This window comes from Agrobacterium tumefaciens, from assembly GCA_025560025.1.
In the GTDB taxonomy this organism is placed as follows: Bacteria; Pseudomonadota; Alphaproteobacteria; order Rhizobiales; family Rhizobiaceae; genus Agrobacterium.
On the sequence record CP048485.1, the window covers coordinates 1,709,403 to 1,824,745 of the forward strand.

101 protein-coding genes and 1 other RNA gene (2 of these 102 cut by a window edge) are annotated in these 115,343 nt (G+C 59.8%); 42 read left to right on the forward strand and 60 right to left on the reverse strand.

Translation table 11 applies throughout. From position 1 onward, the window contains the following. Both FY152_08485 and FY152_08490 read left to right on the forward strand, forming a co-directional pair. Positions 1–175, forward strand: partial view of an aryl-sulfate sulfotransferase gene (locus tag FY152_08485; GenBank protein UXS32122.1) — the 3' portion only. The gene continues 35 nt to the left of window position 1, outside the view; the window shows 175 of its 210 coding nt (coding positions 36–210); the start codon falls outside the window, past its left edge; it ends in the stop codon at positions 173–175. A gap of 213 nt (positions 176–388) precedes the next feature. Further along, positions 389–715, forward strand: coding sequence for a hypothetical protein (locus FY152_08490; GenBank protein ID UXS32123.1), 327 nt, complete (start codon positions 389–391; stop codon positions 713–715). A gap of 265 nt (positions 716–980) precedes the next feature. Here FY152_08490 and FY152_08495 read toward each other — a convergent pair whose 3' ends face one another. From FY152_08495 to FY152_08510, 4 genes are all read right to left on the reverse strand, one after another. Continuing rightward, the gene (locus FY152_08495) at positions 981–4,712 is read right to left on the reverse strand and encodes an AsmA family protein (protein UXS32124.1); all 3,732 of its coding nucleotides are present in this window, start codon (positions 4,710–4,712) and stop codon (positions 981–983) included. A 91-nt stretch (positions 4,713–4,803) separates the two neighbouring features. Next, complete coding sequence (locus FY152_08500) at positions 4,804–6,216, reverse strand: FAD-binding protein (GenBank protein UXS32125.1); 1,413 nt, start codon at positions 6,214–6,216, stop codon at positions 4,804–4,806. Between the two features lie 133 nt (positions 6,217–6,349). After that, positions 6,350–9,499 (reverse strand): efflux RND transporter permease subunit, encoded by a 3,150-nt coding sequence (locus tag FY152_08505; protein UXS32126.1) that lies wholly within the window; start codon positions 9,497–9,499, stop codon positions 6,350–6,352. Next, a complete protein-coding gene (locus FY152_08510) occupies positions 9,496–10,647 on the reverse strand; it encodes an efflux RND transporter periplasmic adaptor subunit (GenBank protein ID UXS32127.1) in 1,152 nt (383 codons plus the stop codon). The genes FY152_08505 and FY152_08510 overlap by 4 nt, the downstream gene beginning before the upstream one ends. Before the next feature lie 240 nt (positions 10,648–10,887). Here FY152_08510 and FY152_08515 point away from each other — a divergent pair, with 240 nt between their 5' ends. The 3 genes from FY152_08515 (at position 10,888) to FY152_08525 (ending at position 14,791) form a co-directional block, all read left to right on the forward strand. Then, positions 10,888–11,298 carry a carboxymuconolactone decarboxylase family protein gene (locus FY152_08515; protein UXS32128.1) on the forward strand — a complete coding sequence of 137 codons (411 nt, stop codon included), beginning with the start codon at positions 10,888–10,890 and terminating at the stop codon, positions 11,296–11,298. A gap of 101 nt (positions 11,299–11,399) precedes the next feature. Next, positions 11,400–13,874, forward strand: a complete 2,475-nt coding sequence (locus tag FY152_08520; GenBank protein ID UXS32129.1) for a UvrD-helicase domain-containing protein — start codon at positions 11,400–11,402, stop codon at positions 13,872–13,874. Between the two features lie 104 nt (positions 13,875–13,978). Then, positions 13,979–14,791: a glycosyltransferase family 25 protein gene (locus FY152_08525; protein UXS32130.1), complete on the forward strand. Its 813-nt coding sequence runs from the start codon at positions 13,979–13,981 to the stop codon at positions 14,789–14,791. Positions 14,792–14,954: 163 nt separating this feature from the next. Here FY152_08525 and betI read toward each other — a convergent pair whose 3' ends face one another. Continuing rightward, complete coding sequence (gene betI / locus FY152_08530) at positions 14,955–15,551, reverse strand: transcriptional regulator BetI (GenBank protein UXS32131.1); 597 nt, start codon at positions 15,549–15,551, stop codon at positions 14,955–14,957. A gap of 100 nt (positions 15,552–15,651) precedes the next feature. Here betI and choX point away from each other — a divergent pair, with 100 nt between their 5' ends. The 4 genes from choX to FY152_08550 all read left to right on the forward strand — a co-directional run bounded on the left by choX (position 15,652) and on the right by FY152_08550 (position 18,421). Continuing rightward, complete coding sequence (gene choX, locus FY152_08535; protein ID UXS32132.1) at positions 15,652–16,590, forward strand: choline ABC transporter substrate-binding protein; 939 nt, start codon at positions 15,652–15,654, stop codon at positions 16,588–16,590. Next, the gene (locus FY152_08540; GenBank protein ID UXS32133.1) at positions 16,587–17,417 is read left to right on the forward strand and encodes an alpha/beta hydrolase; all 831 of its coding nucleotides are present in this window, start codon (positions 16,587–16,589) and stop codon (positions 17,415–17,417) included. The genes choX and FY152_08540 overlap by 4 nt, the downstream gene beginning before the upstream one ends. Positions 17,418–17,516: 99 nt before the next feature. Further along, positions 17,517–17,999, forward strand: a complete 483-nt coding sequence (locus FY152_08545; protein ID UXS32134.1) for a DMT family transporter — start codon at positions 17,517–17,519, stop codon at positions 17,997–17,999. Continuing rightward, the gene (locus tag FY152_08550) at positions 17,996–18,421 is read left to right on the forward strand and encodes a DMT family transporter (protein ID UXS32135.1); all 426 of its coding nucleotides are present in this window, start codon (positions 17,996–17,998) and stop codon (positions 18,419–18,421) included. Before FY152_08545 ends, FY152_08550 begins: the two co-directional genes overlap by 4 nt. A 26-nt stretch (positions 18,422–18,447) precedes the next feature. Here FY152_08550 and FY152_08555 read toward each other — a convergent pair whose 3' ends face one another. After that, positions 18,448–19,713 (reverse strand): DUF2778 domain-containing protein, encoded by a 1,266-nt coding sequence (locus tag FY152_08555; protein UXS32136.1) that lies wholly within the window; start codon positions 19,711–19,713, stop codon positions 18,448–18,450. A gap of 457 nt (positions 19,714–20,170) precedes the next feature. On the opposite strand from FY152_08555, the gene pncA reads away from it, so the two are divergent. After that, positions 20,171–20,797 carry a bifunctional nicotinamidase/pyrazinamidase gene (gene pncA / locus FY152_08560; GenBank protein UXS32137.1) on the forward strand — a complete coding sequence of 209 codons (627 nt, stop codon included), beginning with the start codon at positions 20,171–20,173 and terminating at the stop codon, positions 20,795–20,797. Positions 20,798–20,804: 7 nt separating this feature from the next. Here the strand turns inward: pncA and FY152_08565 are convergent, their stop codons facing one another. Continuing rightward, positions 20,805–21,041, reverse strand: coding sequence for a DUF2164 domain-containing protein (locus FY152_08565; protein UXS32138.1), 237 nt, complete (start codon positions 21,039–21,041; stop codon positions 20,805–20,807). 150 nt (positions 21,042–21,191) lie between these two features. Here FY152_08565 and FY152_08570 point away from each other — a divergent pair, with 150 nt between their 5' ends. Beyond that, positions 21,192–21,911 (forward strand): AzlC family ABC transporter permease, encoded by a 720-nt coding sequence (locus FY152_08570; protein ID UXS32139.1) that lies wholly within the window; start codon positions 21,192–21,194, stop codon positions 21,909–21,911. Next, a complete protein-coding gene (locus FY152_08575) occupies positions 21,908–22,222 on the forward strand; it encodes an AzlD family protein (GenBank protein ID UXS32140.1) in 315 nt (104 codons plus the stop codon). The genes FY152_08570 and FY152_08575 overlap by 4 nt, the downstream gene beginning before the upstream one ends. Here FY152_08575 and FY152_08580 read toward each other — a convergent pair. The 4 genes from FY152_08580 to FY152_08595 form a co-directional block, all read right to left on the reverse strand. Then, positions 22,219–24,060 (reverse strand): aminopeptidase P family protein, encoded by a 1,842-nt coding sequence (locus FY152_08580; GenBank protein ID UXS32141.1) that lies wholly within the window; start codon positions 24,058–24,060, stop codon positions 22,219–22,221. The genes FY152_08575 and FY152_08580 overlap by 4 nt on opposite strands. 613 nt (positions 24,061–24,673) lie before the next feature. Continuing rightward, positions 24,674–25,552 (reverse strand): 50S ribosomal protein L11 methyltransferase, encoded by an 879-nt coding sequence (locus FY152_08585; protein ID UXS32142.1) that lies wholly within the window; start codon positions 25,550–25,552, stop codon positions 24,674–24,676. Positions 25,553–25,646: 94 nt separating this feature from the next. Further along, positions 25,647–26,246: an SCO family protein gene (locus FY152_08590; GenBank protein ID UXS32143.1), complete on the reverse strand. Its 600-nt coding sequence runs from the start codon at positions 26,244–26,246 to the stop codon at positions 25,647–25,649. Between the two features lie 142 nt (positions 26,247–26,388). After that, a complete protein-coding gene (locus FY152_08595) occupies positions 26,389–26,589 on the reverse strand; it encodes a hypothetical protein (GenBank protein ID UXS32144.1) in 201 nt (66 codons plus the stop codon). 184 nt (positions 26,590–26,773) lie between these two features. On the opposite strand from FY152_08595, the gene FY152_08600 reads away from it, so the two are divergent. After that, on the forward strand, positions 26,774–27,241 hold the full coding sequence (locus tag FY152_08600) for a purine-binding chemotaxis protein CheW (protein ID UXS32145.1): 468 nt from the start codon (positions 26,774–26,776) through the stop codon (positions 27,239–27,241). 235 nt (positions 27,242–27,476) lie between these two features. Here FY152_08600 and FY152_08605 read toward each other — a convergent pair whose 3' ends face one another. Genes FY152_08605 through gcvA form a run of 3 tightly spaced genes read right to left on the reverse strand, consistent with a single transcriptional unit; the run spans position 27,477 to position 29,569 of the window. Next, positions 27,477–27,968, reverse strand: coding sequence for a CreA family protein (locus tag FY152_08605; protein ID UXS32146.1), 492 nt, complete (start codon positions 27,966–27,968; stop codon positions 27,477–27,479). A gap of 46 nt (positions 27,969–28,014) precedes the next feature. Beyond that, entirely contained in the window at positions 28,015–28,623 is a 609-nt protein-coding gene (locus FY152_08610; protein UXS32147.1) for a 3'-5' exonuclease, read from the reverse strand. Positions 28,624–28,666: 43 nt separating this feature from the next. Next, positions 28,667–29,569 carry a transcriptional regulator GcvA gene (gcvA, locus tag FY152_08615; protein UXS32148.1) on the reverse strand — a complete coding sequence of 301 codons (903 nt, stop codon included), beginning with the start codon at positions 29,567–29,569 and terminating at the stop codon, positions 28,667–28,669. A 198-nt stretch (positions 29,570–29,767) separates the two neighbouring features. Here gcvA and FY152_08620 point away from each other — a divergent pair, with 198 nt between their 5' ends. Both FY152_08620 and FY152_08625 read left to right on the forward strand, forming a co-directional pair. Continuing rightward, complete coding sequence (locus FY152_08620) at positions 29,768–30,679, forward strand: DMT family transporter (protein ID UXS32149.1); 912 nt, start codon at positions 29,768–29,770, stop codon at positions 30,677–30,679. A gap of 154 nt (positions 30,680–30,833) precedes the next feature. Continuing rightward, the gene (locus FY152_08625; GenBank protein UXS33245.1) at positions 30,834–31,430 is read left to right on the forward strand and encodes a GNAT family N-acetyltransferase; all 597 of its coding nucleotides are present in this window, start codon (positions 30,834–30,836) and stop codon (positions 31,428–31,430) included. A 4-nt stretch (positions 31,431–31,434) separates the two neighbouring features. Here FY152_08625 and FY152_08630 read toward each other — a convergent pair whose 3' ends face one another. Together FY152_08630 and ligA are read right to left on the reverse strand one after the other, a co-directional pair. Then, a complete protein-coding gene (locus FY152_08630; GenBank protein UXS32150.1) occupies positions 31,435–32,331 on the reverse strand; it encodes an aminoglycoside phosphotransferase family protein in 897 nt (298 codons plus the stop codon). A gap of 64 nt (positions 32,332–32,395) precedes the next feature. Beyond that, complete coding sequence (gene ligA / locus FY152_08635) at positions 32,396–34,570, reverse strand: NAD-dependent DNA ligase LigA (GenBank protein ID UXS32151.1); 2,175 nt, start codon at positions 34,568–34,570, stop codon at positions 32,396–32,398. A gap of 131 nt (positions 34,571–34,701) precedes the next feature. Between ligA and FY152_08640 the strand changes: the two genes are divergently transcribed. After that, positions 34,702–35,316: a LysE family translocator gene (locus tag FY152_08640; GenBank protein ID UXS32152.1), complete on the forward strand. Its 615-nt coding sequence runs from the start codon at positions 34,702–34,704 to the stop codon at positions 35,314–35,316. Here the strand turns inward: FY152_08640 and recN are convergent. From recN to FY152_08675, 7 genes are all read right to left on the reverse strand, one after another. Beyond that, complete coding sequence (gene recN / locus FY152_08645) at positions 35,313–36,986, reverse strand: DNA repair protein RecN (protein UXS32153.1); 1,674 nt, start codon at positions 36,984–36,986, stop codon at positions 35,313–35,315. The two genes, FY152_08640 and recN, sit on opposite strands and share 4 nt — an antisense overlap. A 15-nt stretch (positions 36,987–37,001) precedes the next feature. Next, positions 37,002–37,868 carry an outer membrane protein assembly factor BamD gene (locus tag FY152_08650; GenBank protein UXS32154.1) on the reverse strand — a complete coding sequence of 289 codons (867 nt, stop codon included), beginning with the start codon at positions 37,866–37,868 and terminating at the stop codon, positions 37,002–37,004. Positions 37,869–38,103: 235 nt separating this feature from the next. Beyond that, positions 38,104–39,063, reverse strand: coding sequence for a UDP-3-O-acyl-N-acetylglucosamine deacetylase (locus FY152_08655; GenBank protein ID UXS32155.1), 960 nt, complete (start codon positions 39,061–39,063; stop codon positions 38,104–38,106). A 269-nt stretch (positions 39,064–39,332) separates the two neighbouring features. After that, positions 39,333–41,087 carry a cell division protein FtsZ gene (ftsZ, locus tag FY152_08660; GenBank protein UXS32156.1) on the reverse strand — a complete coding sequence of 585 codons (1,755 nt, stop codon included), beginning with the start codon at positions 41,085–41,087 and terminating at the stop codon, positions 39,333–39,335. Between the two features lie 92 nt (positions 41,088–41,179). Continuing rightward, the gene (gene ftsA, locus FY152_08665; protein UXS32157.1) at positions 41,180–42,511 is read right to left on the reverse strand and encodes a cell division protein FtsA; all 1,332 of its coding nucleotides are present in this window, start codon (positions 42,509–42,511) and stop codon (positions 41,180–41,182) included. Next, positions 42,508–43,440, reverse strand: a complete 933-nt coding sequence (locus FY152_08670; protein ID UXS32158.1) for a cell division protein FtsQ/DivIB — start codon at positions 43,438–43,440, stop codon at positions 42,508–42,510. The genes ftsA and FY152_08670 overlap by 4 nt, the downstream gene beginning before the upstream one ends. Beyond that, entirely contained in the window at positions 43,428–44,354 is a 927-nt protein-coding gene (locus FY152_08675; GenBank protein UXS32159.1) for a D-alanine--D-alanine ligase, read from the reverse strand. Before FY152_08675 ends, FY152_08670 begins: the two co-directional genes overlap by 13 nt. A gap of 542 nt (positions 44,355–44,896) precedes the next feature. On the opposite strand from FY152_08675, the gene FY152_08680 reads away from it, so the two are divergent. Beyond that, positions 44,897–46,201 (forward strand): MHS family MFS transporter, encoded by a 1,305-nt coding sequence (locus FY152_08680; protein ID UXS32160.1) that lies wholly within the window; start codon positions 44,897–44,899, stop codon positions 46,199–46,201. Between the two features lie 72 nt (positions 46,202–46,273). On the opposite strand, the gene FY152_08685 is transcribed toward FY152_08680, so the two are convergent. From FY152_08685 to mraZ, 13 genes are all read right to left on the reverse strand, one after another. After that, a complete protein-coding gene (locus FY152_08685) occupies positions 46,274–47,077 on the reverse strand; it encodes a GGDEF domain-containing protein (GenBank protein UXS32161.1) in 804 nt (267 codons plus the stop codon). 151 nt (positions 47,078–47,228) lie between these two features. Beyond that, positions 47,229–48,194 (reverse strand): UDP-N-acetylmuramate dehydrogenase, encoded by a 966-nt coding sequence (gene murB / locus FY152_08690; GenBank protein UXS32162.1) that lies wholly within the window; start codon positions 48,192–48,194, stop codon positions 47,229–47,231. Then, positions 48,191–49,606, reverse strand: coding sequence for a UDP-N-acetylmuramate--L-alanine ligase (locus FY152_08695; GenBank protein ID UXS32163.1), 1,416 nt, complete (start codon positions 49,604–49,606; stop codon positions 48,191–48,193). Before FY152_08695 ends, murB begins: the two co-directional genes overlap by 4 nt. Beyond that, the gene (gene murG / locus FY152_08700) at positions 49,603–50,739 is read right to left on the reverse strand and encodes an undecaprenyldiphospho-muramoylpentapeptide beta-N-acetylglucosaminyltransferase (GenBank protein UXS32164.1); all 1,137 of its coding nucleotides are present in this window, start codon (positions 50,737–50,739) and stop codon (positions 49,603–49,605) included. The genes FY152_08695 and murG overlap by 4 nt, the downstream gene beginning before the upstream one ends. 6 nt (positions 50,740–50,745) lie before the next feature. Further along, positions 50,746–51,900, reverse strand: coding sequence for a putative lipid II flippase FtsW (ftsW, locus tag FY152_08705; protein UXS32165.1), 1,155 nt, complete (start codon positions 51,898–51,900; stop codon positions 50,746–50,748). 5 nt (positions 51,901–51,905) lie between these two features. Then, positions 51,906–53,315 (reverse strand): UDP-N-acetylmuramoyl-L-alanine--D-glutamate ligase, encoded by a 1,410-nt coding sequence (locus FY152_08710; GenBank protein UXS32166.1) that lies wholly within the window; start codon positions 53,313–53,315, stop codon positions 51,906–51,908. A 3-nt stretch (positions 53,316–53,318) separates the two neighbouring features. Continuing rightward, positions 53,319–54,419 (reverse strand): phospho-N-acetylmuramoyl-pentapeptide-transferase, encoded by a 1,101-nt coding sequence (locus FY152_08715; GenBank protein ID UXS32167.1) that lies wholly within the window; start codon positions 54,417–54,419, stop codon positions 53,319–53,321. 23 nt (positions 54,420–54,442) lie between these two features. Beyond that, on the reverse strand, positions 54,443–55,876 hold the full coding sequence (locus FY152_08720) for a UDP-N-acetylmuramoylalanyl-D-glutamyl-2,6-diaminopimelate--D-alanyl-D-alanine ligase (GenBank protein ID UXS32168.1): 1,434 nt from the start codon (positions 55,874–55,876) through the stop codon (positions 54,443–54,445). Further along, the gene (locus FY152_08725; GenBank protein ID UXS32169.1) at positions 55,873–57,342 is read right to left on the reverse strand and encodes a UDP-N-acetylmuramoyl-L-alanyl-D-glutamate--2,6-diaminopimelate ligase; all 1,470 of its coding nucleotides are present in this window, start codon (positions 57,340–57,342) and stop codon (positions 55,873–55,875) included. Before FY152_08725 ends, FY152_08720 begins: the two co-directional genes overlap by 4 nt. A gap of 59 nt (positions 57,343–57,401) precedes the next feature. Next, positions 57,402–59,144 (reverse strand): penicillin-binding protein 2, encoded by a 1,743-nt coding sequence (locus FY152_08730; protein UXS32170.1) that lies wholly within the window; start codon positions 59,142–59,144, stop codon positions 57,402–57,404. Then, positions 59,144–59,698, reverse strand: a complete 555-nt coding sequence (locus FY152_08735; GenBank protein ID UXS32171.1) for a hypothetical protein — start codon at positions 59,696–59,698, stop codon at positions 59,144–59,146. The genes FY152_08730 and FY152_08735 overlap by 1 nt, the downstream gene beginning before the upstream one ends. A gap of 1 nt (position 59,699) precedes the next feature. After that, positions 59,700–60,725: a 16S rRNA (cytosine(1402)-N(4))-methyltransferase RsmH gene (gene rsmH, locus FY152_08740; GenBank protein ID UXS32172.1), complete on the reverse strand. Its 1,026-nt coding sequence runs from the start codon at positions 60,723–60,725 to the stop codon at positions 59,700–59,702. Positions 60,726–60,739: 14 nt separating this feature from the next. Further along, positions 60,740–61,180, reverse strand: coding sequence for a division/cell wall cluster transcriptional repressor MraZ (gene mraZ / locus FY152_08745; protein ID UXS32173.1), 441 nt, complete (start codon positions 61,178–61,180; stop codon positions 60,740–60,742). 623 nt (positions 61,181–61,803) lie between these two features. Here mraZ and FY152_08750 point away from each other — a divergent pair. The 3 genes from FY152_08750 to FY152_08760 are packed head-to-tail and all read left to right on the forward strand — an operon-like array spanning position 61,804 to position 63,967. Next, positions 61,804–62,205 (forward strand): DUF350 domain-containing protein, encoded by a 402-nt coding sequence (locus tag FY152_08750; protein UXS32174.1) that lies wholly within the window; start codon positions 61,804–61,806, stop codon positions 62,203–62,205. 9 nt (positions 62,206–62,214) lie between these two features. Continuing rightward, positions 62,215–62,808, forward strand: a complete 594-nt coding sequence (locus FY152_08755; protein ID UXS32175.1) for a DUF1190 domain-containing protein — start codon at positions 62,215–62,217, stop codon at positions 62,806–62,808. 1 nt (position 62,809) lies between these two features. Continuing rightward, a complete protein-coding gene (locus FY152_08760) occupies positions 62,810–63,967 on the forward strand; it encodes a glutathionylspermidine synthase family protein (protein ID UXS32176.1) in 1,158 nt (385 codons plus the stop codon). 27 nt (positions 63,968–63,994) lie between these two features. Here FY152_08760 and rnpB read toward each other — a convergent pair. The 6 genes from rnpB to FY152_08790 all read right to left on the reverse strand — a co-directional run bounded on the left by rnpB (position 63,995) and on the right by FY152_08790 (position 69,306). Next, an RNA gene (gene rnpB / locus FY152_08765) (RNase P RNA component class A) lies at positions 63,995–64,396 on the reverse strand. Between the two features lie 56 nt (positions 64,397–64,452). Further along, entirely contained in the window at positions 64,453–65,643 is a 1,191-nt protein-coding gene (locus tag FY152_08770) for an FAD-binding oxidoreductase (GenBank protein UXS32177.1), read from the reverse strand. A gap of 59 nt (positions 65,644–65,702) precedes the next feature. Further along, positions 65,703–66,890 carry an FAD-dependent oxidoreductase gene (locus FY152_08775; GenBank protein UXS32178.1) on the reverse strand — a complete coding sequence of 396 codons (1,188 nt, stop codon included), beginning with the start codon at positions 66,888–66,890 and terminating at the stop codon, positions 65,703–65,705. A gap of 124 nt (positions 66,891–67,014) precedes the next feature. Then, positions 67,015–67,554 carry a lytic transglycosylase domain-containing protein gene (locus FY152_08780; protein ID UXS32179.1) on the reverse strand — a complete coding sequence of 180 codons (540 nt, stop codon included), beginning with the start codon at positions 67,552–67,554 and terminating at the stop codon, positions 67,015–67,017. 247 nt (positions 67,555–67,801) lie between these two features. After that, positions 67,802–68,569 carry an N-acetylmuramoyl-L-alanine amidase gene (locus FY152_08785; GenBank protein UXS32180.1) on the reverse strand — a complete coding sequence of 256 codons (768 nt, stop codon included), beginning with the start codon at positions 68,567–68,569 and terminating at the stop codon, positions 67,802–67,804. Beyond that, on the reverse strand, positions 68,566–69,306 hold the full coding sequence (locus tag FY152_08790) for a DnaJ family molecular chaperone (GenBank protein UXS33246.1): 741 nt from the start codon (positions 69,304–69,306) through the stop codon (positions 68,566–68,568). The genes FY152_08785 and FY152_08790 overlap by 4 nt, the downstream gene beginning before the upstream one ends. 10 nt (positions 69,307–69,316) lie before the next feature. Here FY152_08790 and FY152_08795 point away from each other — a divergent pair, with 10 nt between their 5' ends. From FY152_08795 to FY152_08830, 8 genes are all read left to right on the forward strand, one after another. Continuing rightward, positions 69,317–69,625: a hypothetical protein gene (locus FY152_08795; protein ID UXS32181.1), complete on the forward strand. Its 309-nt coding sequence runs from the start codon at positions 69,317–69,319 to the stop codon at positions 69,623–69,625. Then, positions 69,625–70,836, forward strand: a complete 1,212-nt coding sequence (locus FY152_08800) for a pyrophosphate--fructose-6-phosphate 1-phosphotransferase (protein UXS32182.1) — start codon at positions 69,625–69,627, stop codon at positions 70,834–70,836. The genes FY152_08795 and FY152_08800 overlap by 1 nt, the downstream gene beginning before the upstream one ends. A gap of 51 nt (positions 70,837–70,887) precedes the next feature. Next, a complete protein-coding gene (locus tag FY152_08805; GenBank protein UXS32183.1) occupies positions 70,888–71,523 on the forward strand; it encodes a LysE family translocator in 636 nt (211 codons plus the stop codon). A 136-nt stretch (positions 71,524–71,659) separates the two neighbouring features. After that, a complete protein-coding gene (locus tag FY152_08810; protein ID UXS32184.1) occupies positions 71,660–72,748 on the forward strand; it encodes a lytic transglycosylase domain-containing protein in 1,089 nt (362 codons plus the stop codon). 281 nt (positions 72,749–73,029) lie between these two features. After that, a complete protein-coding gene (locus tag FY152_08815; GenBank protein UXS32185.1) occupies positions 73,030–74,280 on the forward strand; it encodes a DUF3419 family protein in 1,251 nt (416 codons plus the stop codon). Continuing rightward, a complete protein-coding gene (locus FY152_08820) occupies positions 74,277–74,993 on the forward strand; it encodes a class I SAM-dependent methyltransferase (GenBank protein ID UXS32186.1) in 717 nt (238 codons plus the stop codon). Before FY152_08815 ends, FY152_08820 begins: the two co-directional genes overlap by 4 nt. A gap of 253 nt (positions 74,994–75,246) precedes the next feature. Beyond that, complete coding sequence (locus tag FY152_08825) at positions 75,247–76,026, forward strand: glycoside hydrolase family 25 protein (GenBank protein ID UXS33247.1); 780 nt, start codon at positions 75,247–75,249, stop codon at positions 76,024–76,026. A gap of 123 nt (positions 76,027–76,149) precedes the next feature. Continuing rightward, entirely contained in the window at positions 76,150–77,376 is a 1,227-nt protein-coding gene (locus FY152_08830) for a lytic murein transglycosylase (protein UXS32187.1), read from the forward strand. A gap of 464 nt (positions 77,377–77,840) precedes the next feature. Here the strand turns inward: FY152_08830 and metF are convergent, their stop codons facing one another. From metF to ettA, 3 genes are all read right to left on the reverse strand, one after another. Then, complete coding sequence (gene metF / locus FY152_08835; protein ID UXS32188.1) at positions 77,841–78,734, reverse strand: methylenetetrahydrofolate reductase [NAD(P)H]; 894 nt, start codon at positions 78,732–78,734, stop codon at positions 77,841–77,843. Between the two features lies 1 nt (position 78,735). Continuing rightward, positions 78,736–79,749, reverse strand: coding sequence for a metalloregulator ArsR/SmtB family transcription factor (locus tag FY152_08840; protein UXS32189.1), 1,014 nt, complete (start codon positions 79,747–79,749; stop codon positions 78,736–78,738). A 159-nt stretch (positions 79,750–79,908) separates the two neighbouring features. Continuing rightward, positions 79,909–81,558 carry an energy-dependent translational throttle protein EttA gene (gene ettA, locus FY152_08845; protein ID UXS32190.1) on the reverse strand — a complete coding sequence of 550 codons (1,650 nt, stop codon included), beginning with the start codon at positions 81,556–81,558 and terminating at the stop codon, positions 79,909–79,911. 127 nt (positions 81,559–81,685) lie between these two features. Here ettA and FY152_08850 point away from each other — a divergent pair, with 127 nt between their 5' ends. The 4 genes from FY152_08850 to FY152_08865 all read left to right on the forward strand — a co-directional run bounded on the left by FY152_08850 (position 81,686) and on the right by FY152_08865 (position 86,542). Beyond that, positions 81,686–82,651 carry an alpha/beta hydrolase gene (locus tag FY152_08850; protein UXS32191.1) on the forward strand — a complete coding sequence of 322 codons (966 nt, stop codon included), beginning with the start codon at positions 81,686–81,688 and terminating at the stop codon, positions 82,649–82,651. Between the two features lie 100 nt (positions 82,652–82,751). Continuing rightward, entirely contained in the window at positions 82,752–83,954 is a 1,203-nt protein-coding gene (locus FY152_08855) for a CoA transferase (protein ID UXS32192.1), read from the forward strand. After that, complete coding sequence (locus FY152_08860) at positions 83,951–85,600, forward strand: thiamine pyrophosphate-binding protein (GenBank protein UXS32193.1); 1,650 nt, start codon at positions 83,951–83,953, stop codon at positions 85,598–85,600. Before FY152_08855 ends, FY152_08860 begins: the two co-directional genes overlap by 4 nt. Before the next feature lie 189 nt (positions 85,601–85,789). After that, the gene (locus tag FY152_08865; GenBank protein UXS32194.1) at positions 85,790–86,542 is read left to right on the forward strand and encodes a HugZ family protein; all 753 of its coding nucleotides are present in this window, start codon (positions 85,790–85,792) and stop codon (positions 86,540–86,542) included. Between the two features lie 225 nt (positions 86,543–86,767). Here the strand turns inward: FY152_08865 and FY152_08870 are convergent, their stop codons facing one another. From FY152_08870 to FY152_08880, 3 genes are all read right to left on the reverse strand, one after another. Next, on the reverse strand, positions 86,768–87,109 hold the full coding sequence (locus FY152_08870) for a RidA family protein (GenBank protein ID UXS32195.1): 342 nt from the start codon (positions 87,107–87,109) through the stop codon (positions 86,768–86,770). A gap of 48 nt (positions 87,110–87,157) precedes the next feature. Continuing rightward, a complete protein-coding gene (locus FY152_08875; GenBank protein ID UXS32196.1) occupies positions 87,158–87,496 on the reverse strand; it encodes a TIGR01244 family phosphatase in 339 nt (112 codons plus the stop codon). 117 nt (positions 87,497–87,613) lie between these two features. Continuing rightward, on the reverse strand, positions 87,614–88,447 hold the full coding sequence (locus FY152_08880) for an aldose 1-epimerase family protein (GenBank protein UXS32197.1): 834 nt from the start codon (positions 88,445–88,447) through the stop codon (positions 87,614–87,616). 156 nt (positions 88,448–88,603) lie between these two features. On the opposite strand from FY152_08880, the gene FY152_08885 reads away from it, so the two are divergent. Beyond that, positions 88,604–89,995, forward strand: coding sequence for a L,D-transpeptidase (locus FY152_08885; GenBank protein UXS32198.1), 1,392 nt, complete (start codon positions 88,604–88,606; stop codon positions 89,993–89,995). 67 nt (positions 89,996–90,062) lie between these two features. On the opposite strand, the gene FY152_08890 is transcribed toward FY152_08885, so the two are convergent. The 9 genes from FY152_08890 to FY152_08930 form a co-directional block, all read right to left on the reverse strand. Continuing rightward, a complete protein-coding gene (locus FY152_08890; protein ID UXS32199.1) occupies positions 90,063–91,271 on the reverse strand; it encodes an MFS transporter in 1,209 nt (402 codons plus the stop codon). Between the two features lie 43 nt (positions 91,272–91,314). Beyond that, positions 91,315–91,962: a TetR/AcrR family transcriptional regulator gene (locus FY152_08895; protein ID UXS32200.1), complete on the reverse strand. Its 648-nt coding sequence runs from the start codon at positions 91,960–91,962 to the stop codon at positions 91,315–91,317. Between the two features lie 60 nt (positions 91,963–92,022). Continuing rightward, positions 92,023–92,739, reverse strand: a complete 717-nt coding sequence (locus FY152_08900; GenBank protein UXS32201.1) for a ParA family protein — start codon at positions 92,737–92,739, stop codon at positions 92,023–92,025. Between the two features lie 167 nt (positions 92,740–92,906). Then, positions 92,907–93,287, reverse strand: a complete 381-nt coding sequence (locus tag FY152_08905; GenBank protein UXS32202.1) for a hypothetical protein — start codon at positions 93,285–93,287, stop codon at positions 92,907–92,909. Positions 93,288–93,299: 12 nt separating this feature from the next. Then, on the reverse strand, positions 93,300–94,445 hold the full coding sequence (locus tag FY152_08910) for an iron-containing alcohol dehydrogenase (GenBank protein ID UXS32203.1): 1,146 nt from the start codon (positions 94,443–94,445) through the stop codon (positions 93,300–93,302). After that, entirely contained in the window at positions 94,442–95,830 is a 1,389-nt protein-coding gene (locus FY152_08915; protein UXS32204.1) for an aldehyde dehydrogenase family protein, read from the reverse strand. The genes FY152_08910 and FY152_08915 overlap by 4 nt, the downstream gene beginning before the upstream one ends. 18 nt (positions 95,831–95,848) lie before the next feature. Then, the gene (locus FY152_08920) at positions 95,849–97,216 is read right to left on the reverse strand and encodes a glutamine synthetase (protein ID UXS32205.1); all 1,368 of its coding nucleotides are present in this window, start codon (positions 97,214–97,216) and stop codon (positions 95,849–95,851) included. A 66-nt stretch (positions 97,217–97,282) separates the two neighbouring features. Then, entirely contained in the window at positions 97,283–98,797 is a 1,515-nt protein-coding gene (locus tag FY152_08925; protein UXS32206.1) for an amino acid permease, read from the reverse strand. A 230-nt stretch (positions 98,798–99,027) separates the two neighbouring features. Further along, positions 99,028–99,801 carry an N-formylglutamate amidohydrolase gene (locus tag FY152_08930; protein ID UXS32207.1) on the reverse strand — a complete coding sequence of 258 codons (774 nt, stop codon included), beginning with the start codon at positions 99,799–99,801 and terminating at the stop codon, positions 99,028–99,030. 170 nt (positions 99,802–99,971) lie between these two features. On the opposite strand from FY152_08930, the gene FY152_08935 reads away from it, so the two are divergent. The 6 genes from FY152_08935 (at position 99,972) to FY152_08960 (ending at position 106,223) form a co-directional block, all read left to right on the forward strand. Next, the gene (locus FY152_08935) at positions 99,972–100,850 is read left to right on the forward strand and encodes a MurR/RpiR family transcriptional regulator (protein ID UXS32208.1); all 879 of its coding nucleotides are present in this window, start codon (positions 99,972–99,974) and stop codon (positions 100,848–100,850) included. A 290-nt stretch (positions 100,851–101,140) separates the two neighbouring features. Beyond that, on the forward strand, positions 101,141–102,247 hold the full coding sequence (locus FY152_08940) for an ABC transporter substrate-binding protein (protein UXS32209.1): 1,107 nt from the start codon (positions 101,141–101,143) through the stop codon (positions 102,245–102,247). Positions 102,248–102,348: 101 nt separating this feature from the next. After that, positions 102,349–103,233, forward strand: a complete 885-nt coding sequence (locus FY152_08945; GenBank protein UXS32210.1) for an ABC transporter permease subunit — start codon at positions 102,349–102,351, stop codon at positions 103,231–103,233. Then, positions 103,230–104,012: an ABC transporter permease gene (locus FY152_08950; GenBank protein UXS32211.1), complete on the forward strand. Its 783-nt coding sequence runs from the start codon at positions 103,230–103,232 to the stop codon at positions 104,010–104,012. Before FY152_08945 ends, FY152_08950 begins: the two co-directional genes overlap by 4 nt. Before the next feature lie 13 nt (positions 104,013–104,025). Beyond that, on the forward strand, positions 104,026–105,084 hold the full coding sequence (locus FY152_08955; GenBank protein UXS32212.1) for an ABC transporter ATP-binding protein: 1,059 nt from the start codon (positions 104,026–104,028) through the stop codon (positions 105,082–105,084). A 95-nt stretch (positions 105,085–105,179) separates the two neighbouring features. Then, positions 105,180–106,223, forward strand: coding sequence for a zinc-dependent alcohol dehydrogenase family protein (locus FY152_08960; GenBank protein UXS33248.1), 1,044 nt, complete (start codon positions 105,180–105,182; stop codon positions 106,221–106,223). Positions 106,224–106,267: 44 nt separating this feature from the next. On the opposite strand, the gene FY152_08965 is transcribed toward FY152_08960, so the two are convergent. After that, the gene (locus FY152_08965; GenBank protein ID UXS32213.1) at positions 106,268–106,912 is read right to left on the reverse strand and encodes a hypothetical protein; all 645 of its coding nucleotides are present in this window, start codon (positions 106,910–106,912) and stop codon (positions 106,268–106,270) included. Positions 106,913–107,244: 332 nt separating this feature from the next. Between FY152_08965 and FY152_08970 the strand changes: the two genes are divergently transcribed. Then, a complete protein-coding gene (locus FY152_08970) occupies positions 107,245–108,021 on the forward strand; it encodes an AAA family ATPase (protein ID UXS32214.1) in 777 nt (258 codons plus the stop codon). Positions 108,022–108,099: 78 nt separating this feature from the next. Then, a complete protein-coding gene (locus tag FY152_08975; GenBank protein ID UXS32215.1) occupies positions 108,100–109,431 on the forward strand; it encodes an MHS family MFS transporter in 1,332 nt (443 codons plus the stop codon). A gap of 69 nt (positions 109,432–109,500) precedes the next feature. Here FY152_08975 and metH read toward each other — a convergent pair whose 3' ends face one another. Then, positions 109,501–113,274, reverse strand: coding sequence for a methionine synthase (gene metH / locus FY152_08980; GenBank protein UXS32216.1), 3,774 nt, complete (start codon positions 113,272–113,274; stop codon positions 109,501–109,503). Positions 113,275–113,466: 192 nt separating this feature from the next. Between metH and FY152_08985 the strand changes: the two genes are divergently transcribed. Then, positions 113,467–114,714: an AGE family epimerase/isomerase gene (locus tag FY152_08985; GenBank protein ID UXS32217.1), complete on the forward strand. Its 1,248-nt coding sequence runs from the start codon at positions 113,467–113,469 to the stop codon at positions 114,712–114,714. A gap of 110 nt (positions 114,715–114,824) precedes the next feature. On the opposite strand, the gene FY152_08990 is transcribed toward FY152_08985, so the two are convergent. Beyond that, positions 114,825–115,343: the 3' portion of a dual specificity protein phosphatase family protein gene (locus FY152_08990; protein UXS32218.1), read on the reverse strand. 42 nt of this gene lie beyond the right edge of the window; only the last 519 of its 561 coding nucleotides appear in the window; the start codon falls outside the window, past its right edge; its stop codon occupies positions 114,825–114,827.

The following is a 115,343-nucleotide window of genomic DNA, read 5'->3' on the forward strand; positions in this document are numbered from 1 at the left end:
CCGGACCAGTATTTCGCTTGAGGATGCCTTCTGGGACGAGCTGAAAATCATCGCCGAAAAGCGCAAGATCAGTTTCGCCGCCTTGCTTGCGGAAATCGACGACAACCGGCCCGCCGACAGCAATCTGTCCTCATCCTTGCGAGTCTATGTATTGAGCTGGCTCAAGACACGCTGAGCATTTCTGGCAGCGTGTGAGATCAAAGCCCGGGCCCGAATTCCGCTTTATGGCGACTACTAATATTCCTGCTGAAAACTCGTAACGCCGTGAAAGCATTCATTAAACATTAGCTGATTAATCTGCGCTCCAAGGCATCCCCGTATTGCGTAGCCTTGCTTTCAATTTGTGTTTCAGACCTTTCCCTTTCACACCTCCGCCACGAGGCGACCTATGGTTTCTGCCGTTTCGGGAACGAACATCGCTGCTTCCGTTCTCTCGTCCTCAACCTCGTCTTCAACCGTCTCCGAACTGAAATCGCAGATTGCCGCAAAGCAGTCGGAGCTCGCCCAGACCACCGAAGCAAAAGCCCAGGAAGAGCTGAAGAGCACAATCGCATCGCTCCAGGCTGATCTCGAAACCCTCGAAAACAGCGCCGGCAAATCGTCCTCCTCGGGCGAAAGCGCGGATAGGCTGAGCCTGTCTGGCGAAAGCAGCAGGATCGGCACCAAAAATTTCGACGCCGACACGCCCTTTGGCGAGCGCGAAAGCTGGATTTGACGGGCTGTCTGAGCTCGTCCGGTAAAGTAGCTGAAAGGGCAGGCTCCAGAGCGCGTCGAAATGCGCCCTGAGACAGGGTTGTGTGCCTCAACTTCTCTCCCAAACGCACCGTCATCCTCGGGCCTGACCCGAGGATCCATGATCGCGTCCGGTTGTGGATCCTCGGGTCAAGCCCGAGGATGACGGCGCGTTTCAACTGCGCGTTTGGGAGAGAAGTTCAATACTTCTGCAACCGGCGGAACGATTGCTGCCCGTCGCGAGAAACTTACGGATTAGCCGGCGCGTTTTCCGGCGCCAGTTCCCTGATGGCGTTCTCCGTCGGCGGCACAATCAACACCGGTGCGGACTGCGGCTCGGGAACGGGTTGTTGCTGTTGCTGTTGCTGTTGCTGTTGCTGTTGCTGTTGTTGCTGCAACCGCTCCTGCTGTTCCTTTTCCTGCCGAAGGCGCTCCTCGGCCGCAGCCTTCAGCCGCGCCTCCTCTTCCGCCTTGGCCTTGGCCTCCGCCTCTAGGCGATCCTTCTCCGCCTGACGTTCCGCCGCCTCAAAACGGTAGAGCGCCACTTCTCGGCGCAGGCGCTGCTTCTCAAGAACGCTCGCCTGCATGGCCTCCACCCGGCGGCGCTCCTTTTCGAAAGCCCTGAGCGACAGATAATTGCTGAGCGCCGAAACATCGGTCGTCAAAGCCGGTGCGGCAAGCGGACCGGTGTAATTCAGGCGCACTAACGGTTCGGCCCCGGCGACCGTCTCCGTGCCGGGATTGAAGAGAAGATCAAGGTCGCCATTCACGGTCGAAGCAGCAATATCCACCGTCGCATCAGCTGTCAGCTGCACCGGATCGATGCCGGCGCGCAGGTTTTGAAAATGAAGCGCGCCGCCATTCAACGAAAATGGCAAGGCCACATCGCCGAGCGCTATTTCGCCCTGCCACAGATTCTGGTCCACCAACGGCCGCACCTTGGGTGCGTCGATAGGCTGCTGCAGGCCATCCGCCGATTGCAATATCGGCGGAAAGGCACCGGGATTGAGGCCCTTCAGCGCAAGCCCGCTGGCACGGATTTCCCCCGATCCTCCCGCCGATTTCAGGATTTCGGCAAGACTTTTGCCCGTCGATTCGGCCGTAAGATCAAGTGCGATCCGCCCCGTTGCGACCGGCCCATTGGCGTTCGCCCACAATATCGGCTCCGGATTGGCATCAACCACCGCGATCTTGGTGCGGAAAATGCCTGCACCCCCGCCCGTCGACATGGCGAGCCGCCCCGTCAATTTGCCACCCATGAAGGTGCCGGCAACATCGTCGAGCGCGAGGCTGCCCTCATCATGCGTGACCTTGGCCGAAAGACCCGTGACCGTACCGAAAGGACCGGCCTCGAAACTCTCCGCTTTCAGCGACAGCGACGCCTTCAGCTGCGGGAAAGCCGGCATGGCCAGAGGCTTGGCATTGAGCGCGCCGGTTTCCGGATCGATCACCGGTCCATAGATCGCATCTCCCAGCCAGGCGAGATCGGCGGTTCTGACGGAAAGGGCGCCGGTGACGGGATAGGGAGCCACGCGGTCAACCGTCAGATTGCCCGAGAAAGGATTGCCGCCCGCCTGCCCGCCTATGCCGGAAAGGGCGATCTTTTGCCCATCCACAGCCACTTTGCCGTTGGCCTTCAGCGCCATGCCGCCGCCAAGCTGCGGCAGGCCGACCGCATTCATGATGAGATATGGCTCGATATCAGCGCTTTCGAGCGCCACATCCGCACTGCCTTCACCGAAATTGGCGGCCGAAACGGCAAAGGAGCCGTTCATCGAAAAATGCGTGCGCTCGGTCGAAAAGCGGATATCGGTCTGCGCGGGTGAACCGAGCGTGCCGTTGAGCTTGACGGAAAGAAGCCCTTCCCCATCCGCATCGAACGGCAGCGGAACAAGCCCCGCCTGCCCGAACAGGATCGCCGTCGACTGGTTTTTCAACACCGCTTCCAGCGACATCGCCGTATCGTCGGTGATCGACAGGAAATCCGGCATCTTGGCGACGGCCGAAAGCCGGCTGCCATTGACGGTGCCGGAAACCGCGACATTTGCGCCGCCATTATCGCTATTGACCGAAACATCCATGGCAAGGTCGGAATTGGCGTACCAGGGCGCACTAGCCGCCAGACGCCTGAGGAACGGATGATCAGGCAATTTCTGCTGCAGCATGGTGAAGAAAGGCTGCATGTCCGTTGCATGCAAATTCACCGTGCCCTTGCCGGCATATTTCAGCAGCGAGCCCTGCAACTGTCCCTTGGCGCGCACTTCCGCGCCGGCAATATCGCCGGCCGTCATGTTTTCAAGCGAAAGAACGCCACCCGCCATGGTAAAGGCGGTTTCCACATGATTTGCGGTTACACCCGCCATATTGAACCGGTCGGCCTTGAACTTTGCGTTGATGCGATGATCAAGAACCGAGCTACCCACCTGATCGCCGAGCGCGAGGCTGCCGAGCGCTTTCAAGGCATCGAGGTCGATCTCGTTGCCGGCAAGATCGATGGAAAGATTGGAAGTCTTGCCGTCGGAGCGCCGCTCCAGCTCACCCTTCAGCGAGGCATCGCCGATGGCAAGCTCCAGATTGTCGAAACGCTGGTTAAGCGTCGTTAGCGAGACATCGGCGGAAAAACCGGCGGCATTCAACTGGCGGATCGCCGGGTCGACGGAACCGGAAAGCCAGTTCGCCAGCCCCGAAGGCTGGTTGGAGGCAAGCAGCAAATTGCCGTTGAAGGCAGGGCCGCCGAGAAGCGTCAAAGACCCCTTGGCTTCCAGCTGCGTCCTGCCGGGCAGCGTCGCAACCGCATTCACCACCTGCCAGCCGCTGCCCTCCGGGCGCACATCCAGGCGGATATCACGAATGGTCGTATCATCGGAAACGAGCGCCGGAAGGCTGATGCTCGCCTTGCCCGGCACCGGCGGCACCGGAATACGCGCAACCATGGCCGCAAAGGCCTCGATGCGCTGGCGCACCGAGGCGGTGGGCTGGCGCGAGGTCTTGCCCGTCTGCACGACAGGTGGCGCGAAGCGGGCGACATCGATCTGCTGGCCGTCGGCCGTCAGCAGGAATTCCGGCTTGGCGCCGGTATCGAGCGTCGCTTCGCCGGTCACGACATAGGGATTTTCGCTGCCGCCGAGCTCCATGCGGTAGCTCGGGATACGCACGCTCTCATTGGTGAGTTCAAAACTGCCGCGGGTGCGCGGCGAGGAAAACAGCGATTGTCCGGCCTGCTGCTTCTGCTTTTCGTCCTCACGGAAACTGAAGGAGAAAGAACCGCTATAGGCCGGTTTTCCCGCTGTTGCGGCAATCACGCCATCGAGATCAACCTCGACCGGATGTTCGTCCGGCACCAGCCGCACCCGGAGCCCCATGCGGCCGGCGGCATAATCCGGCTCGCTGCTGGAAAGCGAGAAAGAGCCCGGATGTCCATCAACGGCAGCGCGTCCCTCGGCCTTCCACGGCCCGGCCAGCGAATTGGCGGACATGTCGGCATTGAGACCGGTCACGACACGGTTGCGGCCGGATTGCTCGTCGATGAATTCGATCTGCCCGCCTTCGATCTGTACGCTTTCCAGAACCACGGTGCGCGCGGGGATTTCCGCGCGGCTGCCGCGCATCCAGTCCAGCGTGCCATCCTTCAGCAGCCTTATCTTGGCTTTCGGTTCCTCGATGCGCATGTCGAAGATGCGCGCTTCGCCGGAGAGGAAAGGCGCAAGCTCGGCATCCATGGAAAAACGGGCGACCTGAATGAGCGGCGATCCATCCGCATCCGTTCCGGCGCGCACATCATGCAATGTCACCGAAGGGAAAGGCAGGATACGGGCTTCGACGCGGCCATGCACCACCACCTTCTTGCCGAGGATACGGCTTGCCTGATCCTCGAAATCGCGGCGGAAATCCGTCCAGTCGACGAAATAGGGAATAAGCAGCGCCGAAAACAGCACCACGGCCAGCAGTCCGCCCAGAAAAACCAGAATACGCCCGAGCACTGACCTGCATCTCCCTTCGCGAACGCTGCAAACCTATTCTTTTTTGCCTTAACGGCAAGCAGCCTTTTGTACCAATCAAATATGAGAATGATCAGACAAGACGGAACAACTTGCCCGGATTGAAGATGTTATCGGGATCGAGCGACGTTTTGATGGCACGCATCATATCCAGTGCATTTCCCGCCTCTTCGGCCAGAAAACTCATCTTGCCCTGGCCGATACCATGTTCACCGGTGCAGGTGCCGTCCATGGCGATGGCGCGGCGGTTGAGGCGGGCAACGAAGGCTTCGGTTTTCGCCACGCTTTCCGCGTCCTTGCCATCGAAGAGGATGAGGACGTGGAAGTTCCCGTCGCCCGCATGGCCGACGATCGGCGCCAGAAAGCCGTTTTCCTTGATGTCCTGCTGCGTTTCCACCACGCAATCCGCGAGCCGTGAAATCGGGACGCAGACATCGGTGGAAAGCCCGTCGAGATGGGGCGCAAGCGCGCGGGAAGCCCAGTAGGCGTCATGCCGCGCCTTCCAGAGCTTGTTGCGCTCGGCCGCGTCGCTCGTCCAGCGAAAGTCGACGCCGCCGCATTCGGCGGCAATCTCGGCGAACTGCTGCGATTGCAGTGCCGCCGTTTCCTCGGTGCCGTGGAACTCCACGAAGAGTGTCGGTTTCTCCGCGTAATTCAGGCCGGAATAGGCGTTGCAGGCCCGCACCTGCACTTCGTCCAGCAATTCGATACGGGCAACCGGAACCCCCATCTGGATCGTCATGATGACGGCATAGCAGGCCGCCTTGACGCTGTCGAAAGTGCAGACCCCGCCGGCGATCTTTTCGGGAATGCCCTGCAAGCGCAGCGTCACGGAAGTGATGACACCCAGCGTCCCCTCTGCACCGACGAAAAGCCGCGTCAGATCGTAACCGGCGGACGACTTGCGGGCACGGCGGGCGGTGCGGATTTCCTCGCCATTGGCAACGACGACGGTAACGGCCAGCACATTGTCCTTCATCGTGCCGTAACGCACGGCATTGGTACCGGAGGCCCGCGTCGAGGCCATGCCGCCGATGGAGGCATTGGCACCGGGATCGATGGGGAAGAACAGGCCGGTATCGCGCAGATAGACATTGAGGTCCTCACGCGTCACGCCCGGCTCCACCGTCACGTCAAGATCTTCGGCATTCACCTCAATGATGCGATTCATCCGGCTGAAATCGATGCAGATTCCGCCGTTCGGCGCATTCACCTGCCCTTCCAGCGAAGAGCCCGTTCCGAAAGGAATGACTGGCACCTTATGTTGCGCGCAGACCTTTACCACGGCCTTCACATCGTCCGCACTTTCGGCAAAAACGACGCCGTCAGGCGCCTGCAGGGTCAGATAGGTGGTGGTGTGGCCGTGCTGCTCGCGAAACGCCTGTCCGGTCTGGAGCCTGTCGCCGAGCTGCTGCTTCAACACCGCGAGTGCCGACGCGATGCCCTCTTCGTTCCGCTTTCCCGCCACCACATCTTTCAGCGCCATCGTCCGTCTCCACCGCAACATCTGCCCGTAACGGATTCGATCCGTTACGAAATTCCGTCAGGTGGTATGGGATAAGGTTAATGCTTTGTCCAGCATCGCGATTGCGCCAAACACTGTTTGGCGGCAACCGTTTTTATTCCGCCGCCAGCAGCGGCTTGTCCTCTTCCAGCGCCTTGCGGCGGGCGGCAAGCTCAAGCTCGCGGTGAAGGCGGATTTCCTCATCCGCCTGCGGTTTGGCGAAGCGGGCGATCAGCAGGTAGGAGACCGGCGTGATGTAAAGCGTTACCAGCGTCGCAAAACCGAGACCACCGACAATGACCCAGCCGAGCGCGATGCGCGCTTCCGCGCCGGCACCCTGCGCCAGCACCAGCGGCACACCGCCGAGAATGGTGGCGATCATCGTCATCATGACGGGGCGCAGACGGATGCTTGTGGCCTTCTCGATGGCTTCGCGCACGGTGGCGCCCTGATCGCGCAGGTGATTGGCGAATTCGACGATCAGGATGCCGTTCTTGGCCATGACGCCGACAAGCAGCACAAGACCGATCTGACTATAGACGTTGAGGCTGGACCCAGTGACCAGCAGCGCGATGACTGCGCAGGCAAGGCCGAGCGGCACCGTGGTCATGATGATGACCGAACTCAGCACGCTTTCGAATTGCGCGGCCAGCACGAGGAAGATGATGGCGATGGCAAAACCGAAGGTCAGCAACATGCCGCTCGAATTTTCCTCCAGCGTCGCCGCTTCACCGAGCGGCAGCAGGCGTGCGCCGGCCGGCATGACGGATTGCGAAAGCTCATTCACCTTTTGCAGCGCCTCACCCAGCGAAACGCCATCCTTGAGGTTGGCGGTAAAGCCGACGGAGGGAAGCTGCTGCTCGCGGTTGAGCTGCGGCGCAACCGCATTTTCCTTCAGCGTGGCGATGACCGACATCGGCACGATCTTGCCGTCACCCGTTTTCAGGAAGACGTTTTCGAGATCGGTCGGATCGTTGATCGGCCGGGTGGAGGACAGGAGACGCACCGGGATCGCATCGCCATCCACGAAGACGTCGACAATCGAGCGCCCTTCCAGCAGCGACTGCATGGCGCGCGACAGGCCGGTGATATCGATGCCGAGATCCGACGCACGCTCGCGGTCTATGGAGACGGAAATCTGCGCCTGATTGGGCTCATTGTCGAAACGCGGCGTATCGAACAGGCCGCTTTCCTCCATGGAAAGCAGCAATTTCTGCGTCGCCTCGGTCAGCGCCGCATAATTGCTACCAACCATCGCCATCTGCAGGCCATTGCCGGCACCGCGAATTCTGAGGCTGTTCGGCTGCATCGCATTGCCGCGCAGCGCCGGCACTCTGTTGGCAGCGGAGGTGACATCGGCGGCGATCTGGTTCTGCGTGCGCTCACGGTCGGCCCAGGGCGCCAGCGTCAACACCATGAAACCAGTATTGGACGAGCCGTTCATGCCGGTGATCGAATAGATATTGCGGATCTCACCACTATCGCGCAGCGGCTGCAGATTTTCCTCGATCCGCTGCAGCTGGTCGCGGGTATATTCAAGGCTGACGCCCTGTGGTGCGGTAACCCGCATCATGACCGAGGCGCGATCCTCGCGCGGCGTCAGCTCGTTCTGGATCATGCCGAAGGCGATCCATGACAGGCCGGAAAAGATCAGCGCCACGACGATGACGATCAGCGGATTGTTGAGGCAGGCGGAAAGCGTCGTTTTGTATGTGGAGGCAAAGACATTGCCGAACCAGGCAAGCGGTCCCGTCGGCTCTTTCAATCCCTCCTTCAGCATGCGCGAAGCGAGCATCGGGCAAAGCGTCAACGCCACGATGGAGGACAAACCCACCGCGAAAGCCAGAACGAAACCGAATTCGCGGAACAGACCACCAAGCTGACCCGGCAGGAAAGAGAGTGGAATGAACACGGCGGCAAGCGTCGCCGTCGTCGCGATGACCGCGAAAAAGACTTCCTGCGTGCCGAGAACGGCAGCGGCGCGCGGCCCCATGCCTTCCGCCCGGCGGCGCACGATATTTTCCAGCACCACGATGGCGTCATCGACCACGAGACCGGTTGCCAGCACGATGGCAAGCAGCGTCAGGATATTCACCGAGAAGCCGACCATGTAGATCGCGACAATGGTACCGATCAGCGCAACCGGCATGGTAATCGCCGGAATAAGGGTGGCGCGCCAGTCGCGGAGGAAGAGATAAAGCACAACGACCACGATCAGCGCAGAAAGACCAAGCGCCAGTTCAACCTCGTGCAATGCGCCTTCGATGAAGACGGCGTCATCGCTGGTGATGACGATGCGCGTGCCTTCCGGCAAGTTGGCTGACATGGCATCGACAGCTGCCTTCACGCCGGTGGAAATGTTGAGCGTGTTCGATTGCGCCTGCCGGATGACGCCGAGACCGACGCCCTGCACGCCATTGGAACGCAGCGAGGTGGATTCGTCGTCCGCCCCCAGCATCACGGTCGCAACGTCCCGCAGGCGGATATTGTCCTTGATGAGAAGGTTGGAAAAATCCTCAGGCTTCGTCAGGCTGGCCGTGGCGCGCACGACGATGTCCTGCGTCGTGCTTTTCAGCGATCCCGCCGGCACATCGAGGGCGGCGCTGGCAAGCGCATTGGAAACGTCGGTCACGGTCAGACCACGGCTGGCGAGCGCCGCCTGATTGAGATCGACCCGGAAAACCTTTTCCTGGTCGCCGTAAAGCTCCACATCGGCAACGCCGTCGACGGCGGCCAGACGGTCGATGATTTCGTCATCCACCAGCTTGGTCAGATCTTCCATGCTGAGCGTGGAGGAGGTGACGGCAAGGCGCATGATGGGCTGGCTGTCGGAATCCGCCTTGATGATCTGCGGTTCGTCGGCATCATCGGGCAACTGGTTGGTGACGCGGCCGATGGCGTCGCGCACGTCGTTGGCGGCAACCGCCAGATCGACATTGTCGCCGAATTCCAGCGTCACGCGGCTGGTGCCGAATTGCGAGTTGGACGAAATGGACTTGACGCCGCTGACACGCGCCACCGCACCTTCGATGGTCTGCGTCACTTCCTGATCGATGGTTTCCGGCGCCGCCCCCTCATAGGTGGTCCTGACGCTGATCGTCGGCCGGTCGACGTCAGGCAGTTCGCGCACTTCAACGCCCACCAGCGCGGCAAGGCCGGCAACGACCAGCAGCGTATTGATAACCGCCGCCAGAATGGGCCGGCGCACGAACAGTGCCGTAAAGGCGAGCTTGGAATCCTTAACCGAGGGCGGCTGCGTCGTCATTGGCTGGCGACCTCCTCGGGCTTCGGCTGGTTGCCAACGCGGACAGCGCCGCCTTCCCTGACACGCTGAAGGCCCTCGATCACGACAGGCTCACCATCCGCCAGTTCCGCCTTGACGAGAACCGCATCGGGATTGCGCTGCACGATCTGCACCCGCACCTTGTTTGATTTATTATCAGTCACACGCCAGACATAGGAGCCTTCCGCATCCCACTGCACGGCCAGCGGATCGACCGAGGCATAGGTTTCCCCGGCAAAACGCATGGTGACACCGAAGGACATGCCGGCCCTCAGCTCGTCTTCCTCATTGCCGAATTTCGCCCGGATACGGATCGTGCGGCTTGCCTCATCGACGCGGTTGTCGACGGCCTCGATCTCGCCCTTGAAAGTCTCACCCGGCCGGGAAATGGACGTGGCCTCCACCGGCATGCCGACCTTGATTGCGGTTGCAAACCGCTCGGGAGCCCAGAAATTGACGAGAATTTCGGACCGGTCGTCGATACTGACGATGGTTGACTGCGTGGTGACATTATCGCCGATATTGGCGGCGACAATACCCGCCACACCCTCTATCGGCGCAACGATGTCGCGGCGCTTGAGATTGAGTTCGGCGGTGCTCAGCGCAAGCTTGGCGGCTTCTTCGGCAATCTGCGCATCCATCACGTCAAGGCGGGAAACGGATTTCAGGTTCTTATAGGAATTGGATTTTTCAACGGCGCTGCGCAGCACCACCTGTGCCTTGTCGCGCTCGATCACCTGCTCTTCATCATCGAGCCGCGCAAGCACCTGCCCTTTCACGACACGTGCGCCGGAAGAGCTACGGATTTCGGAAAGCGTGCCGGAAGCCTGCGGCATGACAACGACGGACTGGATCGCCTCGCCATTGCCGATCGCATTCAGCCGGTCATTGACGGTGCCTTTTTTGACGGGAGCAGTCACGATCAGGGTCGCATTGTCATTGCGGCGTCCACCGCCGGCGTTTTGACCCGAACCGGGCGTAGCGGCGGCAACCTCAACGGCGCCGGCAGGCATTTTGCCTATCCCGATGCTGGCCAGCACATTGCGGGCTTCGGGCGAATAAAAGCCCCAGAGACAGAGCCCCGCTCCCACCACGGCAACACTGACACCCACCTGTTTCCAGACCCGCATATATTTCTCCGGTTGATCCGCGCAGCACTATATATTCCCGAAAACGACACGTTCCGGGACAGGTGCAGTATTCCCGCTTGGCCAAGGCAAGGCAACGCACAAATCCGTTCCTTACGTAATTGTAATTTGGGCGCAATTGCCGCCAGAAGCAGCCAATCCGCAATCCATCCGTGCATTCCTGTCGTAAATATCCGCCATTGGGCTAATCTGCGCCACCGCGAACCACGATGAGAGGAAGCCATGAGTACCGTGACGAAAACCGAAAACCCGGAAACCGACCCGCGCGTGAAAGCGGTGTTCGATGATATCCGCGCCACCCGCAAATCGGATTTCATCAACAATATGTGGCTCTACCTCGCCTTCGATGCCGATCTGCTTGAAAAGACCTGGAGCGAGGTCAAGGCGGTGATGGCGACACCTTCCGCACTCGATCCCGTGGTGAAGGAAATGCTTTATATCGCCGTTTCCGTCACCAATGGCTGCTCCTATTGCGCCCATTCGCACACGGCAGCGGCCAAAGCCAAAGGCATGACCACCGAACAACATGCCGATTTGCTGCGCGTCATCGCTCTTGCCGCCAAGACCAACCAGCTTGCGGTGGCGCTGCAAGTGCCCGTTGACGCCGCTTTCGACGCCGACAGGCAGGCATGAAGCGAAAAAATGCCTTGGAATGGACGTTTTGACTGACGATACCGGAATAAAAGCAGAACACGGTTCTGGCCTTTATATCCCGAATCACTACATTGGGCCGCATGAGCAACAGTTTTGACGATATGCCGTTCTTCGATGAGGAACCCGTGGCGCCACGCAAGGCGACGAACAATGCCGGTGCGGAAAGCGGCGGCGGGCTTGGCATTGCCGCCCGCGCCATGGCGGCGCGCGATCAGACGCGTGCTGCGCCCGACTATCTTTCCGGTCTCAACCCGGAACAGCGCGAGGCAGTAGAGACGCTGGATGGTCCCGTTCTCGTGCTCGCCGGCGCCGGCACCGGCAAGACCCGCGTTCTGACCACCCGCATCGCCCATATTCTCGCCACCGGCCGCGCCTATCCAAGCCAGATTCTTGCCGTGACCTTCACCAACAAGGCCGCCCGCGAGATGAAGGAACGTATCGGCGTTCTCGTCGGCGGCGCTGTCGAGGGCATGCCCTGGCTCGGCACCTTCCACTCCATCGGCGTCAAGCTCCTGCGCCGCCATGCCGAACTCGTCGGCCTGAAATCGGATTTCACCATTCTCGACACCGATGACGTGGTGCGGCTGATCAAGCAGCTCATTCAGGCCGAAGGTCTGGATGACAAGCGCTGGCCGGCAAAACAGTTTGCCGGCATGATCGACGGATGGAAGAACAAGGGCCTGACGCCGCCGGATATTCCGGAGGGCGACAGCCGCGCCTTCGCCAACGGCAAGGGCCGCGAACTTTACACCGCCTATCAGAACCGACTGAAGACGCTGAACGCCTGCGATTTCGGCGATCTTCTGATGCACCCGATCAGCATCTTCCGCCGCCACACCGATATTCTGAAAGAGTATCACCAGAAGTTCCGTTACATTCTGGTGGACGAATATCAGGACACCAATACGGCGCAATATATGTGGCTGCGGCTTCTCGCACAGCGCGCCAAGGGCGAGCCGCAGAACGTCTGTTGTGTTGGTGACGACGACCAGTCGATCTATGGCTGGCGTGGGGCCGAAGTGGATAATATCCTGCGTTTCGACAAGGATTTCCCCGGCGCCAAGGTCATCAAGCTGGAACGCAACTATCGTTCCACCGAACATATTCTCGGCACGGCCGGCCATCTGATCGCCCATAATGAAGGGCGTCTCGGCAAGACCCTGTTCACCGAACGCAGCAGCCCTGATGACGAAAAGGTCATGGTGCATGCTGCCTGGGATTCCGAGGAGGAAGCCCGCGCCGTCGGCGAGGAGATTGAGCAGCTCCAGCGCAAGAACCATAATCTGAACGACATGGCGATCCTCGTCCGCGCCTCCTTCCAGATGCGCGAATTCGAAGACCGTTTCGTCACGCTTGGCCTCAATTATCGCGTCATCGGCGGCCCGCGCTTTTATGAGCGCCTCGAAATCCGCGACGCCATGGCCTATTTCCGCCTTGTCTGCCAGCCGGCTGACGATCTTGCCTTCGAGCGCATCGTCAACACGCCGAAGCGTGGTCTTGGCGATACGACGATCCGCAATCTGCACGACTATGCCCGCGCCCGCGATATTCCGATGCTGGCAGCGGCCGCCGACATCATCGAGACCGACGAGCTGAAGCCGAAGGCGCGCAAGGCGCTGTTCGATGTGGTGCAGGATTTCCGCCGCTGGCAGGGCCTCTTGGAAAACACCGAACACACCACGCTTGCCGAGCAGATTCTCGACGAAAGCGGCTATACCGCCATGTGGCAGGCCGACAAGACGGCCGAAGCGCCCGGACGGCTTGAGAACCTGAAGGAACTCATCCGCTCCATGGAGGCCTTCGAGAGCATGCGCGGCTTCCTTGAGCACGTCGCCCTCGTCATGGATGCCGAGCAGAATGAAAATCTCGATGCCGTCTCCATCATGACGCTGCATTCCGCCAAGGGGCTGGAGTTCGACACCGTCTTCCTGCCCGGCTGGGAAGAAGGCCTGTTCCCGCACCAGCGGGCGCTGGACGAAGGCGGGCGCTCCGGTCTGGAGGAGGAACGCCGTCTTGCCTATGTCGGCATCACCCGCGCCAAAAAGCTCTGCCATATCTGGTTCGTATCGAACCGGCGTATCCATGGCCTGTGGCAATCCACCCTGCCCTCGCGTTTCCTCGATGAACTGCCGCCCGCCCATGTGGACGTTGCGGCATCCGACAGCAATTACGGTGGTTATGGCGGACGCGGCGGCTACGGCCAGTCCCGTTTCGACAAAGCCGAGCCCTTCGCCAATAATTATTCCACCCCCGGCTGGAAACGCGCGCAGCAGAACCGCTCCGACGCCACCCGCGACAATTGGGGCACGCGCTCCGGCCATGCGGTCGAGCGGATCGGTTATGGCGAAAGCGGCCCACGCACCCGCACGATCGATGGCGAACTGGTGGCGAAATCCGTCGCCGACACACCATCGAAATTTTTTGTCGGTGACCGTGTCTTCCACCTCAAATTCGGCAATGGCAACATCTCCGCCATCGAAGGCAACAAGCTGACCATCGACTTCGACCGCGCCGGCCAGAAGCGCGTGCTGGATGGATTTGTGGAAAAGGCCTGATTCGACAACCATGAGTGCCCGGGCGCGCGCTTTTTCCGTGGCACCCGTCATGCTGTTGCAATAAAGGAGTTGCAACAGGGTGTGAAAACCGGGCGAGGACTGCTTTGCATATTTTACCGAAAAGCCAGCGCAAGCTCGCCGTTTTTCTGATCAACATGGACAGCGCCACCAAGCGCCTCGAGGACATGAACACCCGCCTCGACGCCATCGGGCTGAAAGCGGAACGCGTTCCCGGCGTCAATGGCAGGGAGCTGAGTTACCCGATCCCGGAATTCAGCGAGATTTCCTACATGCTCATGCATGGCCGCCGCACCTCGCCGCCGGAAATCGGCTGTTATCTCAGCCATGTCGCCTGCGCCAACCGGTTCATGGACAGTGATGCCGATATCGCCCTCATCCTCGAAGACGATGTCATCTTCGACAATGATTTTATCAACGCGATCGACGAGGCTGTGCTGAATGGCGGCGACTGGGATCTGCTGCGGCTGACGACCGTCAGCAACGGCCGTAAATTCGCCTTCCGCCCGCTGTCCAATGGCCGCTCGCTCGCGATCGCATTGACACGGGAAAAGGGTTCTGGCGCCTATCTCGTCAACCGCCGCGCCGGCAAATGGATATCGAAACTCATTCCCATGCGGCTGGCTTACGATATAGCGTTCGATCTGGAATATCTCGCGGGCCTGAAGGGCGCCTTCATCTACCCTCTCTGCGCCACGCAGGATGCGGACGGGGAAAGCCAGATCCAGAATAACCTGCGCATTTACCGCCTGCCGCGCTGGCGATATTTCACCGTGCTGCCCTATCGCGCCTATCTGGAAACCAGCCGTTTCCTGCTGCGCGGCATCCGCCTGGCCATCGCCAAGTTGAGCGTCGCGCTGCACGGCGTCAAGGGCAAGACTGTTCCGGCCGGCAACTGAACTCGCTGGATCACACCTCTCCGGGTGTAAAGCCGACCAGATAGACCGCCGCAATCACGGCTGCGAGAATGAAAATCGAAATGACGAAAATCGTCATCCGGTTCAATGGTTTGCGCGTCGTTTTCTTCATGATGGAATAATGCGGCGCGCATGAACTGGTTCCCTAGCAAACCTTGGCTTGCTTCAGCGGTATCCTGTGGGACAGGTAATCCCGCATCTGTTCCATTGCTTCCGCACGCGTCAAACCGCCGGACTGCAGACCCGAACGCAACCACAGCCCGTCGATAAGCGTGGTAATCGCGAGTGCAACGATCCCGCACTCTTCCTTCGGCAAGAGATGCACCAGAGCCGAGAGAAGGTTCGATCGCATTCGTGCATGGATCACCTTCTGGATGCGAGCCAGCTGTGGCTCTCGCGGCACTTCGGCGCAAAGCGATAGCCAAGCGTGACATATGGATGGCTGAAAGAATCTTTCATCGAAATTTCCCTCGATAATGGCATCGAGACGCTCGCGCGGGTTGCTCGCTTTATTGAGGCGCGCCACCACCTCCTCCTTCAGTTTCACATTGGCCTCACGCATGGCGTGCTCGAACAATTCCTGCTTGTTGGCAAAATAGTGAAGCACGATGCCTTTCGAGGCCCCGGCCTGCGCCGCCACCCTTTCAAGCGTCGCGCCCGCCATGCCTTCCCGCTGGAGGACCTCGAACGCTGCCCGTCTGAGTTCCGCCCGGCGAATATCGCTTATTCTGGTTAGTCGCATCATTGTCTCCTTGGAGGAGTACATTGACAAATTTTCCGCAAAGATCAATTATTGTCCCACTGGTCAATCTAATGACCCAATAGACAAAGAAGGTGGAACAATGAAAAAATGGGCAGGCGTTTTTTCAGCCGCAGCACTCGTGATGACGGTGGAGACTTCCGCGTTTGCGGCTGATTCCGCAGATTGCAGGGTGGTGCGACTGGCAGAACCGGGCTGGAATGATCTCGCTTTCACCACCGGCATTGCCATGTCGCTTTTAAAAGCGCTGCAATACGAACCGCAAAGCCAGCTTCTTGGCATTGACGTCATCTACACGAGCCTCAAGACCAGGGATCTCGACGTCTTCGTGGGCTATTGGGATCCGGCAATGGTGAACTATTACAAGCCCTACAAGGAAGATGGATCGGTCGAAAAAGTTCGCACGAACCTTGCGGGCGCCAAATACACTTTCGCGGTTCCGACCTACGTGTGGGAAGCGGGCGTCAAGGACTTTTCCGATCTTCAGAAATTCGCAGAGAAATTTGACAGCAAGCTTTACGGCATCGAGCCCGGATCCAACCAGTTGATGCTGGACGCCATCAAGGACCCGGCACTCGGCCTTCAAAACTGGGAAGTAGTCGAATCCAGCGAACAGGGCATGCTGTCGCAGGTCGCGCGTTTTATCCGCAACAAGTCTTTCATCGTATTCCAGGGTTGGGCTCCGCACCCGATGAACAGCAAATTCGACATCAAATATCTGACCGGCGGCGACAAATTTTATGGGCCGGATTTCGGCGCAGCCACGGTCGATACGCAGGTGCGCAAAGGTTATCTGCAGGAATGCCCGAATGTCGCGAAGCTGCTCGAAAACCTCGCATTCGACGTGGACTACGAGAACAGGGGCATGGGCTACATCATGAACGACGCAATGACGCCGGAGGACGCGGCGATGCGGGCGATCAAAGACGAGCCACAACGGCTGGACGTCTGGTTGAAGGGCGTATCGACATTTGACGGAAAGGATGGCCTTGCCACCGTCAAATCGGGACTCGGCCTATGACCTCAAACTTCCTTGATGACTGGGAGAAGCGCAAACAATATGTCGAACTGCCCCGTGGCCTCCGGATGGCGTTCATAGATAGCGGCGGCCCCGGCCCGGTGTTGCTGATGTTGCATGGCTTTTCGGATACCAGCCGCAGCTTTTCCATGCTGGAGCCCTATTTTCGCGAATATAGGCTGATTGTTCCCGACCTGCCCGGACACGGAGTTTCCTCCGTCGGGCAAGGCTTTCATGTGAAGGATTTCGCCGAAACAATCGAACAGTTTCTAACGCTTGTGGGTGTTTCGCGGTTGTTCCTGCTCGGCCATTCGATGGGCGCGATGACCGCCATCGAACTTGCCGCCGGGCGGGGTGACACCATCCGGGGCCTTGCCCTCATATCGGCAACGGTTGAACCGGATTTCGGCGACGAAAGCCAGTTGACCAAAGACATTCTCGCACTACGAGATCCTATCAGGCCAACGGCAGGCTTTCTGCACCAATGGTATTCCTGCAGCCGACCAGTCGACCATGGTTTTCTGTCGAAAATGAAACAGGCCGCGGCCAACATGCCCGCCGCGACCTGGCATGGCGTCCTCAGAGGCTTTGCCGAAACAAATCTGCAGCAAAGCGCCGCCAGAATAAAAAAACCGGTATTTTGCCTTGCCGGCTCTGAAGACCCTCTATTCGACAAATCGCATCGCCAGCGGTTGGTCGAGGCCTTTCCCCAGGCTCGAACCGTCACACTCACGGGATATGGCCATAATCCGCATTGGGAAGATCCGCAGGGTGTATCGACGCTGTTAGCCGATTTCTTTGCAGATGTGATGTCGGGCATCATGAATTAAGTGCGCGGAACAACTGATTTTAAGAACCTCTTATAAATCGATTTCGATTCAGGTGCCGATGCTGTAACGCTTTGCTGCGTAACCATATATCGGCCCGCCATGACAGACACGACGCATCCACGCCTCAACCCGTTGCATCTTGCCGCCGCTTTCGCCAGCGGCTGCCTTCTGACCCTGATGGTGCATTTTAACGGTCAGCTTGCCCACTATGGCAACGCGCTGTTTTCCTCCTGGACTGCGCATGGCACCGGCACGGTAGCGGCGCTGATTTATCTCGCCATCATGCGCCCGAAGAAAGATGCGGGCGCCGCAGAGAAGCCGAAGGCACCGCTCTGGGCCTATTGCGGGGGCGTCGTCGGCGCTGCCATCGTCATCCTCACCTCCACCGCCGTCAATTCGCCGCTGGCGCTTTCAGGCACCATTGCGCTGGGTCTCGGCGGACAGGTGATCTTCAGCCTGCTGGCTGATCTTTTCGGCCTTTTCGGCCTGCCGAAACGGCGGCCGGATTTGCGTGACATGGCGGCGGTAGCGCTGATCCTGTGCGGTAGCGCCCTCATCATTCTGGTCGGGAGAACGGCATGATCGTCTGGATCGCCATGGCTTTCACCGGCGGCGTCTTCGTTGCGCTCAGCCGGCAGATCAACGGCCGCCTCAGCCTGTCGAACTCGCCGCTCATCGCGTCCTTCTGGAACCATATCGTCGGCTTCGCGGTGCTGACCGTCATCGGCCTCATCGTCGGCGGCCTCATCCCGCCGGGCGCGGCCGATGCGCCCTGGCTCGCCTTTATCGGCGGCCCTATCGGCGTCGTCTTCATCGCCTCGGGTAGCTGGCTCATTCCCCGCATCGGCGCGGTCAATACGGCCCTTCTGGTCATCAGCGGCCAGATGGTGTCAGGCGTCGTCCTCGATCTTTTCAGCGATCATCCGCCGAAAATCTGGGCGAGCGCGCTCGGCATTCTGCTCATCCTCGGCGGCATGGTGCTGACGCAGCGGCGTGGCCGCTAGAGCACATACAGCAAGAGAGTGCAAAATCAGGAATCGCTGCCGCGCGAGAACATGCCGAGCAGGGTCTTGCCACCGCTCTTCCCACCGCTGCTGGCGAGCGTCGGACGATTGCCGTTGAGCTTCGGCACCACCACCATGCGCTTGACTTCACCGCGCTTGAAGGCTGCGAGGAAGCGGGGATAATCCCGGAACACGACGCAGCCATTCGATTCACCGCGTTTCGCCAGCATGTAAGTATGGGCCAGAAGGCCATCGCGGCCATGGGGGTTGACGCCGTTTTCCGGTGTCAGCCGAATGGCCTCGACGCCATGGAAACGGGCTTCGCGCATTGTCAGCCTGTAGCTGGAAGGCGGTGTCGAGCCGCGCATTCTGACGTGAACATAATCCGGGTTGTCGCGCATCTTGCCGATGCCGGAATGGGCCTCGAGCTTCTCCCCATTCGGCATGTGCACCAGGCCGGAAGAAATATCGTAGATCGCCGTGCCATTGCCGCGATCCGGCCACGGAACCGCATCCATCTTGCTCGGCTCGCGTATCGGATTATCAGGCTTTGCAAAGGCGAGCATGGCGCCGGTGCCCTGTTTCGGCGGCTGCGGCGCGCGCAGCGGAACAGGGGCGTCGAATGCGGGCGCGGAAGCAACGTCGGCCTTGGAGAGGGCGGGACGCGGCGACGGCTCCACGGTCTCGGCAGCCGCCACCTCGGGCCTGAAGCTCGGAAGCGGCACGTCGTCCGGAAGCAGGCTGCTCGCCTCTTCCTCGATCTGCGGACGCGCCAGCGCCACTTCGAATGCCGGATGCGAAGCAGCACTCTGATAGGCAACCTCGGTGGTGCGCCCAAGCGCGGAATCGACAATTGCCGAAGGCCGGAGCGCAGCAAGCTCCTTGACCGTCGCCTGCCCTTTCGCATTCGCAGCCGCACCGAAACGCTCGCCAAATTCCTTCGCGCCGATCTCGGGCATCATGCCGGCAAGGCGGACTGCCTTCTGCTGGCCATGGCTGTGGTCGCTCAGGCGGGAAAACTTGCGGACATGAATATCCCGCGCGACCGTCTGGCCAATCGCCGTCTCCGCGGAATCGAGCCTGGCCACCAGCGTCTTTTCAAACTGTCCGACGCCATGCGAAGCAGCCGCCATGCCGTGAAGCGAGGCGAAGGCAGCAAAGGCGAAAAGACCGGCAAAGGCACCGCCGCCAAGCAGCGCCGACATTCGACCAAGCGAAAAGGATTTGCTCTTCTTGAGGCAGGACGACCGGGCAGGACCGGCGCCATTATAGGCCGCAGCAGAAAACGCCATGATACTCGTTACTCGAACCGTTCACGCACAACCGGGCAACGCCGGAGGGATTTTGGGGCATCCGAACAGCGGGCAGACACCACGCCTGTTTCGGAACTGACTGGTTCGAAGCATGACGAATTATGGTAACCAAAGTGTTTACGAGTCCCTGCAAAAATAATTCGTTAAGGTCTGCGCATTATCGGGCGAAGGCAAAACAATGACTTGCGTGGATAAGATGTGCATCCGCACCGCCTTGTCCCGGAAAAATGCCCTCAAGGGCGTCATCGGCCTTTAAAGTTTCCGTCGCCGCATCGTCAGGTAAATTCCGACTTGGCCGGAAATTTGCTGCAAATGCGGCAGGAAAACGACGGATACCGCTTTGCCGTAACGCCGTCATGCCGGCACAAAGGTTGAAAGGGCACTTGATCCGCCAGTGCCGGCTTGGCATCCTGCTCGCAAATATGGGAGGCAAATCATGAAGGCGCTGCTGCTCATCGATATCCAGAACGGCTTTTGCCCGGGCGGCAATCTGGCCGTTGCCGAGGGTGACAGGGTCGTACCCGTTGCCAACGCCCTGATCGACAATGGCGGTTATGACCTGATCGTCGCCTCGCAGGACTGGCACCCGGAAAACCACGGCAGTTTCGCCTCGCAGCATCCCGGTAAGAAACCGTTCGACATGGGCGAACTCTCCGGCAAACCGCAGATGATGTGGCCGGACCATTGCGTGCAGGGCACGCCGGATGCGGAATTTCACCCTGACCTGAAGACGGATGCTTTCGACTACATCCAGCAGAAGGGCGAAAACCCCGCCGTCGACAGCTATTCCGCCTTTCGCGACAACGACCAGGGGGCGACAACCGGCCTTGCCGATTATCTGACCCGCCAGGGCGTGACGCAGCTCGATGTCTGCGGCCTCGCCACCGATTATTGTGTCAGCTTCTCGGTGCTCGATGCGCTCGACATGCTGCCCGGCGTCAAAATCCGTTTTATCGAGGACGCAAGCCGCGGCATCGATCCGCAGGGCATAAGGGCGTCGATCACCGCCATGCGGGAAAAAGGCGTGGCCATTCTCAAGAGCCGCGACATATTACGCGACTGAGTAAACTTCAGCGCAGCCTCGGCTTCTCCAGCACGTCGATATCGCCTGCCGCATCTTCCAGACGCCTCAGGATCGCGGAATGCGCATCCTTGAGCCCCTGATTGTAAAAGACATACCCGACTTCCTCAGCCAGAAATTCCACGAAAATCTCTGCCTGCAGCAGCCCCATCTCGGTTTCGGTCTCCCTGGCGAGATAATCCTTGATACGCGCGGCCAGGACCGCCTTTTCCTGCTTCTCAAGCATTCATTGTCCGCCATGTCGTGATTTGGGCGCCGATGCGCCGGGATGCAGCTAACGTAACGGATGCTTCAAGGGAATCAATCGATCCATTCATGCAATTTGTTTGCCAGCCAGACGGGACGGCGATAGAGCGGCGGCAAGGAGTTCCCAAAAATGTCCAAAACAGATTTTCGCGAGGGATTGAAGGCCGGCTTTCCGATCGCCCTTTCCGCCGCCCCCTTCGGCGCGCTGTTCGGCGCGGTCGCGGTCGATAACGGGCTGAGCATCGTCGAGGCCACGATCATGAGCGGCACCGTCTATGCTGGCGCCAGCCAGCTGGTCGGCATCGAATTGTTCGGCCAGAAGGTCGCGCCCTGGCTGATTGTCCTTTCGGTCTTCGCCGTCAATTTCCGCCATATCCTCTATTCGGCCGCCATCGCCAGAATGATCTCCAACTGGTCTTTCCTGCAAAAGGCAGCGGGCTTCTTCGTGCTGGTGGATCCGCAATTCGCCGAATCGGTCAGGAAATACGAAAATACCGGCACGGTCGGTTTTGCCTGGTATATGGGCTTTGCCACACCGGTCTATGTCCTGTGGCTGGCCATGACCATTGTCGGCGCGTCGCTCGGCAACATGGTCGGCGATCCGAAAGCCATCGGTCTCGATGTGCTGCTGCCGATCTATTTCATGGGTATGGTCCTGAGTTTTCGCCAGCGCGAGAACTTCTACCCGGTGATGCTGGCAAGTGCACTCGGCGCAACGGTCGCCTATCACATCGTCGGCTCGCCCTGGCATGTCAGCCTCGGCGCGCTTGCCGGCATTCTCGTTGCAGTCCTCTATCCGCCCAAACCAGCCGGCGAGGCCAATCCTGAAAGCAAGGTGGAAAAGCCATGAGCGATTTTCTGCACGCCGATACACTGATCCTGATCGCGCTCGCCGCCGTCGCCACCTATCTCACCCGCATCGGTGGTTATGTTCTTATGACGCGGATGAAATCCATCCCGCCGCGCATGGAAGCGGGACTGAACGCCGTTCCCGTCGCGGTCTTGACCACACTCGTCGCACCCGCCTTTTTCGAAGGCGGATACGAGGTGAAGATTGGCATGGTGGCAGCGCTTCTGGTCTGCCTGCGCTTTCCGGGCCTGACGATGCTGGCCATCGGCTGGGCGATCGTCATCGCGATAAGGCACTCGTCGCTGTTTTAAGCCGCCCGCGTCAAGGGAAGCGTGGCCGCGCCAAGCCACGCTTTCACATCCTCATCCGCAATCAAGGGCGAAAGCTTTTCCAGAACGCCGGCGTGATAGGCGTTGAGCCAGTCAAGCTCGTCATCGGTCAAAAGTGCGGCCACGATCAGCCTGCGGTCGATGGGGCACCAGGTCAGGGTCTCGAAGGACAACATCGGCTGATCGCCGCCCGTAACCGCTTCCGCCTCGCGCACATAGATCAGGTTTTCGATGCGAATGCCAAAAGCACCGGGTCGGTAATATCCCGGCTCATTCGACAGGATCATGCCGGGCAGCAGCTCCTGCGTCGAAAGCCTTGCGATACGCTGCGGTCCCTCATGCACCGAAAGATAGGAACCGACACCGTGGCCGGTGCCATGGGCATAATCCGCCCCGGCCTTCCACAGCGCGATGCGCGCCACCGGATCGAGATCGCAGCCACGCGTACCCTTCGGAAACCGTGCAGCACTGATGGCGATCACGCCCTTCAGCACCAGCGTGAAGAAACGTCGCTGCTCTTCCGGAACATTACCAATCGCCACGGTACGGGTGATATCCGTGGTGCCGTTGACATATTGCGCGCCTGAATCGACGAGGAACATCTCGCCATCGGCAAGTGTCCGGTCCGTGTCGGTGGTGACGCGGTAGTGGATGATGGCGGCATGTGGGCCAGACCCTGAAATCGTGTCGAAAGACACATCCTTTAACGGGTTTTGCAGCCCCTGCCCCACCTTGGCGCGCGCCGCCTCCAGCGCCTTGACGGCCGCGATTTCGGTAACGCTGCCCGGCTGCTGCCTGTCCAGCCAGCAAAGATATTCGACCATCGCCGCGCCATCCTGCACATGTGCTGCGGCCGAGCCGGCAAGCTCCGCTTCGTTCTTGCAGGCACGCGGCAGGCGGACGGGATCGGCCTCCTCGATCAGGGTGCCACCCGCCGCCGTGATCGCCCCTGTCAGCGCCACGGGTGTCAGGTCGGCATCGACCATGATCCGGCCCTTGGCGCTGGCAATGGCGTGCAGGCGATCGGCAATCTTCGACGGCGGCAATTGCGTCGCCAGCTGCGCCAGATAGGCCTCGGCCTCGATCCCCGTCTTGCGTTTATCGAGAAAAATATCCGCCCTGCCATCCGCATAGATGATGGCGCGGGCAAGCGGATGCGGCGTATGCGGCACGTCGTTGCCGCGAATATTGAAAATCCAGGCGATGGAGGACGGATCGGTGACCAGCAGGGCGTCCGCTCCCTTGGCCGACACCGTCTCGGCCAGCGAAGCGATCTTTTCTTTCGCCAGCTTGCCCGTAAAGGCCTCCGGCTGGATGACGACCGGTTCCAGCGGTTCGGAAGGACGATCCTGCCACAGGGCGTCGAGCGGGTTGTTTTCAAGCAGGACAACGGAGCCGCCCTTGGCCGCAACGGCCTTTTCCAGCCGCTTCAGCTCAGCGCCGGTATGCAGCCATGGATCAATGCCCAGCCTGAAGCCCTCGGTCGCATGTTCGGACAACCAGACGGAGGGCGGCGCGCCAACCAGATCGCCGCCGCTGAACACCGATTGGTCGACCTGCGACTTGAGCTGCGTCGTATAACGGCCATCGACAAAAACAACGGCCTCCGTGCGCGTCACCAGCGCAATGCCCGCAGAGCCGGTAAAGCCGGTCAGCCAGGACAGGCGCTCGGCGCACTCAGGCACATATTCCCCCTGATATTCATCGGCGCGCGGCACCAGGAAACCGTCGATACCGAGGGCCTCGAAACTGGCGCGCAGCGCCTCGACGCGAGCCTTGCCGAATTGCGGCGCGGATTTGTTTTCGAAGGTCTGGAACATGGGTGTCTTTCTGGAACTATCATGAGGAAAGCTGTTCGGTCACGCCCTCAAATCATTGGCGCGCAACGACAATGCCATGCGGACAAAGCCGGTTTCAAGCCAGATATGACAGATCCTATTTCGGCGATAAATTGTGCATATTTTACAAAATAAGTAATACTGAAAACGTCAAGCCATGCGTATTTCGCATATCAACCCTGAAGCATTACCCCTAACCAAACAAAAACACATCGCTTATCTTTGGATCAACACAGCGAGAGAGACACTCTCCTGGCAAACAAGGATTTGAAGCAATGGCAAAATCTTTCCTCCGCACCGCCTTCGATCGCGTCGTTGAAGCACGCGAGCGTCAGGTCAGCCGCCATGTCAACGCAGCCCTTCTGAACCTCGACGACAAGTCGCTGGAAGCGCTCGGCATGAACCGCGCCGATCTGCGTCGCAAGGCAAAGTCCAGCTACGTATTCTGATGACGTCCGGCGCGGCGATCCTCCCTCCACCGTGCCGAACAAGAATACGTCGACCCGCTTGAGCAAGCTCCTCCCATGCTCGCGGGTTTCCAGGCGGCGCGAAAGCGCCGCCTTTTCTTTTGCCTGAAAGGAATATTGCCGCTGGCTCAGTCTTTGCGCAGATGCAGCGTGACCCAGCCGTTGCGCCAGATGGTGCGGACATGGGAAAGCCGGGCGCCATTATAGGCGGAAAGCACCTTCCAGCGCTGCGACGCCAGAATGCCCGACAAGATGACCGTGCCGCCGGGCGCCAGATGCGTGACGAGCTGCGGCGCCATCTTGATGAGCGGCCGGGCCAGAATATTGGCGATGATGAGATCGAACGGGCCATGCTTGCGGAAGGCGTCCGAGTGGAAGCCCGGCGCGGTCTCCAGCGCCATCCCGGAGACGATGCCGTTCAGCCGCACATTCTCCTTCGCCACCTTCACGGCGATGGGGTCGATATCCGTCGCAAGTACGGGAATGGGACGCATCTTGCGCACCGCAATCGCCAGAACGCCGCTGCCGGTGCCGAGATCAAGCGCATTGCGCACGGTCCGCGCCCGCAGAACTTCCTCGATCATCTCAAGGCATCCGGCCGTCGTGCCGTGATGGCCGGTGCCGAAAGCCTGTCCCGCCTCGATCTCGATTGCCAGATCGTTCGCCCGCACCTTGTCCCGATCATGCGCCCCATGCACGATGAAACGCCCTGCCCTGACCGGCTTCAGCCCCTCGAGCGACTTGGCGATCCAGTCGACATCAGGAACGATTTCCTTCTCGATGACCAGACCGGGAAAGGCGGGAGCGAGCAGGGCTTCGACACGCTCGCGAAACTCCTCTTCCTGCTCGGCCATCAGATAGACGGAGGCTTCCCAGATGTCGCGCTTCTCATCCACCTCGGTGGTAGCAATCGCGACATCCTCCTCGCCGAAATAGTCCGACATGAGATCGAGGATTTCACCGGCCTTGATTTCGGTCGTGGTGACGTAAAGTCGGATTTCGCTCACGGCGGGCTGCTTTCTCTGGATGAGGTTATTGTTCTTGCCTTTGCCACAAAACCTCGGCCAGTCCAATAAGCCCGGCGCAATTATGCCGCCTCTATCAGCCCTTCAGAAGATTCTGAAGCTTCTGCTCGGCGACTTCAGGGTTTTCGCCATAAGCAATGGTACCGGAAAAACGGCCATTGGCGTCAAGCAGGATGACGGACGCCGTGTGATCCATGGTGTAGTCGCCATTCGGATCCTTCTCGTCCACCGGCACCTTCTTGGCATAGATGCGGTAGCCCTTCAGCGTTTCGGCGATCTTGTCGGCCGGGCCGGTGATGCCGGTGATGCGCTTCGAGACGTTGGAGACATATTGCTGCATGATTTCAGGCGTATCGCGCTCGGGATCGACAGAGACGAAATAGGCCTGCAGCTTGTCACCGGCCGGGTCCACCTTCTCCATCCAGCCGTTCAGCTCGAAGAGGGTTGTCGGGCAGACTTCCGGGCAATGGGTGAAACCGAAGAAAAGCGCTGTCGGCTTGCCCTGAAACGCCTTTTCGGTGATCGGCTGGCCGTTTTGCGCCGTGAGTTGGAAGGGCACACCATAGGCGGTCTCCACCATCTCCTCACGCGTCTTCGTCATTTCGATCGTCAGCCAGCTGACGACGCCGGCGAGAACGACCACCACGGCCCACAATACGATACGAATATTTCTCATTGTCCAATCCTACCCCGAAGGCCGGCCTGATAGCGCGGGCTTTGGCCGACAGATAGCGAACGGCGACGGGGACGGCAAATCAACTGGGCGGTATTTGCAGGAACCGCGCTGATTTGTCACAAATCCGCAGCCGGAAAACACGTCACAGGCACCAGGCGATGCCGCTCTGTACCGTGGACAGGAAAATATCCGTGCCGTGCCGCACCCAGCCGTCGAAGGCAAGAAGCACGATGGCAAGCGAAGCCATGGCTGCAAGACTTGCCAGAATAAAATTCAGCGGATTGGAGACGAGCCCGTTCATATCACCATCATAACCCGTTTGCGCGAGCGCGAAAACCGCCAAAACACTGGGTTTTGCGGTTGGAGCAGCGCAATTGTTAGGGAAAGTTTAAAATCTTGCTGTGCATTATGCACCATAGCGGTTTTTAAAGCCTCGACATGATGTCTCCCGGTCCATTCTCCGGCCACCGCATAAAGCTCAATCCTGCGCGGGCCTGTTAGAGAGCCATCAGAGGAAACCTGCCGTCATGTCCAACGCCATCAAGCAATCCGGCGCATATCTCGAAATCGTTTCCTTCCATCTGGGCGATCAGGAATTCTGCATCGACATCATGGCGATCCGCGAAATCCGCGGTTGGGCGCCGGTTACCCCGATGCCGCACACCCCGCCTTATGTTCTCGGCCTCATCAACTTGCGCGGCGCCGTCATTCCCGTCATCGACATGGCCGGCCGCCTCGGCATGAAAATGACCGAACCCTCCGAACGCTCCGCCATCATCGTCACCGATATCGGCGGCAAGCTGGTCGGCCTCCTGGTGGAACAGGTCTCCGACATGATGACCATCCGCTCCGAAGACCTGCAGCCCGCGCCCGATATCATTCCGGAAGAACAGCGCAGCTTCTGCCGCGGCATCGTGGCGCTGGAAAAGAGCATGGTCTGCTTCCTCAACCTCGACACCGTCATTGCGGACGAGCTGGCACACGAAGCAGCCTGATTAAGCCGGCTCTTGCCTCTTGATAGAATTTGGAGCGCCTAGCGCCAGCGCCGTTGAAGCGGCGCGGGTTGCATAGTCTGGCAGTCCCGTTTCAGAAGTACTCCGTCACCCCGGACCTGATCCGGGGTCCAGTGCGATCAAGTCATTGATCGCAAAAGACTCCCTTCACGGCGCAGACGCGCCGTGGCTGGATGCCGGATCAAGTCCGGCATGACGGACAGGGTCGGACAAAATCTTACGGCTTGCCCTTTTGCCATGTAACCTGCTGGTTATAAAGCGGCACCGTGGAAATCGCCATCTTGGCCGAGCCGTCGGTCAGCTCCCGCGCATGCACCAGATAGATCAGCGTGTCATTGGCCTTGTCATAAACGCGGCTGACGACGAGCTTCTTCCAGACCAGCGACATGCCCTGCCGGAACACTTCCTCTCCACCCTTGGAGAGATCGATATCGCCGATCTCCACCGGTCCCGTCTGGCTGCAGGAAATGGCATTGTTGGAAGGGTCTTCAAACCAGTTGCCGTTCTTCAGGCGGTCGATGACGCCGCGCTCGAAATAGGTAACATGGCAGGTCACGCCCTTGATCTTCGGATCGGCGATCGCCTCGATGACGATGTCATTGCCGATCCAGTCGACGCCGACCTCTCCCACCACCTGCGAATGCGCCGCTGTCACCGGAAGCAATGCCAGAAAGCCCGCAAACAAACCCGACAGAGTTCTCATCGTCATCGCATCTTCTCCGTTACGTTGCTTCAAACATAAGTGCGCGGAACGGTTACGCAACCCGGGAAACGGCGCGTTTTTTCATGCTGCAGGGCTGGTAACCGGTGGAGGTGAGACGCCCCGCGACCATGCCGATCTTTTCCGGCAGTTCGCGGATATGGGCGACGCGCAAGGCCTTGGCCGCCGCAATCGAAGCGGCCGCGCAGACGACGGCATCCTCGGCGGCATTGTGGTGCACGAAACGCAGCTGGAGATGATGGGCGATGACATTCAGCTTGTGCGACGCCAGATTGGGCCAGACATGCCGGGCGATCTTGACGCTGCACAGATAGGAAAGATCGGGATAGGACTGCCGGTATTTATCGAAAGACGCCCGCATGACGCTGAAATCGAAGGCGGCATTATGGGCGATCATGGTGGCGCCGTGGAAGTCGTCGATGAACTCCTCCATCACCTCGGGAAATTCCGGCGCATCTTCGACATCGGCCGGGCGGATGCCATGCACCGCGATGTTGAAGGGCGAAAACCGCATGTCCTTCGGCCGGATCAGCCGTTCCTCGACGCGAACGATCTCGCCGCCCTCTATCCATGCAAGCCCAACGGAGCAGGCGCTGCCCCGTTCCTCATTGGCGGTCTCGAAATCGATGGCGATGGTTTTCAAGAGTGATTCCCGTTGTTTCATTCCGGCATAGACCGGATTGACGTCAAAGAGAACCGGCCTCGTCAGAGCCCGCTTCCGAAAGCATCCAGTCGATGAGCGTCACCAGATCGGGATTATCAAGCATCCGCCGCGGATAAACGAGGAAATAGGCGAGCGTGCTGGCCATGTCTTTGCCGAAGGGCGCAATCAATGCGCCTTCCGCAAGCTCGCGGGAAACCAGCGAACGCCGGGTCAGCGCAATACCGTGCCCGGCCTTGGCCGCATCCAGCGCACCATTGCTGTCGATGAAGACGGTGCCGCCGGAGGCATCCACGTCCGATGCTCCCGCCGCCTCCAGCCAGCGCCGCCATTCATTGCGGTTTTCATCGTGCAGAAGCGGAATGGATTTCAGGTCCCCCGCCTCCTGAAGCGGCCCATATTTTTCCAGAAGCTGCGGCGAGCAGACCGGCAGGGTGCTGTCATCGATGAAGCGGAGGCTCTCCAGCCCTTCATAACGACCAGAACCATGCCGCACCGCCAGATCGACATCATCCCTCGAAAAATCCACCAGCCGGTTCGTCACGCTGATGCGGACATCCACATGCGGGTGTTGCTGCTGGAAGGCAGGCAATCGCGGCATCAGCCATTGAACGGCGAAAGTCGGCGTGCAGCTCAGCGTCAGAACCGTGATCTCGGAGCGCGCCGTCAGTTCGGCCGTCGCCTCGCGCATCATCCGAAAGGCGGTGCGAAGCGCGCCGTAATAATGCTCCCCTTCACGCGTCAGCTGGATGCTGCGCGGCTTGCGGAAAAACAATTGCACGCCAAGGCGCGCCTCCAGCTCCCGGATTTGCAGGCTGACGGCACCGGGCGTGACATTCAACTCATTGGAAGCAAGCGTGACGCTGCGATACCGCGCTGCGGCCTCGAAGGCCTGCAGCCCTCTCAAAGAAGGAAGTTCGGTCGCCATGATTTAGCTTACCTCAATTATCGCGCGAGAAACTATCGTTTGAAAACACCATAAAACAGGGAGTAAATAGACACAACACGACACGAAATGCAGTCAAAGCCATACACTATCAGCTTGAGTTAAGCTCAACCGATATCGGGTGGAGGGCGGCGGCCTCATCTGCGATCATGTCGATACTCATGCTTTTGGGAGATGACGATGGCGATACAGAAACAGATGGATGCCGGCGAATGGGCGATGCTCGTCGCGCTCTCGCTCCTGTGGGGCGGATCGTTCTTTTTCATCGGTATCGCCGTCAAGGAACTGCCGCCCGTCACCATCGTCACGCTGCGCGTCAGCCTGGCGGCTATCGCGCTTCTCATCGTCTGCCGCATCATGGGCCTGCGTCTGCCGCGTGAATGGGCCGTGTGGCGCGCCTTTTTCGGCATGGGCCTGCTCAACAACATCATCCCCTTCTGCCTGATCGTCTGGGGCCAGACCCATATTGCCAGCGGACTAGCCTCGATCCTCAATGCGACAACGCCTCTCTTCACAGTCATCGTCGCCCATTTTCTGACCGCCGACGAGAAGATGACCGGTAACAAGCTGGCCGGCGTCCTCATCGGTTTTGGCGGCGTGGCAACCATGATCGGTCCGGCGGCCTTTTCCGGCTCGTCCGGTCTCTGGGGCCAGATTGCCGTTCTCGGTGCCGCCATCTCCTATTCCTTCGCAGGCATATTTGGCCGGCGTTTCAAGGCCATGGGCGTACCGCCGCTGATGACTGCGACTGGCCAAATATCATCTTCGACGCTGATGCTGATCCCGGCCGCGCTCCTCATCGACAAGCCATGGACGCTGGCCATGCCCAGCCTCGGCACCTGGGGCGCACTCATCGGCATCGCCCTGCTATCGACGGCGCTGGCCTATCTCATCTTCTTCCGCATCCTCGCCACCGCCGGCGCCACCAACCTCGCACTCGTCACTTTCCTCATTCCCGTCAGCGCCATCCTGCTCGGCTCGCTCCTTCTTGGAGAGCAGCTGGAGGTCAAGCATTTCGCGGGCATGGCGATGATCGCGGCCGGCCTTGCGGCGATCGATGGCAGGTTGTTCAGACGCTTTCGAACGGCATAAGGCCGGGAAGATTACATTGACAAGCTTCGCGACCCCGGCCAATCTGCCAGCCATGATCGCACAGTCGCACAACATCATGCTCATCAATACCACCTCCGGCAAAGCCGGCGGGCGGTGGAGCATTGTCGCGATAGACTAGCGATCCTTGTCCACCATGCCCTGCCGCAAGAGCAGGGCGAATGGTCCCCTGCTCTCCGGCCCCAAAGGAGAACAGCCAGTGCCCCAGCCGCAAAGCGAATTACCGCCCTTTCAGGATTTCAAGATCGATGACCTGCTCATCCGCGGCATCACGCCCGATGACGCCGAAGGCCTGACGCGGGTGCTCAACATGCCCGGTGTGCGTTGGGGAACATTGCGACAGCCATTTCAGAGCGTCGCACTCACCCGGAAATATCTCGAAGGCCTCTCCCCTTCCGATATCGTGGTGGCGGCGGAATGGCGCGGCGGGATTCTGGGCAATGCCGGGCTGCACGCCAGAACCGGACGTCAGAAACACATCGCCACCCTCGGCATCGGCATCCATGACGATTTTGCCGGCAAAGGCATCGGATCGAGGCTTCTGGCCGCTCTCATCGATGCAGCGGACAATTGGCACGACATTCGCCGCATCGAGCTCAACGTCTTCACCGACAATCTCGCGGCCATCCGGCTTTATGAAAAATTCGGCTTCGAGCATGAGGGCACCATGCGCAACTATGCCTATCGCGATGGCAAATATACCGATTCATACGTGATGGCGCGCCTGCGCTGACGGTTCAGGCGGACAGGCAATGATCCGCAAACACCTCCCGAATGGTCCGGCGCGACCATTCGGCCATCCTCCCGTTGCGACCCCGCTCCGCGGCAAGCACGATCAGCGCCTTCCAGAGCGCCCAGCCGCGCCCGCGTTGCCAGGTGGCATCATCCAGATTCAGCGCATGACGAAAAACGGCGCGGCTTTCCGTATCCAGCACATTCCATGCGAGAATGAGGTCCGAAGACGGATCGCCGACGCCGGAACTGCCGAAATCGATGACCGCTGAAAGGCGACCGTCTTTGACCAGCAGATTGCCTTCGGCAATATCGCCATGCACCCAGACACCCGGTCTCGGCCAGCGGCTGGAAAGGGCAAGCTGCCATATCTCCATGGCGAGCGCCTGATCCACCTCATCAGCGACATGCACCGCCGCCGCCCTCGCCTCGTCATCATAGACGGCGAGCGACCCACCGCGATGGAAATTGTGTTCGCCCGCAAGCGGGCCATCCGAAGCATCGATGCCGTGCAGGGCCTTCAAAAAAGCTGCCGCATCCATGGCTATTTGCGACAGATCGATATGATCGAGATACCGGGCAAGAGGTTCGCCCTCAAGCCAGCCATAAATGGACCAGAAGAACGGATAATCCCCTCCCGGTTCACCAAGCGCCAATGGCACCGGGACAGGAAGCGGCAGAAGAGGCGCCAGTTTCGGTAGCCACCGGTGCTCCTTCTCCACCTGCGCCACATAACGGTCAGCGCTCGGCAGGCGAACGAGCATATCGTCGCCAAGGCGGAAGCTGCGATTATCCCAGCCGCTCAGTTCCACCGGCCTGACATCGAGCCCCACCCATTGCGGAAACTGGCTCGCGATCAGCCTGCTTACCTGCTGCGTCGAGATGACGATGCGATCATCCATGGCCCGTTCCCCATTCCAGGATGAGACCTGTAGCCGTGCAAAACAAAACGGCGATGACGGCGCCTCAGCCGCCGATCAGCGCCAGCCACTCATCCTCGTCCATGGTCTGCACGCCAAGCTCCGCCGCCTTGGCAAGCTTGGAACCCGCCCCCGGCCCTGCCACCAGAATATCCGTCTTTTTCGAGACGGAACCCGCCACTTTTGCGCCGAGGCTTTCGGCCCGGGCTTTCGCCTCGTCCCGCGTGAATTTTTCCAGCGAGCCGGTAAACACCACCGTCTTGCCCGCCACCGGACTGCCTTCGGTGGAGGGCTTTTCGGCCTCCTTCGGCTGCAGCTCCCGTATCAGCCGGTCGATGACATCAAGATTGCGCGGCTCCTTGTAAAACTCGATGATGGCGCGGGCCACCACCTCGCCGATGCCGTCGATGCTGTTGAGTTCTGCCCAGGCGTCGCTTGCCGGATCCGCAGCCGCCTTCATGGCCTCTTCGAAATGGTCGTAAGTGCCATAGGACCGTGCCAGAAGCTTCGCCGTCGTCTCGCCGACGTGACGGATGCCGAGCGCGAAGATCAGCCGGTGCAGATCGATCTCGCGGCGGGCGTCGATGGCGTCGAACAGCTTTTTGACGCTGACCTTGCCGAAACCGTCGATATTTTCGAGCTTGGTAAGATGCGATGCCTCCTGCCGCGCCTTCAGGGTAAAAATGTCCGGCGCAGTCTTGATCGACAAAGCGGGATCGTCGCTTTCGAAGAAGAAATCGATCTGCTTGGTGCCGAGCCCTTCGATGTCGAAGGCATTGCGCGAGACGAAATGTTTGAGATGCTCGACCGCCTGCGCCCGGCAGACGAAACCGCCGGTGCAGCGTGTGACCGAATCGAGCTTGCCCGTCTTTTCATTGCGCTCCCGCACCGCATGGCTGCCGCAGACCGGACATTTTTCCGGGAAGGCATATTTCACCGCATCAGTCGGGCGCTTTTCCAGCAGCACGTCCAACACCTGCGGAATAACGTCGCCGGCGCGCTGCACGATGACGGTGTCGCCGATACGAATATCGTGATCTTCCGGGCGGATGCGCTCGCCGCTATTGCCGATGCCTTCAATATAATCGGCATTATGCAGCGTCGCATTGGTGACGACGACTCCACCAACGGTGATCGGCGTCAGACGCGCCACCGGCGTCAAAGCGCCGGTGCGTCCCACCTGGATTTCAATATTTTCGACCGTGGTGAAGGCCTGCTCAGCCGGAAACTTGTGCGCAGTGGCCCAGCGCGGGCTGCGCGATCGGAAACCAAGCCGCTCCTGAAGATCGAGCCGGTCGACCTTATAAACCACGCCGTCGATATCGTAATCGAGATCGGGTCGGGCGACACCGATTTCATTATAATGTTCAAGCAATTGCTCGGCAGAGGTGAATCGTTTCATCAGCGGGTTGACCGGAAAGCCCCAGTCCTGGAATTTCTCCACGATACCATATTGCGTATCCGCAATCCGTGCCGGCTGGCCGCCATTCGAGACCTCACCCAAAGCATAGGCAAAAAACCTCAGCTTGCGTTTCGCCGTCACATTGGCGTCGAGCTGGCGCAGCGAACCGGATGCCGTGTTGCGCGGGTTCACATAGGTCTGCTTGCCGTCCGCCTCCATCTGGGCGTTGAGCGCCAGAAAATCGCTCTTGGCCATATAGACCTCGCCGCGCACTTCCACCACATCGGGCGCATCGGCGGGCAGCTCATTCGGAATTTCCTTGATGGTCTTTATATTGGCGGTGACATTCTCGCCCGTCGTGCCGTCGCCACGCGTCGCCGCCGTCTTCAGCTTGCCGTTCTCATAGCGGATGGACATGGAAAGACCGTCGATCTTCGGCTCGGCGGTAAAGGCAATGGAATCGTCAGGCAGATGCCCGAGAAAACGATAGACGGAACTGACGAAGTCGCGCAGGTCCTCTTCCGAAAATGTATTGTCGAGCGACAGCATCGGCCGGGCATGCACGATGGGCGCAAAGGTCGGAAGTGGTGTGAAGCCGACTTTTTTCGACGGGCTGTCGGCCCGCACCAACGCCGGGAAAGCGGCTTCGATGGCGTCGTTGCGCCGCTTCAGGGCGTCATATTCCGCATCCGAAATCTCCGGCGCATCCTTGCCATGGTAAAGCGCATCGTGGCGCGCAAGCTCGGCCGCCAGAAATGCAAGCTCGGAAGAGGCTTCAAGCTCGGTCAGGTTTTCGACGGGAATCTGGTCTTTCGACATGGAAGAAGCCTCACGGATGAATCTGCAATGCTTTTAGCGAATTATTGCCAAACGCAAAACCATCCTCGCTTTTCAACAGACAGGAATCCGTTATTCTGAACATCCGGATGAAACAGATGCCGGAGCCTTCCATGGACGTCACGATCCTCATTGCCTTTGCGGCAGCCTTCTTTGTGTTCGCAGCCAGTCCCGGACCGGACAATATGACGATCGTTGCCCGCACGATCACCCATGGGGCCGCCTCCGGCCTCGCCTATGGTGCGGGAACCGTGGCCGGAATTTTGATCTTCCTCACGCTTGCAGCCTTTGGCCTGTCCATCCTCGCCGCCGAAATGGGAACCCTGATGGCGGTACTGCGCTACGGCGGCGCGGCCTATCTGGTGTGGATGGGCATCAGGCTCTGGACGGCGGAACCTATCGTTCCCGATCTGCAGCCGGTGAGTGCCGGGCGTAGCCTCATCTCGCTATTCGCGACTGGAACCGCGCTCAACCTCGGCAATCCGAAAATGCCGCTCTTTTACGTCGCGCTGCTGCCGAACATTGTCGGCGCTTCGCTGACGATCGATCACCTTGCGGCCCTGGCAACGGTCATCATCGCGGTGGAGGCGATTGTTATCGGCGGTCACGTTCTTCTCGCCGTGCGGGCGAGAAAACTGCTGCGGCAGCCGAAAATCATTCGCAGGGTGAACCGGGCGGCAGGCGGGATCATGATCGGCTCCGGCGTCGCGGTCGCCGTCAGCCGTTAATCCTTGGCGGCAAGCAGGCGAGCCGCCGCGGCCCTCGCCTCGTCCGTCACCGATGCGCCGGCAAGCATGCGGGCGATTTCTTCGGTGCGGTGTTTCGGCTCCATCGTCGCCACACGCGTGGCGATGCGTTCGCTGCCGTCGCCCGAGGGGCCCTTGGAAATGAGAAGATGAGTCGCCGCCCGCGCCGCCACCTGCGGTGCATGGGTGACGGACAGCACCTGAACGGTCTTGGACAGGCGGCGCAGCCGCTGGCCAATGGCATCCGCCACAGCCCCGCCAACGCCCGTATCGATTTCGTCGAACACCAGCGTCGGTGCAGAACCGCGATCCGCCAGCGCCACTTTCAGCGCCAGCAGGAAACGGGACAATTCGCCACCCGAGGCCACTTTCATGATCGGCCCCGGCCGTGTGCCCGGATTGGTCTGAACGTGGAATTCCACCGTGTCGATGCCCTCGGCCGTCGCCTGCTCGGGATCGGACGTCACCTCGACGGTAAACCGCGCCCGCTCCAGCTTGAGCGCCGGCAATTCCGCCATCACCGCATTGGAAAGCGCATCCGCCGCGTGGCGGCGTTTGTCGGAAAGAGATTGCGCAGCACGGTCGAAATCGGCCTTCACCACACCGAGATTAGCCTCGAGCTTGCCGAGCTTTTCCTCGCCGGCATCGAGATCGGCAAGATCGGCCACCATTTTTTCGGCGAGGGCAGGCAAGTCAGGCACGGCGACATTATATTTGCGTCCGGCGGCACGCAGCGCAAACAGCCGCTCCTCCACCCGCTCCAGCTCACGCGGATCGAACTCGGTGCGGCGCAGCGCCGCCTCCACTTCCATCTGCGCATTGGAAAGGCTGTCCAGCGCGGCATCCAGCAATTGCACGGTGTCTTCCAGCAAACCGGGAGCCTCGTGGCTCTTGCGCTCCAGACGCCGCATCATCGAGGCGATGACAGGCACAGGCGAGGCATTGCCGTTCAGGAATTCGCTGGCCTCGGCAATATCACCGGCAATGCGTTCGGATTTCTGCATCACCGCCCGTCGCTCGGCAAGCTCTTCCTCTTCGCCGTCACGCGGCGAAAGCCCTTCCAGTTCCTCGACGGAAGAGCGCAGATAATCCGCCTCGCGGGCGGCAGCTTCGACCTTGGCGCGGTGGGTCTTCAGGGCGCGCTCGGCATCCTTCCAGGTGCGGTAGAGGCCCTGAACGGAGCGGGCTTCATCGCTCAGCCCCGCAAAGGCATCCAGCAGCGTGCGGTGGGCATCGGTATCGACAAGCGCGCGATCATCATGCTGGCCATGAATTTCGACCAGCAATTGTCCGAGCTGGCGCATCATCTGCACGCTGATGGCCTGATCGTTGATATAGGCCTTGGTGCGCCCGTCAGAGGATTGCACCCGGCGAAAAATCAGGTCGCCATCATCATCAAGGCCGTTCTCGCGCAGGAGAAGCCGTGTGGGGTGACTGTTCGGGACTTCGAAAGTGGCAGTCACCTGCCCCTTTTCTTCCCCATGGCGAACCAGACCACCATCGCCGCGACCACCGAGGGCGAGCGAGAGACTATCGAGAAGGATGGATTTGCCCGCGCCGGTCTCACCTGTCAACACGGAAAGGCCCGCTTCAAAACCGAGGTCGAGCCTTTCAATCAGGACGATATCGCGAATCGAGAGCTGGACCAGCATGGCCTATGCCCCGTCTCAGGCGCCGATAAGCTTCTTGCCGGCACGCGAAATCCAGGACCCCTTGTTTTCCCGCGGTTCAAGCCCCTGACCCTTCAGCAGCTTGTAGGAATCCGCATACCATTGGCTGTCGGGATAGTTGTTGCCGAGAACGGCCGCCGCAGTCTGCGCCTCATCCGCCAGGCCCATCGCATAATAGGCTTCCGTCAGACGCGCCAGCGCTTCCTCGATCTGGTTGGTGTTCTGGTACTGCTCGACAACGATGCGGAAACGCGAAACGGCGGCGAGATATTCCTTGCGCTCAAGGTAATAACGACCGACCTGCATTTCGCGACCGGCGAGCTGGTCGCGGGCGAAACGAATCTTGGCCTGCGCATCGGCGACATATTCCGAATCGGGATAGTCGTTGACGACCTTGTTCATCGCCTCGACGGTGCGCTGCGCGGCGCGCTGGTCCTGCGTCACGTCGGAAATCTGCTTGGAATAAGCAAGACCGATCATGTACTGAACGTAAGCGGCATCTTTGGAGCGCGGATATTGGCGCAGGAACCGGCTGCCGTTTGTAATGGCCACATCGTTCTTGTTGGTGCGCGTGGCGATGAAGGTCTGCATGACCAGAGCCTTCTGGCCCCATTCGGTGAAGGGATACTGCTTGTCGATCGCCTCGAACTTGCGCGAGGCTTCCGTCATGTTGCCGGCGTTCATGTTGGCAAGCCCCTGCTTGTACAGAACGTCAGGCGGATCCGACTCGAAGCCAAGCTTGGTGATGTCGATATCCGGATCGGACTGGCAGGCAGTCAATGCCGCACTGGCACCGACCAACAACAACGAAACGGCGATCCCCCGTATCGTACCCTTCATCGCACCAGACCCTACATGCTTCATTCGACAGTTCCCACTTCCCGCGCAAATACATAAGCATCGGCTTTGCACTGGCGTTTCTAGCCATAAAAGCATCCGCAGGGCAACGCAATGATGACGCATTAACGCATTTTTATGGCATCCGCCCGCGCAATCGCATGAATATCAGGCGATATGAAGAAACATATCGCCCCTAACGACGAAAAAGCCGCCCCGAAAGGAGCGGCTTTTCCTGTCAATCAATAGCCTGCGAACAAACTCAAGCCGACCAGGGTGCAAATTCGGGCATGTTGACCGCAACGAATTCGCGGGCGCGCACCATCTGGTTGCGGGCGGCCGGAGCCTCCACGATCTCATAGGCCGAGCGGTCGCTCAGGAGAGCCTTCAGCGCGTTCGCATTGACCTTGTGGCCGCCGCGATAGGAGCGATAGCAACCGATGAACTGCGCGCCGGCAAGCGCCAGGTCGCCCACGGCGTCCAGCGTCTTGTGGCGGACGAACTCGTCCTTGGCGTAGCGCAGGCCTTCCATGTTGATGACGCTATTGTCGTCGGAGATGACGACCGAATTCTCAAGCGAGGAGCCAAGCGCATAACCGGCAGCCCACAGGCGCTCCACGTCGCGCATGAAACCGAAGGTACGTGCACGGGAAAGTTCGTTCTTGAAGCTGTCAGCCGTCAGATCGCCCTTCCAGGACTGCTTGCCGATCAGCGGCGTGTCGAAATCGATATCGACCTCGAAGCGCGTGCCGTCATAAGGGCGGAACTCCGCCCAGGAGGCACCCGAATCGATGCGCACCGGCTTGGTGACGCGAATATAGCGGCGCTTCGCACCGAGGTTCTTGATGCCAACGGATTCGATCGCTTCGATGAAGGGCGCGGAGCTGCCATCCATGATCGGCGCTTCCGGACCGTCGACCTCGACGATGAGGTTGTCGAGACCCATGGCGTAGATGGCGGCCATGACGTGCTCGATCGTCGCCACTGACTGGGATAGCGAACGGCCGAGCACGGTGCACAGATCGGTATTACCGACATTGGCCGAAACCGCCTTCAACTCGGTTACACTGCCATTCTCATGAAGGCGGTGGAACACGATGCCCGTTCCGGCTTCTGCAGGCTGGAACGTCATCGAAACCGGATTGCCGGAATGCACGCCAATGCCCTTAAGCTGAACAGCATTTGCGATAGTTGTCTGAAATCCGAGCAGTCCGATAGTCATGCGTATATGCCTTGTTTTGCAACCCGCGCCGCCTGGGCCAGCGCCGTTCAAGTTTTCAAGCCGGTTTTGGCAACCGGCATAGTCGTATTTCCCTTTACCCAGCCTCATACATACGCACATGTAGGTGCCACGACAAATCACTGTTCGTTTCGGATTGTTACACGCGTAAACTATTGAAAACGCAATTTAATTTAGTGTTAATCACGCAAAATAAACAAAACGCCCGGGTCGTGAAACCCGGGCGTTTGAAGAGGCGGATGGAATCGCCTTTAGTTGGATTGGCGGCGCAGGAACGCCGGGATTTCCAGCTGGTCATCGTCGTGGTGGCTGGCCGAAGAAGGCGTTGCACGGCCGTGGTCGTCAAGCTGGCCACGACGCGGTGCGTAGAGGCTGGCTTCCGGCGAAAGCGGGGCGCGACGCTGCTGCGGCGCCATGCTCGGCGCGTCCATCATGTCGGACGGAACTTCTTCTTCTTCGCGACGGCCAAGCGAGTTGGTGATGCGCTTCAGAAGACCCATCGGACCACGCTCTTCCTGAGCAGCAGGAGCGGCGTGGGTGCGATGTTCCATCTCGGCCTTCACGACCGGCGGGAAGTCCTCGACCTTCGGCATGCGTACCGGCTCGGGCTGGCGGGCAACCGGTGCGGGTTCCTGGTAGACAGGAGCCTGCGGCTGCTGCATGCGCGGTGCCGGAGCAGCAACCTGTTCCGGAGCATGGTAGACGGGCGCCGGAGCGACCGGTGCCGGAGCGGCCTGCTGAACCGGCTGGGCCGGACGGAGAGCCGGTGCTTCAGCCGGGGACGATGCAAACAGCTTGCTCTGCGGACGGAAATCCTGGGCCGGCTGCTGGTGTGCGGCGAAACCGAGTTCGCGTTCCATTTCGGCTTCCGCCGAACGGATGGTCTGGGCGATCTGGTCTACGGTCTTGGGTGCCTGCGATACTGACTGGGCAGGCTGAACTGCGGCCGGAGCGGGAGCAACGGCCGCGGAAGGACGGATAAGCGGCTTGGCGGCAGCTGCGGCGCGCATATCGGCAACATTCTGTTCGCCGATACCAGCAACGCGGTCGATGCCGGTGGCCACGACGGAGACGCGGATGAGACCTTCCAGGGCTTCGTCGAAGGTTGCGCCGAGGATGATGTTCGCATCCGGATCGACTTCTTCGCGGATACGGGTTGCAGCCTCGTCGACTTCGAACAGGGTAAGGTCGCGACCACCGGTGATGGAGATCAGCAGGCCCTGTGCGCCCTTCATCGAGGTTTCGTCGAGCAGCGGGTTGGCGATTGCCGCTTCCGCAGCCTGCATCGCACGGCCCGGACCGGAAGCTTCGCCGGTGCCCATCATTGCACGGCCCATTTCACGCATGACCGAGCGAACGTCGGCGAAGTCGAGGTTGATGAGACCTTCCTTCACCATCAGATCGGTAATGCAGGCAACGCCGGAATAGAGAACCTGGTCGGCCATGGCGAAGGCGTCGGCAAAGGTCGTCTTGTCATTGGCAATGCGGAAGAGGTTCTGGTTCGGAATGACGATCAGCGTATCGACGGACTTCTGCAGTTCCTCGATGCCCTGTTCGGCAAGACGCATGCGGCGGCCGCCTTCGAAGTGGAAAGGCTTGGTAACGACGCCGACCGTGAGGATACCCTTGTTGCGGGCAGCCTGTGCAACGACCGGGGCAGCGCCCGTGCCGGTGCCGCCGCCCATACCGGCGGTGACGAAGCACATATGGGTGCCGTTCAGGTGATCGATAATCTCATCGATGCACTCTTCAGCGGCGGCGCGGCCGACTTCCGGCTGGGAACCGGCGCCGAGACCCTCGGTGACGTTGACGCCGAGCTGGATGACCCGATCTGCCTTCGTCATGGTCAGCGCCTGCGCATCCGTGTTGGCGACAACAAAGTCGACGCCCTGGAGGCCGGCCGTGATCATGTTGTTAACAGCGTTGCCGCCGCCACCGCCAACGCCGAAAACGGTGATGCGTGGCTTCAGCTCGGTGATATCAGGCTTTTGCAGCTGTATCGTCATTTTAGCATTCCTTCTTTCTCTGGCCGCATCGCCCCGCTGGCCGATTCTTGAAAACTCAACTCTGAAACCTCCGGCTTACGCCACGAGGCCACTCAAAAACTCTCTTTCAGCCATTGCCCCACCCGGGCTATCCGGCCGCTACCCGTACCAAACGGCGAGAACATTCCGCCTTGCGCCGCATGAATTTCGATGTCCGCCACCTGCGGATAGATCATCAGTCCGCAGGCGGTTGAAAATGCCGGTCCCTTCGCCGCCACCGGAAGACCAGCCACACCCATGGGGCGGCCGATGCGAACGTTGCGGGCGAGAATGCGCCGTGCCGTTTCCGGCAGCCCCGTCAGCTGGCTTGCGCCGCCGGTCAGGACGACACGTTTGCCGACGATGGGGCTGAAGCCGGACTTCTGGATACGATCACGGATCAATTCCAGCGTCTCTTCGATACGCGCCCGCACGATGCGGGTTACAAGTGCTCTTGAAACTTGCGATGGTTGATCGCGATCATCTTCGCCAATCGGCGGGATCGAAATCATGTCGCGCTCATCCGCGCCATTCAGCAAAGCCGAACCATGCACCACCTTCAGTCTCTCCGCATCTTCGATTCGTGTCGAGAGGCCACGTGCAAGATCTGTCGTAACGTGATGGCCGCCAAGGCCGATCGCGTCGGTGTGAATGAGCCGGCCTTCGGCGAAAACCGAGATCGTCGTGGTGCCGCCGCCCATGTCGATGGCCGCGCAACCAAGTTCGACTTCATCGTCGACCAGCGCCGCAAGACCGCTGGCATAGGGCGTCGCCACCATGCCTTCGACCGAAAGATGCGCGCGGTTGACGCAAAGCTCGAGGTTCTTAAGCGCCGTGCGCTCGACCGTCACCACATGCATGTCGACGCCAAGGAGGTCGCCATACATGGAGAGCGGATCACGAATGCCGCGCTCACCATCCAGCGAATAACCCGTCGGCAGCGAGTGCAGGATCGCCCGGTCCTGACGCATGGACTGCTGGCTTGCCGCCACCAGAACCTTGCGCAGGTCGCTTGCTTCCACTTCCTGGCCGCCGAGATCGATGCTCGCGGTATAGATATCGCTCGCCAGCCGTCCGGCCGAAACATTGACGATCAGGCTGTCGACGGTAAGCCCCGCCATGCGCTCGGCCGCATCGACCGAAAGACGGATCACGCCTTCCAGCGCGTCGAGATCGGCGATCACGCCGGATTTCACGCCACGCGAGCGCTGGTGGCCAATGCCGATGATTTCAACCTTGTGGGTGCGGCCCGGCAGAATTTCGCTTTCCTGGCGTGGCGTCAGACGGCCGATCATGCACACGACCTTGGTCGAGCCGATGTCCAGCACAGAGACGATATGGCTGCGCTTGGAGGAAAGGGGCTTCAGACGCGGCAGGCCGAAATGGGAAGAACCAAAAAAGCTCATGTGTTCTTCTCCGCTTTCTTGAGTGCCTTCGTGCGTGCGTCCACGGCGGTCTGGCGACGTGCCGTCGCACCTTCGGTCAATTGGATCGTGGTGCGGTCCGCAAGCCGCAGATCGACGGCGGCGACATCACGAGACAGAACCTTTTCCTCGAGGTCGAGCCGCGCCAGCAGTTGCAGCGCCTGCGGCAGGTTTTCTTCCGGCAGCTTGACGACGATGCCGTTATCGAGATGCAGATCCCAGCGACGACCGGCAATGCGCACATAGGCGCGGACACGGTTGCGGATTTCCGGCCAGTCGGCCAGCTGCTCGACGAAGCCGGCAGCCCCCGTTTCAGCGTCACGTCCGACGAAGAGCGGCAGGGCCGCAAATTTATTGTCGCGCAGCGGCGCAATCACGCTGCCGCTTTTTTCAATCAGCGACAGTTCCGAGCCATGCTGCCAGATACCGAAGGCCTCACGCTCCTTCAGCCGGACTTCCACGGTCTTGGGGTACACCTTGCGGATATCGACATCTTCCACCCAGGGAAGCTGCACCAGCTTGCGGCGCGCCGCATCGATATCGAGCGCGATCAGCGAGGTGCTGCCATCGAGGCCGAGAAGCTGGAAGACTTCGATTTCCGAGGTCTGCAAATTGCCGGAAACCTTGACGTCCTCGACTGCGAAGCCGGCTGCCGATGTCGTGGTCTGGGTGACGATAGTCGTATGGCCGCCGAGCGACATGCCGTAAAGCCCGGTCACCGCGTAAAAGGCGACGGCCGAAATCGTACCGGTATGGGCGGGAATGTGGATGCGCCCGGTCGCAAGGCTGACGCAGAAGCGCACGACGCGACGCATCGGACGCGGTAGCACCCTGCGATCGTCGGCATTGGCCGCCGCCGCATATTGCTCGCGCTTTTTTGCCGTCGACTTTTTGCCGATCACCGCAAACACGAAGCGTCCTCCACCATCCAGCTGACAAGGTTACCAAAGGAGCGGCCAGCGTGGGCCGCCATTTCCGGCACCAGGGAGGTCGGCGTCATGCCCGGCTGCGTATTCACTTCAAGCCAGATAACTTCGCCATCTTCTGAGAAGCGGTCGTCGTAACGAAAGTCTGAACGGCTTACGCCACGGCACCCGATCGCCTGATGTGCCATAACCGCCAGTGTTTGAATTTTTTGGTAAATTTTCGGTGAAATTTCCGCCGGAATGACATGCTTTGAGCCACCGGCAGCGTATTTTGCGTCATAATCATAGAAATTGTGACCGAGCGGCACCACCTCCGTGACACCCAGCGCCTCGCCATCAAGCACGCCGCAGGTCAGCTCGCGACCATGAATGTAGCGCTCCACCATCACCTGATCGCCATAACGCCATTCGGACGAGGTGAGGATTTGCGGCGGATGCGACTGGTCTTCCTTGACGATGACAACACCGAAGCTCGAGCCTTCGCGCACCGGCTTCACCACATAGGGAGGCGAAAGCGGATGCTCGCTGGTGAAATCGAAGCGGTTCATGACGCGCTCGACGGCAACCGGAACACCGGCAGCCGCGGCCACTTTCTTGGCCTGCGCCTTGTCCATGGCGAGCGCCGAAGCGAGCACGCCGGAATGGGTATAGGGAATGGCAAGATATTCGAGAATGCCCTGAATAGTGCCATCTTCGCCGAAAGGGCCATGCAGCGCATTGAAGGCAACGTCCGGGCGCAATTCGTCGAGTACGGCGGCGACATCGCGGCCCACATCGACGCGGGTAACCTTGTACCCCTCACCCTCCAGGGCGAGCGCGCAAGCGTTCCCCGACGACAGGCTGACCGGCCGCTCCGACGAAAACCCACCCATAAGAACAGCTACATGCTTGCCGCTCATCGATACCTCTGACACCAACTCTCCGTTACGAACCACGCCCGAACCGCCGAATTTGACGAACGGTGATTCTGGCACATGATCCTTGAGATCAGTTAAACGCCATTAAGGTTAATGAATCGTTTACTTTCGTTAACCGCCGCGCCCAACATGCCGAGTTCCGTTAAAGAATCAGCATCGATCCGGATTCCCTCCTTGGAATCAGAGAGTTGCACGGATTGCAACATGCAGCTTTTCAATGATCGGAAATAAAATCGCCGCGCGGCCTCCACCTTGCTCCGCAGAAGACAAGTCTGAAACGTTAACGAGAGGCGCTTTTCCCCAGCGAAAATTATCTGGCGTTTCAGCGTTTTAAATCCGCGACCTGAATCAGTCTCTCATCAGCCGAGCGCATGCCGAATGCCCGACACCAGGCCCGTCGCATTCAAAGATCACATTATTTGCATTATTTCTTTTTTAGCATTCCATAGGAACAAAAATTGCGTTAACGCAGTCCTTGCCTCCCAAGGCATGACATTCCAATCATCTGAAATGGAACCCAAACCATGACTGACGCGGTATCTCAGGTATCGTCGACAGCTGGCAATTCGAACGTTGTAAAGACAAATTCGCCTGCACGAGTTCTCACTGCCAGCCTGGTCGGCACGACCATCGAGTTTTTCGATTTTTACGTTTACGCCACGGCCGCAGTGCTCGTGTTCCCGGCATTGTTCTTCCCGAACAACGATCCGATGACGGCGCTTCTGGCGTCCTTCGCCACCTTCTCCATCGCCTTTTTCGCCCGCCCTCTCGGCGCCGTCGTTTTCGGTCACTATGGTGACCGTGTCGGCCGCAAGACCACGCTTGTCGCGGCCCTTCTGACGATGGGCGTATCGACTGTCGTGATCGGCCTTCTGCCGACCTATGAGACGGCAGGCGTTCTGGCGCCGCTGTTCCTCGCACTTTGCCGTTTCGGTCAGGGCTTCGGCCTTGGCGGCGAATGGGGTGGTGCCGTTCTGCTCGCCACGGAAAATGCCCCTCCCGGCAAGCGCAGCTGGTACGGCATGTTCCCGCAGCTCGGCGCGCCCGTCGGCCTGTTCCTTTCCTCCGGCGTCTTCTGGATCCTGCTGCACTTCATGTCGCAGGAATCACTTTTGAGCTGGGGCTGGCGCATTCCCTTCGTCGCTTCGATCATCCTGATCGCTGTCGGCATGTGGGTGCGCCTGTCGATCACCGAAACACCCGATTTCCAGAAAGCGATCGAAAAGGAAGAGCGTGTGGCCGTGCCGGTCGCGGAACTTTTCCGCAATCACAAGCGCAGCCTCGTGCTCGGCACCTTCGTGGCGCTGGCCACCTTCGTGCTTTTCTATATCGGCACCGCTTATCTGCTCTCCTACAACGTCAAGGTCCTGAAAATCCCGTTCCTCGACGCGCTGGAAGTGCAGATCCTCGGCTCCATCGTCTTCGGTATCTTCATTCCGATCGCCGGCAAGCTTGCCGAGAAATTCGGCCGTCGTGAAATCCTGATCCTGACGACGGTGCTGATCGGCCTGTTCTCCTTCCTGCTGCCAAGCCTGATGACCGGCGGCGAAGGTTCGATCTTCGTTTTCGCGGCTCTGGCCATGATGCTGATGGGCATGACCTACGGCCTGATCGGAACGGCGCTGGCCGCGCCCTTCCCGACCCGCGTGCGTTACACCGGCTCGTCCATCACCTTCAACATGGCCGGCATCTTCGGCGCATCGCTGGCGCCTTACATCGCCACATGGCTGCAGGTGAATTACGGCATGGGATATGTCGGTTATTATCTCTGCGTATCGGCGCTCATCACGCTGGCCTGCATTCTTCTGTCCCGCAAGGACGAAGTCTGAGCCAAGCGCAGCCCAATAGGAAAAGCCGCGAAACCGGGTTTCGCGGCTTTTTTCATTCTGCCATATCAAATCCTATGCGACGGTCTGGCGGCTGACCTTCTGGCCGGCAAAACAGATGCGATTGCGCCCGGATCGTTTCGCGTCGTAAAGCGCCATATCGGCATTGTGCATGACTCTCTCGAAAATCTCCCAATTCGCCCGGAAAGCCACTCCCATCGAGACGGCGGTACTGATCCGCATGTCCTGGAAATCCACCGGTGTCGCCGCGATCCTCGCACGCGCCTTTTCGCAGAGTTCCAGAAAATGCTGCGGAGCAAGCTCCTGCACGACGACGAATTCTTCCCCACCCATGCGCGCGATATAGGCGGTTTCATCGAAACAATCGCGGATCATGGCGGCGACACTGGAAATAACCATATCGCCAGCCAGATGGCCGTATCTGTCATTCACCGATTTGAAGTGATCGATATCGACAAAGGCGACGCAATATTGCGTATCGAGACGAGCACAGTTGGCGTAAAGCCCCAGCCTGTTGTTGAGGCCGGTCAGGGCGTCAGTGTGGCTGAGATGCAGAAACCGCTCATGCGACTGGGCAAGCAGCTTCACTTCGCGCGCATTGATCCAGCCGATGATCAGAGCCAGGGTAAACGCGATCGTTGCCGACAGGGTCGTGCCGAGCATCAGCCCATTCGCAAGGTCGGTCACCAGCCCTAACAGCGACAGAATGAAGAGCCCCGCCGTATCGATCACGACGGCAATAATAGTGACCAGGATCGCCACACGCAGCGCAAAATCGAGCGGTTCCAGCCGCTGGCGGCCTTCAGGCGTCGTAACCGAAAAACTTATGCTTTGGATCAGTTTATGCCAGAGACCCAACTTAACCCCCAACGGGTTTGGATGTCGCGTGAGTTAAAACAGCCTAAAATACCAAAAAGCTGGATAATGAACCCAGCTATTCTTGTCGCCCGATAATAAAACATAAGTATTGACCGGGCGTTACCATGAACACCCGGCCGAAAAAGAAGCATCAGCTCCCTAGAAACGGTTCCACCTCACGGCCCGGCATGAAAAGCCCCAGCCGCTTGATTTCCCATTCCAGCCGGATGCCCGACTTCTCGAACACCCGCTTGCGGATGGTCTCACCCAGATATTCCAGGTCATAACCGGTCGCATGGCCGGTATTGATCATGAAGTTGCAATGCAGTGACGACATCTGCGCCCCGCCAATGACCAGACCGCGACCACCCGCCTCATCGATCAACTCCCAGGCGGAATGACCTTCGGGGTTCTTGAAGGTGGAACCGCCCGTCTGCTCGCGGATAGGCTGCACGGTTTCCCGGTGATGACGCACAGCATCCATATCGGCCCGGATTTTCGCCTTGTCTTCCGGATAGCCCTCAAACAGCGCACCCGTGAAGATCAGGCCCGCATCCGCGCCGGAGTGGCGATAGCTGTAACCCATATCGGCATTGGAAAGCACATGCTGGTTGCCCTGACGGTCGACTGCATAGACTTCCACGACACGATCACGCGTCTCGCCGCCGTTGGCGCCGGCATTCATGCGCAGCGCACCGCCGATGGAGCCGGGAATACCGTAAAAGAAATGGAAACCACCGATACCATTATCCATGGCCATGGCCGCAATATGCTTGTCCGGGCAGATCGCGCCCGCCTTGATGCGGTTTTCACCGGCAAGCTCCACCTGGCCGAAGCCCTTGGCCGAAAGACGGACGACAACGCCAGGAATGCCGCCATCGCGCACGAGAAGGTTCGAACCGACGCCGACCACGGTCAACGGCACGTCTTCCGGCAGAATTTTCAGGAAGGTAATCAGATCGTCGGCATCGTGCGGCTGGAACATCACCTCCGCAAGACCGCCGGCTCTGAACCACGTCACGCGGTCCATGGGCGCATCCGGTGTCAGACGTCCCCGCAATTCATTTACCCCGTCGCCGAGCCTCCCCAGCAATTTAACCCCATCGACCTGTCTCATTCGGACTTTCCTGATATGCTCTTCAATTCCGAAGGCAGCGCTGCTGCCCATTGCGTGATATTCCCAGCCCCCAAGAGAACCACGAAATCACCCGGATTCGCAATGCCTGCAACCACTGAGGCAAGATCTTCCCGTTTTTCGAGAAAACGGGCGTCGCGGTGGCCGGCGGCCTTGATGGCCGAAACCAGCGCTTCCGAGCTTGCGCCTTCGATCGGATCTTCGCCCGCAGCATAGACCGGAGCAAGGATAATCGTGTCGGCATCGTTAAAACAATGCGCGAAATCGTCAAACAGGCTGGAAAGCCGGCTGTAGCGGTGCGGCTGGTGCACGGCGATGATGCGGCCCTTGCAGGCTTCGCGCGCCGCCGCCAGCACGGCCTTGATCTCGACCGGATGGTGACCGTAATCATCGAAGACCTGTACGCCGTTGGCTTCGCCCGTCAGCGTGAAGCGGCGCTTGACGCCGGCAAAGGAGGCAAGCCCCTTCTTGATGTCGGCTTCCGAAATGCCGAGACGATTGGCGACCGCAATCGCGGCCGTCGCATTCGACACATTGTGGCGGCCGGGCATCGGCAGGACAAGGTCCTTGAAGGAGAATATCTTGCCGGTGCGGCGGCGACGGATTTCCACGTCGAAGATCGACCGCGTGCCGTCAATGCGCACATTCGAAAAACGCACGTCGGCCTGCGGGTTCTCGCCATAGGTGATGACCTTGCGGTCCTCGATCCGGCCGACCAGTGCCTGCACTTCCGGATGGTCGAGGCACATGACGCCAAAACCGTAGAAAGGAACATTCTCGACAAACTGGCGGAACGCGGCGCGCACGGCATCGAAATTGCCGTAGTGATCCAGATGCTCGGGATCGATATTGGTGATGACAGCCACATCGGCCGGCAGCTTCAGGAACGTGCCGTCGGATTCGTCGGCCTCCACCACCATCCACTCGCCCTCGCCCATGCGGGCGTTGGTGCCGTAGGCATTGATGATGCCGCCATTGATGACGGTCGGGTCGAGATTGCCGGCTTCCAGCAGCGTCGCGACCATGGAGGTGGTCGTGGTCTTGCCGTGGGTGCCGCCGATGGCGATGGCATTGCGGAAACGCATCAGCTCGGCCAGCATTTCGGCACGGCGAACGATCGGCAGGTGTTTTTCCCGCGCGGCGATGAGTTCCGGATTGCTTTTCTTGATGGCGGTGGAAACCACCACGACCTCGGCATCACCGATATTATCCGCCGTATGGCCGACAAAAACCTCGATACCCTTATCGCGCAGGCGCTGCACATTGGCGCTATCGGCCTGATCCGACCCCTGAACGCGATGGCCGAGATTGTGAAGCACTTCGGCAATGCCGCTCATGCCGATCCCGCCTATGCCGATGAAATGGACAAGGCCTATGGCTTTCGGCATCTTCATGCCCCAACTCCTTCATTCTTCTTCTTGAATTCCTGTACGGACTGGCCGGAAGCAATAGCCTCGACCAGATCGGCCAGCACATCCGCCGCATGCGGTTTGCCGGTCGCCTTTGCCGCCGCCGCCGTCGCGCTCAAACGGTCAGGCTCGGAAAGCGCCGACGACAAAAGGCTTGAAAGCTTCTGCGGCGATAGTTCCGCCTGCTTGATGACGCTTGCCCCACCCGCCGCTGAAAGCGCTGCCGCATTGGCGGCCTGATCGTGATCCAGCGCATGAGGATAGGGCACGAGGATCGACGGACGGCCGATGACCGACAGTTCCGACACCGTCGAAGCACCCGAACGGCTGATGACCAGATTGGCCTCGCCAATACGTGAGGCCATATCGCCGAAGAAGGGCGAAACATCCGCTTTCACGCCGAGCTTCTGATAGGAGGCGATCACGCTGTCCTTGTCTTCGGGGCGGGCCTGCTGGGTGACGACGATGCGTTTGCGCTGCTCGTTCTTCAACAGGCAGATCGCTGCCGGCACGGCGCTGGAGAAGAATTGCGCGCCCTGGCTGCCGCCGAAAACGACGAGCTGGAACGGTTCATCCGTCTGCGAGGGCGTATAGGGTATCTCCGACGCCGCCAGCACCGCCGGGCGAACGGGGTTGCCAGTGGCCACGGTCTTGTCGGAATACTGGCCGTTGGCGGGCGGCAGGAAACCGCCGGCGATTGCCTTCACCCGGCCGGCCAGCGCCTTGTTGGCGCGGCCCATCACCGCATTCTGCTCGTGAATGATCGAGGGCACGCCAAGCCCGGTCGATGCCAGAAGCGGCGGCACGGTGGGATAACCGCCGAAGCCGACAACCGCGACCGGCTTCAGCTTCGTGACCAGCCGGCGCGCTGAACGCAGCCCCGTCCACAGTTTCCACAGCGAACGCGCCACGGAAATCGGGTTCTTCGAACCGATGGTGGCAGACGGCACCACATGAATTTCATCCGCCGGAAACTTGCCGGCATAACGCTCGGCGCGGCTGTCGGTGACGAGATGCACCTGATAACCGCGTTCCTTCAGCGTATGCGCCAAGGCCTCGGCTGGAAAGACATGGCCGCCGGTTCCCCCGGCGGCAAGAAGAACAATACCCTTGCTCATGATACTTTACTCCGCGGGAACGCCGGAACCGACGCGGAAGAAACTCCGCTCCTGCGCCCGCTTTTCGGGTCTGTGGCGTGTCAGCGCCAGAAGGAAGCCGGCGGTCACGCAGATCGCCATCATCGACGAACCGCCATAGGAAATCAGCGGCAGCGTCATGCCCTTGGCGGGCATCAGTTCCAGATTGACGCCGATATTGATCATCGACTGCATGCCGATCTGCAAAACGAGGCCGGCCACGGCAAAGCGGCAGAAGTCGTCCTTTTCCTTGAAGGCGTGCGAGAGGCCGCGCAGCACGATGAAGGCGAAGATCGCCACCAGGAACATGCAGAAAACGATGCCGAATTCTTCCGCCGCCACCGAGAAGATGAAGTCGGTATGGCTGTCGGGAATGATCCGCTTGACGATACCCTCGCCCGGTCCCCGACCGAACCAGTCGCCGCGAATAATCGCCTCACGCGCCGTATCCACCTGGAACGTATCGCCTTCGCCCGTCCAGAAACGGTCGATACGACCGGCAACGTGCGGCAGCAGCAGATAGGCGGAGATGATGCCGCCGACGCCAAGACCGCCAAGCATGATGATCCAGAACCACGGTACGCCGGCCATGAAGAACATGCCGCCCCAGACCACCGACGTCAGGATCGTCTGGCCGAAGTCCGGCTGGGCGATCAGGAGCGCCGCTACGATGCCGAAGGTGATGATGGCGAAGAGGTTGCCCGGAATTTCCGGATGACGCGCCCGCTCGGCGAAAAGCCAGGCGCAGACGATCACGAAGGCCGGCTTCATGAATTCCGATGGCTGGATGGAAAAGGTGCCGATGGAAATCCAGCGCCGCGCACCCTTGACCTCGATGCCGAAGAATAGCGCGAAGATCATCATCAGCAGCGAAGCAATCAGCATGATGACCGCCACGCGCCGCACCTGACGCGGCGACAGGAAGGACAGGCCGACCATGATCGCCAGCGACGGCACCATGAACATCGCCTGACGCTCGACGAAGAAGAAGCTGTTGAGACCGATACGCTCGGCAACCGCCGGTGACGCCGCAAAGGACAGCATCAGTCCGATGCCCATCAATGCGATGAACGCCGCCAGAAAGAAACGGTCGATGGTCCAGAACCATTCCGCGACCGGACCGCGATCAACTCGGCTTACCATGGCCTTCAGCCCCCTTTTCCAGAGTCAACCAGCATCGTCATGCCATCGAGCGCCGCAACCTGCGCGACGAACGAATCACCTCTGATCTCAAAGTTCTTATATTGATCGAAGCTTGCGCAAGCCGGGGATAACATCACGATATTGCCGGCCGTCGCATCATTTTCCGCATCCGCGGCCGCATGCTGGATGGCTTTGTCCAGCGTGCCGGATATTTCATAAGGTACTGCCTCGCCCAGCGTCGCGGCAAATTCGGCTGCCGCTTCGCCGATCAGATAGGCCTTGGCGATGCGGGGGAAGAGCGGCGAGAGGCTGGTGATGCCGCCCGCTTTCGGCAGGCCGCCGGCGATCCAGTAGATGCGGTCGAAGCTTGAAAGCGCCGGTGCAGCAGCATCGGCATTGGTAGCCTTGCTGTCGTTGACGAAGGTGACGTTGCCACGGCGTCCGACAGGCTGCATGCGATGCTTTAGGCCGGGGAAGGATTTCAGGCCTGCGCGAACTTCCTCTTCGGAAACGCCGACCGCAAGGCAGGCGGCAATTGCCGCCGCCGCATTCTGCGCATTGTGGCTGCCGCGAAGGGTCTGGATGCCGTCGAGATCAACCAGCAGCCCGGAAGTGCCACCATGCGCCCGCAGGATGCGGCTGCCTTCGGCATAAAGACCTTCGGAAACGACATTGCGTTTGGAAATGCGCTCGACCTTTACCCCGGCACGCTCGATACGGTCGGCGATCAGTGTCGAATGACTGTCATCGACACCGACAATTGCCGTGCCGCTGCCTGCCACCAGCCGCTCCTTGACGTCGGCATAGTGCTGCATCGTGCCATGCCGGTCGAGATGATCGGGCGTCAGGTTAAGAAGAATTCCGGCGGTCGGATTGATCGTTGGCGCGAGATCGATCTGGTAGGACGAGCACTCGACCACGTAGAAACGTTGCGCCTTCGGCGGATCGAGGCTCAGCACCGCCGTTCCGATATTGCCGCCCAGCTGCGTATCGCGGCCGGATGCCTTGAGAATATGCGCGATCAGCGCCGTCGTCGTGGATTTGCCGTTGGTGCCGGTAATGGCGATGAAAGGGCAATCCGGCGCATGAGCGCGGCGCTCACGGATGAAAAGCTCGATATCGCCGATGATCTCGACACCCGCTGCCTTCGCAAGATCCACCGACCAATGCGGTTTCGGATGCGTCAGCGGCACGCCGGGCGCCAGAACGAAGGAAGAGAAGCTCGGCCAGTCAATCGTCCGAAGATCCGCCGTCTTGATGCCTTCGGCCTCGGCCTTCGCGACACTGTCGGGATTGTCGTCGAAAGCAACGACATCCGCCCCACCCGCGACCAGCGCGCGGGCGGTGACGAGACCCGAACCGCCAAGCCCGAAAAGCGCGACCTTCTTACCTCTGAACGACGTGACCGGGATCATCGCTCACCTCAGCTTCAGGGTGGCGAGGCCGAGCAGCGCGAGGCCAACGGAGATGATCCAGAAACGGATCACCACCTGGCTTTCCGTCCAGCCCTTTTTCTCGAAATGGTGGTGGATCGGCGCCATCAGGAACACACGCCTGCCGGTGCGCTTGAACCAGAAGACCTGGATGATGACCGACAGCGTTTCCATGACGAAGAGACCGCCGACGATGACCATGACGATCTCGTGCTTGGTGGCGACAGCGATCGAGCCGATCAGGCCGCCGAGCGCCAGCGAACCCGTATCGCCCATGAAGATGGCGGCGGGCGGCGCGTTGAACCACAGGAAGCCGAGGCCCGCGCCGATGACCGCGCCGACAATGACGGCGAGTTCACCCGTGCCGGGCACGAAGTTGATCTGCAGGTAATTAGCGAAAACCGCGTTACCGGCAAGATAAGCGATCACGCCGAAGGTAGCAGCCGCGATCATCACAGGCACGATGGCGAGACCATCGAGACCATCCGTCAGGTTCACGGCATTGCCCGCGCCGACGATGACGAAAGCACCGAACAGCACGAAGAAATAACCGAGATTGATCACGAATTCCTTGAAGAACGGAAACGCGATGGAGCTGCCGAGCGTGCCGCCATGCGGGGCGGAAGCGAGCGCCATCTTCATCATGAAGAACACGGCAATCGCCGCGATCAGGAATTCGATGCCAAGACGCGCCTTGCCGGAAAAGCCCTTGTCGCTCTGCTTCGTCACCTTCAGGTAATCGTCGTAAAAGCCGATGGCTCCGAAACCGAGTGTCACCATCAGCACGGCAACGACATAGACGTTCGACAGGTCACCCCACAGCAGCGAGCCGCCGAGAATGCCGGCAAGGATCATGAGGCCGCCCATGGTCGGCGTGCCGGCCTTCTTGAAATGGGTCTGCGGCCCGTCGGCGCGGATCGGCTGGCCCTTGCCCTGGCGCACGCGCAACGAGTTGATGATCGCCGGTCCAAACAGGAAGACGATCAACGCAGAGGTGAACATCGCCGCACCCGCCCGGAAGGTGATGTAGCGGAAGAGGTTGAAGACTTGAACTTTATCCGACAGTTCGACGAGCCAGATCAGCATAATTGCCCTTTCAAAAGGCTATTTCAGACTTGGCGTTCCGTCTCGGGGAATGCCGGATACTTGTCAAGCAGGGCGGCGACAATCTTGCCGAAACCGAGGCCAAGTGACGATTTTACCATCAGCGCGTCTCCCGGTTGCACCCATTGCAGGGCGAAATCGGTGAGTTCCGCCGTCGTCGGGAACCAGATGACGGTGACACTGTCCGGCAACGCATCGCGCAGCGCCGCCATCGCCTCCCCCGCCAGCCAGACATGCTCGATGCCGGCCGCAAGCAACGGCCCGGCCAGCTCTTCATGCAGCTGCGCGGAAAATTCGCCCATCTCAAGCATGTCGCCAAGAACGGCAACGCGCCGGCCGTGGCCCTGCGTTTCCGTTTCCGCCAGCACGGCAATCGCCGCGCGCATGGAAGCGGGGTTGGCGTTATAGCTTTCATCGATCAGCAGGAACGAACCGCTTTCAATCGTCAGACGGTGGCGCTGACCGCGCCCTTTCACCGCCTCAAGCGTTCCGAGCGCTTCAAAAGCGCGGTCGAGATTGGCGCCGGTCACGGCGACGGCACCGAGCACGGCCATGGCGTTGTCGGCGATGTGACGTCCGGGAACATTGAGATGCAATTCGCTGGTCTCGCCGTTCAGGATCGCCCAGATGGTCGAACCCGCAGGCGTGCTTTCAAAGTCGGCGAGCCGGAAATCGGCCTTGGCGTGCTGCCCGAAGGTCAGGATGTGCTCTATACCCTGTTCCTGTGCGGCCTCTTCAAGCTGCTCGAACTGGGCATTGTCGCGGTTGAGGATGACGGAGCCGCCCTCCTCAAGCCCTTCGAATATTTCCGCCTTGGCCGCGGCGATCTCTTCAATATTCTTGAAATTGCCGAGATGGGCGGGAGCGATGGTCGTGATGATCGCCACATGCGGACGCACCATCTTGACCAGCGGGCGAATTTCGCCGGAGTGGTTCATGCCGATTTCAAAAACGCCGAACTCGGTATCCGCCGGCATACGCGCCAGCGTCAGTGGTACACCCCAGTGATTGTTAAAGGATGCGACCGCCGCATGAACCCGGCCCGACGGCTCCAGAGCCTGCCGCAGCATTTCCTTGGTGGTCGTCTTGCCGACGGAGCCAGTCACCGCGATGATGCGTGCCGAAGTTCTCTCGCGCGCCGCAATGGCAAGTTTGCCGAGTGCGGCAAGCACGTCCTCGACCACGATCATGGGCACGGTGAGCCGGCCGAGAGCCGGCAGCTTGGCTTCAGCAACGACCAGGAGACCGGCCCCATTGGCAACGGCGAAACTGGTGTAATCATGGCCGTCGACCCGATCACCCTTGATGGCGAAAAAGGCTTCGCCCGCCTTGACGGTCCGGCTGTCGATGGAAATGCCGGTGATTCCGGTCGGCAGGTTGCCAACGGGGCGTCCTGCCGTGATGGCGATCATGTCGGCGACTGTCCATAACCAGCTCAAATCTTCAATCCTTCCAGCCCTGCCAGCGCAGCGCGCACCTGTTCATGATCGGAAAACGGCAGCGTCACGGAACCGACGATCTGCCCCTCTTCATGCCCCTTGCCCGCGACGATCAGCGTATCGCCGTTGGAAAGCAGCGACACCGCATGGTGGATCGCCTGCGACCTGTCGCCGATTTCCACTGCACCCGGCGCCGCCGCCATGACCTCGGAACGGATCGTTGCGGCATCTTCCGAACGCGGATTGTCGTCGGTGACGATGACGATGTCTGAAAGCCTCGTCGCCACTTCGCCCATGATCGGGCGTTTGCCCTTGTCGCGGTCGCCGCCGCAGCCGAAGACGGTAATGATGCGGCCCGAGGTGAAGGGCCGGACCGAGGTCAGCACGTTTTCCAGCGCATCCGGCTTGTGCGCATAATCCACATAGGCAAGCGCGCCGTTCTTCGTCTGTCCCACGAGTTCCAGACGACCGGCAGCGCCGATCAGCTTCTCGAGCGCCTTCAGCGCGGTCGCCGCGGGAACGCCGGTGGACATGGCAAGACCGGCGGCGACGAGAGCGTTCGCAACCTGAAAATCACCCGCCAAGGGGATGTCGACTTCATAAATCTCGCCGTCATGGTGCACTTCGATCATCTGCTTGTGACGGAAGTGCTCAACACGCTTCAGGGCCAGATAATCGCCCTTGCGACCAACTGTGCGGACATCGAGACCCGCTTCGCGCGCCGCGCGGATTGCTTTCTCCGACCACGGATCGTCCGCAAAGATAATGGCGGGCGCGCCCTTTTCCATCAGCGTGTCGAACAGCCGCATTTTCGCGGCCATGTAGTCCTCGACGGTCGGATGATAATCCATGTGGTCGCGGCCGAGATTGGTGAAACCGGCCGCTGCAAGCTTCACGCCGTCGAGACGGCGCTGATCGAGGCCGTGGCTCGAAGCCTCCATGGCCGCATGGGTCACGCCTTCGGCCGCAAGCTCGGCCAGAAGCGCATGTAGTGTTACCGGATCGGGTGTGGTGAGCGCGCCGTAATCCTCGCGGCCGGGTGCAATCACACCTGTCGTGCCGATCTGTGCTGCGGCATGGCCCGCGAAAGCCCAGATTTGCCGTACGAAGGACGCAACGGAGGTCTTTCCCGCCGTGCCGGTGACGGCAACCATGATCTCGGGCTGTTTTCCGTAAAACCGGGAAGCGGCAAGGGAGAGATAAAGACGTGGATCCGTCACCGATAGCACCGGCACGTCGGCATCCACAGGATGCCCGGAAACGACGGCGACCGCGCCCTTGGCAACCGCATCCTTCACATAGGCCGCGCCATCCGCCTTGGTGCCAGCAACCGCCACGAACAGGCTGCCGGGCTGCGCCCTGCGGCTGTCTGCGGTTATCCCCCCGATTTCGATCGCCCCGATCTCAGACAGGAGCAATTCATTCAATTCCGGAAACGCGTTTCCGGATATATCTCGCAAATTCATCGACTGTGTCCGTCTTGTCCCCCCGGCGCGAATCGCCGGAACATCATAAGCTCTAACAATCAATAAGACACGAGCAAGGCCGAGCCATCCTTGCCGAACTTCGGCTTCACGCCCAGCACCGCCGCCGTGCGGGTGATGATATCGTGCACCATCGGCGCGGCGGACGTGCCGGCAAGTGCCGCGCCATTGCCCTTGTCCGTCTTCGGTTCATCGATGAAGGTCAACACCACATATTGCGGGTCGTCGATCGGGAATGCCGACAGGAAGGCGTTGAAGTTCTTGTCACGCACATAACGGCCGTTGACGACCTTGTCCGCCGTGCCGGTCTTGCCGCCGACGTTGAAACCATCGACACGCGCATTACGGCCGGAGCCATTGACCCCGTTCCATTCAAACAGGAAGCGCATATCCTTGCTTGTGGTGGGCTTCAGAACCTGCTTGGCCACCAGATCCGCCTGCTCGCGGGTGCGTGGCAGGAAGGTCGGCTCGATCAGCTTGCCGCCATTGACAAGCGCCGCACCGGCAACCGCCGTCTGCAGCGGCGTCGTCGAAACACCATGACCGAAGGAAATGGTAATCGAGTTGATCTTCTTCCATTCGCGCGGCTGCGAGGGCATTGCCACTTCCGGCAGTTCCGTCTGCATGCGGGTCAGAAGCCCGAGCTTCGTCAGAAACTCTTTATGACCTTCGGTGCCCACCGTATCGGCGATCTTGGCCGTACCGATGTTGGACGAATACTGGAAGATTTCCGGCACCGACAAAACGCGGTTCTTGCCGTGGAAATCCTTGATGGTGAACCCGCCGATCCGGATCGGATAACGGGCATCGAAACTGTCGCCCAGACGCACGCGGCCCGAATCCAAGCCCATGGCGATTGTGAAGGACTTGAAGGTGGAGCCCATTTCGAAAGTGCCGTTTGACATACGGTTGAGCCACCCCTCTTTCGCGCCCTCGGCCGGATTGTTCGGATCGTAATCCGGAACCGAGGCCATGGCGAGAATTTCGCCGGTATGCACATCCATCACCACGGCGCCGGCGCCAATCGCCTGGAATTTGGCGATCGCCGAAGTCACGACTTCGCGCACGATGGACTGTACACGCAGATCGATCGACAGCTTTATCGGCTCCAGCGGCTGGTCGCTGGTCATGCCGAGCGCCGTCAGGTCGGCAAGCCCCTGATTGTCGACATAACGCTCCATGCCGGCAACGCCGCGATTGTCGATGTTGACGTGACCGACAATATGGGCGGCCGTCGGCCCGCCGGGATAAAAGCGGCGCTTTTCCGGGCGGAAACCGACGCCGGGAATGCCGAGCGCCAGAATCTGGCTCTGCTGCTTCGGCGTCAGCTGACGGCGCAGCCACTGGAAGCGCGAATTGGACGTAAGCTTCTGATAGGTCCCGCGCTGGTCGAGGTCCGGCAGGACGGTGCGCAGCTTCTCGATGGCTTCATCGATATCGACGATGCGATGCGGTTCGGCAAACAGCGAGACGGTGCGGATATCGGTGGCCAGAACCTCACCGTTACGGTCGAGAAGGTCGGGACGCGACGCCATCAGCCGGTCTGCGGGCGCGATGCTCGAGACCGTTTCCTGTTCCGCCATGCCATATTGTACGAGACGCCCGCCGACGACACCATAAAAGGCGACGAAACCGAAGATGATGAGGCCGACCCGGCTCTTCGCCTGGGCCGCCCTTTTCTTGCGGGCGCCTTCAAAGGCGGCATGGTCCGTATAGACGCCGGTGGTGCTGGCGGAAAAGTGAGCCTTGCTCTTCAAAACCATGACACGGGAGAGAAAAGACATTAGCGGTTCACCGATCCTGTTATCGTGTCATCCATATCGTCGGCTTCATCGCCCGCGACGGCGGAGACGGCTGGAGCCGCCGGGGGACGGGAAACACGTGCCCTGGGTGTCGGTATCGGCGCACCATTGGCGGCGATCTGGCCCGCCGGCGGCGATTTCGGCTTGGATGCTCCACCAAGCGTGGCGCCCGGCTTCGAACCGTTGACGGCCGCGGCGATGACATCTTCCACGCTCATGCCTTCAGGTTCGGGCGGCTGCGGCAATTGCGATCGCAGCATCGGAAGTTCGCGCGGCTGCGCCAGCTGCGTGGGCATCGTCGGCGAAAGGCCGAGCTCATTCTGATAGGCATTGACGAGACGATGGAGGCGGTTGGGCTGCGTCAGCAGCGCCCAGTCGGCCCTGAGAAGATCGATCGTGTCCTTCTCGAGCTTGATTTCGGCCTCGAGCTTGCGGACCTCTTCCAGCTTCAGATCGGCCTTGTGCTTGATCGAATAGGTCACGACAGCCGCAGCGACCATGACCCCCACCAAGACGATATCGAATGTACGCAGCATATCAGCCTCCCATCTTTTCAAGGCTGGCGAGATCAGGAAGCTCGAAAATCGAAAAATCCGCAGCACGCGCCGGCGCTGAGGTCCGCAGACCGGCGCGCAGCTTGGCTGAACGGGCACGCGGATTGAGCTCCGCCTCCTCGTCACTGGCAGCGATCATCGGCTTGCCGATAGTGTCGAAAATGGCGGGCCTGTCTTCCACCATCGGCAGGTGCCGGGAACCGGCGGCTTTACCCGACCGATCCGCGAAAAATTTCTTGACGATACGGTCTTCGAGCGAATGGAACGTGACGACGACAAGCCGGCCGCCGGGCTTCAAGGCCTGCTCGGCGGCGAACAGCGCCTGCGCCAACTCACCCAGTTCGTCATTGACGAAAACGCGAAGGGCCTGAAACACGCGGGTTGCGGGATGGATCTTGTCCTTCGCCTTGCGCGGCGTGACGATCTCGATCAGACCGGCCAGATCGCGCGTGGTGCGGAAAGGCTCTTCCGCCCTTTTCTTCTCGATGGCGCGGGCGATGCGGCCCGGCTGTTTTTCCTCACCGAGAAAGCCGAAGATGCGGATGAGATCGCCGACCTTGGCGCGATTGACGACATCCGCCGCCGAAACGCCCGAACTCGACATACGCATGTCGAGAGGGCCGTTCTTCTGGAAGGAAAAACCGCGTTCGGCCTCGTCGATCTGCATGGAGGAGACGCCAATATCGAGAACAACACCGTCAAGGCCACCTTGCGGCGCGTGTTTGGCCAGATCGGAAAATTGCGATTGAATAAGCGAAAGCCTGCCGCCATTGGCGGCCACCATGGCCTGACCGCCGGCAATCGCTGTCGGATCGCGGTCAAGCGCGATCACGCTCGCGCCCTGGTCAAGAATGGCCTGGGTATAGCCGCCGGCCCCGAAGGTGCCGTCAAGAATGATCTTTCCGGATGCGGGCTCAAGCGCGGCGATCACTTCGCGAAGAAGAACCGGGATGTGGCGTTGAGGTCCGCCACCGGCATCAGAAGATCGTCCGCCAGAATTCGCCGCCATCCCGTGTCCCCGTCCTATGCGGGGCGAGCAGCCGAAAAACCGCGCCCCGCTCTTGCTTCCGCCTGCGCCGCCAAAAACGCATTCGGTTGCCAAAGCTGAAAATGATCCGCCCGTCCAACGAAGGTGACGTCGGTGGATATGCCGGTAAATTCCCGCACGAAATCCGTCACCATCAACCGACCTTCCTGGTCGAGCTTCATGAAAACGCCGCCGCCATGAACCAGCAGCGACATTGCGTTCGCCTCCGGCGAGAAGGCATCCATGGACGCTATCTGCCGCTCGTAGCGCTCCAGCAAATCCGGACCGCCGACGCTGATTGCCGGAAAGGCGAAATCCTGAAGGCAATAAAGCTCCTGAATGCCGCGCCTGGCCAGCACCGAACGAAACGGAGACGGAACCGAAACGCGCCCCTTGGCGTCGATCCTGTTCGTCACGTTCGATAAAAAGCGGTCCATTACTCAACTCGCCAAAACCGCATTCCGCAAAGCAAACCATCCACTTCGCAGACGACACCGGTACGCACGACACATCGCCAAGCGCCAGGGCGACATGCCCTGTAGCAGCCCCTCGCAGGCTCCTCACTCGTTTCAGCGATTGCGGGTCAAAAACACGACCCAATGTGGTGTGCATTTGGGATACCATGGGACACTATGGGCGTCAATGGGAGAAGCCGGCACGATGCCGACTTCGCATCGGAAATTCATAAGCCGTTAAGTTTAACGAATGGTTTACTTTGCGAGCTCATATGCCCGCAAAGACAATTAAAGCTTGGGCCGATATGCCTATTTTCCGCTTGAGAAACAGATGCTTGCCGATCTCGGTCAGATACACTCCATTTAAATCGCATAAGGCGCCCTGACGCCGCCGCGGCAACGGCAGCCTGGTTGGCTCACGGCCATCTCTATGATTGCGCGACAGACCAGTTGCAGCGGATTCGATTTGAGGCCGAAGCAATGCACATCTTGCATCTCAGCCAGAACCGCTATTGTCAGCAAACAACAATGCTTCGGCGGCTTGACTTTTTAAACTTTCGATTGATTTTGATTTTTGAAGTTGTGTTTTTCATTGCGAGATAATGATGCCGAATTATGTGGCGGGCTTGCCTGCCTTCTTGAGTTATTTTTTGATTGGCCTGGTCTGCCTGGCAGCTTTTTCCACTATCTACACCCGCCTTACTCCCCACCGCGAAAGGGAGTTGATCAAGGCCGGCAACATCGCCGCCGTAGTCGCTTTTTTAGGGGCTTTGAGCGGCTTCAGCCTGCCGCTGGCCTCGGCGGCGGCCAACTCCGTCAGCATCCCCGACTACGTGATCTGGGCGGTGATCGGCCTGCTGGTTCAGGTCTTCGCATTCTATATCGCCAAGCTCACCATGACCGACCTGCACCTTAAAATCACCGAGGGCAATGTCGCGGCCGGCCTCTGGAGCGGCGGCATCGCCGTGGTCATCGGGACTTTGAACGCCGCCTGCATGGCGTATTGAGGAACAGACATGTACTTGGACGTGACAGAACATCCGCGTCTTGCCCTCGGTACGATTGCCGCAATAGGCCTTTTTTTCGCATTTTCATCGGAAGAAGAGGTCCTTTACACCTCCGTTGACAAGTGCCTTGCCTCAGGGGTCTACCCCAAGGTTTGCCAGGCGGCATCCGAAGACGCCAGCCAGCATCACCTTGCTACCGCGCCGCGATTTCGCAACATGGTCGCATGTGAAATGGAATACGGCGTGGGAAACTGTTCTGAGCTGAGACAAAATCTCAATTCCAATAACGCGACCGGCACGAGCGCCTTCGCACCCTCACCGGTCGGATTTGTGATGCCTCGGAACATCGAACACTTTGCAGACTATAGCGACTATCGCCGCCGTCAGCAAAACAGCAAGGCGGGTTCCGCGGGCGCGATGTCGGCCTATCGAAAACGCAACGGTGACCTCGTCACGCCGGATGTGAGCGCCGGCGAACAGAGCGGCGGCTCATTCGTGGGCGGTCCAGGCGGCGCGCTGACGAGTGACGTAAAGCAGCTCAACGCCAAAACGAACGTCAAGGGCCGTGGCGGGTTCGGCGGCCACTCCTTTTCCGGAGGGTGACATGCGCCGTATCACAGTCCCACCACGCCCGGATTGGCGCGAAAAAGCCAATGCCGTGGGTTTCTCCTTCCATGAAATGCATGGCGAGCCTTACTGGGTGGACGACGCAGCCTATTGCTTCGGGCTCGATGAAATCGAGCGCGACATCGAAGAACCGAGCCAAGTCCTGCATGATATGTGCATGGATCTCGTCGCCGATATCGTAAACAGTGAGGCGGCGCTAACCCGTCTTGCCATCCCGCGCGATTATCACGACATGATCCGAAATTCCTGGCAGCGGGGCGACCGGCACCTGTATGGCCGCTTCGATCTTGCCTATGATGGACATGGCCCGGCGAAGCTGCTCGAATACAACGCCGACACGCCTACTTCCGTCTTCGAAACGGGATATTTCCAATATAACTGGCTGACGGATCAGGTCGCCCTTGGAACGTTGCCAGCGCAAACCGACCAGTTCAACTCCGTTCAGGAAGCCCTGATAGAGGCCTTTGGGCAATTCTCGCGGGACAGGATTTTCCATTTCGCGGCGATTAGCGACGACCCCGAGGATTGCGGCACGACCATATATCTCATGGACTGCGCCATTCAGGCTGGCCACCGCGCCCAGTTTCTCGATATCAGGGACATCGGCATCGATGCGAGCGGGCGTTTTGCTGACCTCCAAAGTCGCGTCATCGAGCGCTGCTTCAAGCTTTACCCCTGGGAATTCATGTTACGGGAATCCTTTGCCGCGCATCTGCCTGCGCAGAATGGCATTTTCATCGAGCCAGCCTGGAAAGCCGTGTTATCGAACAAAGGCCTGCTGCCCATGCTTTGGCAGCGGCATCCCAATCACCCGAATCTGCTCCCGAGTTTCTTTCCCGACGACCCTGAAATATATGAGTTGCGGGATTACGTGGTGAAACCGCTTCTCTCGCGTGAAGGCGAAAATGTCAGCCTTTACCGAAACCGACGCGAGATTTTATCAGCACCCGGCAGTTACGGCGAAGAGGGATATGTTTTTCAGGCATATGCGCCCTTGTTCCAGAGCGAGTTCGGATACGCCGTGCTAGGAAGCTGGATCGTCGCCGATCGACCCTGCGGACTTGGCATTCGCGAGGACGCGTCGCCCATCACCGCAAATCTCTCCCGCTACGTTCCCCATATCATCGAGGGCTGATGCCCACCGAAAGAGTCGGCAGGAAAATTCGCCAGTTGGCCTGTAAGCCGGGTTCTGTATGGCCCCGGTTTGACCCGGAACGTGGCAGCCATTCATCTGGGACGGCATTTGCATGCCGCCTCGCGCAACCCACCCGGATGACGGGCCCGGAAACCGGCTGTAAACAGGCTTTCGCCCGTCCCATGTCATCCCTATTCGGTCTTGCTCCCGGTGGGGTTTACCTTGCCACCACTGTCACCAGCGGCGCGGTGGGCTCTTACCCCACCCTTTCACCCTTACCATGCAAAGCATGGCGGTTTGCTCTCTGTGGCACTTTCCCTAGGGTCGCCCCCGCCGGACGTTATCCGGCACCGTATTTCCGTGGAGCCCGGACTTTCCTCACCTTACCGTCTTTCGACATTGGTAAAGCGCGGCTGCCCGGCCAACTGGCATGGGCTGCATAACCATGTTCCGAGGTGAAAGCCACCGAAAAGCGAAGACAAAGATCAAAGAAATGCCGGTTTGAAATCCGTGGCATAGGCTTCGTCGCCAATTTCTCCATCAAGCAGCAGCGCGGCACCCAGACGCCCGATCTCGTCGGAGCTCTTGGCCGCCGTGCCATTGCCACCGGTCAGAACCGCAATGCGTGGTGATGAAGTGAAGCCGATGGCGGGGTAACCGCCCGGCGTTTTGGACACAACGCAGGCAGCCATTGAAATACGCGCGCGGTCGATGGACGGTAGCAATGTCCCGATGATATCGGAGAGATGGTCGCGCACGCTTTCGCGTCCACCGGAACGGAACCAGGCGCGAATTTCCGGGTCGCTGCCGACAGGTTTGTCGTCGGGATCGCCGCCGATTTTCAGGTAGAACCTGCCATCGGGATAGCGCACGGGCGGAAGCAGATAGATATGTTTCGTCGTGTCGCTCGGCTCATAGATCAGCGAAGGCATACCCGCATATTGTCCCAGATCCGCTTCATCGACCTCAAAAAAGGCGACCGTGCGTGCATAGACATTGAGAGCAACCGGCTGCGACAGCAGATCCTTCGTAATCGAAAAACCGCCCGCCGCCACCAGCACGCGATCTGCGGTGTAAACCGCACCCGAGGCCGTCTCTACCCGAGCACAACCATCCTCTTCCCGGGTCGAAACAACGATATCGTCGATAAGCGTCACACCGGCCTTGTCCGCCAGAACGCTCTGCGCCTTCACCAGGGCGCGCGGATTGACGTAACCCGCATTGTCTCTTTCGAACACGCCCTCACAGCCCGGCTCGAAGGAAAAATAGGGAAAGTCACTTTTCAGGCTCTCATTATCCATCAGTGCCGTGGAGACGCCAAGCCGTTCCGCCGCCTTGAGGACATTGTCGATAAAGGGATTGTCGCCTCCCCGTTCCGGCCCGACGATCAGGCAGCCGACAGGCGCGTAAAACCCCACCCCGCTCCTTGCCGTTATATCGGCGTAACGCGCAATCGAGCGATTGGCGAGCAAAGCCCAGTCCGCATCGCCATCAATGGTGCGGGTAATACGCGCTTCATCGTAATGGCTGGCAAAAACGCCCTGATGCGACGTGATATCGGCAGGCTCGCCGGGGCCGATCAGCGCGACGCCATCCACCTTTTCCGCCAGATGGCGGGCGGCGGCGGCACCCATCATGCCGCGACCGACGACGATATATTTGAAATGCCCCGACATGCCGCCCTCTTCATCCGCTCTGTTCAGTCGCAACCTTGTAGCCGCTCCACAGAAGGATGTCAGATAAAAACCGGCGACATTTCGGCGGCAAAATCATTCTCGGTCAGCTGGCCGTCCAGAAGCAGCACCGCACCCAGCCGACCGATCTCGTCCGACGACTTGGCGGAAACGAAATTGCCGCCGGTCAGCACCGCAATATTGGAGGATTGTGTATAGCCGATATAGGGATAACCGCTGCGGGTTATGGAGGCGACACAGGAACCGGATGTCACCGGGCAACCTGCAAGTTCCGGCATCAACGACAGCGCCCGTTTTTTCAGAAACTCGACCTCGTCTGGCGTGCCATCCGAATGGAACCAGTCGACCGCCTCGGCCAGCGTTTCGAGCCTGCCCTTTTCGCTTTCACCGCCGATCTTCAGATAGACCTTGCCGTCGGGGTAGCGCACGGGCGGAAGAATATAGACGATATCGTCCTCAGTCTCAGTCAGCACGATGGTCGAAGGCATGGCGCCGAAAAGGGCCTGCCTTGCATCATCAAGCTCGAAAAAGGCAATGGTGCGGCCCGTCGCCGCCATATCGACCGGCGATGGCAGAAGATCGGCCATGTTGGTGAAACCGCCGGCTGCGACGATGACCTTTTCAGCTGTGTGCACGGCCCCTTCCCGGGTCGAAACCTCCACACCCTTGGACGTATCGCGAATATGCGCCGCCGTCTCGCGCACCAGCCGCGCGCCCTGTGCCCCGGCAATGGCGCATTGGGCCTTCACCAGGGCGCGTGGATTGACGTGACCGGCATTGCGCGCCTCGAAATAGCCGTTGTGATCGGCAGGCAGGGAAAACATCGGGAAGCGACCGGCAAGCCCACCGCTACCTATCGTTTCCACACCGAGATCGAGACGGCCCGCTGAGGAAAGCGCGCGCGACACATAGTCTCCGGCAAGCCCCTTGCCGTTTCCGGTAAACAGACAGCCCGCTTCGGTGAAGAAACGGATGCCGCTTTTTGCCTCGATCTCCGCATAGCGCCGGATGGAGCGCTGCGCGAGTGCCGCCCAGACCGGATCGCCATCGAAGCCACGCGTAATCCGCGCTTCATCGTAGTGGCTTGAAAATACACCGGTATGGGTCCTGCGATTGGCGGGCTCGGCGGGTCCGATCAGCGCCACGCCATCCGTTTGCGCCGAAAGGTGCCGCGCCGCCGCCGCACCCATCATTCCAGCCCCGACCACGATATATTTGAAATCCGGCATGCCATGCTCCGTATCAGAATTATTCCTGACTACAGCATGCGGGCATGAACCGGAATCGATTTCCGCAGGTACGAACCATGTGGCGCGCGAATCTGAAAGATTGCGGCGGGCTTTGGCAAAGACCTCAGCTGGCCAGAAGCGCCTGCACCTTGCCGCAATAACGCTTGGACACCGGGTTCATGCGGGTGGCGCCATGGCCGGCATTGTAACGCAGGATCGTGCTGCAAACCTCGCCGCCGCCAAGCTGATGGGCGGTCGCCAGATATTGCATGCCCCAGCGAATATTGGTCTCGGGATCATAAAGAGCCTTGGTCGTGCCGCGAAAGCCCATCATGCGCGCCGTTGCCGGCTTGATCTGCATCAGCCCGACCTCGCCTGCGCTGCCGCGGGCCTTGGGATTGAACTTGCTTTCCACAGAAACGACCGCATGCGCCAGATTGGTGGGAACGCCGTAACGCTTGGCATATTTGACGATCAGATCGGAATAATCATTCTTGAGCGACGAAGGCAGACTCTTTTCCGGAATGGGATAACCGGGTTTGCGGAAGAAGGTCTCCAGCGTCACGGTCTTGGTCTTGACGTCCTCGTCTTTGGCAAAAGCAATCCCCGCCTGCGAAACGAGCATAGCAACGCCCGCTGCGACAGCAACAAAAACTCTGTTCATATGCTGAAAAAGTCTCCAGATCGGATAACCGGAACAATGAAACGATACAAATGTCCAGCGTGCGGAAAGTCGATCACGACCTTCCGAAGTCCAGTCTCCTTGATTGATATTGACGGTAAGTTCTCCTGAAGAACAGCACCGCGTCCAGTGCTGCTCTTAGACTTCCTCAATGCGGATTAACTGTGGCACGACAAAAAAAGCGACTTGAAGGCCCCGAAAGCAGGGAACTATTTTCCAGAATTCGCGTTTAAGCGGCCGAAAATTTCGGCAGGCTGGCAATCAACCGGTGAAGCGTGTCGATAGTGGAAAAATCCGCTATGCCATCCACCAGCGCCGGGCGGAAATGCCGCTGGAAGGCGGCAACCGCACCCTCCGTCTTCTCGCAATAAGCGCCTGTTATTTCAACGCCGTATCCGTATATGGACAGCATCGATTGCAACGCTTCCACCGGCTGGCCATGATCGCCGCGCTGGAAAAAGCGTCCGCCGCGGATCGGCGCGGGTTCAACCCAATGACCGACACCGTGCTGCGACAGGATGTCCCACGGGAACTTTTCACCCGGATCAACCTTGCGGATCGGCGCTACATCCGAATGCGCAAGCACCCTTTCAGGGGCGATATTCCAGCGCTGGCCGCAATCGCGACACAATTCGATGACGGCGGCCACCTGTTTTTCCGGAAATTCAGGCAGTCCGCCGGGATGGCCCTGATTGGCGATTTCGATGCCGATGGAGCGGGAATTGATGTCTTCATCGCCCGCCCAGGTGCTTTTGCCCGCATGCCAGGCGCGGCGGGTTTCAGGAACCATCTGAATGACGCGCCCGTCCTCGAAGACGAAATAATGGCTGGAGACCTGGCTTTCGGGATTGCAGAGCCACGAAAGAGCGCCATCGGCGGTCGTCATGCCGGTATAATGCAGGAGAATGATATCCGGGCCTGCCACGCCCTGTCTTTCGCCATGGTTGGGCGAAGGCGCAACGGCTGCACCCTTGAAGTCCGGCAGAAATTCACTCATGCGACGCGGCGTTCTTTCTCGATGGCCGCATAGGCGGCATTGAGAGCCGCCATACGCTCATTCGCGGCAGCATGCAATTCCATCGGCACGCCGCGTGCGATGAGCTTGTCCGGATGGTGCTCGGCGACCAGCGAACGGTAACGCTTGCGAATATCCAGAAAGTCGTCCGAGGGCGAAACGCCGAGCACGCGGTAGGGATCGCGCCCATCCATGTGAACGTGCCGCGCCATGATCGTTTCGAAGTGATCTTCGGTAATATGGAAGATTTCCGCGATACGGCCGAGGAAAGCCAGTTCCCGCTCGTGGATCAGCCCGTCAGCCTTGGCGATGTGGAACAGACCATCGATGACGCTTTCCAGCATCTCGCAATTGTCATGGCCGGAACCGCACAGACCGGCAAGACGCTCGGCATAGGCCTCATAACCGGCAACGTCCTGTCGCGCGAGATTATAAAGACGCGCGACGTTTCTCGCTTCTTCTTCGGGAAAGTCGAAAATCTGCCGGAAAGCGCGCACCTCGGCATCGTTGACGACACCATCGGCCTTCGCCATCTTTGCGGAGAGTGCGATGATTGCAACCGAGAATGAAACCTTGCGGCGGGTTTCCGGATCTCCCTCGAAGAGGGTGCGGATGGCTTCCACCACGCGTCCGAGCGCGCCACCTGCCGCGTCGCCGATTGCGCCGAGCAGTCGCTCCCACAGGGATGAAATTTGCAGACAGGCGAAATCGAACATCATGACGCCAAGCATGACGGCATATCGCCGTGAATGCAATATGTCCGGCAACGCCGCGGCATTAACTTTTATTCATCTTTGCGACAGTTCTGCTTCAGGAACAAGAGCGCGGCAAACGACGCGGCCTCGGTTTTCCACAGGCTGCCAGGACACGGCGCCTGCGATGCGGATTGAAACGATTATATTCGGCCTCTTTCCTCAAGCCGCTGAAAAACCGCGAGAAATCGGCGTTTTTCTTGATAAATTCACTTTACACCTACACGCTGCTGTCGCATCCATTTGCCAGACATGTCTTTGGATTTATGCAAAAGGAGAGCCATGATGGCCAAACAGAAAGTCGCAATGCTGACCGCGGGTGGCCTTGCTCCCTGTCTCTCTTCCGCCGTCGGCGGCCTGATCGAGCGCTACAGCGACATTGCGCCTGAGATCGACATCGTGGCCTATCGCTCCGGTTATCAGGGCGTGCTTCTGGGCGATCGCATCGAGATCACCAGAGACATGCGCGAAAAGGCGCATCTGCTGCACCGTTATGGCGGTTCGCCGATCGGCAACAGCCGTGTCAAGCTGACCAATGCCGCCGATTGCGCCAAGCGCGGTTTGGTCAAGGAAGGCGAAAATCCACTGCGCGTGGCCGCTGAACGGCTGGCCGCTGACGGCATCACCATTCTTCACACCATCGGCGGCGACGACACCAATACGACGGCCGCTGACCTTGCCGCCTACCTCGGCGCGAATGGTTACAACCTCACCGTCGTCGGCCTGCCAAAGACGGTGGACAATGATGTCGTGCCGATCAGGCAGTCCCTCGGCGCCTGGACTGCTGCGGAAGTCGGCGCTTCGTTCTTTGACAATGTCAGCAACGAACAGAGCGCTGCCCCGAAAACCTTTGTCATCCACGAAGTCATGGGCCGCCATTGCGGCTGGCTGACGGCTGCGACCGCGCGCGCCTATATCCAGAAGACCAGCGGCAATGACTATGTCGAAGGCCTGATGATGAATACGCAGATGAAGAACATCGACGGCATCTATCTGCCGGAAATGGCCTTCGATATCGAGGCGGAGGCCGAGCGCCTCAAGGAGATCATGGACAGGCACGGCTATGTCACGCTGTTCGTTTCCGAAGGTGCGGGCCTTGATTCGATTGTTGCCGAGCGCGAAGCTTCCGGCGAAGCGGTCAAGCGCGATGCCTTCGGCCACGTGAAGATCGACACCATCAATGTCGGCGGCTGGTTCCAGAAGCAATTCGCCAGCCTTATCGGCGCGGAACGCTCCATGGTGCAGAAGTCAGGCTATTTCGCCCGCTCCGCCCCCGCCAATGGCGATGATCTGCGCCTCATCCAGGGCATGGTCGATCTCGCCGTCGAAAGCGCGCTCAACAAGGTCTCGGGCGTCACCGGTCATGACGAAGATCAGAACGGCAAATTGCGGACCATCGAGTTTCCGCGTATCAAGGGCGGAAAGCATTTCGACCTTTCTGCAAAATGGTTTACCGAAGTGATGGAACACGTCGGTCAACCGTTCACAGCGGCCTAATTTTACGATAGGCTAATTAATGCGGTGACAGGGAGGGCAAGGAGGAAGAGAATGTCTGGACAGGCCTGGCTGATTTTTTGTGCAGCATGTGCCGTTGTGTTCGCACTTCCCTCTCCCCTTGTATTCTCTGTCGCTTCCTATGCCTGCGTCCGCGGCAGGAAAACGATCCTCGCCTCCGTCAGCGGCGGAGCGCTCGGCATCGTCACGGCCATGACGATTTCGGCCATTCCCGTGGCCGGGCTGGCTTATTTACCGCAATCCTTTCTCGACATCGTTCAATGGGCCGGCATCGGCTGGCTGATGCTGTTCCTGTTATGGACCTTTGCCACGCCGGCCGCACAGGCCGCCAATGCTGATAACGACAACCTGCCGGGCAAATCATGGAGCGGTATTTTCCGTGACTGTTACGCCATTGCCGCGTTGCGCCCGCGCTATTTCGCCCTGTTTCTGGCGCTCTTGCCCCAGTTTGTTTCGACGTCCGGCAATGCCATCGAAACATTCGCCACCGCGCAGGCCGTGATCCTGGTGATGGCCATTGTCGTTCTGGCGGTGCAGGCGCTGTTTTTCGGCTCCACGCTGGCACTGGTGCGCCGCATGTCCGGCAATAAAAAAATCCGGCCGAAATACCGCACCCATTTCATTTCCGGCCGCGCCGTCAGCGCTGGATACAGGCGAATCGCGGCCTGAAAAACCGCCTGAAAACCGGGGTGCCACGTCCCGGCTTGCCGCTATCCTTACAATAGGTTAATGAAGGCTCGACGGGACACTGCCTGCTTCGCTTGACGCGGGGGTATCGAGAGACAGGCATAACGAAGGCGGCAACATGCGAAATTCGGGCAAATTCCGCGGAAGAAGTGCAGTTCTTCTGTCTTCCACCGTGGGCCTCGCACTGGCATTGGCTGGATGCACAAGTGTCGAATACACCGCCAAGGAAGGGCCGGATGGCCCAAAAATCGCGGCAGTAAACCCCACTGCCACTCCTGCACAGGCATCGACTCAGCCGGTAACGGCCGACGCGGCAGCAGGCGTGACGCCCGCCGTACCGACAACACAGACGGCAGACGCCGCAGCCGCTCCACAAGCTGCAACGCTTCCCACCGCCGTCGCCGTCAAGGGCGGCCGCGTGGCCCTGCCGCCGGCTTCTGAAATCGCCGCAGCGGCGGCCATCGCCGCCCAGATGCAGCCGCAACAGCAACCGGCAGAGATGGCGCAGGCGACGGTGACGACATCCGCGCCGACCACGGCTGCAGCTCTCGCACCGCATGCCACGACACCGGCAGCCGCCGCCATCGAGACAGCCGGAGCCGCAGCGCAAACGCCGGCCCATAACGCCGCCGCCGATCTGCCGCAGGTCGTCGCCGTCAAGGGCAGCTTCCCACCCGCGCCGCCACCACCCGGTACACCGTCGATCGGCACCGAGCTGACGGCCGAACGCAAGGTCATTCCGCTGCCGAAACCTGACAGCACGGTTCTCGCTTATGCCGCCGGCCCGACCAACGCCGCCCTTGCCGCCATCCGGCAGAATGAAACGGTGACGGCGCCTCTCAAGTCGGCACCGGCCGGACGCGAAAAGCTGAGCGGGCTGATTTCGAAATATGCGGTGATGTATAATGTGCCGGAAGATCTGGTGCACCGCGTGGTCCAGCGTGAAAGCATGTACAATCCCGGCGCCTATAATGGCGGCCACTTCGGCCTGATGCAGATCAAGCACGCCACAGCCCGCTCCATGGGTTTTGATGGCCCCGCTTCCGGCCTGTTCGATGCCGAAACGAACCTCAAATATGCCGTCAAATATCTGCGCGGCGCATGGCTGGTGGCCGACAGCAACCGCGACAATGCGGTTCGGCTTTATGCACGCGGTTATTATTACGACGCCAAGCGCAAGGGCATGCTGCACGTTCTGCGCAAGTGATTGCCTGAGAACCCCGCTGGTTCAGAAAACATCTGAACTTTCGATGCAGGTGCAAAGCTCTCCACCGTCATGCCGGACTTGATCCGGCATCCAGCCACGGCGCGTCTGCACCGTGAAAAGATTGTCCTGTGATCAAGGACTTGATCCCGCTGGACCCCGAGTCTAGCCCGGCGTGACGGAATGGGGTGCCTTCACCAAATAGATCGGCACCCACAGCCCCTGTCATCAAACTGTAGCGTCGCGGCTGTAGACGCCTCTCAATCGACTGAGAGGTGGAACATATGACGAGTGCGGCACCCAAGACCGGCTTCAGCAAAAACACAAAACTGAAGTCCGCACTGCTCCAGCACAAGGCACTCTCGAAAAGCGGTCTCTCCGAACGGTTCTTCGGCGTTCTCTTTTCTGGCCTCGTTTATCCGCAGATCTGGGAAGACCCGGAAATCGACATGGAAGCGATGGAGCTTGGCGAAGGCCACCGCATCGTCACCATCGGTTCGGGTGGCTGCAACATGCTGGCCTATCTCTCCCGCAACCCGGCAAGCATCGATGTGGTGGATCTGAACCCGCATCACATCGCTCTCAACAAGCTGAAGCTGGCCGCCTTCCGCCACCTGCCCGCGCATCAGGACGTCGTGCGCCAGTTCGGACGCGCCAATACGCGCAGCAACAGCCGTGGTTATGACCGCTTCATCGCCGAGCATCTCGACGATACCACCAAAGCCTACTGGTCGAAGCGCACACTGTCCGGCCGTCGCCGCATCGCGGTCTTCGACAGGAATATCTACCGTACCGGCCTGCTTGGCCGTTTCATCGGCGCCGGCCACCTGATGGCGCGTCTGCACGGCGTCAAACTCACGGAAATGGCCCAGAGCCGCTCGATTGCCGAACAGCGCCAGTTTTTCGACAGCAAGGTTGCGCCCCTGTTCGACAAGCCGGTGGTACGCTGGCTGACGAAGCGTAAAAGCTCGCTTTTCGGTCTCGGCATTCCGCCCCGGCAATATGACGAACTGGCAAGCCTTTCGAACGATGGCACGGTTGCCTCCGTGCTCAAGGAGCGGCTGGAAAAGCTCGCCTGCAACTTCCCGCTCAGCGACAATTATTTCGCCTGGCAGGCCTTCGCCCGCCGTTATCCGGAGCCGCATGAAGGCGCCCTGCCCGCTTATCTCAAGCCGGAATATTACGAGACGATCCGCAACAACACCGCCCGCGTCGCTGTCCATCACGCCACCTATACCGAGCTTCTTTCCAAGAAGCCGGCAAGCGCCGTCGATCGCTATATCCTCCTCGACGCGCAGGACTGGATGACGGATGTGCAGCTTAACGAATTGTGGTCGCAGATCAGCCGCACCGCCGCTCCCGGTGCGCGGGTCATCTTCCGCACAGCCGCCGAAAAGAGTGTCATCGAAGGCCGGCTTTCTGCCGATATCCGCAACCAGTGGGTCTATCTCGAAGAGCGCTCCCAGGAGCTGAACGTCATGGACCGTTCGGCCATCTATGGCGGTTTCCATATCTATCAGAGGGCCATGGCATGAAAACCGTCGGCGAGAATGTGAGCCTTGCAGATGAAGCCCATGCGGGCCTGATGGACCGCATGTACCGCCACCAGCGGCATATCTACGACATTACCCGCAAATATTATCTTCTGGGCCGTGACCGAACCATTTCGAGCCTGGACGTACCGAAAGGCGGCACATTGCTCGAAGTCGGCTGCGGTACCGGCCGTAACCTGCTTCTGGCCAGCCGGAAGTTTCCGCAGGCGAGACTGTTCGGCCTCGATATTTCCTCGGAAATGCTGCTGACCGCATCCGAGAATTTTGCCGGCAAGGCGGAACGCCCCATTCTGCGCGTGGCCGACGCCACCGCCTTCCGCGCCGCCGAATTCGGCGAGCCCGATGGTTTCGACCGCGTCATGATCCCCTATGCGCTGTCGATGATACCGGATTGGGAAAAGGCGATCGAACAGGCGCTTACTGCGCTCAGACCTGGCGGTTCCCTGCACATTGTCGATTTCGGCCAGCAGGAACAATTGCCGAAGTGGTTCCGCTCGCTGTTGCAGGCATGGCTTACCCGTTTTCACGTCACGCCCCGCGCCAATCTTCGCTACGTCCTCGCCAATATGGCCGGCCGCTTTGATGGCGATCTCGAATTCGAAGAGATCGCCCGGGGTTATGCCTGGCGGGCCGTCATCACGCTCCCCGTCGCAGAAACACAGCCGAAAATCAGCCGCATCCTCGCCGACGCCTGATTCTCCTCAGAAATTTTCGCGCCTCCGTTAGAGCAGGCGTGGTGCTGTCAAGGCGGATTCACATGTCGAGCGCCTTGCTGTCTTTTACAGCCCGAGAAGCCCAAATCGCTTCAAAACCAGCAGCTTGCAGAGCCGAAAAGGGTCATTGCCCCTTGCCATATCAGTTTGTTTACCATGTTATGGGTAAATCGGGAGATGCACCGCGCCATTTTGCGGTTGCGGGATGGGCAACAACACTTTCATCAGGGTTCCAATGCGGCTGCGTTTATCGGCACTACTGTCGGCTTTGCTGTTGATCGGCGGCTGCACGTCCACGAGCTACGACCTGCTTGAAACCGCGTCCGTTTCCAAGCCGAAATTTGCCGATACCGACCCGCAGGATTTCGGCATGAACAACCCGCACCGCCATGAGGTGCACGGCATCGACGTCTCCAAATGGAATGGCGATGTCGATTGGCGCACCGTGCGCAAATCCGGTGTCTCCTTCGTCTTCATCAAGGCGACGGAAGGGTCCGATCGCATCGATCCCAAATTCGGTGACCACTGGCGCAGTGCCGCAGCGGCGGACATCCTGCATGCGCCCTACCATTTCTATTATTTCTGCTCGACGGCGGACGCGCAAGCCGACTGGTTCATCAGCAACGTGCCGAAGGAAGCCGTCACCCTGCCTCCGGTTCTCGACGTGGAGTGGAACCCCTCCTCTCCGACCTGCAAGACGCGCCCGGCACCTGGTATCGTTCGCGCCGAGATGCAGCGTTTCCTCGACCGCCTTGAGGCCCATTACGGCAAGCGCCCGATCATCTATACCTCGGTTGACTTCCACCGCGACAATCTCGTCGGCCAGTTCAAAAATTACCATTTCTGGGTGCGCTCCGTCGCGGCCCATCCGGCAAAAATCTACGAAGACCGGCAATGGGCCTTCTGGCAATATACGGCCACCGGTGTCGTGCCGGGCGTCAACGGCCCCACAGACATCAATGTTTTTGCCGGCACGGAGAAAAATTGGCGCAAATGGATCGCTTCCGCTAAATAAACACGGCCAAGAAGCAACACATTCGAAAAATCGGCGTTGTTCTGCAACGTCAGATCGCTCGGTCCGTTTTTTTGTCGCAAACATATGGGTAAAGCGGGCCAACAACCTATTGAGGAAATTCCCATGCCCACGTTCCGGTCGCGCAGCATCCTTTTTGCCGCCGCTCTCTCCCTTCTGTCTTCCAGCTCGGCTTTCGCCACGCCACCCGTTGCCTCACCTGAGGATCCCAAGCAGGTGGCTTGCGGCGGTGATATCGGCGCATTTCTTGAGGGCGTGAAAGCCGATGCCGCGGCCAAGGGCATTCCAGCCGACGCCATCCAGAAGGCGCTTGCCGGCGCGCAGATCGACCCGAAAGTGCTTTCGCGTGACCGCGCCCAGGGCGTCTTCCGCCAGACCTTCCTGGAATTCTCCCAGCGCACCGTCAGCCAGGCCCGTCTCGATATCGGCCGCAAGAAGCTTCAGGAGCTGTCATCGACCTTTGCCCGTGCCGAAAACGAATTCGGCGTACCGGCCGGCGTCATCGCCGCCTTCTGGGCCATGGAAACCGATTTCGGCGCCGTTCAGGGTGATTTCAACACCCGCAACGCGCTGGTGACCCTGTCGCATGATTGCCGCCGCCCGGAACTCTTCCGCCCGCAGCTGCTGGCGCTCATCGAAATGGTCCAGCACGGCGATCTCGATCCCGCCGCCAATACCGGCGCATGGGCCGGTGAAATCGGTCAGGTGCAGATGCTGCCCAAGGACATCATCGCCTTCGGCGTCGACGGCGATGGCGACGGCCACATCAACGTCAAGAGCAGCGGACCGGATGCGATCCTGACCGCCGCAAAGTTCATCCAGCATCTCGGCTTCAAGAAGGGTGAGCCCTGGATCCAGGAAGTCTCCATACCGGAAAACCTGCCCTGGGAAAAATCCGGCCTCGGCGGTCCGCTGACAGCCGGTGATTGGTTCGCGCTGGGCGTCACCCCGCGCGACGGCAACAGGAATTTTGCCGCCCTGCCCGCAGCCCTCATCATGCCGCAGGGACGCAAGGGACCGACCTTCATCACTTATCCGAATTTCAACATCTATCTGGAATGGAACCAGTCGTTCATCTACACGACCTCCGCCGCCTATTTCGCCACCCGCCTGATGGGCTCCCCCGTCTACAACAAGGGTAATCCAGAGCCCGGCTTCGATGACGCGACGATGAAGGAGCTTCAGACCAAGCTCGAAGCGCGCGGCCACAATGTCGGCAAGGTGGATGGCATCCTCGGCTCCGGCACCCGTGTCGCCATCCAGAAGGAACAGCAGCGCCTCGGCATCCCCGCGGATGGCTGGCCGTCGACTGCCCTTCTGCAGGCGCTTTAACCTGTCTTAACGTCGCATACCGGCCCTTAATCTATCGGCCGGAATCAGGGCGAAATCGTTAATCTCGACCGGATGACTGGGGATAACACCCCGGTCATTTACTTTTTTTAAAGATATGAAGCACTGCGTGATGGGAAAATAAATATTTATTTTCAATAGCTTGCAGAAATTACTTTTTCACTCCGCCGCAAACCGTGCTGCACCGCATCACAGAAACCGCTTTTCAACTGCCACAAAACGGTCATATTATCGAACCTGTCAACAACAGGAGGCACCCATGGGACTTACAAAATCTCTCAATGCCTTGGCAGTCGGTTTGGCGTTTTTGTTCGTAGCGATGATGCTTTTCATCTGACGAGACGTGAAGACCAAACGCAATTAAGAACCGTAGATGACACGAATTTAAAAAGCGCAGGCCCCACGGGACCTGCGCTTTTTTCATGTCTGTAATCTGCTGGGTGAAATCAGGCTGCGCTGCGGCGCAGACGCTCCAGACCGAGATTTTCAAGCACCGCATCGACCAACGGCGCGCGGTTCATGGTGTAGAGATGGAATTCGTTGACACCGCGCCGCTGCAGATCGGCGATCTGCTCGGCAGCGACCTCAGCGGCCACACGGGCGCGCCCTTCAATGTCATCGTCATAGCCTTCGAAACGCTCATCCAGGAAGCCGGGAACACTCGTACCGCAGCGGCCGGCGAAACGCTTGAGCTGGGTGAGGTTCTGGATCGGCATGATGCCCGGAACCACCGGAATGGTAATGCCCGCAGCCGTCACCCGCTCCATATAGCGTTCGAACACGTCATTATCGAAGAAGAACTGTGTCAGCGCCCGGGTCGCGCCATTGTCCGCCTTGCGCTTCAGCATGTCGATATCAACAGCTTCGCTTGCACTTTCCGGATGCTTCTCCGGATAGGCCGATACGGAAATCTCGAAATCGCCGATCTCGCGCAGGCCCTTCACCAGAGCCGCAGCGTTCTCGTAACCTTCCGGATGCGGCTTGTAGGCCGTGCCGATGCCGGTGGAGGGGTCGCCACGCAGCGCCACGAAATGGCGAACGCCGGCATTGCGAAACTCTTCAATGACCTGATGCACGTCGTCACGGCTGGCATCCACGCAGGTCAGATGCGCAGCGGTCGACAGATGGCTGTCACCGATCATCCGCCGCACCGCATCCAGCGTCGGCGCCTTGGTGGAACCACCGGCACCATAGGTGACGGACACGAAATCCGGATTCCATTTTTTAAGCTCTGCGACCGTTTCCCAGAGGTGGGTTTCCATCTCGGGATTCTTGGGCGGAAAAAATTCGAAAGATAACCGGATATCGCCATTTTGGCGCGCGGTTTCCGACCTCAACATATCATGCCCTCCCGGCAGCAAGTAAAACGGCCTCTTGCACCACATCGTCTGCCATCAGCAGCCGCTGGTCACGGGCAACCCAAATCGTAACATCCAGTGCTTCGTCGGACGCTTTTTCAGAATGAAGATCGACAGCGCGCTCCAGAGAAAGCCCCGCCTTCTTCAGCCACTCTTCCATCAGTGGATGCGAAAAGCCCAGCCGCACATGCGCATGCTCGTCGCGCAGATATTCAAAGGAATGCGGCGCCAGATCGATAACGATCAGCCGCCCGCCGGGACGCAGCATGCGCGCGGCTTCGGACAGCGCGATTTCCGGCTGGTCGAGGAAATGCAGAACCTGATGGATGACGATCAGATCGAAATCCTGACCTTCCAACGGCAGATTGAGAATATCGCCATGGCGCACGGATGCATTGACCACGCCCGCCTTGTCGAGATTGGCGCGCGCCACCGAGAGCATGTCGCGGCTGGCATCAACGCCGATCGCCCGGCGATAGATGCCGCTCAGAAGCTGCAGAATGCGCCCGGTGCCGGTGCCGAGATCGAGAAGCGAATCGATGGGCGTCGTGCCAACCAGCTTCAGGAGCGCACCTTCCACGGCCTCGTCGCTGACATGCAGGCGGCGCAGCTCGTCCCAGGCGGAGGCGTTGCGGCTGAAATAATCCTGCGCCCGCTCCGCCCGAACCCGTTTGACGGTGGCAAGCCGCTCGCTGTCGCGCTGGAGAACGGCATCGGAGGGCGATGCGGCGCCAAGCAGCTGCCGGACAACAATGGCGGGCTCACCATCCTGCCGCAAACGGAAATAGGCCCAAGCGCCTTCCTGATAACGTTCGATCAGCCCCTCTTCCGTCAAAAGCTTGAGATGACGGGAAATGCGCGGCTGCGACTGGCCGAGAATTTCGGTAAGATCGGTGACAGTCAGATCGCCGGCCGCCAAAAGCGCCAGCAAGCGAAAGCGCGTGGGCTCACCCGCCGCCTTCAGAAGATCCACCAATTTGTCCAGACCGAACGCCACTCTGCCGCGCCTCGCAAGCTAATCAAGATATAAAGATATCTTTATGTCGATGTGGCGTTCGATGCAAGCGTAAAGTGTCGTGAGACACGATCATGTCCACTTATTAGACGGAAAAAGGCCCGCTTTGCGGCGGGCCTTTCTGAGAGATCTGGAAAGGGATCAGCGCGTCAGGCGCTTGTAGCTCACCCGGCCGGGCTTGATGCTTTCCGGGCCCAGGCGGCGAACCTTGTCCTTTTCGTAGTCTTCGAAGTTGCCTTCGAACCATTCCACATGGCTGTCACCCTCGAAAGCGAGGATGTGGGTGGCCAGGCGGTCGAGGAACATGCGGTCGTGGCTGATGATAACGGCGCAACCGGCGAAGGCTTCCAGCGCTTCTTCGAGCGCTGCCAGCGTTTCCGTATCAAGGTCGTTGGTCGGTTCGTCGAGCAGCAGAACGTTGCCGCCGGCCTTCAGCATCTTGGCGAGGTGTACGCGGTTACGCTGACCACCCGAGAGATTGCCGACCTTCTGCTGCTGATCGCCGCCCTTGAAGTTGAAGGCGCCGCAATAAGCACGCGAGTTCACTTCGAACTTGCCGAGCTTGATGATGTCGTTACCACCGGAGATTTCCTCCCAGACGGTCTTGTCACCCGCCAGCGTATCGCGGCTCTGGTCGACATAACCGAGCTGAACCGTCTCACCAACCGTGACCGAACCGCTATCCGGCTTTTCCTGACCGGTGATCATCTTGAACAGCGTGGACTTACCAGCACCGTTTGGACCGATGACGCCGACAATGCCGCCGGGCGGCAGCTTGAAGGATAGGTTCTCGATCAGTACGCGATCGCCATAGGACTTGGTGAGGTTTTCGGCCTCGATGACCACGCGGCCAAGACGCTCGGCGACCGGAATGACGATCTGCGCATCGCCGGGACGGCGGTTTTCCGCTGCTTCCACGAGCTCGTCATAGGCCTTGATACGCGCCTTGGATTTCGTCTGGCGTGCCTTCGGACTGGAGGCGATCCACTCGCTTTCGCGGCTGATGGCCTTCTGGCGCGATGCGTCTTCACGGGCTTCCTGCTGCATGCGCTTGGCTTTCGCCTGCAGGTAAGCGGAGTAATTGCCTTCGTAAGGAATGCCGCGGCCACGGTCGAGCTCGAGAATCCAGCCCGTGACGTTGTCGAGGAAGTAGCGGTCGTGGGTGATCATCATCACGGCGCCGGGGTAATCACGCAGGTGCTTTTCAAGCCAGGCGATGGTTTCCGCGTCAAGGTGGTTGGTCGGTTCGTCGAGCAGCAGCAGGTCCGGCTGCGACAGCAGCAGACGGCAGAGCGCCACACGACGGCGTTCACCGCCCGAAAGACCGGTTACGGCCGAGTCGCCGGGCGGGCAACGCAGCGCGTCCATGGCCATCTCGACCTGGTTTTCCAGATCCCAGAGATTCTGGCTGTCGATGATGTCCTGAAGCTTCGCGCCCTCATCCGCCGTTTCGTCGGAATAGTTCATCATCAATTCGTTGTAGCGGTCGACGATGGCCGTCTTGCTCGCCACGCCTTCCATGACGTTTTCCATCACGGTCTTGTTTTCGTCGAGCTTCGGCTCCTGCTCGAGATAACCGAGCGTCGCGCCTTCGGCCAGCCAGGCCTCACCGGTATATTCCTTGTCGAGACCGGCCATGATTTTCAGAACAGTCGACTTACCGGCACCGTTCGGGCCGAGGATACCGATCTTGGCGTCGGGGTAGAAGGAGAGATGAACGTTCTCCAGAACCTTCTTCGCGCCATAGGCCTTGTTCAGCCCGGCCATGTGATAGATGAATTGACGTGCCATTGTAGCGAATGCTCCACATCGGATTTTTAAGAGTACGTATCGGGAAATTTGCCGCTATGTAGGGTAAATAGGACCTTGGGGCAACCTCTGGCACGATTATGACCCCATGATTATGACAAGGGACATTATGGCAGGCGCGATAACGAACGACACGACGGACGACTTCGCCTTCGGCCGGATTGAAAGGCTGGAGGCCCCCTCCGGCGCTTCCATCGCCTTTCGCCACCAGCCCTCCGCTCTTACCCGGGCGCGCGGCGTGCTGATGATCTGCCATGGGCTTGTGGACCATGCCGGGCGTTATCGCCGTCTTGCCGACGTCATGTCGAAGCAGGGCTTTGAAGTCTATGCCCACGATCACCGTGGCCATGGCCGCACGAAGGCTGCCGACGCGCCTCTCGGTCGTTTCGCCTGGAAAGACGGAGCAGGCAAGGTCGTCGCCGATGTCATGGCGATGCGGCGGATGGTCGGCGAAAGACATCCCGGCCTGCCGGTAATCCTGTTCGGCCATTCCATGGGCGGCCTCGTGGCGCTTAACACCGCCGTCAGTCACCCGGATGCCTTCGATGGCCTCTCCATTTGGAACTCCAATCTCAATCCCGGCTTCATGGGCCGTGTCGCGCAGGTTCTGCTGCGTCTCGAAAAGATGCTGAAAGGCTCGGATGTGCCGAGCGCCATTCTGCCGAAGGCAACCTTCCGCGTATGGAATGCGAAAATGCCGGAAAAACGCACCCATGCGGACTGGCTAAGCCACGACAGGGCGGCGGTGGACGCCTATGTGGAAGACCCGCTCTGCCAGTTCGAGGCGAGCGTTTCCCTGTGGCAGGATGTCTTCGAACTCTCCTATCGCGCACCGAAACTCATCGAGCGGCTGCCAAAAAACCTGCCGCTTCTGCTCGTCAGCGGCGACCAGGACGCGGCGACCAATGACGGCAAAGAGATCGTCTGGCTGGCGGAGCGTTTCCGCGAGGCGGGTTTCAGCCATGTCGAGCACACGATCTACAAGGGCATGCGGCACGAGACGCTCAACGAAATCGGCTGGCAACCCGTCGCGGCGGATTTTGCCGCCTGGTGCGGCCGCATCATCGGCGATTGAGGGGCCTTTGCCGAAACGGAATAAGTCCATGAGATAAAATCACATGCGGCGGGGCAAGCAGCGGTCTATAAACCGGCAGACACAAAATACCGGGGGACCGATGACCGACATGCCGAACAGGAAACCGCCGCTATCAGGCATTCGCGTCATCGAGCTGGCGCGTGTTCTGGCCGGTCCCTGGGCTGGGCAGATGCTGGCCGATATGGGTGCTGACGTTATCAAGGTCGAAAACCCCGAGGGCGGCGACGATACCCGCGCATGGGGACCGCCCTTCGTCGAAAGCGATGATGGAGAAAACCTCTCCGCCGCCTATTACCACGCCACCAATCGCGGCAAACGCTCCATCGTCGCCGATCTGAAAACGCCCGAGGGCTGCGAGCTGGTGCGCCGGCTGGTGCGCACCGCCGATGTCGTCATCGAGAACTTCAAGCACGGCGGGCTTGCCAAATATGGCCTCGACTACGAGAGCCTGAGAGTGCTCAATCCGAAACTGATCTATTGCTCCATCACCGGCTTCGGCCAGACCGGGCCTTATGCCGATCTCGCCGGATATGATTATATCGTGCAGGGCATGTCTGGCTTCATGTCTATCACGGGCGAAGCGGATGGCCAGCCGATGAAGGCGGGCGTGGCGGTTGCCGATATTTTCACCGGCATCTATTCCGTGTCAGCCATTCAGGCGGCGCTGATCCACGCCATCCGCACCGGCGAAGGCCAGCATATCGACATGGCGCTTCTCGATGTGCAATCGGCCGTGCTCGCCAACCAGAACATGAATTACCTGATTTCCGGCAAGCCGCCCGTTCGGCTCGGCAACGCCCACCCGAATATTTCCCCCTATGAGGTGGTGCCGACGGCCGATGGTTTCCTGATCCTTGCGGTCGGCAATGACGGCCAGTTCCGCCGCCTCTGCACCATTCTCGGCATCGGCGCGATTGCCGATGACGAACGTTACGCGACGAACAAGGCTCGCGTGGCCCACAAAACGGAAGTCCGGCAGATCGTTTCCACCGAAACGCTGAAATGGCAGAAGCGCGATCTTCTGACCGCCTGCGAAAAGAACGCCGTCCCCGCCGGGCCGATCAATTCCATCGAGGAAATGTTCGCCGACCCGCAGGTGAAAGCCCGTGGTCTTCGCGTCGATCTGGAAGCGGAAGACGGCACCGTCATCCCCGGTGTCCGCACACCCATTATCATGTCGCAAACGCCGCTGCGTTATGAACGCCCGAGCCCCAAGCTCGGCGAACATCAGGCGCAGGTGCTGGCCGAACTGGAAAACATCGAAAGGACCACGACGCCATGAAGAGAACAGGCGGACAGTTGATCGTCGAAGCGCTGAAGGCCAATGGCGTCTCCCGCGTTTCCTGCGTTCCGGGCGAAAGCTATCTCGCCGTGCTGGATGCGCTTTATGAAAGCGGCATCGAAACCGTGGTCTGCCGCCAGGAAGGCGGCGCCGCCATGATGGCCGACACCTGGGGCCGGCTGACCGGCGAACCCGGCATCTGCATGGTGACCCGCGGACCGGGCGCCACCAATGCCTCGGCGGGCCTGCACATTGCGCGGCAGGATTCCATTCCGATGATCCTCTTCATCGGCCAGGTGCAGCGCGAAGCGCGTGAGCGCGAGGCGTTTCAGGAAGTGGAATATCGCCGCGCCTTCACCGAATTCGCCAAATGGGTGGGTGAGATCGACGATGCCCGCCGCATTCCCGAATTCGTCACCCGCGCCTTTGCCGTCGCCACCTCCGGCCGCCCCGGCCCGGTGGTTCTGACGCTGCCCGAAGACATGCTGGTGGAAGAGGTCGAAGCGCCCAAGGCAAAGCCCTATACCCCTGTCGAGGCGCATCCCGGTCCGTCACAGATCGCCGCCTTCGCAAAAATGCTTGGCGAGGCGAAGCGCCCGGTCTTCATCATCGGCGGCACCCGCTGGTCCGAGGAAAGCGTCGCGGGCTTCAGGGCATTTGCGGAAAACAACAAGCTGCCTGTCGGCTGTTCCTTCCGCCGCCAGATGCTGTTCGATCACCTCAGCCCCTCCTATGCGGGCGATGTCGGCATCGGCATCAATCCGGCACTGGCCAAGGAGATCAAGGAGGCCGATCTCGTGGTGCTTCTCGGCGGCCGCCTCTCCGAAATGCCGTCTTCCGGCTATACGCTGCTCGACATCCCCTACCCGTCGCAGAAACTCGTCCATATCTATCCGGAAGCCGAAGAGCTTGGCCGCGTTTACCGCCCCGATCTCGCGATCTGCGCTGCACCGGATGACTTCGTTGCCGCCCTCTCTTCGCTTACGCTTTCCGCAAATGTATGGACGGATCGCACCGCCGCCATGCATGCGGCCTATCTCACCTGGTCCACCCCGCCGAAGACCGGCCCCGGCGCTGTGCAGATGGGTCCGATCATGGACTGGATCGACGCCAATGTGCCCGAGGATGCGATCTTCACCAATGGCGCGGGCAACTATGCCACCTGGGTCCATCGTTTCCACCGTTTCCGTCGCTACAATACGCAATCGGCCCCGACATCAGGCTCGATGGGTTACGGCCTGCCGGCGGCAGTCGCCGCCAAGCATCTGTTCCCGGAACGCGAGGTGATCTGCTTTGCCGGCGACGGCTGTTTCATGATGCATGGGCAGGAATTCATCACCGCCGTGCGTTACGGTCTGCCGATCATCACCGTGCTGGTCAATAACGGCACCTACGGCACGATCCGCATGCATCAGGAGCGGGAATATCCCGGCCGTGTCAGCGGCACCGATCTCGTCAATCCGGATTTCAACGCCTTTGCCAAAGCCTATGGCGGCCACGGCGAAACGGTGGAAAAGACCGAAGACTTCGCCGTCGCCTTCGAACGGGCACGGGCCAGCGGCAAGCCGGCCATCATCGAGGTGAAGCTGGATGCCGAAGCCATCACGCCGACACGTACCCTGACGCAGATCAGGACCGGAAGCTGATATTACGCATGGACACGGCTCCGGCATGGTGTAAATCCTGACGCTCGCACGACGTCATCCTCGGGCCTGTCCCGAGGATCCAATCACGTATCGTAAAGTTCATCGGTTGCAGATGCTCGGGACAGGCCCGAGCATGACGAAGGATGGGTCTCACACTTCTTTCAGCAGCCCTTTGGATCAGGAAACGACATGCCGGATGCAGCCTCTCCCGTCATCACCCCGCGCGGCGCAAAGATCGAGCCCTCGGCCGGCGCGCCTTTCGAGGCCGTGCGCGTGGCCCGCGATGTGCTGCACACTTCCCGCACGGCAGCGCTTGCGACGCTCGATCCCGTCAGCGGCTACCCCTATACGACCGCCACCAATATCGGCATCGAACCGGATGGCACGCCTTTCTTCTTCGCGGCGGGGCTGACGCTGCATGCCCGCAACATGGAGGAAGACGCGCGCATCTCGCTGACGCTCGCCCCCTTCGGCAAGGGTGACGCGCTGACGCTGCCGCGCCTGACACTGGTGGGCAAGGCAGAACAAATCGGCCCGGATGAAGTGCCGCTCGCCATCGCGCGCTACATTGCCCGCTACCCCAAAGCGAAGCTTTATCTCTCCCTTCCCGACACGCGGCTTTACCGGCTGCGGACGGAAGGCGTGCAGATCAATGGCGGCCCGGCCCGCAATGCCAGCAACATCACCCCGGCCGATCTGCGTAGCGATCTGTCAGGCGCAGACGAACTGATGGCAGCGGCGGAAAGCGAAGCCATCCGCCTCAACGCCATCAAGGGCGAACCGGCCCGGCTTGCTGTTCTCGCCGGCGCAAAGACTGGCCGCTGGGCAATCACCTCCATCGACCCTGAGGGCATCGATCTCGCCTCGGCGAGCGATCTGGCCAGGCTATGGTTTGCGGAGCGGGTGACGACGTTGAAGCAGTTTGAGAAGGCGCTTGCTTAGCTTTTGAAGTGAAGTTTCCAAGCGATTCACAAACCTGGGACAATCCCTTCTCCTCCGTCATGCTCGGGCCTGTCCCGAGCATCTGCTGGCTATCAATTTGCGATAGGTGATTGGATCCTCGGGACAAGCCCGAGGATGACGAAACGAACGTTTCGAATTTTCTCATCAAAAAAGGCCGGGCCGCTTTCCGCGACCCGGCCCTTTCTTAAAAACTCAGACGGATGCTCAGAGAGCAGCGGTCACGATGAACTCGACCTTGTAATCCGGCGTTGCCAATGGTGCACCGCTGGTGGCGCGGGCCGGCGGGTTTGCCAGGTCGATCCAGCCTTCCCAGACGGCGTTCATTTCGCCGAAGGTGGACATGTCGGAGAGATAGATGATCGTCTGCAGGATCTTCGACTTGTCCGAACCGGCAGCGGCCAGCAGGCGGTCGACTTCAGCGAGAGCAGACTTGCTCTGTTCCGTAACGCTCGTGCCTTCGCCAACCTGGCCGGCCAGATAAACGGTGTTGCCGTGAACGACGGCGCCGCTCATGCGCTTGCCCGGCTCGATACGCTTGATGGTCATGGAAAACTCCTGTTGATTGGCATTTAAAATAGAATGATGCGCGGAAAATCAGCCGCGCAGGTGATGGGTCTTTTCGTAGATTGCCGTCGAGCGCGCGCCGGAACGGCAATAGCCGAGCATCGGGCGCTGCAATTCGTCCAGTGCATCCACCATACCGGTAACGGCATCGGCATCGACGCCATAGCGGCCGACCGGCACATGCATGATGGTGAGGCCAAGCTGCTCGGCACGCTCGGCAATATCGGCGAAAAGCGGCTGGCCGTCTTCTTCGCCGTCAGGGCGGTGGCAGACGATCGACTTGAAGCCGAGCGCCTTGATCTCGTCGAGATCGGCGACGCTGATCTGTCCCGTTACCGAATATTCGTCGTCTATGCGCCTGATATCCATGTCATGCCTCCGCTGAAACCGGCGTCCGCGCCGCTGGCTGTCACCCTTGAAATCCGCATCCGATGTAAGCGGTCAAACCCCGTGCGTCAATGATGGCGCCCCGTCATTCGCTACAGTTCAGAGGATGGAAAAGCGCAGGCCGAAGGAACGGCTTTCACCCGGCTGGAGAATATTGAACTCGCCGGAAGCCTCAAGCTCGCTCCGCCCCACCCAGCGATGCGAAACCGGCTCGATGCCGAGCACATTGGCCGGCGCCTGCTGGTTGCGCCACATCTGCAGATAGGGCAGCGTTTCCGTACGAAAACGCACGGTCAGCGTCTTCCCGCCAATGGCCGCAATCGGTCCGAGCGTGAGCGACGCCCACTCGTCATCACCGGCGGGAACGCAGAAAACATTGCCCGGCTCTTCGCCGAAACGCCAGCCGTGGCCGCCGCCTTCCAGCATCGCGCCTTCAAGCCGCACGGCATCGTCGAAGAGGCGCGCGCCGATATTCATGTGATACATCAGAAACACCGGGATCGGCCGCGCCGAGGTGTTGACGATCTTATCATCGAGGCTGACTTCGCCGCTTTCCCCGTCGATACGCCATGTCCGTTCCAGAAGGGCCGTGCCGCCATCTGCAAGCTTCACGGGAACCTCGACGCGCGCCAATGCATTGGACTCATGAACATCGAACGCGATGACCGTCGCGGGATGCGAGGAAAAGGATCCATGCAGCGGATATCGACGCCCCTCACCGTCGCCATCGATCGGTTCGGGATGGCGGATATGATCGGGACCGCAAGTGAACAGAAAGCCTTCCAGCGAGTGGTCGATGCGTGCATCGCCATCATCGGGAATGGCGCGGCCGGGCGCGATGTCGATACCATCGACGACACAGGAGCCGATATCGAAAACGGAGGTTTCATCAAGGAAAATGCGCGGCGATCTGCCAGCCTGAAACGAACGCAAGAAAACCTCCCTGTGGCAGTAAAAACGCATGAATCACGGAAACGCTACTAGTCGTGACGGAAATTAAGATTGCATTAACCGCGAATTCACCTTTTTCACAATAGGGTCAAGATTGCGGTGTGTTTATCGGTGAACGAAGCAAGGGATAGCAGAATCGTGAAACAGTTTCTTAACGCAGCTCTGGGTCTGACAGTCGCGGTAGTGGCGGTTTTCGCCCCGCTACAGGCTGGCGCGCAGCAGCGTTATGGCGATCAGCAGACAATGCTGGTGACCCCTGATGGTCGCGTGCTCGACTTCATGCCCGAACGCGGGGATATCGTCATCAGCCGCGATGCGATGGGACGCACGGTGTTTTACGACCAGTACGGCAATCTCCTGGCCACCGAAATGCCTTCCGGCTATCAGCAACGACAACAGCAGGTGCGCCAGCGCGACACCACCTATTATCCGCCTGCTCCCGGCGGCCAATATCGTGAGCCGCAACGCGACTACGGCTATCAGGACAATGGCAGCGTGCGCGACTACCGCGAATATCGCGGCGATGGTTCCGACGACAATTTCTATACCGGCTCCGTTCCCGCACCCGGTGCAGTGGAAAGCGGCCCGCTCGGCCAGCCGATGCCGGGCGAAAGCACAACGGCCGCCGTTCCCCAGCCCGAGCATCTGATCGAGCGCCACACCCCTGTTACCACGCCGGTCAACCGTTCCCGTCAGGAAATCGTCGCGCTTCAGACCTTCCTCGACCGCGAAGGCATCTCGCCGGGCGTAATCGACGGCAAGATGGGCGACAACGTCAACAAGGCCATTGCCGCCTGGCAGGACATGACCGGCGAAAAGCTTGATCCGAACAATTCCGATGACATTCTGGAACGCCTGCGCTCCTCCGGTGGCATGCCGATCGTCGACTACACCATCACCGCCGCCGATGCCGCCGGCCCCTATGTCGCCTCCATTCCGGACGACTATGCCGAGAAGTCGCAGCTGCCCGCTCTGTCCTTCACCTCCACGTCCGAGGCACTGGCCGAGCGCTTCCATATGGATGAGAACTATCTGAAGGAACTGAACCCCGGCATCGACTTCACGGTGCCCGGCACCATCATCAAGGTGGTCAATCCGGGCGAGACGAAAAAGGGACAGGTGGCCCGCATCGTGGCACATAAGGGCATCAAGCAGGTCTTCGCCTATGGCCAGGACGGCAATCTGATCGCCGCTTATCCCGCCACCATCGGTTCCACGGATACGCCCTCGCCGAGCGGCACGCACACGGTCGAGCGCATCGCGCTCAATCCCGGCTACACCTATAATCCGAAGATCAACTTCAAGCAGGGCCAGAACGACAAGATCCTGCAGATTCCGCCGGGTCCGAATGGTCCCGTCGGCACCGTCTGGATTGCCCTGTCGAAGCCGACCTATGGCATTCACGGTACGCCGGAACCCTCGAAGATCGGCAAGACCAACAGCCACGGCTGTATCCGCCTTACCAACTGGGATGCGACCGAACTGGCGAAAATGGTCCGCCCCGGCGTCGTGGTCGAATTCGCGGAATAGGATCGACCGAAAGAAAAAAGAAAAAGCCCGGCGGTTGGGTCCGCCGGGCTTTTTCTTTGTTGGAATTTCAGCCGCGCTTTTCCGTGAGGAAATATAGAAGGGCGGCCACCGGCAAGGCGAAACCGATCCACGAGGCGGCTTGCCACTCACCCACCGCATAGGCCCAGCCGCCGACGGCAGAGCCGATCGCGCCGCCCATGAAAAACGTCGCCATGTAAACACCGTTCAGGCGGCTGCGGAATTCCGCTCCCAATGTGAAGATGGCGCGCTGGCCGAGCACCAGATTGGTGGTAACGCCGAAATCCAGAACGATCGCCGCGATCACCAGAATTCCAAGGGCAAGATGCGATCCTTCAGGCGCGAGATGCGTGACGGCGAATGACAGCGCCACCGCCACCAATGCCAGGAAAGTCGCCGCATAGGTCCAGCCCCGATCCGCCATTCGCCCCGCAATCGGTGCAGCGACCGTGCCTGCCGCCCCGGCTAACGCAAACAGTGCGATTTCACCCTGGCTGAGATTGAAATGCGGCCCGCTCAGATAAAGCGGCGTCGTGGTCCAGAACAGGCTGAAGGCGGCGAACAGGAAGGCGTGATAGATCGCCCGCCGCCGCAGGATCGGCGTGTGGAGGGCCAGCCTGCCCATGGAGGCCATCAGGGAACCATAACCCAGCCTTGCCTCCGGCATCCTCGGCGGAAGAAGCCGGAAGAGCACAATGGCAAGGATCGCCATGACACCGGCCGATGTGAGGAAAACACCCCGCCAGGAAACGACTTCCGAGAGCAGGCTGGAAACCGGCCTCGCCAGCATGATGCCGGCCATCAGCCCGCTCATTACATTGCCGACCACCCGCCCGCGAATGGCATGCGGCGCCATGTGGGCTGCATAGGGAACAATGACCTGCACCGCCACGGAACTGACGCCGACCAGAAATGCGGCGATCAGAAACGGCGCGGCATGCGGGGCAAATGCCGCCGCCACAAGCGAGAGCACAGCCATGGAGACAGCACTGACAACCAGCTTACGATTTTCCACGAGATCGCCAAGCGGCACCACGAACAGCAGGCCGACACCGTAACCAATCTGCGTCAGGGTCACGATCAGACCGGTCGCGCCGGCAGAAAGGCCGAGCTCCCCGCCGATGATGCCGGCAAGCGGCTGACCATAATAAAGATTGGCCGCAATCAATCCGCAGGCGGTTGCCAGCAAAAAAGTAAGGGCCGGGGAAATGGATGTTTCGTAAACATCCTCCCCATCAACGACACGCGACGTCATCATTTTCTCCAATATGGAAACGAATGTTTCCTAAATAATCACAAAATCATTCGGCGAGCTTCATGGCGATATTCACCACAGCCGTCATTTCTTCCAGGCTCCGCCCGGTCTTTCCCACAACGCGCATGCCGTACATCATGCACAACATGGCTCTGGCAAGATCTTCGGAATCGGTTTTTGACTGCACAGAACCGTCCTTTTGCCCCTCAGCCACAAGCCGGGCGACGATCCGCTCCCTCGCCCTCACCGCCCGATCAACCACGACCGCGATGTCATCGTCCAGAGCAGCCAGATCGGCGGCGGCGCCGACCACAAGACAACCCTCGGAACCTGAGCCGCCATGCGACCGCTCCGCATAGAACATCAGCCCGGCCTTCAGGCGCTCATAACCGGTGTCGTAACCGGCAACGGCAGTTTCGAAGCGTTCAGTCTGTTTGACCCGGTAACGCTCCATTGTGGCGATGAAGACCGCTTTCTTGTCCTTGAATGCCTTGTAAAGACTGCCCTGCGCCAACTCCATCGCATCGGTGAGATCACCGACGGAGGTTGCGTGGTAACCGCGTCTGGAAAAAACCCGGATCGCACCATCAAGCGCGCGGTCGATATCGAACTCGCGCGGCCTGCCGCGATGGCGCTGTTCCTGAGTTTTGGGTCGGGCAATAGTGGTCATGGCGGCAATATAGGAAACGATCATTTCCAAATCAAGCGAAAATAATGCCCGCACCACAGATGGCCCGGGCATCAGGAATGCCGTTCAGGCGGCCTTGTGGGTAAGAAGGCGTGCAGGCTGCGCACCGAGCCTCAACGGTCGCTTCGGCAGAAGGCCGAGCACCTCGCCTGCGAAGGCCTTCGCGTTCTCCACCGCCTTGTCGATATTGCTGACCTTGTCCTTATCGAGACAGAGAAGCGTGCCGCCATAATCGAAAATATCGCGATAGGCCGCTCTCTCGACAATCGGCGTATTGAGCACCGAGACATTCTTTTCCGCCAGCAGCATTTTGACCAGCAGCAGCGAACGCGTCGCCACCATGGCGTTGACCCGTGTCAGCACGATCGAATGGGCAATTGCCTTGCCCATCTTGCGGTTCAGGAATTCGATGTGATCCAGAACCTCGGCAGCGCCGCGCGCATCCATGGCAGAGCCCTGCACCGGGATCAGCACGTGATCGGAAATACCGAGCGCCATGGTCAGCAGCGGGCTTTTCGACCCGGGCAGATCGATGATGAAACAGTCGGTATTGGTTTTATTCTCGCGAATATGGCCTTCAAGCGAAGCCATCGTCACATGCGAAATCACCGAGAGATTTTCGATCTCGCCGGACAGATCGTGCCAGCGGGAAATCCACAATTGCGGATCGGCATCCAGAACCGTCACGCGGTGGCCGCTGCGGGCCAGTTCAGTTGCCAGAAGCAGCACGGCCGTGGTTTTTCCCGCGCCGCCCTTGGTATTTGCGAAAGTGATGACTGACATGATACCCCCTGTTGGTCAGAGCCGTTTCATGCTCATTCACGCACCGAAGCAATTCATGGTGCTTTCCATAATCTTAATGAACAGGGTTAATAAAAGGCTAAGAACGGTTATGCCGCGCAACGAAAAGCCCGCGACCGGGTCGTCGCGGGCTTCTCCAGTTCAGTGGATTACATCAGCTTGCGACAGGAACCCACATCGTCCGCCCGCAACCGGCCGGCTTTAAGATCTTCATATTTGGGCAGATTTAGCGAACCGCCCAGCCTTTTCTCAACGGTATTGCGATCAAGCGAAATCATGCGCCCGGCACTGGTGAAGGATACCATGCCATTCTTTCCGGAATAGGCCATGGTTGCGCGCATCTCGCAAAAATAGCGGTCAGAACCTTTAGACAGGTTCCAGCCTCGAATTCCCGCCTTGTTGCTCGAGAGGGCTCCAGCTTTGTAGCCCTGCCCTGAAAGTTCCTTAAAAGAAGCAGCCTGCGCAACGACGGGCGACCCCAACAACGCCACCGCGATCAGTGACGAAAAAAGTGAGAATCTCGCGGTCACTTTGCCCACCCTTTAAAAGCAATCCTCGAACAGCTTCTTCGTATTTTCCAGCGTCATCGGCACCGGATTACCGCCGCAGCTCGGATCCTTGATCGCCTCCGCCGTAAGCTCGTCGATACGGTCAGGCTTGATCCCCATGGCGGTCAGGTTTTCCGGCACGCCGAGTTCCTTGCGAAGTTCCAGCACGTAATCATAAAAACCGTCGAAACCGCCGGAGATACCGAGATAGGCGGCCGCACGGGCAATCTTGTCCTCGATGGCGGGGCGATTGAAGCGCAGCACCGCCGGCATGACGACGGCATTGGTCATGCCGTGATGGGTGTTGTAGACCGCCCCGATCGGATGCGACAGCGAGTGAATGGCGCCGAGACCCTTCTGGAAGGCAACCGCCCCCATCGCTGCCGCTGCCATCATATTGGTGCGCGCTTCGATATCCGTGCCATCCTTATAGGCGCGCGGCAGGAATTCCTTGACGAGACGCAGGCCCTCCAGCGCCACGCCGGCACTCATCGGATGGAAGAACGGCGACGAATAGGCCTCAAGGCAATGGGCGAAGGCATCCATGCCCGTGCCCGCCGTGATCACCTTCGGCATGCCGACCGTCAGCTCGGGATCGCAGATGACGACGCCGGGCAAGAGCTTCGGATGGAAGATGATTTTCTTCACATGGGTCTGCGAATTGGTGATGACGCTGGCGCGACCGACTTCGGAGCCGGTACCGGCCGTCGTCGGCACGGCGACGATCGGCGCGATCTTCGAGGCATCCGCCCGTGTCCACCAGTCGCCGATATCCTCGAAATCCCAGACCGGACGCGTCTGCCCGGCCATGAAGGCGATGGTCTTGCCGAGATCGAGGCCCGAACCGCCGCCGAAAGCGACAACGCCGTCATGGCCGCCATCGCGATAGGCTTTCACGCCGGCTTCCATGTTGATTTCGTTGGGGTTCGGATCGACCTCGGCGAAGATCGCCCGGCCGAGACCCGCCTCTTCCAGCACATCAAGCGCATGCGCGGTGATCGCCATATTGGCAAGGCCGCGATCCGTCACGAGCAGCGGCTTCCTGATGCCGAGCGTCTTGCAGGCTTCCGCCAGTTCCTTGATCCGGCCACGGCCAAGCTTGACGGCGGTGGGATAGCTCCAGTTGGCGACGATATTCATTTCGTGACTTTCTTCAGATGGTAGGATTTCGGGCGGGTCAGGTTCTGGAAACCGAGGACGGAGAGCGAGCCGCCACGACCGGTTTCCTTCACGCCGGTCCAGCAAAGCGCCGGATCGAGATAATCGGCGCGGTTCATGAACACGGTTCCGGTTTCGATTTCGCGGCCAATACGCCCTGCACGGGCGGCATCCTGCGTCCACAGCGAGGCGGTGAGGCCGTATTTGCTGTCATTCATCAGCGCAATGGCTTCATCGTCGTTCTTGACCTTCATGATGCCGATGGCGGGACCGAAAGTCTCTTCGGTCATGAATTCCATGGAATGATCGACATTGACGAGGATCTGCGGTGCGACATAAGCACTCTCGCCATCATCGGCCGGGAAAAGCTTCTGATCGACCAGCGCCTTGGCGCCCTTGGCAACGGCGTCGGCAATCTGCGCCCGCACCACCTTGGCAAACCGCTTGTTAGCCATCGGCCCGAGCGTGGTTTCCTGCTCGAGCGGATTGCCGAGCTTGTAGTTCGAAACCCACGCCACGGACTTCTCGACGAATTCGTCATAGAGGTTTTCATTGACGTAGATGCGCTCGATACCACAGCAGCATTGCCCGGAATTATAGGTGCCGCCATCCATCAGCGTATCGACGGCGGCGTCGAGATCGGCATCCTCCATCACGTAACCTGGGTCCTTACCGCCGAGTTCAAGCCCGAGGCCGGTGAAGGTGCCGGCCGCGGCGCGCTCTATGGCACGGCCGCCTTCGACAGAGCCAGTGAAGTTGACGAAGTTGAAGAGGCCTTCGGAAATCAGTGCCGACGTCGTGCCATGGTCGAGGAAGACATTGATGAAAACGTCTTCAGGCACACCGGCCTCAACGAAAGCCCGCACCATCCGCTCGCCCACCAGCAGCGTCTGCGCCGCATGTTTGATGACGACTGTATTGCCCGCCATCAGAGCAGGCGCGACGGTGTTGATCGCCGTCATGTAAGGATAGTTCCACGGCGCAATGACGAAGACCACACCATGCGCCTCGCGCTCGATGCGGCGTTCGAAATTGCCGCTTTCCTCGATGACGAGCGGCGCCAGCGCATCGGCGGCGATGGAGGCGACGTAGTTGGAGCGTTCGTTGAATCCCTTGAACTCGCCGCCATAACGCACCGGACGGCCCATCATATGCGCCAGTTCCGGCACCACCTCCGCCACCATTTCATTGAGGCGGGCGACACCCTTCAGGACCAGCTGAACGCGATCCTCAAGCGGACGCCGCGCCCAGTCCTTTTGCGCCTTGCGCGCTTTCGAAACGGCAGCCCTCGCCGCCTCCAGCGACATCGCCTCCCGCTCGGCATAAACCGAGCCATCGATGGGCGAGATATTCTGGATCATGGTCATGATGTTTTCCCGTAATGATTAGGCCCGTTCGAAACCGCGCGCCACTTCCCAGTCGGTCACGCGGCGGTCGTATTCTTCCTGCTCCCACCGTCCGGCATGGACGTAATGATCGATCACATCGTCGCCAAAGGCGTTGCGCAGCATTTTCGATCCGTCCAGAAAGGCAGTGGCGTCACGCAACGTCTTGGGTATCTCGCGCACGTCCTTGCCGCCATAGGCATCGCCGACAAAAGCGGGCTCAAGTTCGAGTTTATTTTCGATGCCGTCAATGCCTGCCGCAAGCAAAGCCGCCATGGCGAGATAGGGATTGAGATCGGAGCCGCCGACGCGGCATTCGATGCGGATACCCTTGGTGCCTTCGCCGCAGAGACGGTATCCGGCCGTGCGGTTGTCGAGGCTCCAGATCGCCTTGGTGGGCGCAAAGGTGCCGGCCATGAACCGCTTGTAGGAATTGATATAGGGCGCGAGGAAATAGGTGATCTCGCTGGCATGCGCGAGAAGCCCGGCAACATAGTGCCGCATCAGTTCCGACATGCCGTGCTTGGCGTCCTTGTCGAGGAAAGCAGGCGTCTTGCCATCGGCGCTCCACAGCGACTGGTGAATATGCGAGGAACTGCCGGCGGCGTTGTAATTCCACTTGGCGAGAAAGGTTACAGCCTTGCCCTTGGACCAGGCGATCTCCTTGGTCGCGTTCTTGATGATGGCGTGCCGGTCGGCCATGGTCAGCGCATCGGCATAACGCACGTTGATTTCCGCCTGACCTGCGGACGCTTCGCCCTTGGAATTCTCTACCGGAATGCCGGCACCCTGCAGGCCCTTGCGCAGCGCCCGCATGACATCCTCTTCCTTGGTCGTCTGGAAGATATGGTAATCCTCATTATAACCGCTGGCGAGGTTCAACCCCTTGTAACCGTTGGCGCGTGCCGCATCGAAAGTCTGGTCGAACAGGAAGAATTCCAGTTCGGTCGCCATATAGGCCTTCAGCCCCATGGCCTCCAGCCGCGCCACCTGTTTTTTCAACAGTGCGCGCGGCGAATGCGGCACTTCTTCATGGGTGTGATGATCGAGCACATCGCACAACACCAGCGCGGTGCCTTCCAGCCACGGCACGCGCCGCAGCGTCGAAAGATCGGGCTTCAGCACATAGTCACCATAGCCTTTTTCCCAACTGGAGGATTTATAGCCGGGAACGGTCTCCATCTCCATGTCGGTGGCAAGCACGTAATTGCAGCTATGGGTTTCCTCAAAGGCGCTTTCAACGAAGAATTCCGCCTGGAACCGTTTGCCCATCAGACGCCCCTGCATGTCGACAAGGCAGGCCAGAACCGTGTCGATGCGCCCCTCGGCGACATCCATTTTAAGCGCGTCGAATGTGTAGCTCGTCATTTTGTCCGTTCCCTCTTATTGTGGCGACCGGGCGGCCGGGATGCGGCCACCCGTTTCGTTTGAGCATCAGGCCTTTGCAGCCGCTGCGGCAACCGCAGCCTGCTTGTGCTCCAGCGCGAATTCCTCTTCCGGCGACAGGATGAGGCGGTGGCGTCCGACAAAGGCGAAATAGGCGATCGCCACGGCGAACCAGACCGCCACCCAGAGCACGCCCTTGGTGAAGTTCGGATCCTGGATCTGGTAAAGCAGCGTGACGATGGCGATGATGACCGTCAGCACCGCGCCCGGAATGCCGAAGGGCGAGCGGAACGGCCGCTCGATATGCGGCAGGTTCTTCCGCAGCAGGATGAAAGAAATCGCCTGCATGATGTAGGAGAACATGGCGCCGAACACGGCCATGTTCAAAAGCACGCTGCCGATGATGCTGCCGCCCTCTTCCGCACCCAGCGAGAACCAGATGACCAGCATGACCGCGAGACCGACAATCGCGCCGGTGATATTGGCAACGTATGGCGTGCGGTATTTGGAATGGGTGATCGACAGCACTGTCGGGAAGTAACCCGCACGCGACAGCGAATAGATCTGCCGGCCCTGCGCATAGAGGATCGTGTGGAAGCTGGCAATCAGGCCGGTCAAGGCAACGAGACCGAGTACCACCACGCCGCCATCGCCATAGATCGCCTTGAAGCCATCAAGCAGCGGCTCGAGCGAGGAGCTGAGATGGAAGGCGCCGACGCCCGGCAGGGACGGGTTGAGCAATACGATCATGAAGGCCGAAACCATCAGCGTCACCATGCCGAGAATGATGCCCTTCGGCATGTCACGTTTCGGATCGACCGATTCTTCCGCCGCCAGCGGCAGCTGCTCGATGGCCAGGAACAGCCAGACCGCAAAGGGCAGCGTGGCGAGAACGCCCGAGAACCCGAAGGGGAAGAAGGAACCGCCGCCTTCCGGCAGCTCCACCGCCTTGCCGTCAGGGCCGACACCGATATTGAGCGCAAAACGCGAAAAATCGATGTTTGGAATGGCGCTGATCCAGAAGAACACCAGAACCGTGAGCGAAATCAGCGTGATGACCAGCGTGACCTTGAAGGAAAGCTCAAGCCCGAAGACGTTAAGCGCAAGGAAAATTGCATAAAAGACTATCCACACGAAAGGTGAATAGGCGGGATCGAGCCCGAGAATGGAGTTCACATAGGCGGTGATGAAGGTGACGACGACCGCCGGCGTCAGCACATATTCGACATTCTCGCAAAGCCCGGTGATGAAGCCGCCCCAGGGGCCCATGGCCGTGCGGGCGAAGGAATAGGCCGCGCCGGTATGCGGCAATGCCGGGCTCATTTCCGCGATCGAAAATGTCAGCCCGAGATACATGATGGCGATGATGATGCCCGCCACCAGCATGCCGCCCCAGCCGCCAGTGGAAAAGCCGAAATTCCATCCGGAAAAATGCCCGGAAATAACCGCGCCGACGCCGAGCGACCAGAGCGACCACACGCCCGCATAACGGGAAAGTCCGCGTTTTTCGAAATAGGATGCATCAGCCTTCTTGTAGCTGACGCCTGATGATGAACTGTCCATGCCCTTCTCTCCTGAATAAGAAAAAAACAAGCCAGTCAGCCATTATTGGCCGATTGTGCCCCAGTTTCCGGCATCGCAAGGAAGGTTTCCCGCGCCATGCCGCACGCATTTGCTGTTCCCTTGCCGCTTCGTGTCTTTCCGGCTTCCGCGGCCGGTTTTTTATAAAATGGCTGCAGTCTCGTTTAGACGGCCGGCCCCGGTGTTTTCACCGTCGGCCGGCCCTTGCTCCCTCACTCATCGATTGATGAGAGCGCCTTCCCCATAAGCTCGTATAGAAAGCCGGCAATTTCCGCCTGGCCTCCTTCATTGGCGATCAGATCGTTGCGGATCTCGATCATCACATTCAAAAGTCCGTCCGGCAGCGCATGTAGCCTGAGTGTATGCGTCACCCCGTCTTCCGGACCGTAAGGATCGTTGCGTTTCACCGCGAGCGACGACCCTTGCGCACCCGCCAGCATCGCATCAGCCAATCGGCTGTCGGTATCGTGGAGGATGCCGATTTCAACCGCGCGGAACTGACCGTGATAGACCGGCGTGAAACTGTGAATGGTCACCACCACCACCTTGCGTCCAGCGGCCTGCCGCTCGGCGATGATCTCGCTGACACGGTCGTGAAACGGCACGTAAAGTGCGGAGGTGCGGGCAAACCGCTCCGCCTCACTCAGATCGAAATTGCCGGGAATGTCGTAAATCTCGCTCTTCACCGGCATGGCGGACGGCGATTCGGGCGGGCGGTTGCAATCATAGACGAGCCGCGAGAACCGCTGATGGATGAGCGTGGCGTCGAAGCTTTCAGAAAGCAGCTTGGCAACGGCCAGCGCACCCGGATCCCAAGCCGCATGGCTCGAAAGAACCTCTTGCGAAAGACCGAGCGTGCCGAATTTTTCCGGGATGGTGGCGGAAGCGTGCTCGCAGACAAGAAGGACGTCGCCCTTCGCCGCAGCGTTCTCGACGCCAACGGCCTGCCCTTCCGCTTCCGTGAAAAACCGTGAACGTACCGTCATGTCCGCCCCGAAACCCGCTATCCCCACCAATGACGAAAAGAATTCTTCACATTATCACCCGTGTCAAATGGAATTTTGAAATTTTCTCTTCATTTTCCCATTGACTCGATAGCTGGCGCAGATGTTTATTTTAGCCGCTACACCGGCAAAAAGACCGGAAGGGGAAAAATTTGCGCAGCACGACGGCGACCGTGTCGGATGTCATCCATGCCCATTACGGCGCGCTGACCCGTTCGGAAAAACGGCTGGCGGAGAGCCTGCTTGGCAACTACCCCGTCTCGGGTCTCGGCAGCATTACCACTATCGCCGAAAATGCCGGCGTTTCAACGCCAACCGTGGCGCGCATGGTGCAGAAGCTCGGCTATAAGGGCTACCCGGAATTTCAGGCGCATCTGCATCAGGAGCTTGAGGCGACGATCTCCGGCCCGATTGCGAAACATGACCGCTGGGCCACCAATGCGCCCGGCCTCCACATTCTCAACCGCTTCGCGGACGCCATCACCGGCAATCTGCGCGACACGCTGAGCGATCTCGACACCGCCGTCTTCGACAATGCGGCAACGCTGCTCTCGGACCGCAAGCGCAGCATCTATTTCGTCGGCGGGCGCATCACCGGCGCCATTGCCGAATATTTCTTCACCCATATGCAGGTGATCCGGCCGAAAACGACGTTGATGTCATCCAATTCCAGCGCCTGGCCGCAATATATGCTGAATATGAGCGCCGGCGACGTGCTTGTCATCTTCGATATCCGCCGCTACGAGCACGACATGACGACGCTTGCCGAAGTGGCGAAAGCAAACGGCGTGCAGATCATCCTCTTCACCGACCAATGGACGTCGCCGGTGGCGCGTCACGCGCTGCACACCTTCCGTGTGAAGATCGAAGCACCCTCGGCGTGGGATTCCTCTGTTGTCACATTGTTTGTCGTCGAAGCGCTGATCGAAGCGGTGCAGAGCGGCACCTGGGATGAAACGAAGCAGCGCATGAATGCGCTGGAGGGCCTGTTCGAGCAGACGCGCCTCTTCCGCAGGCCGGACAGGACTTGAAAACTATATAGCCGGCATCTTGCTTGACGCGGATGCCGCACGCTGATTGGATACCTGTAATCGCTACCAGCACGATAAAACAGGATAAAGACCAAGCTGGGGAACATATCTGGCCAACACGAACGATGATGGGATTCTTCCGCAATTGCAGGCACAAAGCCTGACGATGGCGGAAAATGGGCGTAAAGTGGCGGAATCCGGATAAATAAATTGCTATCCAACCGTCACATTAGCTTCATCTGGAATCCGTATCAGCGTCTGTAATATGAGAACACGAAGAGGAGAAAAAAGTGATCTCTCACTGCCGCCGACTGCTTGCTACGACCACTGCACTGGTCATCGCCTCCACCGCGATCGCCGCTGCTGAACCGAGCGCCGAACTGATCGCTGCCGCCAAGAAGGAAGGCATGCTGACAACCATCGCGCTGCCGCACGACTGGTGCGGTTACGGTGACGTCATCGCCGCCTTCAAGGCGAAGTATCCGGAAATCACCGTCAACGAACTGAACCCCGACGCCGGCTCCGCCGACGAAGTGGAAGCTGTGAAGGCCAACAAGGACAACAAGGGCCCGCAGGCTCCTGACGTTGTCGACGTCGGTCTCGCCTTCGGTCCGCAGATGAAGGCCGAAGGCCTGCTGCAGCCCTACAAGGTCTCCACCTGGTCCGAAATTCCTGACAACGTCAAGGATGCCGACGGTTACTGGTACGGCGACTATTACGGCGTCATGTCGATGTTCGTGAACAAGGACCTCGTCAAGAACACGCCGAAGGACTGGGCCGACCTGCTGAAGCCGGAATATTCCGGTCAGGTAGCGCTCGCCGGTGACCCGCGCGCTTCCAACCAGGCTATCCTCGGCGTTCTCGCCGCCGGTCTTGCCACGGGCGCGAAGTCCGGCAAGGAAGCCGGTGAAGCTGGCCTGAAATATTTTGCCGATCTCAACAAGGCTGGCAACTTCCTGCCGGTCATCGGCAAGGCTGGCACGCTGGCGCAGGGCGCGACCCCAATCATCGTTGCCTGGGACTATAACGCGCTGTCCTGGAAGAAGACGCTGAACGACAACCCGCCGACAGAAGTTGTCGTTCCTGAGAAGGGCGTTCTGGCCGGCGTTTATGTTCAGGGCATCTCTGCTTACGCCCCGCATCCGAACGCTGCCAAGCTCTGGATGGAACACCTCTATTCCGACGACGGTCAGCTTGGCTGGCTGAAGGGCTATTGCCACCCGATCCGCTTCAACGCCATGGTCAAGGCCGGCAAGGTTCCGCAGGAACTGATCGACAGCCTGCCGCCGGCAGCAGCCTATGAAAAGGCGATCTTCCCGACGCTCGAGGAAGTCGATGCCAACAAGGCTGCCGTTACCGGCGGCTGGGACAGCGTCGTCGGCGCAAACGTGAAGTAAACTGTTGAAAACGCACCCCGGCCGGTCAAAAGCCGGGGTGCTTCTTTTATGATCTAGACCTTTATATACAGACCGTTTGAAAACGGCGTTTGGGGACAAGGATGCCATCAACCAACACCGGCGGACCATCCGACGCGGGCAGGAAACTGCCGCTGCACTGGATTGGCGTCGTACCTTTTGCCGTTTTTGTTCTGCTGTTTCTGATTATGCCGACGATGAAGATCGTCATCGGTGCATTTCAGCGTACCGATGGCAGCTTCACGCTGGAAAACATTGCCGGACTTTTCACCTCTTCCATTCTCGCGGCCTACTGGATTTCGATCAAGATCAGCCTCGCCTCGGCGGCTCTCGGCTGCCTGATCGGCTTTGCCGTCGCCGCCGCCGTGGTGCTGGGCGGATTGCCGCAGCGCATTCGCGGACCGCTTCTGACCTTTTCGGGCGTCGCCTCGCAATTCGCCGGCGTGCCGCTCGCCTTCGCCTTCATCGCGACGCTCGGCCCGGTCGGCCTGCTCACCGTGTTTCTGAAGACGCAGATCGGCATCGATCTCCGGCTGCTCGGCTTCAACATCCTGTCCTTCTGGGGCCTGACCGTCACCTATCTGTTCTTCCAGATACCGTTGATGATCCTCATCATCACGCCGGCGCTGGACGGGCTGAAGCGCGAATGGCGCGAGGCGGCGGAAATTCTCGGCGCGACCGGCCTGCAATATTGGCGCATGGTGGCCTTCCCGATCCTGCTGCCGTCGCTGCTCGGCACCATGTCGCTGCTGTTCGCCAATGCCTTCGGCGCGGTGGCCACCGCAATCGCGCTCACCGGTTCCTCGCTCAACATCGTGCCTATCCTGCTCTTCGCGCAGATCCGTGGTGACGTCCTCGGCAATCCGCATCTCGGTTACGCGCTCGCCTTCGGCATGATCGTCGTCACCGGCATTGCCAATGCGCTTTATATCTGGCTGCGCGCCCGCAGCGAAAGGTGGCTGAAATGAAGCGTTTCTTCGCCTGGGGCGCGCTGGTCTTCGGCCTTCTTTATTTCGCCCTGCCGCTGATCGGCATGACCAACTTCTCACTGAAAATGCGGCGCGGTGAATATTCCTTCGACGCCTATGGCAAGGTGCTCACCGACCCGCGTTTTCAGGAAACCTTCAGCTATTCGGTGGTGATGGCGCTGTTCACCATCGTCTTCGGGGTTTTGCTGGTGGTGCCCACCGCCTATTGGGTGCGCCTGAAACTGCCGCATTTGCGCCCCTATATCGAGTTCATCACCCTCTTGCCGCTGGTCATCCCGGCCATCGTCATCGTTTTCGGTTACATCAGGCTTTACAACACCTCCAGCTGGCTGCCGCTGACCGGCACGACCTTCGGCACCAACCTGCTTCTGATGTTCGGTTACGCCACGCTCGCCTTGCCCTATATGTATCGCGCGGTCGATACCGGCCTCCGAACCATCGATGTCGCAACACTGACAGAGGCGGCGCAGAGCCTCGGCGCGGGCTGGACCACCATCCTGTCGCGCATCATCCTGCCCAATGTTCTGGTCGCCGTGCTGTCTGGCGCGTTTTTGACCTTCGCCATCGTCATCGGTGAATTCACCATGGCAGCCCTTTTGAACCGCCCGGCCTTCGGCCCCTACATGCAGCTGCTCGGTGCCAACCGCGCCTATGAACCGGCCGCACTTGCCGTGATTTCCTTCGGCATCACCTGGGGTTGCCTGGGTCTGATCCAACTCGTTTCACGCTACCAGAAGGGCGCGCCTCCCAAGGCCTGAGGACAATATTTTCATGAGCTTTTTGACACTTAGCAACATCAAGAAATCCTTCGGCTCCGTGCAGGTCGTGCATGATTTCAACATGGCCATCGAAAAGGGCGAGTTCGTCTCCTTCCTGGGGCCATCGGGCTGCGGCAAGACCACCGTGCTGCGCATGATCGCCGGCTTTGAAATCCCCACTGGCGGATCGATCGTCATCAACGGCAAGGACCAGACGGCGCTCAGACCGAACCAGCGCAATATCGGCATGGTGTTCCAGGCCTATGCGCTGTTCCCCAACATGAATGTCTACGAGAACGTCGCATTCGGCCTCAAAGTCGCCGGCAAGCCCAAAGCCGAGATCGACGCCCGCGTGAAGGAAATGCTCCAGCTCATCCATCTGGAACATCTGGCGGACCGTTACCCCTACCAGATGTCGGGCGGCCAGCAGCAGCGCGTGGCGCTTGCCCGCGCGCTCGCACCGAAGCCGGAAGTGCTTCTGCTGGACGAGCCGCTCTCCGCGCTCGACGCCAAGATCCGCGTGTCGCTGCGCGAGGAAATCCGCCAGATTCAGCAGAAACTCGGCATCACCACCATTTTCGTGACCCACGATCAGGAAGAGGCCCTGTCGATTTCCGACCGCATCGTCGTCATGAATGGCGGCCGTGCCGACCAGATCGGCTCCCCCTTCGATATCTACAACAAGCCCGCGACCCGCTTCGTCGCCTCCTTCGTCGGCACGCTGAACCTCATCGACGCCACCGTGGTCGATTCCTCATCCAACACCATCCGTGTCGGAGAGCAGCAGATTACCCTGCACAAACCGGTCAATGCGGCGAACGGCGAAAAAATCACCCTTGCCCTGCGTCCGGAAGCGGGCGCGCTCGGGGCCGATGCGAAAGGCGATGTCGCCATTTCCGGCCTCGTCACCTCCAGCCAGTTCCTCGGCTCCGTTATCCGCACCCGTCTCGATCTCGGCGGCTCGACCCTGTCTTTCGACATGTTCAATGATCCCGGCACAGCACCGCCCGCCGTCGGTGAGCAGGTGACGCTGAAATTCGCAGCCGGCGACCTGATGGTCATCAAGGACTGAAGCGCTTTTCCAGACGCAAAACCGCTTCGCCCATTTGCGGGACATGGTAGAGCAGGTATGACTTCGAACCTGCATACCAACCATGTGAGGCCATGATGCGCGCGCTTTTTTACGAACTGTTCGGCGAAACCCCGGTTGTTGCGTCCCTGCCAGATCCGGAACCGACCGATGGCGGCGTGGTCATCGAGGTAAAGGCGACCGGCCTCTGCCGCAGCGACTGGCACGGCTGGATGGGGCATGACTCGGATATCCGCCTGCCGCATGTTCCCGGCCACGAATTCGCAGGCGTGATCGCCGCTGTCGGCAAAAACGTCACCCGCTTCAAGACCGGCGACCGCGTTACCGTGCCCTTCGTTTCCGGCTGCGGCCATTGCCATGAATGCCGCTCCGGCAACCAGCAGGTCTGCGAAACGCAGTTCCAGCCCGGCTTCACCCATTGGGGCTCCTTCGCCGAATATGTCGCCATCGATTATGCCGACCAGAACCTCGTGCATCTGCCTGAGACGATGAGTTACGCCACCGCCGCCGGCCTCGGCTGCCGTTTCGCCACCTCCTTCCGGGCCGTGACCGATCAGGGACGCCTCAAAGGCGGCGAATGGCTGGCGGTGCATGGCTGCGGCGGCGTCGGCCTCTCCGCCATCATGATCGGCTCTGGCCTTGGCGCGCAGGTCGTCGCCATCGACATCGCCGAAGACAAGCTCGAACTTGCGCGGCAGCTTGGAGCAACCGCCACCATCAACAGCCGCTCGGTTGCCGATGTTGCCGAGGCGGTACGCGAGGTGACGGGTGGCGGCGCGCATGTCTCGATCGATGCGCTCGGTCACCCGCAGACCTGCTGCAACTCCATCAGCAACCTGCGCCGGCGCGGCCGCCATGTGCAGGTGGGGCTGATGCTGGCCGATCACGCCATGCCCGCCATTCCCATGGCCCGTGTGATCGCGCATGAACTGGAGATTTACGGCAGCCACGGCATGCAGGCGTGGCGTTACGAGGACATGCTGGCGATGATCGAAAGCGGCAGGCTCGCGCCGGAAAAGCTGATCGGCCGCCACATCACGCTTTCCGAGGCCGCAACCGCCCTGCCCGCCATGGACAGCTTCAGGGAAAGCGGCATCAGCATCATCGACCGGTTCGAATAGTGCAGGCTCCCGAGGCCGTCTGAGGTTTAGGGATTGCGCACCGCTCAGGCGCTCCTGCGTCCGAATGTCCGGACCGGAGTGGTTCCTCGGGCAGACGCATGGGCCGGCGATGCTGCCGGGATACGCGCCGCGTGATCCGTCTGGCTATCGCTCCATTGACGGTTTATCAGCTGTTTCTTGCGGACCTCCAGCGGGTCGGGGGTGGCCTCCTCCTCCTGCCGCTTATTTCCCGCAACTGCGGAGGTCGTCGCCAATCGCGAAATCCATCGCACTAGCTGCATGCCCTTGTGAACAAGCACAAAGATACCAACAATTGCGACCGCTATGATAATCACGAGGTTCCAGGGCGCGTCGCTGTCCCTCGCCGCCCGCTCCATGCGATCTTTTGTCGTCGGATCAAAACCAAGCGTCGCCTTTAGCCTGGCGATATCCGCATCGCTGAGCCTGCTGTACCGCTCGCCACGATACAGCACATAACCGCTCCTATCCCCGCTGTTGAGATAGCCGATGTCGAATGCTTCCCCGTCGCGAAGAAAAGGCGTGTTATCCGGCAGATCATAAACGAGATCGATTGTCTCGCCGCCGCCGAATCCGGGGATGGCAAAAAACCGAGACTTCCGCGCCTCAGCTTCGCTCACGAATATCGCGGAAAATAGAAACCCGACCGAAAAAAGCGCAATATGCTTCATTCACTCTCTCCAACAACAACGAGAATGATAACAACTGGCATTACTGAATTAATTTGAAGTTTATACTTACTATAACATCTTAAATTTGAGATATATATTGCATATATCTAATATTGTTCGATTTATTACAATAATTAACTGCGCTAATTTATAATAAAATGAACTTCGAACGATGCGGCATGACGTATCTCCGCCGACGCTGCAAACCATTGGCGCGAACAGCGCCCCACGTTAAACCGCAATCACACGCAATTGCTTTGAGCATAGCACCGCGATGATGCGACAGAGCGCAACGTCGGCGAACATGACGGATTAGATACAAGGAACGCAACATGCTGTTTCTCGATAGCGTAACCATGAAAGAAACCCCGGATGGAGGGGATGGATATCCCTTCTCCGTTCCGGCGCTGCGCCATCTGGAACGCCTCGAATTCAAGACGCCGATCACCTTTTTTGCCGGCAATAACGGCTCCGGCAAATCGACGCTGCTGGAGGGGCTGGCGGCGGGAATGACGGCCTATGCCATCGGCAATCACGGCCAGGTTGCCGGCGACCTTTACCTTCAGCATGCCGAGACCGTAGCGAAGTCCTTCTATTTCGCCCGCAAGAAATATCCGAAAATCCGCATGTTCATGCGCGCGGAAGACGTGCTTGGTTATATCCGCCGGCAGAACGAGGACGCGCTGGACGATTTTCGCTGGGAGCGGGAAAAGGCGCTCAAGAAGGGCGAAGACTTTCCGGAAGAAACCCCGGATACGTTTCGCAGGATCGTCAGGAACAATGTCATCGACCGGCGTTCGCATGGCGAAGGATTTCTCGATATCATGCAACAGCGGCTGCATGGCGCCGGCCTCTATTTTCTCGACGAACCGGAAAGCCCGCTTTCGCCGCAAAAGCAGCTCGAACTGGCAGCCCTTATCCGCGACGCCGCCGATAGTGGCGGGCAATTGATCATCGCCACCCATTCGCCGGTGCTTTTGGCCATTCCCGAGGCGACCATCTATCATTTCGACGCGGACGGCATTACCGAGCGCCTTTATGACGAGCTGGAAAACATCAGTTTCCTGCGCCGCTTTCTTGATCGTCCGTCGAAATACCTGAGCGATTGAGCGTCGATAAGGCTTGAAATCGCGCGGCGCTTGCCGCATGCCCATAAGTAATACGTAATTTAGAAAAGAAGCAGCCTTATGTCTCCCACCACCACACCGGCGGCAGCCCGGCCCCTCAACGGTCAGGATTACAGAACTCTTGGCCTTTCGGCCCTCGGCGGCGCGCTGGAATTTTACGATTTCATCATTTTCGTATTTTTCGCCACCGTCATCGGCCATCTGTTCTTCCCGCCGGAAATGCCGGACTGGCTGGTGATGATCCAGACCTTCGGGATCTTTGCCGCGGGCTATCTGGTGCGGCCGCTGGGCGGCATCGTGCTGGCACATTATGGCGACCGTTATGGCCGCAAGCGGGTTTTCGCCTTCTCCATCCTGCTGATGGCGCTCTCCACGCTGGGAATGGCGCTGATGCCAACCTATGCCACCATCGGCGTGGCCGCCCCCATCCTGCTCATCATCCTGCGCATGCTGCAGGGCGCTGCCATTGGCGGTGAAGTGCCGGGCGCCTGGACCTTCGTTGCCGAACATGTCCCCTTCCGCCGCGTCGGCCTCGCCTGCGGCTTCCTCACATCGGGCCTTTCCTTCGGCATCATGCTGGGTTCGCTGATCGCCTTCGCCATCAACTCGCTCTTCACACCGGAAGACGTGGCCGGTTACGCCTGGCGCATTCCCTTCCTGCTCGGCGGCATTTTCGGCCTCGTCGCTGTCTATCTGCGCCGCTGGCTGGAAGAAACGCCGATCTTCATGGAGATGAAGAAGTCGAAGTCGCTTACGGACAAGCTGCCGCTCGGGCTGGTGCTGAAACACCATATGCGCGGCGTGGTCATTTCCGCCCTGCTGACCTGGGTTCTATCGGCCGCCATCGTCGTCACGACGCTGATGACGGCCACCTTCCTGCAGAAGCTTTACGGTTATACCCCGACACAGGCTCTGGCCGGCACCAGCTTCGGCACGCTGTTCCTGATCTTCGGCGTCATCATCGCCGGCGCGCTGATCGACCGCATCGGTTCCGGCATCTTCTTCATGGGGGCGAGCATCTTCTTCGGCATCGCCACCTTCACCTTCTACAGCTATGCCGGCACATCGCTTCAAACCATGTTCGTGCTCTACGGCGTCATGGGCCTGTCGGTCGGCATGGCGGGTGCGGTGCCCTATGTCATGGTCCGCGCCTTCCCGGCCTCGGTGCGCTTCTCCGGCCTCTCCTTCGCCTATAACGTCTCCTATGCCGTCTTCGGCGGGCTGACGCCGATTGGCGTGACGACCGCACTTGCCATCAACCCCATGGCCCATGCCTGGTATCTGGTCTTCATCGCCGTCCTCGCCTTCTGCATCGGCCTTTACCTCTATCTGCGCGGCAGCGAGGTGGAGAGCCATGTCGGCATCGAGGAACTGGCGGCGTTACGGTCTTAAACACCGACTAAATGCAAAAAGCGCGGGCAAGACCCGCGCTTTTTTTATTGAATGGCAGCACACCGAACATCAGGCAGCGCTGTCGATTTCCTCAGCGCCGTTCGTCGGCACGTAGTTGAGGACAGGACCGAGCCAACGCTCCACCTCTTCCACCGGCATGTCCTTACGGCGCGCATAATCGAGAACCTGATCGCGCTCCACCTTGGCGACACCGAAATAATAGCTCTCGGGATGGCCGATATAGATGCCGGAGACAGAGGAGCCCGGCCACATGGCATAGCTTTCCGTCAGTTCAACGCCCGCCGCATTGGTGGCATCGAGCAGGGCGAACAGCGTCTTCTTTTCGGTATGATCGGGCTGGGCCGGATAGCCGGGCGCAGGGCGAATACCGGCATAGGCCTCACCAATCAGCTCCTCGCCGGCAAAAGCCTCGTCCGGTGCATAACCCCAGAACTCCTTGCGCACCCGCTCATGCATGCGCTCGGCAAAGGCTTCCGCGAAACGGTCGGCCAGCGCCTTGACGAGAATGGACGAATAATCGTCATTCGCCCGCTCGAAGCGCTCGGCAATCGCCACTTCCTCGATGCCCGCCGTTACCACAAAACCGCCGACATAATCGGCAACGCCGCTATCGACAGGTGCGACGAAATCCGACAGCGCCACATTGGGGCGACCGTCGCGCTTGGAAAGCTGCTGGCGCAGCGTGAAGAAGGTCGCAAGCTCTTCCTTACGGCTTTCATCCGTGAACAGCCGGATATCGTCACCCACGGCGTTGGCCGGCCAGAAGCCGATCACCGCCCGCGGACGGAACCAGTTTTCCTCGATGATCTTCTTCAGCATCGCCTGCGCATCGCTGTAGAGCTGCCGCGCCGCCTCGCCCTGCTTTTCGTCGTCGAGAATGGCCGGGAAACGACCCTTCAATTCCCAGGTCTGGAAGAAGGGCGTCCAGTCGATGTAACGGGAAAGCTCTTCCAGATCATAGGTTTCGAACACCCTGGTGCCGAAGAACTGCGGCTTGACGGCGCTATAGGCCGACCAGTCGATCTTGTGCGCATTCTCACGGGCGCGGGACAGCGGCAGACGCTGCTTTTCGCGTTCGTTACGGGCGTGCGCCTCCGCCACCTTGGCATATTCGCTGCGAATACCATCGATATAAGCGGGCTTCTGTTCAGCCGAGAGAAGCGCCGACACGACGCCCACCGCGCGCGAGGCGTCGGTGACATAGATTGCCTGCCCCGCCTCGTAACGCGGATGGATTTTCACCGCCGTATGCACACGGCTGGTTGTCGCGCCGCCGATCAGCAGCGGGATGTCGAAACCCTGCCGCTCCATTTCGGCAGCCACATGCACCATCTCATCCAGCGAGGGAGTGATGAGGCCGGAAAGGCCGATCACATCCACCTTTTCGGCAATCGCCGTTTCAAGGATTTTCGTCGTCGGCACCATGACGCCGAGATCGATGATCTCATAATTGTTGCAGGCGAGAACGACGCCGACGATGTTCTTGCCGATATCGTGCACATCGCCCTTCACGGTGGCCATCAGCACCTTGCCGGCGGCACTGCGCTCGGAGCCGCCATTCAGGCGCTTTTCCTCTTCCATGTAAGGAAGCAGCACGGCAACCGCCTGTTTCATCACACGGGCGGATTTCACCACCTGCGGCAGGAACATCTTGCCGGAACCGAAGAGGTCGCCGACCACATTCATGCCGGCCATCAGCGGCCCTTCGATGACGTGCAGCGGACGGGCAGCCTTCTGGCGCGCCTCTTCCGTATCGGCCTCGATATAGTCGGTGATGCCATTGACCAGCGCATGTTCCAGCCGCTTCTCGACGGGCAGTTCGCGCCAGGAAAGATCCTGTACCTTGGTGTCCTTGGCGCCCGTGCCACGGAAACGCTCCGCCACTTCAAGCAGACGCTCGGTCGCATCGTCGCGGCGGTTCAGCACCACGTCCTCGCAGGCCTCACGCAGTTCCGGATCGATATTGTCGTAAACCGCAAGCTGACCGGCATTGACGATGCCCATATCCATGCCGACCTGAATGGCGTGGTAGAGGAACACGGCATGCATCGCCTCACGCACCGGCTCATTGCCGCGGAAGGAGAAGGACAGGTTGGAAACGCCGCCGGAAATATGCGTCTGCGGCATGGTTTCGCGGATGGTTCTGGTGGCCTGAATGAAATCCACGCCGTAATTATTGTGCTCCTCGATGCCGGTCGCAACGGCAAAGACGTTGGGATCGAAGATGATGTCTTCCGGCGACAGGCCCGCCTTTTCGGTCAAGAGCTTGTAGGCGCGCGAGCAGATCTCGACCTTGCGCTCATAGGTATCGGCCTGCCCGACCTCGTCGAAGGCCATGACCACGACCGCCGCACCGTAATTATGGACGAGCCGCGCCTGCTGGAGAAACTTCTCCTCGCCTTCCTTCAGTGAAATCGAATTGACGATCGATTTGCCCTGAACGCATTTCAGGCCGGCCTCGATGATCTCGAACTTGGATGAGTCGATCATCACAGGCACGCGGGCGATATCCGGCTCGGCGGCGATGAGGTTCAGAAACTCCACCATCGCCTTTTCGGAATCGATCAGGCCCTCATCCATATTGATGTCGATGATCTGCGCACCGTTTTCCACCTGATCGCGGGCGACAGCCAGCGCCGCCGTATAATCACCGGCGGTGATGAGCTTACGGAAACGGGCCGAGCCGGTGACGTTGGTGCGTTCGCCGACATTGACGAAGGGAATATCCTTGGTCAGCACGAAAGGCTCGAGGCCCGAAAGCGACATGAACGGCTTGTGCTCGGGAATTTCGCGCGGCTTGTAGCCTTTGACAGCCTCAGCAATCGCCCGGATATGCTCCGGCGTGGAGCCGCAGCAGCCGCCGACGATATTGACGAGACCGTCGCGGACAAAGCCCTGAACCTGACGCGCCATCATCTCCGGCGTTTCGTCGTATTGGCCGAATTCATTCGGCAGGCCGGCATTCGGATAGGCGCAGACGAATGTATCGGCCACGTCAGACAGTTCCTGAAGATGCGGACGCATGGCGTCGGCACCCAGCGCGCAGTTCAGGCCGATGGTGAAGGGGTTGGCGTGGCGCACCGAGTTCCAGAAGGCCGAAGGCGTCTGGCCGGAAAGCGTGCGGCCGGAAAGGTCGGTAATCGTGCCCGAGATCATCACCGGCAGGCGGATGCCCTTGGCCTCGAAACGCTCCTCGCAGGCGAAGATCGCCGCCTTGGCGTTCAGCGTATCGAAGATCGTCTCGATCAGAATGATATCGGCACCACCGTCGATCAGGCCGTCGATCTGCTCGCCATAGGCGATGCGCAAATCGTCGAAGCTGACGGCGCGATAACCGGGGTTGTTGACGTCAGGCGAAATGGAGGCCGTGCGGTTGGTCGGGCCGATGGCGCCGGCCACGAAACGGCGGCGACCATCTTCGCGCTCGGCACGCTGGGCGGCGCGGCGGACAATCGCGGCACCCTCGCGGTTGAGGTCGTAGACAGCATTTTCCATCTCGTAATCGGCCTGCGCGATGCGGGTGGACGAAAACGTGTTGGTTTCGAGAATATCCGCACCCGCCATGGCGTAGCGGTAATGGATATCCTCGATAGCGTCAGGCTGGGTCAGGATCAGAAGGTCGTTATTGCCCTTCTGGTGACAGGCACAGCCGATAAAACGATCGCCACGAAAATGGTCTTCGTCAAAACCCAGCCCCTGGATCTGCGTGCCCATGGCGCCATCGAGAATGAGGATGCGTTCGCTGGCGGCATCGCGCAACGCCTTGAAAATTTCCGCGCCGTCGCGCTTTGCCCCTTCAGGGCCAAACAGGTCGTCAAACACGGGCATACTCCTCATTTCGATTTGCAAGATCGCAAGCCGTCAAGTCACATAAAGATATGTTTATGTCAATATATCTTCAAGGGACAGACATGGCTTTGCGTCGTTGCGGCAGACTACGAAATTTCACTGACAGATGACAGGTTTATACAGCAAGGATATAAGCCGAAGCAGCAAACCGCATGGAGGACGAGAATGCCCGAGGACGATCACAACAGCCGCAACTGGAACACCCTGCCCTGGCATCGCCAATGGCTGGTAAAACAGGCCGAGGGACTTTTCGATTTCTTCCAGTATCGTGCCCTCAATCCTGCCGGCGGCTTCTTCGATCTCGATGCCAAAGGCGCGCCGTTGCAGCCAAACGACCCCGTGCGCGGCATTCACGCTTCCGCCCGCATGGTACATTGCTTCTCCATCGGCCACCTGCTTGGCCGCCCGGGCTGCGGCGATATCGTCGACCACGGCATGACCTACCTCTGGAACAGGCACCGCGATGGCGAGCATGGCGGTTATTTCTGGCAGGTGAACGATGCCGGCCCAGTGGACGCCACCAAGCAGGGTTATGGCCATGCCTTCGTGCTTCTCGCCGCCTCTTCCGCCAAGACCGTCGGCCACCCGCTGGCCGACCGGATGCTGGCCGATATTACCGAGGTTCTGGAAACCCGCTTCTGGGAAGAAAAACACGGCGCCATCGCCGAGGAATTCCATCGCGATTGGTCGCCCATCGAGAATTATCGCGGCCAGAACTCCAACATGCACCTGACCGAAGCGCTGATGGCCGCCTATGAGGTTACCGGCGACAATAGTTACCTCAGCAAGGCGGAGCGCATCGCCGACCTCGTCATTCGCCGCCGCGCCGGCGAGCTGGATTTCCGTGTGCCGGAGCATTTCGACGAGAACTGGACACTCGACAAGGAGTATCGCGGCAACGAAATGTTCCGCCCTTCCGGCTCCACCCCCGGCCACTGGCTGGAATGGGCGCGCCTCGTCCTGCAATTATGGGTGCTGGGCGAGCGCCGCCATGACTGGATGCCGGTGGCCGCAAAATCGCTCTTCGTGCAATCCATGGCGCTCGGCTGGGACCGGGAAAAGGGCGGCTTCTTTTATACGCTCGACTGGAACGACAATCCCGATAAGCGGTCAAAGCTGTGGTGGCCCATGTCCGAGGCGGCGGGCGCTGCCCATTTCCTCAACGAGAACCTGCCAGCGGACAACTTCTATGAAGACAGCTATCGCCGCATCTGGAGCACCATCGCCAACAACTTCATCGACCATGAGAATGGCGGCTGGCATGAGGAGCTGACGGAAGATCTGGTTCCCGCCCACACGCTGTTCCCCGGCAAGGGCGATATCTACCACGCGCTGCAAGCCTGCCTCATCCCGCTTTTCCCGGCGACGGGAAGCCTGACGAAGGTGATCAAGGAAAGCGGCGGGGATTATTGAGGCGCGTTGCGGCTCGGGCTTGTCCCGAGCATCTGCAACCTGTCCGCTGGACACAACGTGGTTGGATCCTCGGCACAAGGCCGAGGATGACGCCGCGTGTAAAGCAATCCTCAGAAGCCGATGGTTTCCTCGAAATCGTCCCATGACTGGTACATTTCATACCGCCCGATACCGGGGATCGGCACATGCCCGTAATAGGGTGAAAGCTGAAACTCGGCGGCGGCCTCGCTCTTGCCGGCCACGGCCGCCACATAGATCGCGGAGGCAAGCCCCGTGCGGTTGGCGCCATGTTCACAATGGATCAGGATCGGCTTTTCCGCATTGCGCAGCACGGCCGCCAGCGTTTCCGAATCTTCCACCGAAACCTTTTCGCTGGAACTCAGCGGATAATCGACCAGCCGGATGCCGTTATTTTTTGCCGCCTGGCTTTCGGCGTCATACCAGCCTTCGCGCTTTTCATCGCGCAGGTTGATGATCGTCTTGATGCCGTAAGCCTTGGCATAGGCCGTGATGTCCTTGCCGCTCGGCTGGGCCGAACGATAAAGTTCACCGGGTATGACCTCATGAAAATTTCCGGTCAGCTGACCGATGCCCATATGGGCGCCCGCCAGAACCGGCAGCGCGACAAG

What these genes read in the sequence shown, in the direction of transcription:
- FY152_08805 (UXS32183.1), top strand. Translation starts at nt 70,888, where the DNA reads ATGTCTGGACAGGCCTGGCTGATTTTTTGTGCAGCATGTGCCGTTGTG.
- FY152_08820 (UXS32186.1), top strand. Translation starts at nt 74,277, where the DNA reads ATGAAAACCGTCGGCGAGAATGTGAGCCTTGCAGATGAAGCCCATGCG.
- FY152_08985 (UXS32217.1), top strand. Translation starts at nt 113,467, where the DNA reads ATGCCCGAGGACGATCACAACAGCCGCAACTGGAACACCCTGCCCTGG.
- FY152_08500 (UXS32125.1), bottom strand. Translation starts at nt 6,216, where the DNA reads ATGGCGCTGAAAGATGTGGTGGCGGGAAAGCGGAACGAAGAGGGCATC.
- FY152_08570 (UXS32139.1), top strand. Translation starts at nt 21,192, where the DNA reads ATGTCCAAAACAGATTTTCGCGAGGGATTGAAGGCCGGCTTTCCGATC.
- ettA (UXS32190.1), bottom strand. Translation starts at nt 81,558, where the DNA reads ATGGCACGTCAATTCATCTATCACATGGCCGGGCTGAACAAGGCCTAT.
- FY152_08865 (UXS32194.1), top strand. Translation starts at nt 85,790, where the DNA reads ATGCCGGATGCAGCCTCTCCCGTCATCACCCCGCGCGGCGCAAAGATC.
- FY152_08715 (UXS32167.1), bottom strand. Translation starts at nt 54,419, where the DNA reads ATGCTGATCTGGCTCGTCGAACTGTCGGATAAAGTTCAAGTCTTCAAC.
- FY152_08725 (UXS32169.1), bottom strand. Translation starts at nt 57,342, where the DNA reads ATGAATTTGCGAGATATATCCGGAAACGCGTTTCCGGAATTGAATGAA.
- FY152_08540 (UXS32133.1), top strand. Translation starts at nt 16,587, where the DNA reads ATGACCTCAAACTTCCTTGATGACTGGGAGAAGCGCAAACAATATGTC.
- FY152_08505 (UXS32126.1), bottom strand. Translation starts at nt 9,499, where the DNA reads ATGACGACGCAGCCGCCCTCGGTTAAGGATTCCAAGCTCGCCTTTACG.
- FY152_08800 (UXS32182.1), top strand. Translation starts at nt 69,625, where the DNA reads ATGGCCAAACAGAAAGTCGCAATGCTGACCGCGGGTGGCCTTGCTCCC.
- FY152_08655 (UXS32155.1), bottom strand. Translation starts at nt 39,063, where the DNA reads ATGACTATCGGACTGCTCGGATTTCAGACAACTATCGCAAATGCTGTT.
- FY152_08680 (UXS32160.1), top strand. Translation starts at nt 44,897, where the DNA reads ATGACTGACGCGGTATCTCAGGTATCGTCGACAGCTGGCAATTCGAAC.
- ftsZ (UXS32156.1), bottom strand. Translation starts at nt 41,087, where the DNA reads ATGACGATACAGCTGCAAAAGCCTGATATCACCGAGCTGAAGCCACGC.
- FY152_08775 (UXS32178.1), bottom strand. Translation starts at nt 66,890, where the DNA reads ATGCCGGATTTCAAATATATCGTGGTCGGGGCTGGAATGATGGGTGCG.
- FY152_08675 (UXS32159.1), bottom strand. Translation starts at nt 44,354, where the DNA reads ATGAGCGGCAAGCATGTAGCTGTTCTTATGGGTGGGTTTTCGTCGGAG.
- FY152_08515 (UXS32128.1), top strand. Translation starts at nt 10,888, where the DNA reads ATGAGTACCGTGACGAAAACCGAAAACCCGGAAACCGACCCGCGCGTG.
- FY152_08810 (UXS32184.1), top strand. Translation starts at nt 71,660, where the DNA reads ATGCGAAATTCGGGCAAATTCCGCGGAAGAAGTGCAGTTCTTCTGTCT.
- FY152_08900 (UXS32201.1), bottom strand. Translation starts at nt 92,739, where the DNA reads ATGTCAGTCATCACTTTCGCAAATACCAAGGGCGGCGCGGGAAAAACC.
- FY152_08850 (UXS32191.1), top strand. Translation starts at nt 81,686, where the DNA reads ATGGCAGGCGCGATAACGAACGACACGACGGACGACTTCGCCTTCGGC.
- FY152_08780 (UXS32179.1), bottom strand. Translation starts at nt 67,554, where the DNA reads ATGAACAGAGTTTTTGTTGCTGTCGCAGCGGGCGTTGCTATGCTCGTT.
- FY152_08640 (UXS32152.1), top strand. Translation starts at nt 34,702, where the DNA reads ATGGACGTCACGATCCTCATTGCCTTTGCGGCAGCCTTCTTTGTGTTC.
- FY152_08735 (UXS32171.1), bottom strand. Translation starts at nt 59,698, where the DNA reads ATGCTGCGTACATTCGATATCGTCTTGGTGGGGGTCATGGTCGCTGCG.
- FY152_08870 (UXS32195.1), bottom strand. Translation starts at nt 87,109, where the DNA reads ATGACCATCAAGCGTATCGAGCCGGGCAAGCGCATGAGCGGCGCCGTC.
- FY152_08630 (UXS32150.1), bottom strand. Translation starts at nt 32,331, where the DNA reads ATGGATGATCGCATCGTCATCTCGACGCAGCAGGTAAGCAGGCTGATC.
- FY152_08975 (UXS32215.1), top strand. Translation starts at nt 108,100, where the DNA reads ATGTCTCCCACCACCACACCGGCGGCAGCCCGGCCCCTCAACGGTCAG.
- FY152_08755 (UXS32175.1), top strand. Translation starts at nt 62,215, where the DNA reads ATGTACTTGGACGTGACAGAACATCCGCGTCTTGCCCTCGGTACGATT.
- FY152_08590 (UXS32143.1), bottom strand. Translation starts at nt 26,246, where the DNA reads ATGAGAAATATTCGTATCGTATTGTGGGCCGTGGTGGTCGTTCTCGCC.
- gcvA (UXS32148.1), bottom strand. Translation starts at nt 29,569, where the DNA reads ATGGCGACCGAACTTCCTTCTTTGAGAGGGCTGCAGGCCTTCGAGGCC.
- FY152_08855 (UXS32192.1), top strand. Translation starts at nt 82,752, where the DNA reads ATGACCGACATGCCGAACAGGAAACCGCCGCTATCAGGCATTCGCGTC.
- FY152_08895 (UXS32200.1), bottom strand. Translation starts at nt 91,962, where the DNA reads ATGATCGTTTCCTATATTGCCGCCATGACCACTATTGCCCGACCCAAA.
- FY152_08925 (UXS32206.1), bottom strand. Translation starts at nt 98,797, where the DNA reads ATGGACAGTTCATCATCAGGCGTCAGCTACAAGAAGGCTGATGCATCC.
- FY152_08875 (UXS32196.1), bottom strand. Translation starts at nt 87,496, where the DNA reads ATGGATATCAGGCGCATAGACGACGAATATTCGGTAACGGGACAGATC.
- FY152_08650 (UXS32154.1), bottom strand. Translation starts at nt 37,868, where the DNA reads ATGAAGCATGTAGGGTCTGGTGCGATGAAGGGTACGATACGGGGGATC.
- FY152_08890 (UXS32199.1), bottom strand. Translation starts at nt 91,271, where the DNA reads ATGATGACGTCGCGTGTCGTTGATGGGGAGGATGTTTACGAAACATCC.
- ligA (UXS32151.1), bottom strand. Translation starts at nt 34,570, where the DNA reads ATGTCGAAAGACCAGATTCCCGTCGAAAACCTGACCGAGCTTGAAGCC.
- FY152_08605 (UXS32146.1), bottom strand. Translation starts at nt 27,968, where the DNA reads ATGACGATGAGAACTCTGTCGGGTTTGTTTGCGGGCTTTCTGGCATTG.
- FY152_08795 (UXS32181.1), top strand. Translation starts at nt 69,317, where the DNA reads ATGACGGCATATCGCCGTGAATGCAATATGTCCGGCAACGCCGCGGCA.
- FY152_08920 (UXS32205.1), bottom strand. Translation starts at nt 97,216, where the DNA reads ATGACGAGCTACACATTCGACGCGCTTAAAATGGATGTCGCCGAGGGG.
- FY152_08695 (UXS32163.1), bottom strand. Translation starts at nt 49,606, where the DNA reads ATGAAGATGCCGAAAGCCATAGGCCTTGTCCATTTCATCGGCATAGGC.
- FY152_08815 (UXS32185.1), top strand. Translation starts at nt 73,030, where the DNA reads ATGACGAGTGCGGCACCCAAGACCGGCTTCAGCAAAAACACAAAACTG.
- FY152_08565 (UXS32138.1), bottom strand. Translation starts at nt 21,041, where the DNA reads ATGCTTGAGAAGCAGGAAAAGGCGGTCCTGGCCGCGCGTATCAAGGAT.
- FY152_08625 (UXS33245.1), top strand. Translation starts at nt 30,834, where the DNA reads ATGCCCTGCCGCAAGAGCAGGGCGAATGGTCCCCTGCTCTCCGGCCCC.
- ftsA (UXS32157.1), bottom strand. Translation starts at nt 42,511, where the DNA reads ATGAGCTTTTTTGGTTCTTCCCATTTCGGCCTGCCGCGTCTGAAGCCC.
- FY152_08830 (UXS32187.1), top strand. Translation starts at nt 76,150, where the DNA reads ATGCCCACGTTCCGGTCGCGCAGCATCCTTTTTGCCGCCGCTCTCTCC.
- FY152_08550 (UXS32135.1), top strand. Translation starts at nt 17,996, where the DNA reads ATGATCGTCTGGATCGCCATGGCTTTCACCGGCGGCGTCTTCGTTGCG.
- FY152_08965 (UXS32213.1), bottom strand. Translation starts at nt 106,912, where the DNA reads ATGAAGCATATTGCGCTTTTTTCGGTCGGGTTTCTATTTTCCGCGATA.
- FY152_08915 (UXS32204.1), bottom strand. Translation starts at nt 95,830, where the DNA reads ATGACCATGATCCAGAATATCTCGCCCATCGATGGCTCGGTTTATGCC.
- FY152_08770 (UXS32177.1), bottom strand. Translation starts at nt 65,643, where the DNA reads ATGTCGGGGCATTTCAAATATATCGTCGTCGGTCGCGGCATGATGGGT.
- FY152_08730 (UXS32170.1), bottom strand. Translation starts at nt 59,144, where the DNA reads ATGTCTTTTCTCTCCCGTGTCATGGTTTTGAAGAGCAAGGCTCACTTT.
- choX (UXS32132.1), top strand. Translation starts at nt 15,652, where the DNA reads ATGAAAAAATGGGCAGGCGTTTTTTCAGCCGCAGCACTCGTGATGACG.
- metF (UXS32188.1), bottom strand. Translation starts at nt 78,734, where the DNA reads ATGTTGAGGTCGGAAACCGCGCGCCAAAATGGCGATATCCGGTTATCT.
- FY152_08960 (UXS33248.1), top strand. Translation starts at nt 105,180, where the DNA reads ATGCGCGCGCTTTTTTACGAACTGTTCGGCGAAACCCCGGTTGTTGCG.
- FY152_08510 (UXS32127.1), bottom strand. Translation starts at nt 10,647, where the DNA reads ATGCGGGTCTGGAAACAGGTGGGTGTCAGTGTTGCCGTGGTGGGAGCG.
- ftsW (UXS32165.1), bottom strand. Translation starts at nt 51,900, where the DNA reads ATGGTAAGCCGAGTTGATCGCGGTCCGGTCGCGGAATGGTTCTGGACC.
- betI (UXS32131.1), bottom strand. Translation starts at nt 15,551, where the DNA reads ATGCGACTAACCAGAATAAGCGATATTCGCCGGGCGGAACTCAGACGG.
- murB (UXS32162.1), bottom strand. Translation starts at nt 48,194, where the DNA reads ATGAGACAGGTCGATGGGGTTAAATTGCTGGGGAGGCTCGGCGACGGG.
- FY152_08790 (UXS33246.1), bottom strand. Translation starts at nt 69,306, where the DNA reads ATGATGTTCGATTTCGCCTGTCTGCAAATTTCATCCCTGTGGGAGCGA.
- FY152_08955 (UXS32212.1), top strand. Translation starts at nt 104,026, where the DNA reads ATGAGCTTTTTGACACTTAGCAACATCAAGAAATCCTTCGGCTCCGTG.
- FY152_08785 (UXS32180.1), bottom strand. Translation starts at nt 68,569, where the DNA reads ATGAGTGAATTTCTGCCGGACTTCAAGGGTGCAGCCGTTGCGCCTTCG.
- FY152_08545 (UXS32134.1), top strand. Translation starts at nt 17,517, where the DNA reads ATGACAGACACGACGCATCCACGCCTCAACCCGTTGCATCTTGCCGCC.
- FY152_08600 (UXS32145.1), top strand. Translation starts at nt 26,774, where the DNA reads ATGTCCAACGCCATCAAGCAATCCGGCGCATATCTCGAAATCGTTTCC.
- FY152_08575 (UXS32140.1), top strand. Translation starts at nt 21,908, where the DNA reads ATGAGCGATTTTCTGCACGCCGATACACTGATCCTGATCGCGCTCGCC.
- FY152_08520 (UXS32129.1), top strand. Translation starts at nt 11,400, where the DNA reads ATGAGCAACAGTTTTGACGATATGCCGTTCTTCGATGAGGAACCCGTG.
- FY152_08750 (UXS32174.1), top strand. Translation starts at nt 61,804, where the DNA reads ATGCCGAATTATGTGGCGGGCTTGCCTGCCTTCTTGAGTTATTTTTTG.
- FY152_08950 (UXS32211.1), top strand. Translation starts at nt 103,230, where the DNA reads ATGAAGCGTTTCTTCGCCTGGGGCGCGCTGGTCTTCGGCCTTCTTTAT.
- FY152_08860 (UXS32193.1), top strand. Translation starts at nt 83,951, where the DNA reads ATGAAGAGAACAGGCGGACAGTTGATCGTCGAAGCGCTGAAGGCCAAT.
- FY152_08825 (UXS33247.1), top strand. Translation starts at nt 75,247, where the DNA reads ATGCGGCTGCGTTTATCGGCACTACTGTCGGCTTTGCTGTTGATCGGC.
- FY152_08710 (UXS32166.1), bottom strand. Translation starts at nt 53,315, where the DNA reads ATGATCCCGGTCACGTCGTTCAGAGGTAAGAAGGTCGCGCTTTTCGGG.
- FY152_08555 (UXS32136.1), bottom strand. Translation starts at nt 19,713, where the DNA reads ATGGCGTTTTCTGCTGCGGCCTATAATGGCGCCGGTCCTGCCCGGTCG.
- FY152_08945 (UXS32210.1), top strand. Translation starts at nt 102,349, where the DNA reads ATGCCATCAACCAACACCGGCGGACCATCCGACGCGGGCAGGAAACTG.
- FY152_08910 (UXS32203.1), bottom strand. Translation starts at nt 94,445, where the DNA reads ATGAATATCGTCGCCAACTGGAGCTATCCCACCGCCGTCAAGCTTGGC.
- murG (UXS32164.1), bottom strand. Translation starts at nt 50,739, where the DNA reads ATGAGCAAGGGTATTGTTCTTCTTGCCGCCGGGGGAACCGGCGGCCAT.
- mraZ (UXS32173.1), bottom strand. Translation starts at nt 61,180, where the DNA reads ATGGACCGCTTTTTATCGAACGTGACGAACAGGATCGACGCCAAGGGG.
- FY152_08490 (UXS32123.1), top strand. Translation starts at nt 389, where the DNA reads ATGGTTTCTGCCGTTTCGGGAACGAACATCGCTGCTTCCGTTCTCTCG.
- pncA (UXS32137.1), top strand. Translation starts at nt 20,171, where the DNA reads ATGAAGGCGCTGCTGCTCATCGATATCCAGAACGGCTTTTGCCCGGGC.
- rsmH (UXS32172.1), bottom strand. Translation starts at nt 60,725, where the DNA reads ATGGCGGCGAATTCTGGCGGACGATCTTCTGATGCCGGTGGCGGACCT.
- FY152_08930 (UXS32207.1), bottom strand. Translation starts at nt 99,801, where the DNA reads ATGACGGTACGTTCACGGTTTTTCACGGAAGCGGAAGGGCAGGCCGTT.
- FY152_08760 (UXS32176.1), top strand. Translation starts at nt 62,810, where the DNA reads ATGCGCCGTATCACAGTCCCACCACGCCCGGATTGGCGCGAAAAAGCC.
- FY152_08620 (UXS32149.1), top strand. Translation starts at nt 29,768, where the DNA reads ATGGCGATACAGAAACAGATGGATGCCGGCGAATGGGCGATGCTCGTC.
- FY152_08580 (UXS32141.1), bottom strand. Translation starts at nt 24,060, where the DNA reads ATGTTCCAGACCTTCGAAAACAAATCCGCGCCGCAATTCGGCAAGGCT.
- FY152_08970 (UXS32214.1), top strand. Translation starts at nt 107,245, where the DNA reads ATGCTGTTTCTCGATAGCGTAACCATGAAAGAAACCCCGGATGGAGGG.
- recN (UXS32153.1), bottom strand. Translation starts at nt 36,986, where the DNA reads ATGCTGGTCCAGCTCTCGATTCGCGATATCGTCCTGATTGAAAGGCTC.